Source organism: Pseudomonas sp. FSL R10-2189 (assembly GCF_009600325.1).
GTDB classification, from domain to species: Bacteria; Pseudomonadota; Gammaproteobacteria; order Pseudomonadales; family Pseudomonadaceae; genus Aquipseudomonas; species Aquipseudomonas helleri.
In genome coordinates this window covers 1-115,343 of sequence record NZ_WIVZ01000013.1, presented here as the reverse complement: position 1 = coordinate 115,343, position 115,343 = coordinate 1, and the positions used below count along the sequence as shown (strand labels likewise).

Sequence of the window (115,343 nt, the reverse complement as noted above, 5' to 3'; positions counted from 1 at the left end):
CCTCTTGCAGCAGGGCTTCCGACTGTTCGCTGATGCGGCTGGCCAGCCCACTGCCGCGCCGGCGCGGTGCACCCGAACCTGCGGCGGCGGGTTCGCCAAACACGGCATCGACCACGTCATCGGTATCGGCGGCAAAGGGCGTCGCGTCGTCGCCGATGCGGAAGAAGTCACTGCCGAGGAAGTCCTCGAACAGGCCGCTGCGCGAGCCGAACAAGGCTTCCAGCGGCGAGACGGTGCGCTTTTGCTGGCGCACCAGTTGGCGGTAATGGTCGTCGCACAACAGCATGGTGCTGTGACGCCCGTCGAGATTGGCTTCCACCCGCACGGTGGCGGGTTGGCCGCAGACCTGGCATTGTTTTCTGGTCATGCTGATGCTCCTGAGAAGGTTGACAAGGTTGAGGCGACGAGGCATCGCGAGCCGCGACACCTCGTCTCGTACCGGGTTTTTCTTGTGACGAACGAGCCGGCGACGTCAGCTGTTGATCGGGATCGAACGTCCCTGCTTCGGCGCGCTGACCTCGCGCTTGTCGATCGTGACCGTGAGCACCCCGTTCTTGAACGATGCCTTGATCGAATCCTGATCGGCGTCGTCAGGCAGGTTCAAGGCGCGGTGAAAGCTGCCGTAGGTGCGCTCCACACGGTGGAAGCCACCTTCCTTCTTCTCCTGTTCCTGGCGCTTCTCGCCACGCACCACCAGCACGTCGTTGTCGAGGGTGATCTGGATGTCCTTTTCCTCGACACCGGGCACTTCCAGGGCAATCTTGTACTGCTTGTCGGTTTCCTGGATGTCCAGGGCCGGCTTCAGCATGCCCGACCAATCGGATGGCAGCCGCGGCATGGCCAGCGCCGGAAAACCGAAGCCCCGGAACGCGTCATCGAACAGCCGGTCGATCTCGCGATGCAGTTGCAGGATCGGGCTGACTGGCCCGCTCGCCGCTGGCAGGTCATTGCGCTGCACCGGCAGGGAAGAGGCGGTCTGCTGCTCTTGCTGCTCGTTCTTGAACCAGTTCCAGGGAGCCAACTTCTTGAAATCGATGTCCATGTCATACCTCCAGAAAAATTGAAAAACGAGTTACTCAAGCCCTTTGCCTGCTGCGACGGGCAGTGCGCCCAGGCGACACGGGCTGCTCGGATGACTTCTGCTGTTCACGCTTGCGCATCACCTCCTTCTTTGCTCCGGCTCGGGTCTGATCATTGATCCACTGATCGATTTCACTTTGACGAAACCGCCACGTCCCGCCCACCTTGAAAGCCGGAATTTCCCCGTGCGCGGCGAGCCGATAAAGCGTCCGCTTGCCGACTTTCAAGTACGCAGCCAATTCATCGAGCGTGAAAATCACCTGTAGGTGCGCTTTCATCTCACCCTCTCCAATCGCGTCGCTTTGCGGTTCCGGCCAAGGAAATCCTTGCAAGACTTTGCAAGATATTGCGCTTACCAGGACAAACTTCAAGAGTCAATGTACAGCGATCTCCCGCCCCATTGATGCAGGTCAACTGCTCAGGCCAACGTGCGGAATTGCCCAGTCGTCGCTGCGGATCGCGTTCCAGAGTCGGGCCGAAACACTTCCGTTGCCCCAGACAGCGTAGTTCAACAGTATCCGTCCGGCCAACACACCTTCCCGACACCGCCGCCGAAGGCCATGGCCCATCAAGCGGATTTTCCATGCCCCCTCAGCGCCGTACCTACAGCAAATCTTTCAAGGCCCAGGTCATTCAGGAGTGTTCTGAACCCGGTGCCTCCATCGCAAACATCGCCTTGGGCTACAGCCTCAATGCCAACCTCGTCCACAAATGGATTCGGCTGCATACCCAGAAAACCACGGCTATCCAGCCAGCGTTCATCCCGTTGCCTTCTCAAATGCTCGGCGCGGGATCGCATGCTCAAGTGCGCTGCTGCGATCATGAGTTTGATCCAGTCGGCCCGTAATAATGGGCACGATCCGTATGCCTATCTCAAGGATGTGCTGACACGGTTGCCGACGCAGCGGGCGAGTGAGATTGCAGAGCTGCTGCCGCATAGGTGGCATCCGGCATAGTCGCGCAAGACGGTTTGCCCGCACGCTTACGTTCAACAGCTCAAGCACCGTCCGCCCTTCGCGGGATCGTTGCCGCCAGAGCCACACGCCGAACTTTTCCACCTTGTCGTCGCCGGCCTGCGGTCAGTCAGGCAAGCCCAGGTGCTCGTTTTCCTGCTTGATCGCGTGGTCTCGGATCGCGTGCACCCGGGAAACGGCATCCACGAACTGCCACCATCTCTTAGCTTGGCGGGGTCAAGCCAGCCGGGATGCCCGGACGGTTACGCTGGTCCGCGCCCAGTTGCAGCACCAAGGTCGGCCGCAGTGATGAAGCGGGTCTTGATGCCGCACTGCGCCGCCCGATAGCGCAGTGCGATGGCCAGATGCGTCTTGCCGACTCCCAAGGGGCCTATATCGCCTTGGCACGGCTCCGGGCAGTTTCGGGGAGGCTGCACGCAGTGCGCGACAAGATGTATCGCAGCCGAACTGCGGTGTATTCTGCAATCAGCCTAGGGCCGCGCGTATCCGCTGCTTCCAGTCGAACACCCGGGCATGGTTGGCCCCAGGTGAGCTTTCTTTCGGGTGATGCACAGAGTGCAAAGGCTCACAGTACTTCGCCATGGTGCCTGGCCAACGCAACGAGCCTTTCACTGTCTCCCTCAAGATCCTGTCTATGCATTTTCCTGCCTCAACACCTGCTTTGAAGCCCATGATCCGCGTTGACATGGTCTTCCGGTTGTCTGAGGTATCTATTTCTAGAAGGTAGCGTTGATCGCCGTTTTGCAGCTTGAACCTTGCCAGCAGATAGCAGCGTGATTTTTCGTGATCAATCAGGGGGGCATAGAGAAAACGGAAAAAATCGTACGATAAGCCCTGCTGACAGCCTGCAAGCCCTTAGGTTGTGTAGTCGGTGTCCGAATGGGGTATAGCTCAATATGACACATGGCTGCAAATCGCTAATTTTCCAACTATAAAGAGCTATGCTCTCAAGAAGCGGTTGCGCTAACCGATACAGTATAAATTGGGCCCCAAGTATTATTTTATTTGCACAAAGGTAATGATTATGTTTTTCAATAAAAACAAACAACTGCTGGACACAGAAAATAAGCTCTCAGAACTACAGCGGCAGCTTGATTCAATAAGTCGAAATGTCGCGGAAATCAGATTCAGGCCAGACGGGAGCGTAATCTATGCGAGCAATATCTTTCTAGAGATGCTTGGTTACAAACTCGAAGAAATAGCAGGGCAGCACCACAGAATTTTCTGCGAAAAGAATTATGCTAACACAGCTGATTATTCGCGCTTCTGGCAGAAATTGGCTGACGGCCATCTTCAATCAGGTTTATTTAGGCGGCTGCGCAAAGACGGTAACTTAGTATTGATTGAGGCTACTTATATTCCAGTTCAAAATCAAGATGGAAAAGTTATTGAAATCATTAAGATTGGCTCAGATGTCACTCAGAGAGAAAACGAGTTACTCTCACTAAGAGCCGTCCATGCAGCCATCTCCCGCTCGATGGCGGAGATCGAGTTCACACCTAACGGTGACATCCTGCATGCAAATGAGAATTTCCTCCGTGCTATGGGTTATCGCCTCAGCGATATCAAGGGTCGACACCACCGAATGTTCTGTTTCGATAATTTTTATCAAGAAAATCCAAATTTTTGGCAGAGTTTAAAGGGAGGAACTTTTTTAAGCGGGCAATTTGAGCGCAAGACCGCATCGGGAGAGACCATCTATCTTGAGGCCACCTACAACCCCGTCATTGATGAAGCCGGCCAGGTTGTGAAAGTGTTAAAATTTGCCACCGACGTCAGCTCGCAGAAGCATAAGGCTGATGAAATCCGTCAGGCCGCAGAGCTTTCCTTCACCACCGCCGAGGAGACATCTCAAATTTCCGTGCGGGGCATGGAGTCCCTTGCTAGTTCAATTGAACTATCTCAGGGTACATTTAATTTAATAAACGGTGCGGTTATTTCGATTACACAGCTAAATGCTCAGGCTAAAGATATCGAGAAAATTGTTACCATCATCCAAGGCGTGGCAGAACAAACTAACTTACTAGCACTTAACGCCGCAATTGAAGCTGCCCGAGCGGGTGAAATGGGCCGAGGCTTTGCTGTAGTAGCCGACGAGGTTCGTCAGTTGGCAGCTCGAACTAGCAGTGCCACCGTGGAAATCCAGAATGTGGTAACTGCTAACGGAAAGCTTACTCAGCAACTGAATATAGATATGAACAGCATCGCTAGAAGCGCCGAAGAAAACAACGATCAGATCGCAACTGTAACAACTATTATGCGTGAAATCAGTGACGGTGCAGACCATGTTGCCCGTACCGTATCGACGTTGTTCAAAGACAATAGCTAGTGTCCAGTTTTAGGCAAAATCAGGATCGGAACTTCGAGCCGCAGCGCTACAGAGCCAGAAGCCCAAACTTGGTGACGGCCATCGTGCTATGGAACACGATGTATCTGGAGTGCATCACTTGGGGCTGGTCGAGGCTGGCAAGTCGGTGGGCGGCGAGCTGCTGCAATACCTATTGCCGCTGGGCTGGGAGCACATCAACCTGACTGGCGATTACGTCTGGCGGCAGAGCCGCAGGCTGGAGATCGGGAAGTTCAGGCCGCTACGATTGCCCGGAAAACCTTAGCGTACGATTTTTTCCGAATTCTGCGGGCTCCCCTATCACCAGCTACGCTCGACCATCGCCCAAGTCGGTGGGAAGAAGGAATTGACCGGCCGCACCGACATCGAAATCGAGATCAGCAACCAGTGCGCCAGGCTGATCGGCAACGCGATCATCTTCTACAACTCGGCGATCCTGTCCCTGCTGCTGACGAAGTACGAGGCAGCTGGCAATGCCAAGGCGCTGGCGTTGATCACGCAGATGTCGCCAGCGGCCTGGCGGCACATCCTGCTGAACGGGCATTACACCTTCCAGACTGACGGCAAGTTCATCGACCTGGATGCGCTCGTGGCGGGACTGGAGCTGGGCTGACGGAAATTTCTGGGATTCCGGCGTACAACCCCATCCTGTGATGAATCGTGTGAAAAAACTGTGAAAGGGCATCGGTTAATTTGGCCTTTCATCCGGGGAGACTCCGTTCTCGGGAAATGGGCTTATTGTGCCTTCTGCGAGGGTCATCATTGTGACAATTGATCGTGAGTGATTATTAACATTTTGCTTAACGGCGCGTGTTGCACGGGTCTCACACTGTCTGTAAGTCACGTTAGTTATGTCTGGGTTTAGTGATATTAAAAACCCTGCCAGGCAGGGTTTTTAATACTACTAAAGCATTAAGTGCGAACCCAGGATTCAACAGTGGCTGCGCCGTATTGTTCTTTCCATGCCTTCAAACCGCGGTGATTACCACCTTTGGTTTCAATCAATTCGCCGGTGTGCGGGTTTTTATACACTTTCAAAACACGCGCCTTGCGCTGTTTTGGTGCTGCTGTTTGGCGCGCAGCGGAGGGGTTTGGATCCAGGATGGCAATAATCTCTCTAAGGCCTTTGCCGTAGGAACTCATCAGCGCCTTAAGTTTCTGTTCGAACTCGATTTCTTTTTTAAGCCCGGCATCATTCTTCAGGGCTTCCAACTGGGCCATTTGTTCTTGAAGGGCTTTTTCGGCAGCACGGTATTCAGCAAGTCTGGACAAGGTCATTACTCCGGTCATGGCTTCGGCATTGACTGGGCCGAAGTGAATTAATGAGGCGAGGCATGCAAGGGGTAGACAGAGACCCCAGTCAACAGTTCAGCCGAATCAGCAGGGCTTTGTTATTGACTGTCAATAAACTTCAATCTGTTCGAAATTGTAGTTGTCATTTTCCCGTGCGCCAGCCGATATTCGCATTTGCTGTTAAAACGCCTCGCACCTTTAAACCGACACTCGATAGTGCTCCACTAAAGACTTAATGAAATCCTCAGCGGTTAACGGACGGGCATATAGATAGCCCTGCAAAAATTCTACGCCTTTAAGTGCGAGATACTCACTTTGCTCTTGAGTTTCGACCCCCTCAGCTACCAGCCCGAGGTTCAGCTTGGCACTCAGGTCAATGATGCTGTCCAGGATCGGGCTGGACAATGCATTTGCCCCGATCATGGCGACAAAGCTTTGATCGATCTTCAAGTAGTCGACGTTGAATTCGTGCAAGTAGCTCAAACTTGAGTGCCCGGTACCAAAGTCATCCAGCGCAATCATGATCCCCATCGCGCGCAGCTCAGCAAACAACTGGTGAGTGATCATGCTGGGTATTATCAACTCGCGTTCAGTCAACTCCAGTACCAACGTAATGCGCCCCGGCGGGAATGCCTCAAGCAACGCACGGCAGTCGTCTATCAGTTCAAGGCTGTGACAGTGGTGAGCGCTAATGTTGAAGCCCAAGTGAAAGCCCGGCACCATGCTGTTGGCGTGAGGCGCCAGTAGCTGTGCAGTTTGACGAAACAGTGAACGGGTCATCGGCACAATGAGACCCGAGTGTTCCGCCAGTGGAATAAACAAATCAGGCCGCACCAACCCTTCAGTTGGGTGTTGCCAGCGCATCAGGACTTCGGCACCGGCCCATTGTTGTGTGTCACTGCGCACCACTGGCTGAAAGTAAGGAATGAACTCGTCGGCTTCCAGCCCGCGTTGCAGTTCGTGGGTGGGTGAGGATAAAGACAAACGCTTTTGCAGCCAGACAACGGTCGCACCGGAAACGCAGCCCAAAAATATAAAAAGGGCCACTAAGCCCAGGTACCGGGCTTTAATAAAACGCCACAACGTGCCTTCACTAAACCCTGCCGTGACGCGATAAGGATATTGCGTAGACGATACGCTTACAGAGGCGACAGGATAAGGCGCAGACGGTGTGTTACGCACCACTGCGTAGCGGTCGATGGAGTTATTACCCACTTGAAACATCATTTGCGTGTACGGGTTGATCAGACTCAAGACATTGATCAAGTGCAGGCCATAGAGGCTGACAATGGCGCCGGCCTGGTCTTTTTCGCGGCGATAAACCAGTAGCGGCTGGTCTGGAGTAACCGCATTGCCGGGCATGAGCCACAACACGCCGTTGTTATAGTCAGCCGCATTGACCGGTTCTTTAAAGTTGCCAAACAGGGATGTGCAATAAATCTGGTTATTCCAGACCAGATTCACTGAGCGGACAAAAGGGCGGCGCGTCACCTGTTCACGAAGGTCCAGTTCAACCTGTTCGCACGGCTGGCCTGCGAGAGGGGATACAACATCTGCGGCCAGCTTGGCATTGTCCAGCATGAGATCGAATTGGCGAACGGCCTCTTTAGCGGTATCACTGGCCTCTGATTCCAGTGACCTGCTGGCCTGCCACACAATGATAAAAACACCCAGGACAATGGGCAGTAACGCGCTGAGTACGACCAGCGCGTAGCGATCGGTCCATTTTCGGGTCCGTTTGAGCGTTAATTGCATTCAAGATCCCGAGGACTGATGGCGACTGCGGCAAGGTGAGATGAATAGACAAAGCCTAGCATTGGTTCAGGGTCATTTCACATGATGTAAGACAAACATGATTACGCCATGTAGAATCCGCTTACGCATACAAGAATAATGACCCCTGTCATCAGGCGTCACCACCGCGTAAGAGATGGCTAAATGAAGATATTCGGGTTTCAACTGATCTACGGAGATTTCCTGGCGCGCAGTGTACGCGGGATCTCCTGTGCGCCACCTGTGTCCCTCAGCATTCTTGGCAAATAACCTACTGTTAATTGTAAAAATGACTCTGATGAGGCGCCAAAATGGCCGATCTATACGAAAACCCAATGGGCCTGATGGGCTTTGAATTCATCGAATTCGCAGCGCCAGTAGCCAATACGCTCGAACCTATCTTTGAAATCATGGGCTTCACTAAAGTGGCCACCCATCGTTCCAAAGACGTGCACCTGTATCGCCAGGGCCATATCAACCTGATCCTCAATAACGAGCCGCACAGCGTTGCTTCCTACTTCGCCGCAGAGCACGGGCCATCTGTATGTGGCATGGCGTTTCGCGTAGCCAACGCGCAAAAAGCGTATAACCGCGCGTTGGAGCTGGGCGCTCAACCTATCGAAATCCCGACCGGCCCGATGGAATTGAACCTGCCTGCCATCAAAGGCATCGGCGGTGCGCCGTTGTACCTGATTGACCGGTACGGCGAAGGCAGTTCGATTTATGACATCGACTTCGTGTTTATTGAAGGTGTTGAGCGTCATCCAGTGGGAGCAGGGCTGAAGATCATCGACCACCTGACCCACAACGTGTATCGCGGCCGTATGGCTTACTGGGCTAACTTCTATGAGAAGCTGTTCAACTTCCGCGAAATTCGCTACTTCGACATTAAGGGCGAATACACCGGCTTGACCTCCAAGGCCATGACCGCACCGGATGGCATGATCCGTATTCCTTTGAACGAAGAGTCGTCCAAAGGCTCTGGCCAGATCGAAGAGTTCTTGATGCAGTTCAATGGTGAAGGCATCCAGCACGTGGCCTTCTTGACCGATGACTTGATCAAGACCTGGGACGCATTGAAAAAAATCGGTATGCGCTTCATGACCGCGCCGCCAGACACCTACTACGAAATGCTCGAAGGTCGTCTGCCTGACCATGGTGAGTCGGTCGAAGCGCTGCAGTCGCGCGGTATTCTGCTGGATGGCTCGTCGGTTGAAGGTGACAAGCGCCTGTTACTGCAAATCTTCTCGGAAAACTTGATGGGTCCGGTGTTCTTCGAGTTTATCCAGCGCAAAGGCGATGATGGCTTTGGCGAGGGCAACTTCAAGGCGCTGTTCGAATCCATTGAGCGCGACCAGATTCGTCGTGGCGTGCTTGAAGCCAACTAAGTAAAGAGCTTGCCTCGCGATCTTTTAAACACGCTAAAGATCGCGAGACAAGCTCGCTCCTGTACGTTCGGCGGTTGGTGTTAAAACAGCCCCGCTGCAATGTTGATCGAAAACCCCAGTACTGCCGTATTGAACAAAAACCCCAGCAGCGAATGGCCCAGCACTGCTTTGCGCATCTCGCGGGTAGCGACTTCTACGTCTGACGTTTGTACCGCAACGCTCAGGGTGAAAGAGAAATACATGAAGTCCCAATAATCCGGGTTCAATTCACCTTCGGGGAAGCGCAAGGCTGGCTCCGTCCCTTCATTGTTATAAAACAGCCGCGCATAGTGCAGGCCGAAAATCACCCCGATCATCAGCCATGAACCCACCACGGTCAGCCCGGTAAAGGCGTAGTGCAACAACTGCTCGGAGTGACGCAGTTGGCTGTTGCCGGTGAGTTCGAGAGTAATCGCCGCCAGGCTGACAACCGCCGCGAAGCTCACGGTGAACAGCACCATGCTGGCATTTTCGTCTTCTATTTCTGCGGTGCGTTTAACGTCGGCCACCTTGGAGCGAAGCATCAACCACAAGGTCAGTAGCAGGTACAGCCAGACACCGGCGTTCCAGCCCAACAGAAACTTGGTGGTCAACGAGGTGGCGGGATTAAAGATGCCGACCGCCAGCCCCAATAAGGTGCCAGCGGTCAGGCGAGGGTGAGTGCGTGCAAGGTGCGGCATCGTCAATACAATCCATGTTACTGGGCATTGCCGAACCTTAGCACGTGAAGCAGGCGTTAACGTTTACGCGGTTTGCTGCGGCTCAGTTTCATCACCACCACAAAGAATACCGGCACAAACACCACGGCCAATGTGGCGACGATCATGCCGCCGATAACGCCTGTACCAATGGCTTGCTGGCTACCCGAGCTGGCGCCCGTAGCAATCGCCAGAGGCACAACGCCGAGGATGAAGGCCAACGAAGTCATGACAATCGGGCGCAAACGCAGGCGAGCGGCTTTCACCGTGGCCTCAACCAGGTCGTGGCCTTCGTCGTACAGGGTCTTGGCGAACTCGATGATCAAAATGGCGTTCTTGGCCGACAAGCCAATAATCGTAATCAAGCCCACTTTGAAGAACACGTCATTCGGCATACCGCGCAACGTCACCGCCAACACCGCACCGAGCACGCCCAATGGCACCACCAACAGCACTGCGGTGGGGATCGACCAGCTTTCATACAGCGCTGCCAGGCACAAGAACACCACCAGCAACGACAGGCCCAACAACAACGGCGCCTGAGAGCCGGAGAGCTTTTCCTGCAGCGACAACCCCGTCCATTCAAGGCCGATGCCTGCCGGTAGTTGGTCAACCAGACGTTGCATTTCCAGCATCGCTTCACCCGTTGTGTGGCCCGGGCCTGCTTCGCCAGAAATACTCACCGCCTGATAACCGTTGTAGCGGGACATTTGCGACGGGCCTTGAATCCAGCGGGCTTCGACAAACGCCGACAATGGCACCATTTTCCCCAGGTTGTTGCGCACATTGATCTTCAGCAGGTCTTCAACCTGGCTGCGTTGATCGCCTTCAGCCTGAACGACAACCCGTTGCATGCGCCCCTGATTGGGGAAGTCATTGACGTAGGCAGAGCCCACGGCGGTCGACAGCACATTACCGATGTCGGCAAACGAAATGCCCAGCGCATTGGCCCGTTTGCGGTCGACTTCGAGTTGCACTTGCGGGCTTTCGGCCAGGGAGTCTTCGCGCACGTTGGCCAGCACCGGGCTTTTCTCGGCCAGGGCCATCAACTCGGTGCGCGCTTGCATCAGCACGTCATAACCGACGCCGCCACGGTCTTGCAGGCGCAACTCAAAACCGCTGGAGGTGCCCAGGCCACTGACCGCAGGCGGCAGAATGGAGAACGCCACGGCGTCTTTGAGCTCGCCAAACGCGGCGTTTGCGCGATCTGCGATGGCCGAAGCGGAATCCTTGATGCCACGGGTCGACCAATCCTTGAAGGTGGTGAACGCCAGCGCGGCGTTCTGCCCGCTACCCGAGAAGCTGAAGCCCAGAATCATGGTCACGTTGCTGACCCCGGGTTCCTCGGCGTAATGAGCTTCGATTTGCTTGGCCACCGCGATCGTCCGGCCCTGGCTGGCCCCCGGCGGCAACTGAATGTCAGTAATGATGAAGCCCTGATCCTCAACGGGCAGAAAAGAGGAGGGCAGGCGCGCAAAACACACCACCAGCACCACCAGCAAGGCACCGTAAAGCAACAGATAACGGCCGCTGCGCTTGATCAGGTGCACCACCCAATGCTCATAGCCTTCAGACAGACGCTCAAACGTGCGGTTGAACCAGCCAAAAAAGCCGCCCTTGGCATGGTGCTCACCCTTGGCAATGGGCTTGAGCAGTGTCGCGCACAGGGCCGGCGTCAGCGACAGGGCCAAGAACGCCGAAAACAGAATCGAGGTCGCCATCGCCACCGAGAACTGCTGATAGATCACGCCCACCGAGCCCGGCATAAACGCCATGGGAATGAACACGGCCACCAGTACCAGGGTAATGCCGATGATCGCCCCGCTGATTTGCGTCATGGCCTTGTGCGTGGCCTCGCGTGGCGGCAAGCCTTCGCTGAGCATGATCCGCTCGACGTTCTCAACCACCACAATCGCGTCGTCCACCAGAATCCCGATGGCCAGGACCATGCCGAACATGGTCAGTACGTTGATCGAGAAACCCAGGACCAGCATCGTGGCGAATGTGCCCATCAGCGCGACGGGCACCACCAGGGTCGGGATCAGCGTGTAACGGATGTTCTGCAAGAACAGGAACATCACCGCGAACACCAGCACCATGGCTTCGATCAGGGTGTACACCACCTTGGTGATCGAGACTTTGACGAACGGCGTGGTGTCATAAGGGATCTTGTACTCAACGCCCTCAGGGAAGTAGCGGCTCAGCTCATCCATTTTGGCGCGGATCATATTGCCGGTACTCAAGGCGTTCGCCTCAGGTGCCAGTTTGACGCTGAAAGCGCTCGACGACTTGCCGTTCAAGCGGGTGCCGTATTGGTACTCCTGGCTGCCGATCTCAACCCGTGCCACATCGCTGACCCGGACCGTGGAACCGTCCGGGTTGGCGCGCAGGACAATATCGCCGAACTCTTGCGGGCTCGACAGTTGGCCTTTAACCAGCACCGTGGCGGTAATTTCCTGGGTCGAGCGCCCCGGCAAATCACCGATGCTGCCGGCAGATACTTGCGCGTTCTGGCTGGCAATCGCTTCGTTGACGTCCGCCGGTGTCAGGTTGAAACCAATGAGTTTTTGCGTGTCGATCCAGATCCGCATGGCCCGTTCAGAGCCATACTGCTGAGCCTTGCCGACCCCTTCAACGCGCTTGATCTCGTTCATCACGTTGCGCGCCAGGTAGTCGCTGAGGGCAACCTCATCCAGCCCGCTGCTCGGGTCTGCGGTCAGCGTTACCAGCATCAAGAAGCCCGAGGAGATTTTCTCCACCTGCAAGCCTTGCTGGATAACGGCTTGTGGCAAACGCGACTCCACCGCTTTAAGGCGGTTTTGCACGTTGACCTGAGCCATTTCCGGGTCGGTACCCGGCTTGAACGTGGCCGTAATGCTGGCACTGCCCAAACTGCTTTGAGACTCGAAATACAGCAGGCCGTCGGTGCCGTTGAGCTCTTGCTCAATCAGGCTGACCACGCTCTCGTCCAGGGTATGCGCCGACGCGCCGGGGTACACCGCATACACTTCAACTTGCGGCGGTGCGACCACCGGGTATTTGGCCACGGGCAGCTTCGGCAGCGCCAAGGCTCCGGCCAGCACAATGAATAACGCTACGACCCAGGCAAAGATCGGGCGATCGATAAAAAACTGCGGCATGCTCACCGATCCGTGGAGTGTGCGAGGGGAGGTGTCGGGTCATCAATTTGCACCTGTTCACCGGGACGTGCGTGTTGCAGGCCTTCGATCACAATGCGGTCGCCCGCCTTCAAGCCTTCGTTGACGATCCAGCGATCATTGATCACGCCACCCAGTTGCACGGGCTGCTGTTTGACCCGGCTTTCAGCATCTACCAGCAGTACCTGCGCCACCCCCGCGCTGTCACGCAGGATGGCCCGTTGCGGCACGCTGATGCCTTGCTTGTTGACCGCCTGTTCCAGACGCACGCGGACAAAGCTGCCCGGCAACAAGTCGCGGTCCGGGTTGGCAAACTCACTGCGTAGGATGATCTGCCCGGTGCTTGGGTCAACGCTGACATCGGTAAACAACAGTTTGCCCGGTACTGGGTAGAGGCTGCCGTTATCGCGGATCAAGGTAACGCGTGCCTGATTCTTGCCAACCTGCTGCAAGTCCCCGGCGCGGAATGAATCGCGCAGGTTGTCGAGGTCACGGGTTGATTGCATCAGGTCAACCTGAATCGGGTCCAACTGCTGGATGCGCGCCAGCGGTGTCACTTCACCCTGGCCAACCAGGGCACCTTCGGTGACCAGCGCACGACCGATACGCCCGGAAATTGGCGCTGTCACGGTGGCATAGCCCAGATTCAGTTTTGCCCGTTGCACAGCGGCCTTGTTGGCGGCGACTTCGGCCTGTGCCTGCAGCGATTGCGCGCGGGCATTGTCGTAGTCCTGACGGCTCACGGCATTGCTGTCGACCAAGGCGCTGTAACGCTGGTCTTGCAGTTTTGCCTGGAGGGCAAGTGCCTCGGATTTGCGCAGTGCTGCTTGCGCGCTGTCCAGATCGGCCTGCAATGGCGCAGGATCAATAATAAACAGCACGTCCCCTTGTTTGACTTCGCTGCCTTCTTCGAAAGCGCGCTTGAGGACGACACCCGCCACCCGCGCGCTGACCTGCGCGACACGCGGCGCAACCACGCGGCCACTCAGTTCGTTATTGATCGACAGCGCTTGCGGGACGATGACTTCAGTGCTGACCTTGACCACAGGCGTCTTTTCTTCAGTGGTCGGAGTTTTACCGCAGGCACTCAAGGCTAAAGCCAGTGCCGAAAAACATAGCGGGACGAAGAGCTTTTTCAACGTTCGTGCCTTCTTATATATGCAGGGTAAGTCTGTAAAAGACCTTGGCATGCTAAGCGCAGCACGCAAAAGGCGTTGTGAAGCTGTGTAGGCGGTGTGTGAAAAAGTGTGAAGGTTCTGCTCCTATCCCTGAGAGGTTGTATATCCTTTGGGTTTTCCCCCGGTTGTAAGCATTTATTATGCCCACTATCTTGCTGGTCGAAGACGACGCCGCACTCTCCGAACTGATCGCCAGCTATCTGGAACGCAATGGTTACCAGGTCAATGTCATTGCGCGCGGTGACCAAGTGCGTGATCGAGCGCGAAACAACCCCCCGGATCTGGTGATTCTCGACCTGATGTTGCCGGGGCTGGATGGTTTGCAGGTCTGCCGATTACTGCGCGCCGACTCCGAAAGCTTGCCAATCCTGATGTTGACTGCGCGCGACGATAGTCATGATCAGGTTCTGGGGCTAGAGATGGGGGCCGACGATTATGTGACAAAACCTTGCGACCCTCGCGTCCTGTTGGCGCGTGTACGCACTTTATTGCGGCGCAGCAGCCTGGCAGAGCCGCATGTCGCCAGCGACCGGATCCTGATGGGCAACCTGTGCATCGACTTGTCAGAACGCACAGTGACATGGCGCGGCGACATCATCGAACTGTCCAGCGGCGAATACAACCTCTTAGTGGTGTTGGCCCGGCATGCCGGCGAAGTGCTCAGCCGCGACCAGATCCTGCAACGTCTGCGCGGCATCGAATTCAACGGCACCGATCGTTCGGTTGACGTGGCCATCTCCAAATTGCGCCGCAAGTTCGACGATGACGCCGGCGAAGCGCGCAAAATCAAAACCGTGTGGGGCAAGGGTTACTTGTTCAGCCGCTCGGAATGGGAATGCTGATTCGTGTTCAAAATTCTCATCCGGCTGTACCTGGTGACCATCGTGACGTTCGCCGGGGCCATTTATCTAGTGCCGGAAATGATCGTGGCGGTGTTTCACGACCGCTTCATGAACTACAACGTGGATATGTCACGCGGCATGCAAGCCTTGCTGGTCAAGCAGTTTGATCAGGTGCCTGCGCAGCAATGGCCCGCGCTGGCACAGGACCTTGATAGCCAATTCGCGCCGCTGCGGATCAACCTGCTGCCCATTACTGACCCGCAATTCAGCACCGCCGAGCAGCACCAGTTGCATCAGGGGCAGGGCGTATTGCGTATCGGTGAGTGGGGCTGGCGCACGCGGGTGGTTTCGCCGCTGAACGGCGAGCAGGCCATCGAACTGGTGATGCCGCCTGATCCGTTCGACCTGAACGTGCTGTATTGGAGCATCAACGTGTTGATTGGTGCGGCATTGCTCGCGGGCTTATTGCTGTGGCTGCGCCCGCATTGGCGCGATCTTGAGCGCCTCAAGCGCACGGCAGCACGTATCGGCCAGGGGCAGCTTAGCGAGCGTACGCAGATATCTCCACGCTCCAACATCTACAGCCTGGCCAGCGCCTTTGACACGATGGCCCAGGACATCGAGAACCTGCTCAACCAGCAGCGTGATTTGCTCAACGCGGTCTCACATGAGTTGCGTACCCCATTGACCCGCCTCGATTTTGGCCTGGCGCTGGCACTCTGTGATGACCTGCCGCCCGCCAGTCGTGAGCGCTTGCAGGTGCTGGTAGGGCATATTCGCGAGCTGGATGAATTGGTGCTGGAATTGCTGTCGTTCAGCCGTCTACAAAACCCGGCGCTGGTCCCTGAGCGCATCGAGGTGTCGTTGGCAGAGTTTATCGACAGCATCCTCGGCAGTTTTGACGAAGAGCTTGAAGCCCCGGAAATCGTTCTCGATGTGATGTTGCACGGCACCGAAGAGCGTTTTGTCCTCGACCCGAGGCTGACGGCCCGGGCTTTGCAAAACCTGTTGCGCAACGCTATGCGTTACTGCGATCGACGGATTCAGGTGGGGGTTAGCCTCAATGCCAAAGGCTGCTCGTTGTGGGTGGATGACGACGGCATCGGCATTCCCGAGCAAGAGCGGGAACGAGTTTTCGAACCTTTTTATCGCCTGGACCGCAGCCGCGATCGGGCAACCGGTGGTTTTGGTCTGGGGTTGGCCATCAGCAGGCGAGCCCTGGAAGCCCAGGGCGGCACCTTGAATGTTGAGCAATCGCCGTTGGGCGGGGCGCGTTTCAAGCTGTGGTTGCCAGTCTGACGCAACGTAGCGCGGGCGAACCCGCGCCTTGCCTCAGATCAAGCGGCGTTGGCGGCTCACGTGTTTCAAGCCTTCAAGCACCAGAACCGCAACGGCCAGCCAGATCGGGCCATAGGTCAGCCATTGACCGTCTTCCAGGCTATCGCCCAGTAACAGGGCGACGGCCACCAGCAGCACTGGCTCAACGTAGCTCAGCAGGCCAAACAAGCTGAAGGGCAGCAAACGGCTGGCGAGAATATAAGAAAAGCCGGCGGCCGCACTGATGACCCCCATCAAGGGCACCAGCCAATACAGTGCCTGGCGTTGCGCATCGAGGTCTACATGCTGGCCTGCCAGCACAAACCACAGCGCAACCGGGACCATCAGCAGCATGTCCAGCCATAGACCGCCCAGGTTATCGATGCCGATCTTCTTGCGCAGTACGAAGTACATCGGGTAGCCGATGGCCACAACCAGTGTGGTCCAGGAGAACCCGCCGGTGCGGTACAACTCGTTCGCCACGCCAATCACGGCAAGGGCGGTGGCTATTTTCTGCAAATGCGAGAGATGCTCGCCGTAGACAATGCGCCCGGTGAGAATCATGGTCAGTGGCAGCAGAAAGTAACCCAACGACACATCCAGGCCGTGCCCGTTGAGTGGCCCCCACATGAACATCCATAGCTGCACGCCGACCAGAAAGCTGGTGATTAGTACGCAAGGAATTAGTAGAGGTTTATCTCGTAAGCGATTGAAAATTATGGGAACCCATTTCCAATCACCAGAGAAGCAGATAAACAGAGTCATGAAGGGCAGCGAGATCAGTATTCGCCAGCCGAAGATTTCCTGGCCATCAAGGGGCCAAAGCAGGGAAGTGAAGTAGTACAGGACGCCAAACAAGCATGAAGCCAAAATCGATAAAACAATACCTTTAGACACAACAACCTCAATGGATCTACAGCGTTACTCATGAGAGTGGGCACATAGATTGAGGTTGTTGGAGGCCGTTGGCAAACTCCTTTTAAACCAGTAACTTGCCTCAAATACTTACAGAAAACGTTCAAACTCTAAAAAACTAAGCAAATACTGGGCCAAATACGTTTTAAACGAGCGTTCGTGTTTTCTGAAAAAGTGATTAACGGTAGTTTGGGCCACACTCGGGTCGGCTCAAACGCTACACAGACCGACGCTGGCGCACCAAGTGTTTGAACCCTTCGAAGATCAGTACCATCACCGCCAGCCAGATCGGGATGTACGTCAGCCATTGGCCTGAGCTGATGCTTTCGCCCAGCAGCAGGGCGACAAGAACCAACAACACCGGTTCAACATAACTGAGCAAGCCAAACAGGCTGAACGGCAGCATCCGGCTGGCAATGATGTAGCTGATCAGGGCCAGGGCACTGATGCCCCCCAGAATCGGGATCAATACATACAACGCGGCTCGCTCGCTGGCCACGTCGAAACCGTGTTCGCCGCTTTGCACGAACCACCAGGCAATCGGGATCAGCAACAACATGTCAAACCACAAACCGCCGAGGTTGTCGGTCGCCATGCGTTTGCGCAGCACGAAATACACCGGGTAACCAATGGCCACCAGTAGCGTGGTCCATGAGAACCCGCCCACGCGATAGACCTCGTTGGCCACACCGATGGTGGCCAGGGCAGCAGCAATTTTTTGCAAGTGCGACAAGTGCTCGCCAAACACGATGCGCGCGGTCAGCAGCATGGTCAGCGGCAGCAAAAAGTACCCCAGCGACACATCCAGGCTATGCCCGTTAAGCGGCGCCCACAGGAACAGCCAGAGTTGCACCCCAACCAGCGCGCTGGAAGCCGCCAGCACGCCCCACAACCGAGGCTGCTTGCGCAGGCGGGAGAAGATCACCGGGACGTGTCGCCAGTCACCCGAGAAAAACATGAACAGCGTCATGCATGGCAGCGTCAGAAGCATCCGCCAACCGAATATCTCAGCCCCGCTCAGGGGCCACAGCATGGACGTGTAGTAATACATGACACCGAACAGGCTCGATGCCAGAACCGATAAAACAATACCTTTGGACACAACAGCCTCGTTGAAACGCACTTTATGATTTTTAGGAAGTGCATAGCTTGAGGCTATGGAAGGAGCAGGGCAATAACATAAAAGAGGTAGGGGTTTGATCCCGCAGGGTTAACCGATTCAGTCGCGGTAAAACACTTGCACCAGGTGATAGCCAAATTTGCTCTTCACCGGGCCGTGCACCACGCGCAGCGGCTTTTTGAAGATGATCTGATCGATCACCCCGACCATCTGTCCCGGACGCACTTCGCCCAAGTCCCCCCCGCGTTTGCCTGACGGGCAGGTCGAGAACTTTTTGGCCAGCACATCGAAGGCTTCGCCTTTGGCAATGCGCTGCTTGAGCGACTCGGCTTCTTCGGCGGTCTTGACCAGAATGTGGCGGGCTTGAGCTTTCATGGGGCAGATACCTTGCAACTGTGGGGCTTTTTACGAGGGCGCGGATTATGCCTGAGTTTTCTCCAGGTAGCGCGGCAAGTGCAAGCGCACGCGGGTGCCGGCGCCACTTTCGCTGATGATGCTGACGTGCCCGCCGGACTGCTGGGCAAAGCCGTAAATCATCGACAGGCCCAGACCGGTGCCTTGGCCCACCGGCTTGGTGGTAAAGAACGGATCAAAGGCCTTGGCAAGAATTTGTGGGGTCATGCCTGCACCGTTGTCGCTGACCTCGAACATCACATACTCACCGGCCTTGATCGGTTCAAGCGTGCTGGACTGGCTGTCCGTGAGGTAGGTGTTGGCGGTGCGCACGACCAACTCGCCGCCTTCCGGCATGGCGTCGCGGGCATTGATAATCAGGTTGAGCAGGGCGCTTTCGAGCTGGCCGCTGTCCGTGTTCACGGCCCAGATGTCCTCGCCCAGTTCGACGTGCAAATCAATATTGGCCCCTTTGGTGCTGCTGAACAGCGCTTGCAGTGAGCTGACCAGTTGGTTGGGGTCCAGCGGCCTGCGATCCAGTGATTGGCGCCTGGAAAACGACAGCAATCGGTGGGTCAGGGCCGCTGCACGCTGTGCCGAAGACACGGCTGCGTCGGTAAAGCGGCCCACTTCAGTGATCCGTCCGGCCGCGATATAACGCTTCATCAAGTCCAGGCTGCCGAGAATCCCGGTGAGCATGTTGTTGAAGTCGTGGGCGATACCACCCGTTAACTGGCCGACGGCTTCCATTTTCTGGGCATGCCGCAAAGCTTCTTCGGCCCGTTCACGCTCTTGCATCTCGCGTTGCAGTTGTGCGTTGGCTTCGGCCAATGCCTGGGTGCGCTGCGCAACGCGCTCCTCAAGGGTTTCATTGAGATTGAGCAGCGCTTGTTCGGTTTTTTTACGCTCGGTGATGTCCAGCGCCGCGCCCATAAAGCGTTGAGCACTGCCTGGGCCGCCGGAAAAACAACGGCCCCGGGCAAAAATCCAGCGCACCTTGCCGTCCAGGTTCTGCAGGCGATATTCCTGGGCATACTCGCCGTTGCGGGTCACGCAGTCCTTGATCGTACGGGTCAGCAGTGCGCGGTCATCAGGGTGCACGCCTTGCAGGTAGGCGGTGATCGGCAATTGCCCGGAAAGCTGCGGCTCGATGCCGTGCATTTGCGCGAAGCGGCTGTCGGTCACAAACAGGTCCTGGTCAATGTTCCAGTCCCAGGTACCGACGCCGTTGGTGGCGGTGAGTGCCAGTTGCAGACGCTCTTCAGTGTCATGCTGGGCTTTGCGGCTGGCCAGAGAGCGTTGGCGCAACTTGATGGCGGTGCGCCTGCGACGCGAGGTCTTGACTGCCGTCATCAGGATGCCCGCCACGTTGCCTTGCTCGTCATGAACCGGGCTGAAGGTCAGGTCCAGCCAGAGTTCGGTGGCGTGCTTCTGGTCCGGGTAAAGAAAGTACTGGTCCAGGTACGAGCGGCTTTGTCCGGCCCACACCGAGGCAATCACCGGTCGACTGAACTCTGCGTATTCCGGCCAGCTGAAATGCAGCGGCTGAGCAAAGCCTGCCGGGTGCTTGTTGCCCGCCAGTGCGGCAAAACTGTCGTTGTAGATTTGCGTCAGTTCTTCGCCCCACAGCAACAACATTGGCATGGGTGAGAGCATGACCATTTGCGCACTGGTGCGCAGGCTTTGCGGCCAGTCATTGATCTGGCCCAAAGGGCTGCGTGCCAACGCCGTGAGTTGGCGGGTGGTAAAAACGGCGCTCATGGATAAGTCCCGAGTGTGAAGCTAAAAGAAGTGTATTTAATGCCGGATAGCGGCTAAAGGCTATTAATGATCTTGAAAAGCCCGTGCTTGAGCGTGCGACTAAGGTCCAATGAGTGTCCAGCATAGCCTTTCGTACAATTGCGCCCCGTTTTTACAGGCAAGGGATTCGCGTCGGTATTTCACCGCAGGTGCGACGTCCCTTGTTTTTGTTGCGCGAAAGATTCGCTGCTGGAGCATGGTCATGGTTCATCCTTTTTCATCGTTGAAGCAAAGCCGCATGGCGCGTATGAGTGCACTGGCCGTGTGTGCCGGTTTCGCTGCCCAGACGCAGGCCGGCGGTTTTTTTGAAGACAGCAGCGGCTCGCTGGAGTCGCGCACGGTGTACTTCAATCGCGACTTCCGCGATGGCAGCAGTTCAAGCCCTCAAGGCGCTTCCAAGCGCGACGAGACGGCGCAAGGCTTTATCCTCAACCTGCAATCGGGTTACACCGAAGGCACCGTCGGCTTTGGCCTCGACGCGCTGGGCATGCTGGGGATCAAGTTGGACTCCAGCCCGGCCAACAGTAACAGCGGCCTGCTGCCTTCGACCGGCAGCGATCCGCGTCGTTCCAAAGATCAATACGCCAAAGGTGGCCTGACCGCCAAAATGCGTGTTTCCAAGACCGTGCTCAAGTACGGCAACTTGCTGCCTGACCTGCCGTTGCTCAAGTACAACGACGGCCGTTTGCTGCCCAACATCTTCAACGGCGCGATGCTGGAGTCTCAGGAAATCAAAGACCTGAAGTTCATGGCTTCGCGTCTGGACCGCTACACCGCACGGGACTCCACCGACTCCCAGGACCTGCGGCTGAACTGCAAAAACAAGCGTTATGCCTGCAACATCACGGCTGACCATTTCACCATGTACGGCCTCGATTACAAGGTTAACGAGCAACTGACGGCGCAGTACCACTACGCTGAGCTGCAAGACATTTACCGTCAGCAGTTCATTGGCCTGTTGGCCAAGCAACCGATGGGGCCGGGTGTACTGGCCGCCGATGTGCGCTTGCTGAAAAGCGATGACAGCGGCTCGTCCAGAGCCGGAAATATCGATAACCGTGCCTTTGGCACTCTGCTGTCGTACTCGTTGGGCGGTCATAAATTCGGTGCCGGTTGGCAGACTCTGAACGGCAAGACCTCAATGCCGTACCTGGATGGGACCAACCCGTACCTGGTCAACTATGTTCAGGTCAATGACTTCGCCAACGCGCAAGAGCGTTCGTGGCAACTGCGTTACGACTACGACTTTAAAGCCATGGGCATCGACGGTTTGTCCTTCATGACCCGTTACGTAAACGGCGACAACATCAAAGTGGTTGGCCGCAACGAAGAAGGCAAAGAGTGGGAACGCGACAGCGAGCTCAAATACGTGGTGCAGAGCGGGCTGTTCAAAGACGTCAGCGTGCGCTTCAGAAATGCCACCTACCGCACCAACTACTCAAAATTCGCCCGCGACGTCGACGAAACACGACTGATCGTCGGCTATAACCTGTCGATCTGGTAGCCATCCCCCCTGTAGGAGCGAGCTTGCCTCGCGATCTTTTAAAAGATCAAAAGATCGCGAGGCAAGCTCGCTCCTACAGGTGTATCAATCCAATTGGTGGCGGTACGGCAAATCCGGCCCGGTTTTGCTGCAGGTCAGCGCCGCCGCTCGGCATGCAAAATCGAGCAGGGCGGCGATGTCCGCTTTGCTCAACTGCTGCAAACCTTCGATTGAATCCCGCTGCTGCTCGGTTAACCAGGCAATCACCGCAGCCTGAAAGGTGTCACCCGCGCCCACGGTATCGGCCACGGTTACCGACTGTGCTGGCACCGAATATTGCCCGTGTTCGCGACTGAATACGCTTGCGCCCTGGGCACCCCGGGTCAAAAACACCAACTGACAACGCTGACTCAACCAGGATTGCGCGATTTGCTCCGGGTCTTGTCCCGGATACAGCAACTCAAGGTCTTCATCGCTGACTTTAATCAGGTCGGCATAGGGGATCAGTTGCTTGATCCGCTGGCGCCACACCTCGATATCCGGCTCGGGGTTGAGCCGCACGTTCGGGTCAAGGCTGATCAGGCGCTTGCCGCTTTCGCGTTGCACCAATGCCAGCAACGTATCGGCAATCGGTTGCACCACCAACGAGAACGAGCCGACGTGCACGCCACGTACCTGCGGCCCCAGCGTTGGCAAGTGCTGCACGTGTAATTGCCGGTCGGCACAGCCTTCACCGCGAAAGCTGTAGTTGGGCACGCCATTGGCATCCAGAGCGACCATGGCCAGGGTGGTGGGTGCATCGATCTCCCACCAATACTGATCCGTCACGCCTTCGTTGAGCAGGACCTGTTTCAGGCGTTTGCCCAGATAGTCCGTGGAAAGCCCGGCAAACAATCCGGCTTCGACGCCCAGTCGACGCAAGCCCACGGCTACGTTGAAAGGCGAGCCACCGGCAATCGCATTAAAGCCGACTTTATTCGGCAAGCCAGCCGTGTCCGCCTGGGCAAAAAAATCAAATAACGCTTCACCGCATACCAGGTACATAAGTCTCACTCGGTTAAGGCGCTTACCTGCTCTCGGTAGCGCTGATAAGCCTGTTCATAGGCGAGGACATGGGTCGGGTCGGGGTGTGTCTGGCTGTTTGACTCTAGCCGCACGCAACGTTGGCAGAGGTCTTCAAGGGTCTCGGCACCTGCGCTGACACACCATGCCGCCTGAATGGCCGCCCCCAGTGCCGCCGCTTCGCTTTGTTCGGTACAGACCACCGGGGTGTTCATGATGTCGGCCACCATCTGGCGCCACAGTGCGCTTTTGGAGCCGCCGCCAACCAGGCGGATGGCCTGACTTTGCAGGCCGTTGCGGCGCAATAAATCCAGACCGTAACGCAAACCAAAGGTGGTGCCTTCGATGGCGGCGCGGCACAGATTGGCCTGAGTCATATTGGTCAGGGTCAGGCCCTGAACACTGCCGGTGGCGTGGGGCAGGGCGGGCACCCGTTCACCGTTCAAAAACGGCAGCATGCTGACCCCGTCGGCGCCAATCGGGGCCTGGCTGGCCAGCGTGTTAAAGACCTCGACGGACAACCCGAACAAGTCACGAACAGCGCTGGTGGCATTGGTCAGGTTGAGGGTGCAAATCAACGGCAGCCAGCCGCCGCTTGAGGAACAAAAGCTCGCCACCGAGGCATCCGGGCTGACCTGCGCTTGCGCATTAAAAGCGTACACGGTGCCCGACGAGCCGAGGCTCATGGTGATGATCCCCGGGCTGATATTGCCCGTGCCGATGGCGCCCAGCATGTTGTCGCCGCCACCGCTGGACACCACGGCATTCGGGTTGAGGCCCAGCAAGTGGGCGACGTGCGGGCGCAGTGTGCCGACCGCTTGATGGGGCTCCAGCAGCTCCGGCAATGCCTGCTCGAGACGCCCGTCGGGGTCGATATGGCGCAAGATGCCGAGGTCCCACTGGCGGGTTCGCACATTGAAATAGCCGGTGCCGGAAGCGTCGCCGTATTCACTGCAATAGCGCCCCGTCAGCCAGAAGTTCAGGTAGTCGTGGGGCAGCAGAATATGCGCGGTCTGTTCAAGCACCTGCGGATGGTAACGGCGTGTCCAGAGCAATTTGGACACGGTATAACCCGGTGCAATCACCAGCCCCAAGCGTTCCAGCGAACCGGTATCACCGCCCAGCCAGTCCAGCAATTGTTGGTTTTCGGCGCTGGACTCGGTGTCACACCAGAGTTTGGCCGGACGCAGGACATTACCCTCTACGTCGAGCAATACCAGCCCGTGCTGTTGGCCGCTGACGCCGATGCCCTGAATCTGCAGACCGCTGACCCCGGCGTTGGCCAGGGCCTGGCGGGTGGCGATTTGCAAGGCCTCCAGCCATTGTTGGGTGTCTTGCTCGCGACGGCCGTTTTCGCCCTGGATTAATGTGTGAGCGGCAGCCCCCAGCCCCAGCACCTGGCCGGACTGGCTGTCGAGGACCAGAGCTTTGGTGCCCTGGGTGCCGCAATCGATGCCCAGATATAGATGTTTCATAGAAGCTTGGCCTTGCAGTACGTGTGGTCGCGGACGAGGGTGGGGGGGGAGGCGCTTTTACAGCCGCGCCAGATTCTCAAGCGTCCCGCTCACGCCCACTTCACGCAAACTGTTGAGGCACCACTCAAACGCCGCCACAAACTCGGCCGACTGCGCGATTGCCGTGCCAAAAATCTCCTCAACCCCCAGCAGGCGCTGCACGATCAGTTCGTCGTCAGCCACCAGCGCCTGGCAGAACTCAGCACGCGGGTCCGGAATGGCATAGGTTTGCCCGGTTTCATCAACCCCTTTGAGGTATAACGCCCACGCCGCGACCACCAGGGCGGCACGCTTCAATTCAGCGCCGTCGGCAATCAGGCGATTGATCGTCGGTACGGTGAATTTGGGGAATTTCGACGAGCCGTCAGAGCACACCCGCTCCAACTGGTCGGCAATCGCCTGATTGGAGAAGCGCTGCACCAGCGTGTTTTTGTAGGCTGTAAGGTCAATACCCGGCACGGGCGCCAGTTGCGGGGTGACGTCTTTGTCCATATAGGCGCGCATGTACGCCACAAACAGCGGGTCGTTCATGGTGTCGTGGACGAAGCGATAGCCCTTCAAAAAGCCCAGGTACGTCAGCGCCAGATGGCTGCCGTTGAGCAGTTTGATCTTCATTTCTTCATAGGGCGTCACGTCATCGGTGAGCTGCACGCCTACTGTTTCCCAGGCGGGGCGGCCGTTGCTGAATTTGTCTTCCAGCACCCATTGAATAAACGGTTCACACACCACCGGCCAGGCATCGTCGATGCCCAACTGGTCGTGCAGCTGCAAACGGTGTGCGTTGCTGGTCATGGGCGTAATGCGGTCGACCATAGCATTGGGGAAGCTGACGTTGGCAGCGATCCAGTCGTGCAAGTCCGGGTTGCTCAACGCGGCGAAGGCCAGCAGGGCTTTGCGGGCCACCTTGCCGTTATGCGGCAGGTTATCGCATGACATCACGGTAAAGGCCGGGGTGTTATTGGCGCGGCGCCGGGCGAGGGCGGCACACAAAACGCCAAACACCGTGCGCGGTGCGTGCGGTTGGGCCAGGTCCTGCTGAATTTGCGGCAGGTAAGCCATAAACTCGCCGTTGCTGTCGTCGATGCAGTAGCCACCTTCGGTGATGGTCAGCGAGACGATGCGGATGTGCGGGCTGGCCAGTTTGTCGATCACCGCTTGAATGCTGTCTTCGGCCAGCAGCATGTCGCTGATCGAGCCGATGATGCGGCTTTGCGTGTTGTCGCTGTCGCCCAGTTCAAACAAGGTATAGAGGTAGTCCTGGCCGGCCAGGTCGTCACGCACTTTGCGGTCTTCGGGGCGCAGGCCGATGCCGCAGATGCTCCAGTCCAGATCGCGCCCTTGATCCATTAGCGCATCGGTATAAAACGCCTGATGCGCGCGGTGAAAGCCGCCGACCCCGAAGTGCGCGATGCCGTGCTGCGTATCGCTGTCGAGGTAGGTTGGCTTGGCCACTTTGGAGGTCAGGTTGTCGAGGTTACGACGGTTCAATTTCATGGGTGCGATCTCAAAAAAAGCGCGTCAGAGTCAGGCAGCAGCGCGCAAGGAGCGGCTAATGGCCAGCCCTTGGGCATCAAATAAATGGCAATGTTCACTGTCCAGATGCAGGTGCAATTGCTCGCCGTACTGGCTCGCCATGTCACCGCGAATACGCATGGTCAGGGGTTCACCACAGGCGGTAATCACGTGGCAATAAGTGTCGCTGCCCAGACGTTCACCAACGTCAGCGGTAACCGTCAGGGTGCACTCGCCGGGCTTGGCCAGGTTCAGGTGCTCGGGGCGAATGCCCAGTGTCACCTCGCTGCCCAGGCTCAGCGAAGGGCTGCTCAATGGCAGTTGAATGCGTGTGCCCGCGTTCAGCGAGACTTCGCAGCTATGGCTATCGAGGCGGCTGACTTTGCCTTTCAAAAAGCCCATTTTCGGCGTGCCGAGAAAGCCTGCGACAAACAGATTGATCGGGTGGTGATACAGCTCCAGCGGTGAGCCGACCTGTTCGATTTTACCGGCGTTGAGCACCACCACCTTGTCGGCCAGGGTCATGGCTTCGACCTGATCGTGGGTCACGTAAATCATGGTGGCTTGCAGTTCCTGATGCAGGCGCGCCAGTTCCAGGCGCATTTGCACCCGCAGTGCCGCATCCAGGTTGGACAGCGGCTCATCAAACAGGAAAATCTTCGGGTTGCGCACAATCGCCCGGCCAATGGCCACGCGCTGGCGTTGCCCGCCAGATAGCTGCTTGGGCTTGCGTTCAAGCAAGGGCGCCAACTCAAGGATGCGCGCCGCTTCGTTGACCTTTTTCTCGACGTCGGCCTTGGGCACGCCCGCCAGATCAAGGGCAAACGACATGTTCTTGCGCACGGTCATGTGCGGGTACAGCGCGTAGGTCTGGAACACCATCGCCAAGTCACGCTTGGCCGGGCTGACTTCGGTGATGTCACGTCCGTCCAGGGAGATGGTCCCGCCGGTGACTTCTTCAAGCCCGGCAATCAGGCGCAGCAGGGTCGATTTACCGCAGCCCGACGGGCCGACAAACACCACGAATTCCCGGTCATTCACTTCAAGGTCAATGCCCTTGATGATCGACAGCCCTTCGAAACCTTTTTGCAAATTCTTGATTTTCAGGTTGGCCATGATGAGCCTCCAGTCGTTATTTTTATTTAACAGCGCCGAAAGACAAGCCGCGCACCAGTTGCTTCTGGCAGATCCAGCCGAAAATCAGGATCGGCGCGCAGGCCAGGGTCGAAACGGCCGACAATTTGGCCCAGAACAACCCTTCAGGGCTTGAATAAGAGGCGATCAGGGCGGTCAGCGGTGCAGCGCTGGAGGACGTCAGGTTCAGCGACCAGAAGGCCTCGTTCCAGCACAGAATCAGCGACAGCAACAAGGTCGACGCCAGGCCGCCCTTGCTTATGGGTAGCAGCACGCGAATCACCTCTTGCCACAGGGTGGCGCCGTCCAGCCGGGCGGCTTCGAGGATGTCTTTGGGGATGTCCTTGAAGTAGGTGTAAATCATCCAGACCACAATCGGCAGGTTGATCAAGGTGTAGATGATGATCAGCGCGACGCGGGTGTCGAGCAGGCCGAAAGTTTTGGCCAGCAGGTAAATCGGCATCAACACGCCCACCGGCGGCAACATCTTGGTGGAGAGCATCCACAGCAGCGTGCCTTTAGTGCGCTTGGTTTCGTAGAACGCCATGGAGTAGGCGGCCGGGATCGCAATCATCATGCACATAAGGGTGGCGGTGAACGAGATCACCACTGAGTTCCAGGCAAAGTGAAAGTAGCCACTGCGCTGCTCAATGTGCAGGTAGTTTTCCAGCGTCGAGGTGAAGATAAACTGCGGCGGCGAGGCGAACGCGTCGAGTTCGGTCTTGAAGCTGGTCAGCACCATCCAGAAGATCGGGAAGAAAATCAGGATCGCAATAGCCCAGGCCAGGGTGCCGAGCAGCACGCTTTGCAGACGGCGGGATTGTTGGAGTGTCATCACGTGATCCTCACGACTTGTCTGTCAGGTTTTTGCCCAACATGCGCACCAGAATAATGGCGGCGATGTTGGCGATGACCACAGCGATCAGCCCACCGGCCGACGCCATGCCGACGTCGAACTGCACCAGTGCCTGGTTGTAGATCAGGTAGGCGAGGTTGGTCGAGGCGTAGCCGGGGCCGCCGTTGGTGGTGGTGAAGATTTCGGCGAACACCGACAGCAAGAAGATGGTTTCAATCATCACCACCACGGCTATCGGGCGGGCCAGATGCGGCAAGGTCAGGTGCCAGAAAATCGCGATCGGCCCTGCGCCATCGAGGCGGGCGGCTTCTTTTTGCTCCTGGTCCAGCGACTGCATGGCGGTCATCAGGATCAAAATGGCGAACGGCAACCACTGCCACGAAACAATGATGATGATCGACAGCAGCGGGTAATGCGCCAACCAGTCAACCGGCTGTGCGCCGAAGAACTTCCAGACGGCCGCGAGAATCCCTGATACCGGGTGGAAAATCAGGTTTTTCCAGATCAGCGCGCCCACCGTGGGCATGATGAAAAAGGGCGATATGAGCAATATCCGGACAATGCCGCGACCCATGAACTCAGTGGCTTCCAGCAGGGCGCTGATCAACACGCCGAAGACTACGCTGATCAACAGCACGCTGCCGACCAGCAGCAAGGTGTTGGTGGCGCCCGGCAAGAAACCCGAGTCGGTCAGGAAGTAGGTGAAGTTTTCCAGCCCTACAAACTGGTTTTCGCCGGGGTAGAGCAAGTTGTAGCGGATCAGCGAAAAGTACAGGGTCATGCCCAGCGGCACGATCATCCACAGCAGCAACAGCGCCACGGAAGGTGAGACCAGAAACCAGCCGGGGTTGAGCAGCCGTGTTTTACGCACCTGCGGCGGTGCGTCAATCGCTGTCGTAACAGTCGAAGTTGTCATGGTAAATACCTGAAAAATAGCGCAAAGCGTTTGTGGGAGCGGGCTTGCTCGCGATCGCATCACCTCAGTGAATCAGGTGTGCCGAGTTGCATGTATCGCGAGCAAGCCCGCTCCCACAAGGTTTTGGCGTTGGGTCGACTACTTGGGATAGCCCGCACGTTTCATTTCGCGCTCAGTGGATTGCTGGGCGGCCGCCAGGGCTTGGTCCACCGTGGTCTGGCCAATCAGCGCTGCCGAGAACAATTTGCCGACCTGGGTGCCGATGGCCTGGAACTCAGGAATCGTCACCAATTGAATACCCACATAAGGCACAGACTTGAGGGTCGGGTCTTTGGGGTTGGCGGCTTTGAGCGACTCCAGCGTGACTTTGGCAAATGGCGCGGCCTGCAGGTAGGCGTCGGTGTAGGTCGAGTTGCGCGTGCCCGGCGGCACATTGGCGATGCCGTCTTTTTCAGCCACTAAAGCGCCGTACTCCTTGGAAGTTGCCCAGGTGCTGAAGGTTTTTGCGGCGTCTTTGGCTTTGGAGCTGGTAGGAATGGCCAGTGCCCAGGAGTAAAGCCAGGCGCTGCCTTTGTCGGTGACTTGATGCGGGGCAAAGGTGAAGCCGACATGGTCAGCAACTTTGCTCTGGGTTTTGTCAGTGACAAATGACCCGGCGACGCTGGCGTCAACCCAGATCGCGCATTTGCCGCTGTTGAACAGCGCCAGGTTTTCGTTAAAACCATTACTGGTCGCCCCTGGAGGGCCGTACTCCTTCAGGGTGTTGACGTAGAAGTTCAGGGCGTTTTTCCATTCAGGGCCGGTAAATTCTGGCTGCCACTTCTCATCGAACCAGCGCGCGCCATAGGCGTTGGCCACAGTGCCGATCAAGGCCATGTTCTCGCCCCAACCCGCTTTGCCGCGCAGACAAATACCGTATTGCTCCTTATCGGGCTTGTTCAGTTGTTTGGCAAAGCCTGCGATCTGCTCCCAGGTCGGGTGCTCAGGCATGGTCAGCCCTGCCTCTTTGAACAGATCGGTGCGGTAATAGGTCATGGAGCTTTCGGCGTAAAACGGCAGGGCGTAGAGCGTGCCGTTGACTGACAAACCATCACGTACTGACGGGAACACGTCTTCGATGGCGTACGTGGCGGGCAAGTCGGTCATGGGTTCGAGCCAGCCTTTGGCACCCCACAGTGCGGCTTCGTACATGCCAATGGTCAGTACGTCGAACTGGCCGCCCTGGGTCGCAATATCGGTGGTCAGGCGCTGACGCAGGACGTTCTCTTCGAGGACGACCCAGTTGAGCTTGATATCGGGGTGTTCGCTCTCGAAGGTTTTCGCGAGCTTTTGCATACGGATCATGTCGCTGTTGTTGACCGTGGCGATGGTCAGGGTTTGCGCGCCCAAGGCGATGCCGCTGAGGGTCATGCAAGTCGCCACACACAACGCTTTGACAGGAATATTCATTGAGCACTCCTCTTCATCGGCCAGGCGGCTTTTGAAGGACGGTTATTGTTTTTATAGCTGCCGGCCCAGAGACCTGCACGTGGGCTGATTACAGCCCTCAATCACCGTCGTGACAAAGCTTTGGAAACACTTGAACCGATACTATTTTGCACTGCGCTGGCGTTCACCCGGCAGCGGCTGGTTTTGCTCGGTTAAACGCTGGACGGCAAGGCGCCGATAGTGTGATGGAGTCATGCCTTTGAGCTGCTGAAAACGCCGATTGAAGTTGGAAATATTATTGAATCCCGACTCAAAACAGACGTCGGTGACGGCTTTTTCGCCGTCGGCCAGCAGCTCGCAGGATTTGCTGATGCGCAAACGGTTCACAAACTCGATAAAACAACGCCCGGTGGCCTGTTTGAACACCCGCGAGAAATAGGTCGGTTTCATGCCCATGTACGCGGCCACTTCTTCCAGGGTCAACTCGCGGGCGTAGTGAGTAAAAATATAATCCACGGCGCGGTTGGTACGGTCGATGGTCTGCTCGTCAGCCAGGTGCCCGGCCGTCACGCCAGACAACAACTGATAATCGTCGCAGTCGGCCAGCAACTGCAGCAGGATCAAAAAGTGCCCGAGGCGGGTGGTGCCGGTGGCGTCAGCAATGGCCTGCATCAGGTCGACCGCCCGGCGAATGGTTTTAGCGCAACGAAACTCGATGCCGTACTGCGCCCGCTCAAGCATCGGCGTCAGGGCTTTCAGCTCGGTGAACACCGCGCTCGCATTCTCGAGCATTTCATCGGTGAAGTTGACCAGCATGTCGCGCAGGGGCACCACTTCATCCTCGCCCACCTGGCTGATCCAGTTGTGGGGCAGGTTAGGCCCGGTCAGAAACAGTGTTTCAGGGTAAAAATTGCCGATATAGTCGCCGACAAACACTTTACCGCTGCTGGCCATAATCAGGTGCAGCTCGTACTCCTTGTGGAAGTGCCAGCGGACCAAGGGGCAAGGGAAACCATGCTGGCGATAAATGATCGACAAGCCGTTATGGTCGTCCATCAGTTCGTAGGAAGGGTCGGTAGCTCTGGCGAGTCGCGTCATGATTTCGCGCTTATTCGGGTTGTTATGGGGCGATCATGCCGCCTTATCTAAATTCCTACCAGCTACGGTTATTACTCCGTCGCAATTGAAGCGACGATCTGTACGCAAAGGGCCTGGTTCAATGAAAACACTGTTACTGATCGGCATCGGCGCAGGTGACCCGGAGCACATCACCGTCCAGGCGATTAACGCCCTCAACCGCGCATCGGTATTTTTTGTGCTGGATAAAGGCCAGGCCACTGAAGATCTGGTGCGTCTGCGCCTGGAAATCTGCGAGCGTTACATCCGCGAACCCGCGTACCGGGTGGTACAGGTCAGTGATCCGCAGCGTGACAGCTCGACCCCTTCCTACACCCAGGGCGTGGAGGACTGGCATGAGCAGCGCGCCGAAGTGTTCCAGCGCCTGATTGATAATGAACTGGCCGAGGGCGAGTCGGGGGCGTTTCTGTTATGGGGGGAGCCGGGGTTGTACGACAGTACGTTGCGTATTCTGGAGCGGGTGCGGGCCAATGGCTGCTCCGGCTTCGACTACGAAGTGATCCCCGGCATCAGCAGTGTGCAGGTATTGGCGGCGCGCCATCGCGTGCCCCTGAACGGTATTGGCCAGCCGATTCGTATTACCACCGGGCGACGATTGGCCGCCGCAGACCTGGACAACGTGGTGGTGATGCTTGATGCCCACTGCGCGTTTCAAAGGTTTACCCAGGAAAACCTCGACATTTATTGGGGCGCTTATCTGGGCACCGCCGATGAAATCCTGATTGCCGGCAAGCTCGCCGACGTGTGCGAGCAGATCAAACAGACCCGCGAAGCCGCGAGACAACGCAAAGGCTGGATCATGGACACCTACTTGCTGCGTCGGCGCCTTGCACCCAACTTATGAGGTGAGTGGCCTGGCGCTGTTTTTCGCTTCGATCCACTGCGACATGTATTGCGTACTTTTATGCTGGTGATGACGCAGCATGGCGCCGGTGAAGTTGTTGCGCCGATGCTGCTCAAGCCCGGCGCGGCACGCGTTGATCCGTTGCACCAGCGCCGGGCCATGGTCGCTTTGCAGGTAGCGCGCCTGGAGCAATGCCTGGCCGTTTTGCTGGGCGTTTTGCCAGGCCTGCGGGTTTTGATACAGCTCAACCGCGGCGGCGGCAATGGCACTGGCGCTTTGTTCAATGGCACCGGCCCACGGCATGTCGCCGTGCATGCCTTCGGCGCCGATCGGGGTCGTCACGTTGGGCGTACCGCACAGCATGGCGTCGGCAATTTTGCCTTTGATTCCGGCGCCAAAACGCAGGGGGGCAAGGCAGATGCGGGCGTTGCTCATGACGGCCAGCGCGTCTTCGGCCCAGTTCAACACGTGAAAACCTTGCTTGGGGTTATGCAAGGCCGTGGCTTTGGGCGGCGTGTAGGCACCGTAGATATGCAACTGGGCATCGGGCAATTGCTGGCGGATCAGCGGCCAGACCTGAGTTTTCATCCATAGCACCGCGTCCCAGTTGGGCGCATGGCGAAAGTTGCCAATGCTCAAAAAGTGCTGGCGCTGCTCAAACGGCACGAATTCGCTCGGCACCTTGTCGACCATCAACGGGCACCAGTGCAACAAGGCGGCGGGCACGTGGAATTGCTCGACCAGCAGATCAATCTCGTATTCGGAGATCATCAGGTTCAGGTCGCTGCGATAGATGGCGGCAATTTCTCGCTGCGCCAGATCGGCATCGGCCATGTGTTCGAAGGTCTGCACGGGCGAGGGCGCAAACAGGCGGCTGAAGTCATCCTGCTCGGGATGATCTTTTAAGTGGGCCTTAAGTTGCAGATGGCGAGCATCACGCAGGCTTTGCAGGTCTGAGGTTTCCAGCACCCGCAGGGCATTCGGACAGTGCTTTTCGACCCGCCAGCCGAACTGCTCCTCCATCATGAAGCGGTCAAACAGCACGATATCCGGGGCCAGCTCACTGATAAAGGCATCAAAGCTGCTGTTGTTCAGCTCGATAGCAACCTCAGCAATGCCCAGGGCCGCCAGATCTGCCTTGTGTTCGCCAATCCCGGCAGGGCTGCTGAAGGTGAGGTGCCAGCCTTCCTGCAAGAAGCTCTCGATGATTTGCATCATATGTCCGCCTGCCGCCGAGGAGCGTGGCTCGGGCCACACGTAGCCAATGATCAGAACGTGGGTAGGGCGGGACAACGACATGAGCAGATCCTTGGAGCGCGGGGGAGGCTGAAAAAAGGCGGCAATTGTCGCGCAGTCAGGTGCGTATGACCAACTCGATTGTGGGAGTGGACAACTACCTCAACATTGACCTGTTACAAAGCACTGCGTAGCCTTGCACTTTCGAGGTTCTTCGCAACGCGAAGCTAAGACGGGAACGCGGTATGCCGCGGCTGCCCCCGCAACTGTAAACGGTCAATAACCCTGCCAGGCCACTGCTGATTCAGCGGGAAGGCGCAGGGCAGAGGTCAGCCGCTGGCAGACTTCCAGCCGTGAGCCAGGAGACCTGCCTCGTACCCGATTCTTACTTCAACCGGGCGGGGTGATCCGGTGGCGAAGAGTAACCGCACACACCAGGCGGTTCTCGTCCCGTTTGCCCGCCGCTTTGCCAAAGGGCATCCGATGAAAACACTGGCCAAAACCCCCGTCACTATCGTTACCGGCTTTCTCGGCTCGGGCAAAACTACCTTGCTGCGCCATATGCTGGACAACGCTCAAGGTCGTCGCATTGCCGTGATCGTCAACGAATTCGGCGAGCTGGGCATCGACGGTGAAATCCTCAAGCAATGCTCCATAGGCTGCACCGAAGAAGAAGCCAACGGCCGCGTGTATGAACTGGCCAACGGCTGCCTGTGCTGCACCGTGCAGGAAGAGTTCTTCCCGGTCATGCGCGAACTGGTTGCCCGTCGCGGCGACATCGACCACATCCTCATCGAAACCTCGGGCCTGGCCCTGCCAAAGCCGTTGGTTCAAGCCTTCCAGTGGCCAGAAATCCGTAGCGCCTGCACCGTTGACGCGGTCATCACCGTGGTTGACAGCCCGGCCGTTGCCCGTGGCACCTTCGCCGCCTTCCCGGACCAGGTCGACGCCCAGCGCAAACTCGACCCGAACCTGGACCACGAATCGCCCTTGCACGAACTGTTTGCTGATCAACTGGCCAGTGCAGACCTGGTGATCCTCAACAAAACCGACCTGATCAACCCTGAGGACCTGGCCAAAGTCCGTGCCGAAGTCGCTGAAGAACTGCCACCGGCGGTAAAAATCATCGAAGCCAGCAGCGGTCGCTTGCCGCTGGACGTGCTCTTGGGTCTGGGGGCCGGTTCTGAAGACCATATCGACAGCCGCCACAGCCATCACGATCATCACCACGATGGCGATGATGACCACGACGACCACGACCACGACGCCTTTGACTCGATCTCCATCGAGCTGCCACAAGCAGAAGAGCGCCAGTTGCTGGATGCGCTCACCGAGCTGGTCGTCAAACACGACATCCTGCGCGTTAAAGGCTTTGCCGCCATTCCTGGCAAACCGATGCGCTTGCTGATTCAGGGCGTGGGCACGCGTTTTGACAAGCACTTCGACCGCGCTTGGGGCAGCGACGAAGCACGCACCACCAAACTGGTGCTGATCGGTCAGGACCTGGACGCAGCCTTGCTCGAGTCCACACTGCGTACAGCGTTGGGCGCTTAAACCATGCATTTGCTCAGGACCCAGCCCGGTGGCTTTGTATCGGACGACAACATTGCCGACTTGGGCCAGACACCCGCTGAGCTGGTGATCCTGTGCAGCGGTGATTCAAGCCTGGCACTGCTCGCGGACGCCGCGCAGCAGTTGCCTGAAGATTATCCAAGCCTGCGTCTGGCCAACCCGATGCAGGTGCAAAATCACGGTTCGGTCGATCTGTACTTCGATCAGGTGTTGCAACACGCCAAAGTGATACTGCTGTCATTGCACGGCGGGATTGGTTACTGGCGCTATGGCATCGAGCGGTTGATGCAGTTGGCCGAGCGCGGCGTGACTTTGATTCTGGTGCCGGGCGATGACCGTCCCGACCCGGAGCTCAGCGCGTTGTGCAACGTACCCGCCGAACACGCCGAGCGCCTGTGGCACTTTTTACGCCAGGGCGGCCGGGCAAACGCGCTGCAACTCTATCGTTGCCTGGCCAGCCTGTGGCTGGGGCGCGATTATCCGTGGGGCGAGCCACAAACCTTGCCGCGTACGGCCATCTACCACCCGCAGCACGGTAGCGCTGAACTTGCCCACTGGCAAGCCGACTGGCAGGCCGGGCAGCCGGTAGCGGCATTGCTGTTCTATCGCTCGCACTTGCAGGCGGCCAATACCGCATTTGTCGATGTGTTTTGCCAGCGTTTACAGGCGGCCGGGCTTAACCCTTTGCCGATGGCGGTGGCCAGCCTTAAAGAGCCGGGTTGTCTGGCAGTGGTACAAGACCTGCTCGATGAGGTCGACGCCGGGGTCATCCTGAATACCACAGGTTTTGCCCAATCCAGCCCGGAAGCGCCGCATCTGCGGCCGTTCCGGCGCAATATTCCGGTGATTCAGGCGATTTGTGCTCAAGACAATGAACCCGGCTGGCGCGACAGCGAGCAAGGCTTGGGCCCGCGTGATTTGGCAATGCACATTGCCTTGCCCGAGCTGGATGGGCGAATTATCAGCCGCCCCATCAGCTTCAAAGACCTGGCCTGGCGCAGTGAGTGCAGCCAGTCAGACGTGGTGTGCTACCGCGCACAGCCCGAGCGTATGGACTTTGTCGCCGAGCTGGCACGGCGTTGGGTCGAATTGGCCCGTGTTCCTAACGCGCAAAAACGCATTGCCCTGATTCTGGCCAATTACCCGACCCGAGATGGTCGCATCGGCAATGGCGTGGGGCTTGATACCCCGGCGGCGGCGCTGAATATATTGCGCGCGTTACAGGCTCAGGGTTATCCGCTGCAAGACGACTTGCCCGCGTCGGGCACAGCGTTGATTCAAGCGCTATTGGGCGGGGTCAGTAACGATCTGGACAGCCTGGACCTGCGGCCCTGCCATCAGAGTTTGGGCCTGGATGAGTACTGGGCAATGTTCAATCAGTTGCCCGAAGCCAATCGCCAGGCCGTGAACGAGCGCTGGGGCACGCCGCACAACGATCCGATGTTTCGAAGTGGCCGCATGATGATTGCCGGGCTGCGTTTTGGTTTGACCTTTGTCGGCATTCAGCCAGCCCGGGGTTATCAGGTGGACGCCAGCGCGGTGTATCACGACCCGGATCTGGTGCCGCCGCACGGGTATCTGGCGTTCTACTTCTGGTTGCGCCACACCTTTGGCGCCCATGCCGTGGTGCACGTGGGCAAACACGGCAACCTGGAATGGTTGCCGGGCAAAGGCGTCGGCCTGTCTGAGCACTGCTGGCCGGATGCGATACTCGGCCCGCTGCCCAATGTTTACCCGTTTATTGTCAACGACCCGGGTGAAGGCGCACAGGCCAAGCGGCGCACCCAGGCGGTGATCATCGACCATTTGATGCCGCCGCTGACCCGCGCCGAAACCTACGGCCCGCTGCGTGATCTGGAACTGCTGGCCGATGAATATTACGAGGCGCAGTTGCTCGACCCGCGCCGCGCCCGTGAATTGCAGGGCGATATTCTCAAGCTGGTGCGCGACACCCACATTGATCGCGAACTGCAACTGGACGATAACCTCGACAGCGACGCGGATGCGGCTATTTGGTTGCCGCGTCTTGATACCTATTTGTGCGACCTCAAAGAGTCGCAAATCCGCGACGGGCTGCATGTTTTCGGCGAATCCCCGGCCGGGCGACTGCGTATCGACACCTTGCTGGCGTTGCTGCGCATCCCCCGTGGCGATGGTCGTGGCGCCCAATCAAGCCTGTTGCGCGCATTGGCCAAAGCCTTTGAGCTGGGCTTCGACCCGCTGGACTGTGCGCTGGCCGAACCGTGGACCCAGCGTCAGCCACCTGAGTTGCAAGCCGTCAGCGAGGCGCTGTGGCGCACCGCAGGCGACACCCGTGAGCGTCTTGAGCTGTACGCCGCACAGTTAATCGAGCAAGCGCTGGACGGCGGCTTGCAGTTGCCGGGCTGTGAGCAATGGGCTGAAGTCCGCTCGATTTTTGATGCTTTGCTGGATGTTGTCGCACCGCGTCTGGACGCGTGTGGGCCGGCAGAGATGCAGGGTTTGCTGGATGCCCTGAACGGGCGTTTTGTACCAGCGGGACCCAGTGGCGCGCCGAGTCGCGGGCGTCTGGATGTACTGCCCACCGGCCGTAACTTTTTTTCAGTCGATGTGCGCAATCTACCGACGACCACTGCGTGGCGGATTGGTTTTCAGTCCGCCAACCTGATTCTTGAACGTCACCTGCAAGACCATGGCGATCACTTGCGGCAACTGGGGTTGTCAGTGTGGGGCACGGCGACCATGCGCACGGGCGGCGATGACATCGCCCAGGCCATGGCGCTGATGGGCGTGCGCCCGGTCTGGGCCACGGGCAGCCAGCGCGTCGATGACTTCGAGATTTTGCCGGTCAGCCTGCTCGACCGGCCTCGGGTCGACGTGACCTTGCGGGTCTCAGGGTTTTTCCGGGACGCCTTTGCCAACCTGATCCGTCTGTTTGACGCGGCGGTGCAGGCGGTGGCGGCGCTGGATGAACCGGACGACCTCAACCCGCTGGCCGCCAAAGTGCGCAGCGAACGCGAACAACTTGAACGGGACGGCCTGGCCCCGGAACTTGCCGCGCGGCAGGCGGGCTGGCGCATTTTCGGCGCCAAGCCGGGTGCCTACGGCGCAGGCGTGCAAAACGCGATTGACGGGCGCCTGTGGCAAAGCCGCGAAGACCTGGCCGAGGTTTACCTCAACTGGGGCGGCTACGCCTATGGTGGCGCCGATGAAGGCACCGCTGCTCGCGGGCAGTTTGCCCAGCGCTTGAGCCAGGTGCAGGCGGTGGTGCAGAACCAGGACAACCGCGAGCATGATTTGCTCGATTCCAACGACTATTACCAGTTCCAGGGCGGTATGCTGGCGGCCGTCGAGAGTCTGAGCGGTACGACGGCGGCCAGTTACCATGGCGATCACAGCCAGCCGGACTTGCCGAAAGTACGCACCCTCAAGGAAGAGTTGAATCGGGTGATCCGTTCCCGTGCTGCCAATCCAAAGTGGATCGAAGGGGTAAAACGTCACGGCTATAAAGGTGCGTTCGAGATGGCGGCGACGCTCGACAACCTGTTCGCGTTTGACGCGACCACCCAATTGATCGATGACCACCAGTACGCGTTGCTTGCCGATGCCTACTTGCTGGACCCGAACACCCGTGATTTCGTCCAGCAACACAACCCGCACGCCTTGCGCGACATGACCGAACGCCTGCTGGAAGCCCAGCAACGCGGGCTCTGGAGCGAACCGGGCGACTACCGCGAGGCGTTGGAAAACCTGTTGCTGGACATTGAAGAAGACTGACTTTTGAAAGGGCTCAACCCATGACGGACACCCCGCATTTCCCGCTGTCGGCGGTGGTTGGCGCGGATTCATTGAAACTGGCGCTGTGCCTGACGGCGATTGACCCGAAAATCGGCGGTGTGTTGATCGAAGGTCCGCGTGGCATGGCCAAATCGACTTTGGCCCGTGGCCTGGCGGATGTGCTGGCCAGCGGGCCATTTGTCACCTTGCCGCTGGGCGCCACCGAAGAGCGGCTGGTGGGCACCCTTGATCTGGACGCTGCGCTGGGCCAGGGCAAGGCGCAGTTTTCACCCGGCGTGTTGGCCAAGGCTGATGGCGGCGTGCTGTATGTCGATGAAGTCAACCTGCTGGCCGATCATCTGGTAGACGTGCTGCTGGACGTCGCGGCCAGCGGCATCAATGTGGTGGAGCGTGACGGCATTTCCCATCGTCACCCGGCGCGCTTTGTACTGATTGGCACCATGAACCCTGAAGAAGGTGAACTGCGCCCGCAATTGCTCGACCGTTTTGGCCTGAACGTGGCCATGAACGGCCAGCCGCAGCCGGCTGAACGCAGTGAAATCATCCGTCGCCGGCTGGCCTTTGACAGCGACCCGCAGGGTTTTTGCGCGCACTGGGAACAGGCACAAGAGACTTTGCGCCAGCGCTGCCAGCAGGCCCGCAAGAGTTTGCAGGGCATTGCACTGGACGATGACTCGCTGGCCATCATTACTGAACGCTGCTTCGCTGCAGGCGTGGATGGCATGCGCGCTGATCTGGTCTGGCTGCGTGCCGCGAGGGCGCATGCCGCATGGCGGGGGGCAACGGCAATCAGCCTCGAAGACATTGATGCCGTGGCCGAGTTCGCCTTGCGCCATCGTCGCCGCGAACAGCCGCCACAAGCGCCAACCCCCGAGCAGCCTCAGTCTCAGGATAAGTCGGCGGGAAGCTCCAGCCGTTCAGGCCAAGGCCAGTGGGGTGAAATGCCTGCGCAGCCGCAAGCCATGGGCGCTCGACGTGAAGTGCCTAGCTGGCCAAAAAAGCCTTAGGCATTCGCCCTCGTACAACGGCGGGGGTGGATGCCAAACCTCAGTCGGGCACCCTTGAGCAAGGTCGGCAGGGCGCCAGTCGCCGTGCTGACAGCGGCGCCATTGATTGGCTGCAAACACTGTTGCGAGGCCGTCCACAGAATCGCAACGACCTGGCTTTTAAAAGCCGTAAAAGTGCTGCGCAGGAACTGTGGCTGGTGGTCATTGATGCTTCGGCCTCAACCCGTCGGCATCAGGCACTGGGCGATGCCAAAGGCTTGTTGGCGCAACTGTTTGAAGATGCTTACCGCCAACGTGCCCGAGTTGCCGTGATGACGGCCAGTGGCAGCGCACCACACTGGCACGTCAGCGGTGCCAAGGCTTCAAAAGCGCTGGATAACTGGTTGCAGAGTTTGGGAGCGGGTGGCGGCACGCCGTTGCTGGAAGCGTTGCAAGAGGTATCGCGCTGGCTTGAAGTGCGTCGCAAGCAGTTGCCGCAAGAGCAACAGCGCTTTTTGCTGATCACCGACGGGCGTTTAAAAGAAGGGCAGGCGTTACCGAAGCTGGACTGTCCGGGGGTATTGATTGATATCGAGCGAGGCCCGATTCGTCTGGGGCGTGCTGAGCAAATGGCCGCGCAGTTGCAGATCGATTACCTGCATATTGACGCGTAACCAACTGCCTCGCGATCGTTTAAAAAATCAAAAGATCGCGAGGCAAGCTCGCTCCTACAAGTAGGGCGGTTGTTAAGCCGGCATTACCCAAGGCTGTAGCGCGTAGCCTTCGTCGCTCAATTCGGTACGGGCCTGGGCCAGCAGGTTTTTCAGCTGGGTGGCATCAGACAGCGCGCTCAGCGAGATTTGTTTGCGGCCAATACGGGTGTTGGTGCGGTCAATAACTGTCAGGCTCAATTCGCCTTGGCCATCGGGCGCTGCCCAGGCAACGCACTGAAAAGGTTCAAAGGCGTGGCCGGCAATCAAAAGTGCTTCGTTGAAACGGAGCGGGGCGTTCATAGGGTCTTCTCTCATGTGTGCCCATCAAATGATTAACCGTCGGCTGGGCGTACCGTTCGGTTGGTTACTTGTACTGATGTCCTGAGACCTGCTTCGGGTCACACACGCGTGTCACTTTTTTTAATTTTTTTTTACCTCATTGATTTAAATCAATTCTGAAAGGCTGCCTGCATCCGCTTAAATGGCTGTTGCAGCGGCATGATGTCACTTTGGGTTGGCAAAGTTTAATTGGCTATTACCGTTATAAAGAAACGGTACAAGTCACCGCCAATCCAGTTGCTAACGTTACGCTCACCCATATCAACACTTTGTTTCTACGACTCTTTTTACTCAATGGCGCGAGGGATTAGCCATGCTTGGAATGTCATCACCTCGGCGTCTGTTAGTAGTAGATCCTTTCGAAGATTGTCACCAGTTATTACCAGGGCTTCAGAGTATCGGCTGGTCGGTGGACAGTTGCAGCCTGGAGTCTGTGATTGATCGGCCGTGTGACGTCGGTTTGTTTCGCTTGCTGCCTGAGCACCTGGAACGGCCCGACCCGCTCAAAAAAATGCTCAACCGCAGTGGTACGCAATGGATCGCTGTCGTCAGCCCCGAGGTGTTGAAGCTTAAAAATGTCGGCGACTTTGTCTGTGAGTGGTTCTTTGATTTCCATACCTTGCCCTTTGATGTACCACGGGTTGAGGTGACGCTCGGTCGTGCATTCGGCATGGCTCGGTTGCGTGATCATGAGGTCAACCTTGTCGAGACTGAGGGGCATGAACTGCTGGGTGATAGCCGCAGCTTGCGCGAATTGCGCAAACTGCTCGGCAAATTTGCCCCCACCGAATCGCCGATCCTGATCCGGGGTGAAAGCGGTACTGGCAAAGAGCTGGTTGCGCGAACGTTGCATCATCAGTCCCTGCGTCACGACAAGCCGTTTGTGGCGATCAATTGCGGGGCAATTCCCGAGCATTTGATTCAATCCGAGCTGTTTGGTCACGAAAAGGGCGCATTTACCGGCGCTCACCAACGCAAGATCGGGCGTATCGAGGCGGCCAATGGTGGCACACTGTTCCTCGATGAAATCGGTGACCTGCCACTGGAATTGCAAGCCAACCTCTTGCGGTTTTTGCAGGAAAAACACATTGAACGGGTCGGTGGCGGCGAACTGATCACCGTCGATGTCCGGGTTTTGGCGGCCACCCATGTCAACCTTGAAGCGGCGATCCAGTCTGGCCGTTTTCGCGAGGACCTGTACTACCGCCTCAATGTGTTACAGGTCTCTACCGTCCCGTTGCGTGAATTGCATGGTGACCTGAGCCTGCTGGCCAATCACTTTGCCCGCTTTTACAGCCAGGAGACTGGCCGGCGCCCGCGCTCGTTCAGTGAGGGCGCCCTGATCGCGATGGGCAATCATGCCTGGCCGGGCAATGTTCGCGAACTGGCCAACCGTGTCCGTCGCGGCCTGGTGCTGGCTGAAGGCCGACAAATCGAAGCGGCTGACCTGGGCCTCGAGTCCCACACCACGACTCAGCAAGTCATGGAGACCCTTGAAGACTATAAACATCGGGCTGAACGGCAGGCACTGTGTGATGTGTTGCATCGCCACTCGAATAACCTGAGCGTTGCGGCCAAAGTGCTCGGTGTGTCCCGGCCTACTTTTTATCGGTTATTGCACAAGCACCAAATTCGTTAGGACGCGGTGGTTGTGCGGCAGCGGCCATCAGTGCGGCGAGGGCATAAACCAAAGGCTTGAGAGCATCAGCGGATTTCATTGCAGACTCCGAACTTTATTCACCAGACCAACGTGTTTCGTGTTCTTGTTGATTTAAACGGTAAGCAGAACAGAGCAATACCTGTGCCGTTGTTAAACAACTCTTTCAAAACAGTAAGTTGCAAGAACTTGTTTGGCGGTAACGCAGCACAGTGTTTCAGATATGAGTCGGCTTAAGTGTTAACGCCTGTATTGGCAAAGCAATGATGTATCAACCTCTTTACAGTTTTGCTTAAAAGCCTTAAACCCCAGTGTTATAAGGCGTTAAGCCCCGGCGAGTGTTTCAGCGGGTTTACGCGAGTAAACGCTGTACGGCCGCAAAGGCCTGTTGCTGTCGAGTATTCCAATCACCGGTCAGAACTTGCAGCGTTTGCTGGTGCTGTTCGAGCCATTGCCGGCTGGCGTTGAAAAAAACTTGGCGTTCGGCAAGCAACGGTTGGCAGCGTTGACCGTCTTGCGTCCATTCAACGTCGTCGGGTGACAGCAGCAAATGCAGGTCGTAGTGACGGCTGAGCAACTGCGACTCCAGCCAGTCCGGGCAGTCGCCAAACAACGTCTGACTCCAGAGTATGTTGCTCAATAAGTGAGTATCCAGAATCAACAATTCAGGTTGCCTGGCGCGGGCCTGATCTTCCCAGTCGAGTTGCCCGCGGGCGATGGTCGCAATGTCGGCCAGGCAGGTATCGCGCGGGTTTTGCTCAATGAAGTAGCGCACATACTCGCCCACCAACACGCCACCAAAATGAGCCTGCAATTGCGCCGCGAGCCAGCTTTTGCCGCTGGATTCCGGACCTGCCAAAACCACGACCTTCATGTGCGCAGCACCACCAGCCCTGACATTGGCAACCCTTGGTTGAGAGAGAAAGCCGGGGATTGTACCCGGAGTCATTGCATCTTTGGGAATCCCTGCACACTACATCTCTGCACACAGTCAGGGCAGTCAGCAGTGAGCCGACGAAGAAGCTTTAAATGCTGTAAGCGTACTTATATGGATACAAAACGCGCCCTTATTAGCCATGAGGCATGGAACCTGATCTCTACACTTTTTAATTATTGTGCCGTTCAGGACAACACCTTATGTCTGCTTCTTTACACCAACACACCCCATCGCTGATAGCGCTCGACCCACGCGGGCTGAGTATTCGCCAAGTGGCTTATTACCGCCAAAACGCTCAGGAGGCGGTGCAGGCGCGGACTAACCGACACGTCTTCAGCCCTATCGGCGTGCTCAAGGAGCAGTGGGATCCGCGCTTATCAGCCCTGCATGAAAACGACACGAGTGTCAGGCCCAACCAACGCATGAGTTACTCACTGTCGGGCCGACTGCTGTTGAGTGACAGCGTCGACCAAGGGCAGGGGATCAGTTGGCTGGGCAGTTCTGGCCAGGTGATCCGGCGCTGGGACTCACGCGGCGCTTGCCAAACGTTCGAATACGATCATTTGTTACGCCTGACCGGGGTAGCTGAGCAAGCCAGTGCCGAAAGCGTCCCCGTGTTTGTCGAGCAGTTGACCTACGGGTCGTCAATTCCCGGCGAGGCCATGCGCAACCGTTGTGGCCGATTGATTACTCATGCCGATCCGGCAGGTGATGTCCGCTTTGAGTCTTACGACGTACTTGGCCAACTGTCGAAGCAAATACGCCGCTTCAGTGACGAATCGCAGGACAGTGAAGGTCATACCAGTACCTGGCGTTATCAGGCCTCAGGTGAACTTGCCGAGCAGGTTGATGCCAAGGGCAATCTTCAGCGTACGGGCTATGCCGTGGATGGCTTGCTGACCGGCGTGAGCGTTACGCTTGCCCGCGGCAGCGCCCAAACCCTGGTTGAACAAAGGGTATACAGCGCATCCGGGCAAGTGCTGAGTGAGCGCGCGGGTAATGGCGTCGTCAGCGCGCTTGAGTACAACGCATTTGATCAGCGCCTGCAGCGCTTGCGCAGCTATCGGTCAGGCAAGGCCGAAGAGTCACTGCAAGACCTGGCCTACACGTATGACCGTGTTGGCAATGTGTTGAGCGTGAGTGACGCGGCGCAGCCGGTGCAGTGGTTTGATAACACGCGAACCAAGGCGCAGAACACCTACCGCTATGACAGCCTCTACCAACTGATTGACGCCACAGGCCGTGAAAGTAGCCGCGCTGCCAGCGGGTCGGGGCTGTTGGATGCCGAGCCTTTTGGCTCGACCCAGGCCAATCTGTGCCGTCACTACCGGCAAAGCTACCGCTACGATGCCAGCGGCAATCTGAGCGCCCTGCGACACCTGCCTGCCCAGGCCACGGGTTACACCCGGCAGATGAGCATCGCCACCCATAGCAACCACGCTGTAGAACAGGCTCCGGCTGGATTAGCGCCAGGATTAGGCAGCGGGTTTGATAAAAATGGTAACCAGTTGGCACTGCAGCCGGGGCAGACGCTCAGTTGGAATGTGCGCAATCAGTTGCAGCGTGCCATTCAGGTCGTGCGCCCTGATGGTGAGGACGATGACGAAACCTATCGCTATGACAGCAGTGGGCAGCGAGTGCTGAAGATCCGCCGTAGTCTGTCCAAAAACAAGACCCATCAAACCACCGTACGTTGCTTGCCCGGCCTGGAGATCCGGCGTAATAGTGCTACCGGCGAGTGGCTGAACACCGTTATCGTCTCAGGCGCACTGCACAGCATCCGGATCTTGCAGTGGGAGAAAGGTCGCCCTGAGGGCATTGAAAATCAGCAAATACGCTTTGCTCTTTCGGATAACCTGGGCAGCAGTACGCTGGAGCTGGATGGCAGCGCTCGAGTGCTGAGTCAGGAAACCTATTACCCCTATGGCGGCACCGCCTGGTGGGCGGCAAAGAGCGCGGTTGAAGCGTCCTATAAAACCATTCGTTACTCGGGTAAAGAGCGCGATGCCAGCGGTCTCTATTACTACGGGTATCGCTACTATGCGCCGTGGCTTGGGCGCTGGATCAATGCCGATCCAGGCGCAGACATCGATGGTTTAAACCTGTACGCAATGGCACGTGGCAACCCCGTCAGTTATGTCGACAGCCAAGGGATGGCGTCGAAGAAAGTGGCCTTAGGCGGCCCGGTCAGTCGTTTTTCGCAGATTCGCGGTGCAGCCGCACGCTTCTCCGAACGAGTTCGCCCGGCCTTGCAGGCGGCAAGCTCGGCTGCCATCCGTGACTCATTGGCGACCTACGCAAGCAACGCGCTTGGGGTGGGGGTCGATCTGCTGTTGTTTGCCGGCAGGCAACCGACCCGCGTCTTGAATAACGTACTGAGGCAAGTCGTTGCGGGGCTGGATTCCCTGGCAGTCTTTCACATGACGACGGGATTATTGGGTAATTGGACCCGGTTCAGCCCGCTGGCTGGAATAGCAGCTCTTGCAACTGCCGACAGAGGCTTTGCAAGCATGAACGATACTGGCGCAGTTGACCTTGAACAGGAATGGGACCCCGTAGCCCGACAGCGCTTGATTGGACATGTAAGGGCGTTTTCCAGGGAGGTAGGGCAACAAGTGGTACGAGGTCTGGGTACGTCTGTGTCATGGGGGCAAACGCCGCTGGCCGCACGCGCCCCCAGAACACTGATGGCAGCCGCGGCTTATGGCTTGGCCACGATCCCAAACGCGATTTACAGCGGTTCAATTCCCGGATCTTTAATCCCCAATGTAGGGCCCCTTATTGAGGCTTACGATGCCGCGGCAGGCAGTGCCATACGGGCTGGACACGCAACTTCTGTATACGACGCTCATGTAGACGCCATTCAACTGCCTGACCTTGCGGCCACTGGCCACGGCGGGTTAAGCCGAATGTTCAATCAAGCGTGGGGGTATTGGTCGGGAGCGGGCATTGAAGCCATTGCCGCTTATGTCACTGGCCAGCCCATTTCCGGGCAAAGCACGCGCGCCCGATTCTGGGTCGCTGCGGCACGCGGAGTAGCGACGGCGCTCACAGAGTTTCGTGGTCTTTTGGTGCTAACCGCAAGACAGGGTTATAGCCGCTTATCCAGCCTGTGGCGCACGACATCACGCTGAATCAAGATCTTTCGTTTTACGAGGGGGGCGCAGGTCGATCGGCATCAACCGATCGACCTTTGGGCAAGTGCGATCAGGACAAAAATCCGCCATCCACATTCAGCGATACACCCGTGGTGTAGCTGGACGCATCGCTGGCCAAGTACAGCACTGCACCGGCCATTTCGCTCGGGTTGGCCACGCGCTTGAGCGGGATTTGTTGCAGTGCGCCTTTGAGAATGGCGTCGTTCTTGACCAGTGCTGAAGCGAACTTGGTATCGGTCAGGCCCGGCAGCAGCGCATTGCAGCGGATGCCGAAACCCGCACACTCCTTGGCAAAAACCTTGGTCATGTTGATGACCGCAGCTTTTGTCATTGAGTAAATGCCCTGAAATGGCCCCGGCGAGACACCGTTGATCGAGGCCACGTTGATGATGCTGCCGCCGCCGTGTTCGCGCATCAGCTTGCCGGCTTCAACCGACATAAAGAAGTAGCCACGAATATTCACGTCGACTGTTTTCTGGAACGCGCCCAGGTCTGTATCCAGGACGTTGCCAAACTGAGGGTTGGTCGCCGCGTTGTTGACCAGAATATCGAGGCGACCAAACTCTTCGCGAATACGCGCAAAGGTCCGGGTGATTTGCTCCATTTCACCAATGTGGCAGGCCATGGCTGTCGCGGTGCCGCCATTGGCAATGATCGCCTCAGCCACTGGCTGGCAACCTTCGAGCTTGCGGCTCGAGACAATCACATGGGCGCCTTGCTGGGCCAGAAGCTTGGCGATGGCCTCACCTATGCCGCGACTTGCGCCGGAAACAAAGGCGATTTTGCCGTCAAGGTCGAACAATTGAGTCTTGGACATGCTGATTCCCTGTTTATCGCGGGCTTAAAGGCTGGACTGGCGGATAACCTTGAGGCTCATCTGCTCAAGCAGTGCGTTCATATGTACGAACGGTGCAAAGCGTTTGTCCTGGGTCTGACCATGGTAGTAGCGGTAGTAAATTTGCTGAACGATACCGGCCAGACGAAACAGTCCGTAGGTGTAGTAAAAGTCGTAATTATCGATCTGAATCCCTGACCGTTCGGCGTAGTAGTCGACGAACTCGCGGCGGGTCAACATGCCGGGGGCATTGCTGGGCTGGCGGCGCATCAGTTGAACCGGTGCCGGGTCGTCAGCTTCGATCCAGTAGGCGAGAGTATTGCCCAAATCCATCAATGGATCGCCAATGGTCGTCAGTTCCCAGTCCAGCACGCCGATGATCTGCATCGGGTTGTTTGGATCAAGTATCACGTTGTCGAAGCGATAGTCATTATGAACAATCGCAGAGGTGGGATGGTCGGCGGGCATCTTGGCGTTAAGCCACGCCTTGACCTCTTCCCAAAGCGGAGCATCTGGGGTCAGGGCTTTTTCATAGCGATCGCTCCAGCCTGAGATTTGGCGCTGGACATAACCTTCTGGCTTGCCCAGTTCGCCCAGGCCGCAGGCGGCGTAATTAACCCGATGCAATTCGACCAGTTTGTCGATAAAACTCTTGCACAGGGTCCGGGTATCGTCGGCGCTGAACGCCAGTTCGCGCGGCAGGTCTGAGCGTAAAATGATGCCCTTGACCCGTTCCATCACATAGAACTCGGAACCGATCAGGCTGGTATCGGTGCAATGGGCATAGGCTTTGGGGCAGTACGGGAACGCGTCCTTAAGCTGGTTGAGAATGCGGAATTCTCGGCCCATATCGTGAGCCGACTTGGCTTTATGGCCGAACGGCGGGCGGCGAAGGACCAACTCAACGCCCGGGTACTCAATCAAGTAGGTCAGGTTGGAGGCCCCACCCGGAAACTGGCTAATTGCCGGTTGCCCCGAAAGCCCCGGAATATGAGCTTTGAGGTAAGGATCAATCTGGCTGGCGTCGAGCTCTTCGCCAGAACGGATACGGGTAGATGAGTCGGTAAGCGTCATGTTTATCTCTTCTGCTTATTTTTGTGACCTGACAACATTCGCTAATTTAATGCGCCGTAACGCCAAGCACAGCCTTAATAGGTACGCGTGTTAGTGAATAATCAGTGTCCTTGATTGGCATTGAGTGAAGCACAGCTAAAAAAAAACCGAAGCACGGGGCTTCGGTTTTCAGGATGTTGCGTGTGGCTTACGACGGGAAAAGTTCGCTCAGCTTCATGGCCAGCATCATGTCGCCTTCAGCGCGCAGTTTGCCGCCCATGAACGCTTGCATGCCGTCGGTTTCGCCGCTGACGATGCCTTCCAGGGTTTCGCCGTCCATCACCAGAGTCACTTGTGCGTCCGGGTTTTCGCCTTCCAGCAATTCGCACGTGCTGTCTTTGACTACCAGCGAGAAGTGCTTGTCTTCATCAATGCGAAAACCGAATACCAGGTCCAGGCCGGCAGCAGCGGCTGGGTTGAATTTGGCTTTCATTGCTTGAACGGCATCAGCTACAGAAGTCATGGTTCGATCCTTTTAGGGTGGGTTACGGCGACCCGCAGGTCGCGGTTGCCAGCGCTCATCGGTAGGTGATCAGCGATGGCGTCTTCAACAACTGCAAATGCACATGGTTGTTGAAGGAAGCCAGGGTTACCTCACGGCCACGGTACTTGAGTTGGCTGAGCGAGGTATTGACGATTTGCCAGGTCAGCTTGAAGGCTTCGCTGGCAGGAATTTGGGTCAACAGGTGGAGCAGGGCAGTGATGCTGCCGCCGGAAGTGAACACGGCAATGTTTTGTTTATGCCCGGCGTGGTCAAGCACGCGATTGAGGCCGCCTTGTACGCGCTCGACAAAGGCCAACCAGCTTTCGATCTGCGCGGTGTCATAGGTACCGCTGAGCCAGCGCGCAATAATCAGATCAAAGATGCGCTGAAACTCTTCTGGCTGTTCAGCTGCATTTTTCAGCGTGTGCAGGGCGTTCGGTTCTTGCGGCAAAATGCCTGGCAGCAGGGCATCGAGAATCCCGAACGCATCAAACTCATTAAACGCCGGGTCTATTTCCAGTGCGGGCGTGGGTAAGCCGGCGGCAGTGAACTGGGCGAGGGCATGTTCGGCGGTGTGTTGCTGGCGCAGTAAATCACCCGACAGACAGCGATCAAAGCGTATCCCCAAGTCAACCAGATGCTGACCTGTGATTTGCGCCTGACGTACACCCAGCGGCGACAGCACGTCGTAGTCGTCTGCACCGAATGAGGCCTGTCCATGTCGAATCAAATAGATGATGCCCACGTCCGCTTCCCGGCACGTTGAAAGTCTGGCGAGGTTAGGAGGATGCCGGGAGCCTGTCAATAAAAAAACATACGCTTGTTTGAATTGTCTGTAAGCACCGTCGACAAGGTGTTTCGCGGCTGGCAGCCCCGGTATCACGTCGGTATGCTGGGCAGCATTACGTGGCCCTGTCCCGAGGGCTGCAAGCGTTTGTAAGGAGAGGCTGTGGAATTTCTTGCCGAATACGCCAGTTTTTTGGCTAAAACCGTCACCCTGGTGGTTGCCATTCTGGTTGTCCTGGTGACCCTGGCAGCATTGCGTGGCAGAGGTCGCAAGACTGCCGGGCAATTGCAAGTCAGCAAGATGAACGAGTTTTATAAAGGCCTGCGCGACAAGCTCGAGCAATCACTGTTGTCCAAGGATCAACTCAAGTCGTTGCGCAAGCAGCAGGCCAAAGTCGATAAAAAGCAGAAGAAACAACCGGAAGAAAAGCCGCGGGTCTTCGTACTGGACTTTGAAGGCGATATCAAAGCCTCGGCAACCGAGAGCCTGCGTCATGAAATTACGGCATTGCTGACACTGGCCACACCGGCTGACGAAGTGGTTTTGCGTCTGGAAAGCGGCGGGGGTATGGTCCATAGCTACGGTTTGGCCTCATCGCAGCTGGCGCGTATTCGACAGGCCGGCATCCCGCTGACCATTTGCATCGACAAAGTGGCCGCCAGCGGCGGTTACATGATGGCGTGTATCGGGCAAAAAATTATCAGCTCGCCGTTCGCGATTTTAGGGTCTATCGGGGTGGTGGCGCAGTTGCCAAACGTCAACCGCCTGCTTAAAAAGCACGACATTGATTACGAAGTACTGACCGCTGGCGAGTACAAGCGCACCTTGACGGTATTCGGTGAGAACACCGAAAAAGGCCGTGAAAAGTTCCAGCAGGACCTGGATATCACTCATCAATTGTTCAAGAACTTCGTGGCCCAGTACCGCCCGCAACTTGACATTGATCAGATTGCCACCGGGGAAGTCTGGTTGGGTGTAGCTGCGGTCGATAAGTTGCTGGTGGATGAGTTGAAAACCAGCGATGAGTATTTGTCTGAGCGTGCTAAACAAGCGCAGCTGTTTCATTTGCATTATGCCCAGCGTAAAAGCTTGCAAGAGCGTGTTGGCCTTGCCGCCAGTCACTCTGTTGAGCGCGTGGCTGACTCACTGTGGGGGCGTTTGACCCAACAACGTTTCTGGTAACGAGCGTCCCGGTTGCGATTTGATTGCGTAACCGGGTTTTATTAAATGTGCGTTACTTATATAGGCGGCTCGTTCGAATTACAGTTGTATTCACATGCTGAACCATCAGATATTCAATTAAATTTATCTGTGCTCTGTCTATAAGCTGATTTTTCAAATTTTAGATGAGGGCTTATGCCATGACCGACACACTGAATGTCCCCGAGTTATCTCCCTCCCAAGTACCCCCTCTCACGGCTGAGCAATGGCTTAATACTGAAGTGCAACACCCCCATCAGACTTTTATTGAGCAGTAATTGCCTGCATGGTTCAAGGCTGCATCGCCGACATTGCGCGAAACATTGCGCCAAACCATGTTGCAGTGGCACACGACTCAAACCGAAATTGCCCCTGTATTCGCCAGTATCCAGTCGATAGAACAGTTTGCTGTGCCCTTATTGGAAACCGCCTTGACGGCCCATGGATGGGGCTCTATCAACCTCAGGACCCATGGTTTCAAACAGGTCCGTTTGTTAAGCAATGCGGTTTTGTTCTTAGCCAATCAGCAAACGAGTCTGGTCGATTGTCTGGCCAAATTTATATTGCCCGAGTCTTTGATCCCCACGTCTCTGGAAGTCAATCTGATTTCCAGTACAAGCCATCATGACGTGATGCAGGCGGCCTTACAGAACTTTGAGCACGCTGAAACAGTCAAGGGTGGATTTGACCCGGGCACAACCCTTTACAAGGTTCAAAGCAACGGGTTTGTTAATTTACCGGAGTATGAACCTGAAAAATTTGCTCGCATCTGCCGCGACCTCAATCTTGGCGAGCAATACCAGTCGCACCTGGACAGTATCTTCACGCCCGTTGAAATAGACTATGAGGTCACGGATCAGCGCTTCAAAGCCTTTCAACTTAAAGTGGCGTTCATTAAAAATAAGCGTCTTGAGTTTTCGGCTGAGTTGCATGTCGCGTTCATGAAGCGCCATGTGACTGCCGATAATTATAATTTTATACTGGCTGAGCTCTTGAACTACGCGCTTGCTTGGCAGGATAGGCCTAACGTCCACAGCACGTTAAGAGTTATGGGCTTTGAAGTGCCTGGAATGATTGTTTGGTGGCCCGAGAAGCTTCAGGCGAGTGAATCGCAGCGCTGCATCGTGTACTTGCCACAGGCGCCAAAACAAACTTTTTACGAATTTGAAACGATCGATCAGTTCAAAATTAATTTGCGTGAGCGGCTTAAACAGCGTGAGTTTTCAGACTACTTTGTGAAGTTGATACCCTTGCGTTATCGTGCTGAGTTCATTAGAAGAATCGATCTTAAAAAAGTGGCTTGGGATTCTTTGTTATTACTTCGCCCGCCTATTATTAATTAACCTGCCATTTTCAACGAATCTGAATTGATTACGCAACTGGTTGATCCCTTTGAAAGGGCGTGGCAGTTGCAACTGGCGCAAATCAAAGATGACGCCCGACTTCTGGCCGTACCCACTGCAGATGAAGACAGCCAATCGCGTCTTGCACGGCAGGCAGCGTTCTGGAATGCCGGACTAAGTGCCCTGACGCTTGTGATGGGCTTTGTGCCAGTGGTGGGAGAAATGATGCTGTTGTTTGGCGTAGTTCAGTTGGGCGTTGATATCTACGAAGGCATTGAAGCGTGGGAGCGTAACGATAAAGTTGCTGCCCTGGAGCACCTGTTTGACGTGGCGCAAAACCTCACAATGGTCGCGGCACCAGGGGCGGTCAAATCTTTAAACTCTTCACCGGTGGTTAATCGGCTGACCCAAATTACCCTGGGGACTGGTCAGAAACGCTTGTGGAAGCCAGATCTAAAATCGTATGAGCGTCGACCTGAAATTTTGTCAGGCCTCACACCCGATGCTAAAGGGTTGTACCCGTTAAAGGGCGTGCACTACCTTGAGCTCGAGAAAAAGGTTTATCAAGTGCGGGGAGAGGTGGGTTCGGGGGGGATGTCTATTGAGCCGGTACGAAAACCGGATGCTTACAGCCCCACCCTGAGACACAGCGGCAGTGGGGCATGGACCCATGAATTTGACGCGCCGATGCAATGGTCTCGCTTGCAGTTATTTCGGCGCCTTGGTCCCGATACTCAGGTATTTTCCGATGCTATGGCCGAGCACATCTTGTCGCTGAGTGGCACGAGCGAGGGGGAGTTGCGAAAGATGTATGTCGATATCCTGCCAAGGCCACCGCTGTTGGCCGACTGCATCAAACGCATACATCTGAGTGAGCAAATCGAAGGCTTTAGTTTACAGATGCAACAGGGCTTGCATGACAAGGCTGACTTGGCAGCCATGCAACTCGAACTGCTGCCCCGGTTGCCCGGCTGGCCAGACGATCAAGGGTTGCGTGTGGTAGACCTGCAGCGAGGTACCTTCAAGGACTTCGGTGTGAGCCCTGAAAGGGTAAGTGCCAGGACGCAAGTCACTCAGGCGCGCATTGATAAGGGCGAATTACTCATGGCAACACTGGAGTCCATGACGGATACACAGATCCAGACGCTGCTGGAAGATCCCGTCATTGGCACTAAAGAGCAAGCGTCGGCATTGGCACGTAAACTGGGCAACCTGGCTCAATCAACCAAACGTGAGCTGATTACACGCCTTTACACGTCCAACGAGAGCCTTGCGCCGGAGCTGAGAAACATAAGGCTGCAGTTCCCTGGCTTGCCGGTAGGCGTCCTGGAAGAGTTGGCCAGTCACCTTTCGCAGGATGAGTTGACGGGGCTGACCTATCTTGCTCGCTTACCATTGCGTGCTGGCGAAGAAGCGCGCCGTTACGCACAAGAACTGCGTTTAAATCGCGCTTTTGAAGGAATTCTTTGCGAAGCTCTGAGCAACACTGACAGCCAGACACTGGCCTGGCACACGATGCCGCAGCTGGCTGGATGGCCGAAAAAGGTGACAATTTCTGTCCGCAATCATTTAAACAACGAGCAGTTGAGCGTCATTGAAGGTGAGACAGGATCATCTAGGCGTGAAATTTTTAAAAAGGGTGAGCTCTGTGAGTATTCCGGCGCAAGCACCGGCCAACCCTTCACAAGCCCGGATCTGACAGCCTGCGTGTACAAATCGTTGACTGATAATGAACGTAAAGGACTCAATGGCGGTGCACCATTGTCTTATGCAGCGTTCATGTCGAACATAGCAACGCTGGCAACCCAGCAGCGAAGCGGCTCAGCAAAGGCTCTGGGCATGCAAGATATCAAGCCCTGGTTCAAGTCTCCCATGCGTCTTGCTGACGGGAGGGTCGGCTATACGTTGGGCGGGAAGGCCGGGCGTCTCAGCGAAGCAACCAAGGAGCCGATATTAAAGGATTTGGTTCAAGAGCTTTATCCGAACATGTCGGAAGCTCAGACAGGCCAGTTTCTGCGTAATTTGCAGCTTTCACCGGAGTTGGTTGCAAGTGAGTTGGTGGCGCGCAAGGCAGAACTGGATATGTTGCGTAAAACCTTGCAGGAGTGGGAAGAGGCCAGTGTCTGGACCTATCCAGTCAGAGGGTTGCGCACGTTGGTACCGATTCAAACCAAACGTGCCATGAGTCGAGTACTGATCCGCGCCTGGCGCAGGTTGAGTACGGAGGTAAGTCTGGAGGGGGTTGCCGGGTACGAGTTAAATCTTAATGGCTGGCCGGTCGATGCCTTGCCCTCTTTCGAAGCCAATTTTAGTCATGTCCTCTCTTTGTACCTGGCCAACACCACCTGTAAGGTTCCCGCTGTCTTGCTGGATAAATTCACCGAACTGCGCCATCTGTCACTCAATACCACTCAGTTGACCGAGCTTCCGGCCTCTATTGCCAATATGCCAGAGCTGACACATTTGAATCTTCGCAACAATCAAATCGTGTTGACCCCTGAGAGTGTGGAGGTCTTATCGGCGATGACAAAGCTGAAGACGCTGGTATTGACCGGTAACCCGCTGGGTAGAAGTTTTTCGGTGCAACAGATGCCCGACATGCAGCATTTAATTCTGCGTCACACCGGCTTGAACACCTGGCCGACAGGGATTCAGGCACTCAATCATTTGCAAACACTGGACCTGCGCAACAACACCATTAGCCATATCCCGGAAGAAATGCTCACCCAGGCAATGGCTTCTATCAATCGGGTTACCTCCTTGCACGACAATCCGCTGACTCCAGACTCGGTAAGGCGTTTAAATCTATACCGTGACAATCAGCAAAATACGCTGAGCATGGCGAGGGGCCGTGAGCATGCCACAAGAGTTCAGGGCATTGATCATTGGGCTGACGAACCTTCTGCTGTGCAAAGCAGTCTATGGGCGGCTTTGGCGCGCGAACCCGGCTCTGCTGATTTTTTTGCCGTCATTGAAGACCTGAGTACGTCATCGCAATTTGCAAATGCCAGAGTGGATTTGACTCTGCGCGTCTGGGCGCTACTGCAAGCGGCCCATGACAGCACTGAGCTACGCAGCCGTTTGTTCGGCCTGGCTGGACACTTGGGTACCTGTGGCGATGGTATTGCGATGGTATTTGCTGAGCTGGAGCTGGACCACCTGGTGTTTCTGGCGGAGCATTCAGCCCATAGCGAAGACGCAATGCTTAAGCTGGCACGCGGGATGTTTCGTATCGATATGCTCAACAAGCATGTCTTGAGCATCATCAGTGCGCGCATCAATACCATCCATGCCACTCAGAATGAGTATGTGCAGCAACTGCAGGAACTGGTTGATGCCGCAGGCACGAATCTGGCACCAAGGCCTCTGGCCGAGATGCCCGCAGTGGAGCGCCAAGGTGTTGCCTATCGGCTGGGTTCTGCAGAGGGTATAAGGTTGGCCGCTTTGCTCAGCCCGGGAAGCGTGCAACAACAGATAGCGCGCCTTGATCCGCTGGAGATCCAGATGTTTTACCACGTCAATCTGGCCAATTCACTGGAGCTGCCGGCACGGCCTACTAGCATGCGCTTCGGCAACATTGCCAACGTATCCGCTGCGGAACTCGAGTCCGCCAGGCAGTACGTACTTGATCAAGAACAGATGCCTGCATTGCTTGAGTCCATCTCAGGGCAGGAGTTCTGGGGCGATTATTTGCAGAAAAAAACGCCGTCGGCATTCACCGCGGTAATGGACAGGTATCAGGCGTTGCTTGATGAGGTGTACTCGCAGCGTGCCACGCTCAGCAGTGATGAATACAAGCGACAGTCTGAAAGAGTGGGCAATGAGCGCAAGAAGGCTATTGCTGAGGTGGTTACACAGCTAACGAAATTGGTCCTTGAGACCCATCCACTGGCAGTTTCTAAAGCGGGAGAAACACGATCCACAAGGGTCTAAAGGCGCATAAACAGCCCTGAATGCTGAACAGGGCTGTCATTTATGGCTTAACGACGACGGAACAAAGGCATCGGCTCGTCGGTTGAAGACTGGTAGGTCACCGAAAAATCTTTCAGGCCTTCCAGTGCTTCATACGGGTCTTTGTCAGCGCGAATGGCAAACGCGTCAAAGCCGCAGCGGTGAAGATAGAACAACTGGTCACGCAGTACATCGCCAATGGCGCGCAACTCGCCTTTGAAACCATAGCGGTCGCGCAGCAGGCGGGCGTTGGAGTAGCTGCGGCCATCGGTGAATGCCGGGAAATTCAGGGCAATTACCTGGAAGTGTTCAACGTCCTGGCCAATCTCTTCGGCTTCTTCATCGCTGTCCAGCCACACACCCAGGCCGCCGTCACGGGCTTTGAGGGCGTGAGCATGCTCGCGCCACAATGCCAGCGGCACGATCAGGTCGTCACAGTTGGAAATACCGTCGAAGGCCGCGTCCTTTGGCAGCAAGTGCCAGGTTTCGTCGATAACTTCGTTGTTCTTAATTATTCGCTGCATAGACGCGCTCCTTGAAAGGGTCGATGCCGATACGTTGGTAAGTGTCGATAAAACGCTCATCTTCATTGCGTTTTTCAACATAGACGTCGATCAGCTTTTCAATCACATCCGGCATGTCATCTTGCGCGAACGATGGGCCAAGGATCTTGCCCAGGCTGGCATCACGGCTGGCGTTGCCACCCAGCGACACCTGGTAGAACTCAGCGCCTTTCTTGTCCACGCCCAAAATACCGATGTGACCGACGTGGTGGTGACCACAGGCGTTCATGCAACCGGAAATGTTGAGGTCCAGCTCACCGATGTCGAACAGATAGTCCAGGTCTTCAAAACGGCGCTGGATCGATTCGGCAATCGGGATCGACTTGGCGTTGGCCAGCGAGCAGAAGTCACCGCCCGGGCAGCAGATCATGTCGGTCAGCAAACCAATGTTCGGCGTGGCGAAACCTTGTTCGCGCAACTCGCCCCACATGGTGAACAACTGGCCTTCTTCAACATCGGCCAGGATGATGTTCTGCTCGTGGGAGGTGCGCAACTGGCCGAAGCTGTAGCGGTCGGCCATATCGGCAATCGCGTCCCACTGTTTGTCGGTCACGTCACCCGGCGCAACACCGGTGGGTTTCAACGACAGGGTAACGGCAACATAACCCGGCTTTTTGTGGGCCAGGGTGTTGCGGCTGCGCCAGCGGGCAAAGCCTGGATGCTGCTTGTCCAGTTCGGCCAGTTCAGCACCGAAGTCAGGCAGGGCTTTGTAAGCCGGGTCAACGAAGTGCTTGGCGATCCGTTGAACTTCAGCTTCGGTCAGCGTGGTCGAGCCGCCACGCAGGTGAACCATTTCGGCCTCAACGCGTTCAGCGAAGACTTCAGGCGTCAGGGCTTTTACCAGGATCTTGATCCGGGCCTTGTACTTGTTGTCACGACGGCCATAACGGTTGTAAACACGCAGAATGGCTTCGAGGTAGCTCAGCAAGTCTTGCCACGGCAGGAATTCATTAATGAACGCGCCGACCACCGGCGTACGGCCCAGTCCGCCACCCACGAGCACGCGGAAGCCCAGCTCGCCAGCTTCGTTGAACACAGGCTCCAGGCCGATGTCGTGAACTTCGATGGCGGCACGGTCAGACGCCGAGCCATTGATCGCAATTTTGAACTTGCGTGGCAGGTAGGCGAATTCCGGGTGGAAGGTGGTCCACTGACGAACGATTTCGCACCATGGGCGCGAGTCAATCAGCTCATCCGCCGCCACACCGGCGAACTGGTCGGTGGTGACGTTGCGCAGGCAGTTACCGCTGGTCTGGATGGCGTGCATTTGCACGGTGGCCAGTTCTTCCAGAATATCGGGCACGTCTTCGAGAGCCGGCCAGTTGAACTGTACGTTCTGGCGGGTACTGATGTGGGCGTAGCCTTTGTCGTAGTCGCGGGCAATCTTTGCCATCATTCGCGCTTGACGCGAAGTCAGTTGGCCATACGGCACGGCAACCCGCAGCATTGGGGCAAAACGCTGGACATAAAGGCCATTTTGCAGGCGCAGAGGGCGGAACTCTTCTTCGCTCAGCTCCCCTGCCAGGTAGCGTCGGGTTTGATCTCGGAACTGCTTTACGCGGTCCTCGATGATCCGCTGATCGTACTCGTCATATACGTACATATAGGTCCTGTTCTCAGGCTGCTTACAGCTTATCTGCGCGCACGGCCGCGCACTCCCCACGGAGCGGTCGCAAGATACCAGTTTGTAGTTATGCGCAAAAGTGATGTTTAAGCATATGCAAAGAACCAAAGCGACTATAAGAGGCTGATTCTCAATCACTTACTTGTACAAAGGGTATTACGGGTCTTTACTTAAAGACATTCTTCTAAGCATTCACCCATAAAACCGAAAAAAGGCGATGCGATGAGAACTCAAATGAAAGTGCGCAAAACCAGCAGCAGAGTAGATGCGTGGGCCATTCTTTTTCTGGTCATTCTGGTAGCGGCCGCCGCGCTGTTCTGGAGTAGCCATTCATAAATGGCACCCCTCCAAGGAGCTGCCGAGGCACGAAGGCTGCGATCTTTTGATAGTGAGGGTCAAAAGATCGCAGCCTTCGGCAGTTCCTGCAAAAAGGTGATGGCTACTACCTAAAGTCGGCGTACGGGATCAACGGTTCTACCGGCAATGGCAAGTTGCCTTGCCAGGCGTCGAAGGTGTAGCGCAAGTACAGCATGGCCCGGCTTGGGGCGTAGCCTTCGCTGTGCTGATAGAGCAAACCACCGCCCAGTACCAGGTTGTCGGTCAGTCTGCGTTCGGCCAGCCCTTGCAGGCGTATGCCAATACCATTGCTGCTGCCGCCCGAGGTTTGGCCAAGTGGCTCGGCAAGTTCGAAACCTTCCTGGTCGACGACGCTGAGCAGTTTGTCGTTCAACCCGCTCAACGGATAAAGGTCGTTGGATTTGGTTTTGGCATAGGACCAGCCCACCGAGCTTTCCAATGACACCGACCAGTTGGGCGTGCGCCACGCATAGTTCAACGGCACCCCGATCGAGAAGTATTGCTGCGGGCTGTAATACCCGCCCTGACCGAGGGTGTATTCGCTCAGGTCTTTGTCGTAACCCCAGTACATCACCGTCAAACCGGTGCGCATACGTTCATCGGCACGCTCCACAAGCCGGTAATAATACCCGGCCATGGCGGTGTTCTTATGGTTGTTTTCGACGTTCTTACCCCTCAGCCAGTGCTGGCCCAAACTTGCCCATACCCCGTCAACGCCGCCTTCGTCATGGCTCAGGCTCAAGGTCAGGCCGTTTGAGGTCACGCCGCCCCAGGTCACGCCGGTGTTGAGGTCTTTTGCCCCGCTGTAAGACAGGATCGAGTTACTCAACGGGCGACGCGAGCCTGTCAGGGTCCAGCCCAAGGAACCGATTTTGTTGCTGTAGGCCACGCCACCCAGCCAATTGGGCACTTTAAAGGTGTCTGGCGTACGGCCAACGTCGATGTTCCAGGTTTCGTTTTTCCAGCCAGCCGCCAGTGTGGTGCCTCGGGCTGACTGTGAACGGTCTTCACAGCCTGAAAAAATCGGCTCGTCGGTGCCTTTGCGTTTGATGCCTATCGCGCAGGTGCCGTAGCTCTCACGGACAAAACCGTCTTCATCTGCGTCGAACTTGCCCGCATCCATGTCGATTTGTTCCGCCCGGATAAAGCCGCTGCCGTCGGCGATCGGCAAGTCCAGTTGCAAGATGGTGGTCTGGGTGTCGGTGTCCGAGGTGCCCGCCGAAGCATCGTCTGCGCGCCATCCGTAATCGGTATACAGATGCAACGTCGGGTTTTGCCGCTGGTATAACTCGTCGACGTCGCTGCGCAGGCTTCTTTCAAGCCATTCATCGTCGTCTTTTTCACGGCTAGCCAGGGTCATTGCCCGATTGTCGCGCGGGTTGGCCTGCGCGGGTGTGATCAACCCGGCGCCAGCCATGCCTTTGGCGTAGTAGTCCAACGCCTGTTGCGGTTGTTTGGCGGACATCAACCGCGCAGCATCGCGATAGATCGTAGGGTCGTCCTGCGGGTTTTTCAGCAATTGGGCAAACAGCGCCTGAGCTTTGTCGGGTTCACCCACTTCGGCCCAGGCATTGGCTACCAGCCGTTGCTGTGTCGGGGTCAATGCCTCGCCGGGCGCAGGCTTGAACTGTTCCAGCTGGCGGCGTGCGGCGTCCATTTGACGGGTATTGATCAGGGTTTCGATTTGCCCGAGTTGCGCGTCGGTGTTGCCGGGGTCCTTGCGCAGAACGTGCGCATAGAGTTTCTGCGCTTGCGCGTAGTCTTCACGTTCCTGTGCCCAGCGCGCGAGGGTCAGCAGGTCGTCGTTGTCCGGGTTCTGCATCAGCAGGGCAATCGCCTGAGGCTCATTGCCGGCTTTGCGCAAGCTGTCAGCGCGGGCCAGCAGTTCGCTGCGCTGCAGGCGCGCATCCAGCTCGCGCATGGAGTCGTTCCACTGCGCTTTGGGCAACTGCTCCAGCACGCTCAAGGCGCTGGCATTGCGCTCGGTACTGGACAGGTACAGCGCATAGGCATACCGCGCCTCAGGGTTTTGGCCCTGGTGCTGCATCAACTGTTTAAAGCTGTCGTCAGCCGCGCCGGGCTGGTTGATTTCGCGCTGGGCATTGGCCAGACGATAAGTCAGCCAAGGTTCGTCCGGTGTCAGGTTGCGCACTTTGCTGAGTAAAGCCACCACTTGCGGCCAGTCTTTGCGCTCGCTGGCCGCATCGGCCAGGCGGTTCAGTTCATTGACCTCCAGACGACGCCGCTCAGCGGTAAATTCCTTTTGCAGGGAAGGTGGCAAGCCATCAAGAAAAGACTTGGCCTTGTCCGGTGACTGCGCCGAGTACAAGCGCATCAGCCCACGCACGGCACTGGTGTTGGTGGGTTCTAGGCGCCGCGCCTGCAGCAGCAGGATTTCGGCTTGGGGCGCATTGTTTTGAGCCACGGCCAGGTCAGCCAGACCGATCAGCGGATCTGCATCCTGGGGCTTGGTCTTGCTTGCCTGCTGGAAGGCATTGCGTGCGGCGTTGAAATCTTTGCGCTCCAGCGCCTTGTCACCTTGAGCGAGCAGACGCTGATAACGGGTGGCGTCCATCAAGTCCTGCCACCGGCTGATAAAGGAGGTGTCTTGCTCTTTGCTGTGCGCGGCCGTGAACGCAGTGTAGGCCGCGTCATAGCGGCCTTGCCTGAACAAGGACAGGCCTAGCGCGCCGTACAGGCTCGGGTCTTCGGGGTAATGCTTGAGTGCGCGCCGTAACAGGGCTTCTGCCGCCACCGGGTTTTGCGACCGGTCAATCATCTGTTTGCCGCGCGTACCGGCGACCCAGGCCGGATCTGCGAGCAATTGCTGCTGAACCTTAAGCTTTTGGGTGGCTTCGTTCAGGAGCGGAGAACGTGGATAGCGCTGCAAATACGCTTGCCAAGCCAACGTGGTGGAGCGGTCAACCGGCAAGGTGCTGAGGTACTCGTATTCGCGCTCTGCTGCCGGGCCACTGGCGTTAGGGTCGGTCGACAGTTGGTGCAGCACTGCCAGCGCTTCGGCATTGCGTTTTTCTCGAAACAGCAAGTCGGCCAGGGTTTGGCGCAGGCCGATGTTGCCGGGGTATTGCACATCCAGGGCTTTCAACTGCTCGATGGCGCGCGGACGTTGCCCGGGGATATTGCTGCGAATACGCAGGTATTCCAAAGCAGTGGCAAAGTCTGGCGGGGCATTGCCAAACAATTGTTCAAAAATGGCCGCCGCCTCTTCAGGGCGACCCGCAGCGGCATACAGACGCGCCTGTTGCAATTGCTTCTGGGCTTGTGGGTCTTGCAGCTTCATCAGGTTTTGCGCCTGACGCAGTGCTAACGAGTCAGGCGCCAATTGTTGCAGATGGGCCAGACGCTGCTTGGCCAGGTCCGGATTTTTGTCCAGCAAGGCCTGACGCACTGAAGCCGCCAGGGCTTGCGGGTTGTTCGGCGCGATCAACCACAGCCGCGCCAACGAATCGCGCACCAGGTCTTCCTGATACAAGGCTTCGCCAATGCGCACCTGTTCCAGCAACCACTGTTGTTGGTCCTGGAGACTGACTGGCTGTGCCAGTGCCGAAGTCGAGATACCGCTGAACAAAACTGCCCATGCCATTAGTTTTTGCATGTGTTAACCCACGCCGGTAAAAGCTGACCATCCTTGTCAAAGCGATAGCGTTGTTCATTCCAGCCCTGGCCAAACAACAGCAAGGACTGGTTGTAATAAGCATCCGCTGCGGGTGGCTCGTGCTGTACCCGTGCCTGCTGCACGACATACGCCGGTGAGCCGGTACTGGCGAGCAGTGGCAACAGGGCGGCCGAGAAACCCACGGGGCCGGTGCCGGTGTACTGGGCGGTGAGGGCGTCTACCGACTCTGGCGGATAACCCAGGGTTTGGGTGAGCGTAGCCATGGGTGCAAACTGCGCCTGCAAGGCCTGACGACCCGCCGCGTCCTTGGCCAGCATGCCGACCCACAGGTACACGCGAATCGCATCATAGCTGCCGGTACTGCCGCTCTTGGGGTCAGGCGCCCAGCCGCCCCCGGCTTTCCACAACAGCCAGTTGGAGGCAAAGCCCTTGGGTGAACCTTCGACCAGCATGCGCTGTTGACTGGCCGCCAGTTCAGCCCAAATGGGCGCTACCTTGGCAAAGCGGGCAAGCAATTGCGGCGGCAGGTAGCTGGGGTTCAGCCGCCAGCCTTCAGGGCTGTCAAACCCTGTATCGCCCGGCAGTAACATCAGGCCCAACCCTGGCAGCGGCCGCAAGCTTTGCGCTGCAGTGCGCCAAAGCATATTTTGCCCCAGCTCCAGGTACTCCGGCGACTCCCACAAACGCCCGGCTTCGAGCAGGGTGTAGGCGATCCACAGATCGGCATCCGTGGCATTGTTGCTGTCGAGCACCTGCCATTTGCCGGACTCGGAGCGGCCCCATTCCCAGGCGGGCAGGTGCGCATCCAGGCTGCCGTCCGCCAGATTGTTGTGGGTCCACTCCAGGATCCGCTCAAAGCTTTTGCGATCATTGGCGAGCAAGGCGAAAAACAAGCCATAACTCTGACCTTCCGAAGTGGTGATCAATTGCTTGGACGAGCGATCAATGATGCGCCCGTCGCTGCTCATCATGGCCTGCTTGTAATTGTCCCAGGCAGACCAGTCACAGCTCGCGGCACTCGCTGCCTGAGGTAACAAGCCAAGGGTCAAGCTCAGAGCGAGCACTGCAAGACGTGGCATTGATCAGTCATCCTTGTGCAAGCGGCGGTGAGCTGCCCAGCTCAGGGCGCGCCACAACAGGAAAGCACTCAGCAATACGCTGATTACCGCCAGAATTGCCAGCAGAACCGGGTGCTCCGAGAGCTGGTACCACATCAGCAGGTACCACGGCAGGTTACCCACGTAGTACTGATCACCTACCAGTTGACTGTAGATCCCGCTGCTGCGAATCAGCGCCACGGAACCGGCCACGGCATCCATTTTGCCACTGTCGACCAGGGTTTCACGCAGCAGGTTGAAGTCGGCATCGTCATTGCCCAGCAAACCTACAACGCTGCGTTGGTTATGCGAAGGCGACTGCATGCCGATGATGGCGGCGATAGGCGCCTGAGCGGTAACTTCAACCCGGTTGGCTGGCTGGTTACGATCGTCAGTGGACGGGCCACGGCGGTTGGTGGCATCCATGGCAGTGTTGCCGTAAGGCTGCACCAGCATGTCGTGCTGGCGTTGCAACAACAGGCTGAGGTCCGGGTTGTCGCGCATTTCAGGCGCCATTTGGCCCAGCAACAGCAGGTCGGCATCTTCTTTGGAGGCCGATGCCCAGTCATCACTCAGGCGTACGCCAAAGGCCGGGTAGCCAGTGCGGGCAGAAATACTGGCCACGGCTTCCAGCAGGGTGCTGATTTGCGTCGGGGTGCCTTTGCTCGGCACCACTACGATGGATTCCGACATGTCGGCCATGCGGCTGAACGGGAAGCCGCTGCGGGCAAAGACCTTGAGGTCAGGCATGCTGATGTAGTGGTGATAGCCGGACAAGTCGATGGTTGAGTCTTCATCGATAATCGCCTGGGTATTGGCCGGCAGAATGGTCTGGCAGTGATCGCGCTGGGCGCTGCCCATGGTGCTGGCGAAGCTGAAGTCAAAGCGCAGGCGGTTACGGTCACCGATTTTAAGCGACGGTACGATCAGCTTGTCGTTGACGTTGGCCGAGTCATTGGACAGAACCGACAAGCGCAGCTCTTCAAAACGGCTGTTGTCTTTGCGGGTCAGCGGCAGGCTGGTGATGAACTGATCGTTGAGGCTGATGTTCAGGCGTGAATCATCATTGGCCGACGGTGCGGTGTAGCGGTATTGCGTGCGCAGCGGGATCCCCTGGTTACGCCAGACAAACAGGTCAGGCGGCAGGTTGATGTCCAGGGTAATCGGCCGTGGTTGCAGGCCGCTGACTTGTAGTTGCTGCGGGTAGTCGATCAGTTCGGCAAAGCGCACAGGGCGATCGGTGCGCATCCAGGCCGGAGCGTCGTAAGGCTTGCGCGGTTGCAGCTCTTCAACTTTGTTGATGGTTGCCCGCGAGCCGCGTAACAGTTTGCCGCCCAGCGCCAGCGCCTTGGCCGCCGTGGTGAGGTCTTCTTCGTTACGGCCCATCACCAGCAACACTTTGCTGTAAGGCGCATCCGGATGATCAATCAACTCAACCACTGGCGCATCGACGGCCGGGAATTTCTCCAGGTCGCTCATAAACGCCGGGCGATGGTCGTTGGTGGCAAATACCACGGTTGGCTGGGTGGCTTCCTTGCTTTGCACGCTAGGTAAGGTGTCAAACAGTACCGGGAACTTGGAGCCACGCCAGTTGGCCTGGCTGCCGAAGTACGAGGCCAGAATCGCGGCGGCGCGTTGCTCGCCCAGCGTCGGGTTTGCGGCAAACACAAACGGCAATTCCAGCGTGCCGCTGTTGCGCGGGTCAAAGAATGGCAGCGGGAAATACGCCAGGTCGTTGGTCAGGCTCAGCGCCTGTTCTTGCAGGGTCAAGCTGCTGCTGCGGCTGATATTGACCCACAGGGTGTTGTTGGCCGGGTCTTCGCAGATGTCGGTGTAGTGGCCGATAAATTCAAGGCGAATACGGTTGAAGTCCGCAATCATCCGGGGATCGAGGGCCATTTTTTGCTGAGTCTGGCGCCCCAGTTGATCTTTTTCGATGGGCAATACGCCCATCAACACGTCATTGAGGTATACCCGAATATGCGAAAGCGTCGGGATCAACGAAGGCGAGGGCGTGTAGTTCAGTTGCAGGCTGGCATCGCTGGCGATGCGGTCGCGGCGCAAGGTGAACTCAACCTGCTCGGCACTGTTGATACCCAGCAGCAGTGTGTCGGTCGGACGCCCCAATTGTTCGAAGGTACGCGTGACGGTCCAGCTTGGCAGCGGGTCGGTACTCTGCGTGATTGCAGGTTTACCCTGCGTCGCCGCGCTGCCGGTTGGCAGAGGCAGAGGGGCAGCCATCAGGTCGCAGGCGAGGGTCATCAGCGCGAGGCTGGCGAAAATATTTTTTTTGGCGAATCGACTCATGATTTGCTCACTGGCCGGGAAATAAGAGGGGTGGACGCTTTGGGCATGCGCGGCAAAAAGCTGCCCAGCCATTGCAGTACTCGCACAAAAGGCCGTGCCAGATGGCGCAGCCATGAAGGCAGATACTGATAAAGGCGGTAGTAGCCTTTAGCGCCCAGGGCGAGAATTTCTTTGAGGCTCTGAACCGGTTTGTCCGCTTCAAAGCCGCTGTTGTAATCGAGCCAGGCATCGGCCCGGCCAAAGGTGCACTGCACAAATTCGATTTTTTGCTCGGGTGGCAAATCGGCAAAGTTCAGGCCCATAAACAAGTCTTTGGAACGCGTGAGGGTGCCGGTGAAGACAAACTCGCGGCTGCCGCGCTGCAGGATCAACGACACCAGCGAGCCGGTGGCCAGCGGCAACGGCTGATTGAGCAACAGGCCAACACCGCCGTCGGAGTAGTCCACCAGCTCACACGGGTAGCGATGGCCGTCGGCCAGTTTTATCGCGCCGGGCAGGCGGGTTTGCACCCGATGGGTTTGCCGGACCTGGCGCACTTCAGCCGCCACGGCCACAGCCGCACCAATAATCAGCAGGTTGTAGATCACCCACAGCACACTGACGATCACCGTGATGATCTCGTCGGCAGGCCCGGTAAACAGCCGCCATACAGCAAAGCCCAGACCTAATACGTTGAGGATCGAAAGCACCAGATACGGCTTGGCGGTCTGCCAGTCGAACTGGTTTTCTTCCATCAACCCGCCTTTGGCGGTCACGTTGAACTTGCCCCGCGAAGGGCTGAACAGGGCCACGGTGGTTGGCCGGGCGATGTACCAGGCCAGTACCGTCTCGTAAACCTCTCCCCAGAATGTTTGGCGATAGGCGCCTTGCATCCGCGAGTTGGTCAGGCTGGCGTGGATCATGTGCGGCAGTACGTACAGCAGAATCATCAAGGCCGGGGCATAGATGATGTAGGCGTGCAGCAGCAGGAAGGCGAGCGGCGCGGTCAGGAACACCAGCCGTGGCAGGCCTACCAGAAAGTGCAACATGGCGTTGGCGTAACAGACCCGCTGGAAGATCGTCAGGCCTTTGCCCATCAGCGGGTTGTCGGTGCGGAAAATCTGCACCATTCCCCGTGCCCAGCGAATACGCTGGCCAATGTGTGCCGACAGGCTCTCAGTGGCCAGGCCCGCCGCCTGCGGAATGCGCAAGTAGGCGGAGTTCCAGCCTTTGCGGTGCAAGCGCAAGGCGGTGTGAGCGTCCTCAGTGACTGTTTCGACAGCAAACCCGCCTATGGACTCAATCGCCGTGCGCCGCACGATTGCACACGAACCGCAGAAAAACGCCGCGTTCCACATGTCGTTGCCATCTTGTACCAGGCCATAAAACAGCTCGCCTTCGTTGGGGCGGTTGCGGAAGGTGCCCAGGTTACGCTCGAACGGATCGGGCGACAGAAAGTGGTGCGGGGTTTGTACCAGCGCCAGTTTCGGGTCACGCAAAAACCAGCCAACGGTCAATTGCAGGAATGAGCGGGCAGGCATGTGGTCGCAGTCGAAAATCGCTACCAGTTCACCGTCAATCTGCGTCAAGGCATGGTTGAGGTTACCGGCCTTGGCATGGCGGTTGTCGGTACGGGCGATGTAATTGATGCCCACTTCATCGGCAAAGGTTTTGAAGCTTGGGCGGTTGCCGTCATCCAGCAAATGGATGCGCAGTTTGTCTTTCGGCCAGTCAATGCCCAGCGCGGCGTACACCGTGCCACGGGTGACTGACAGTTCTTCGTTATAGGTCGGGATCAGCAGGTCAACAGTTGGCCACTGGCTCGGGTCTGCTGGCAACTGCGCGGGTTTGCGGTTCAGCGGCCATGACGTTTGCACGTAGCCGAGAATCAGCACCATCCAGGAGTAGGTCTCGGCCAGTAGCAGGATCAGCCCGCAGACGAGGTCCAGGCTGTCACTCCAGTTCAGCGTTGAGGTGTAGCGCCACCACAAATAGCGGCACGAAATGATCACTGACAAGGCAATCAGCAGCAGCGTCGGAAAACGCCCCGGCAAGCGTCGCACCAGCATTGCAATGGCCCACAACAGCACCACAAACACCAACTGGGCCAGGTAACCGAAGGGTTCGGTCACGCAGATAAACACCAGCACCACCACCAAGGCTCCGATGGCGATATAGAGTAATTTGCGCAGCGGCCAGTGCATCGAGCTCCACCAGCGCGAACCTTTACGCACCTGCTGGCTGATGGCTGAAGGCAACTGTTCAAAGCTGTTGGCCAGCAGATTCCAGGGCTTTTGCACAATGCCGATCAAAGCCTTGAACGCACTGGCGAAACGACGGCGGGTACGCTGACGCTGAGGCAAGCTTTGCTCACCCGGGCGCACCAGCAATAGCCAGGCGATCTGGATGATATAACGCAGCGGGTCGCCAATAGTGGGGCGTTTGTCTGCCAAGTGCGGGAACAGGCTGCGGTGTTGCGCGCGCAGGGCCTTCCACGACGGGGCTTCCAGACGCAGGAATATCCAGCCAAAAGCCTGGATCAGTGCCAGCACCAAGGCTGTGAAACGGGTGCAGTTCTGTTCACGGCGCAAATAGGTGTAGGGGAACCAGCGGTCGATCATTCAAGCCTCCCGCCACGCAGCAGGCACCAACTGGCCAGGCTGATCAGGTCTTGAGCAATCAGGCTGCCCGGTGCATACCGGCCGGTGGGTTCACGCTTGGCCAAGGCTTCAGACATGGCTTCATCGGCATGCAAATGGATGGGCAACAAATGCTTGCCGAAATGGTTCTGCCAAAGCAGCAACATATCGCGCTGCAACTGGCTGGCCGGCTCAAAGCGATTGATCAACAAGCGCGCCGCACTGCTGCGCATCGGCTGCAGCAGTACATGGCTCGCCGCGTCGAGGTTCAACACCGTGAGGGCTATGTCGCACCGCGGGTTGCTAGCATGCCCCGGCAAACGCTGTGGCAGGTCAAACAGCACCCAGTCATAGCTGTCGGCCAGGCTGGTTTGGCGTTGCGCCCACAGTTGCGAATGCTCACGCAGCAAGGTGTCGAGTTGCAGGTGCTGCTCAACGGCGAGCGTACCGTAGGGCAATACGTCCAGACCCGGCTCAATGTTCCAGGCGTCTTGATACCACGGGCTGTTATTGAGCGTGGCAGGGGCCCAGCCACCCGGCAGTGCGTAATCAAGATTGAAATGCAGGCCCAGGGTGTTTTCCGGGCACATATCAACCACCAGCACTTTCTGCCCGAGGGTTGACATTGCATAGCCGAGTGCCGCGAGGGTTGAGCTGGTGCCTACTCCGCCGCGAATACCTTGCAGGCTCAGGGCGATCATGGAGTGTCGTCCAGAGCGGCAGTCTTGTGCCGCGCCTCAAGGTGGGCCAGTAACGGCCAGCGCTCAAGGGCTTGCAGCAACTCCACCTGCGCAGAGATATCGACGTAGCGCAGGTCGGGCAGGTCCACCATGAATTTAAGGCGTTCAATATCATCGGCGCGCTCATTGCGCGACAGGATGTCCGCGCTTATTTGAGCTGCTGTGGGTAAGGTAGCCATCCACCGTTCTCCTTGATTCGAACATAAGGTTTGCCGTTGTAATCGAGCACAACGGTCCCTGAGTTTTCCGATACTTTTGCGGTTTGCGGCAGGTCCTGGAGCAAGGCTGACCAGTCCACGGTCTGGCCGTTGCTGAGCTGCGGGCTGGCATACAGGCGTGCAATGATTTCAGCGATAGCCAGGTAGCTGCTTGGCTGAGTGATATGCACCGGCTCGGTCTGGCCGTCGTCGCCCATGTTGATCAGCTTGAGGCCCACCGGCACATGGGTGATGGACTCGCTAGGGATTTCACGCATGCCGGAGATCTGCATGCGGTCACCGTGCAAGGCGGCGCCATGCTCAGGCACGATGGCCACCACCACGCGACGTCCGCTTTTTTGCAGCTCTTTGATGAAGGCGTTGAGATCGTCAAGCAATACCTGGGCGCGGCTGCTGTAGTCCGCCGCCTGGGTGCCGCCATCGGCTCTCACCTGACGGTTGCCGTCATGCAGGCTGGTGGTGTTGTAGAACAGGGCCATGTTCGGCTGATCGCTGTTCAAACGGTGTTGCCACCATTTACTCAGTACGTCACGGTCGCGCCAGATCGGCGAACCGTCAAAGCCGACATAGGTACGCTGCAAACCGGCCGGGATGACGCCCAGGGCAGGTGGAGGCAATTGGCCCTGATCGCGAACCTCTTGCAAGAAGCCATCGAACTCGCCGGTGTGGTTGAGCATCAACTCATCGGTAAAGCCCAGCTTGCGCAAATCGTCGAACAGCAGGCATTGATCGGGCGGCTGTTTATACAACTGAGCGTGCGAGGTCTGCCCGCAACTGGCGCGCAGCAGCCGAATGGCGGCAGGGCCGCTATAGGCTGTCGCCGAGTTGAAGTTGTCGAAGATCACGTCCATCTGGCTGAACAACGAGTTGTTGCGCAGCCCCACGGCATCAAGGTCATCCCAGGCCAACGAGCAGATGTTGATGACCAGCAGGTCAAAGGGCGGCGGTTTGACTGCGGGCTCTTTGAACTCAACCTTACGCTGCGCTTCGTTCTTGTAGAACGTATCGAGGTAGGCGTTAAGCGTCGCATCGTCCGGCTCACCGCCGCCGCTGCTGACCGGTGTCGCAGCACCGCTGGTGTTGCTGGCCATTGGCAGGGTCACGGGTGCTGGCAGCAATGCTTGCAAGCTACCCAGGCTCAACCAGACAAACCCCATCAGCGTCAGTGTGGTGAGGCGTAACCAGGGGCTGATAAACAGGTAGCCAATGATCAGCACCAACAGCAGGGCGCACACTTGCCAGTCAATAAAGCGCCCCAGCAACTCAATGATGTAATCCGGTGAGAAGTTCAGGACACCGGGCTGCGCCAGCAAACGGCTGAAGGGCGGGAACCAGGTGTCCTGGTACAGCAGGGCGACGGCCACGGGAATCGCCAGCAACGTGCGGGCACGGCGCAGCATTGGGTGGGCGATCGGTATAAGCAGTGCCAGGGCAAAAATCAGGTTGGGCACGATCTGAAAGTTCAGGTGCCCGGTCCAGGTCAACAGGAACTTGCCGAGGAAATACAGGTTCCAGGCACCCAGTCCGCGCCATACCGTGGTCAGTTTTTGCGGTGCAACCGCAGGTTTAGACAGATTCATCCGGCGCTCTCATCGAAGGGCTGGCGGGTGCACGACGTCTGACACCGCGGGATTTCAGGTAACGCGGCGGCAAGTACTGCTCAAAATGCGCTTTGAGGTACTGGCGAATACGCTGTGAGAACAAAGTCAGGAGTACGGTTACCCCGCAGGTCAGGGCAATGACCTGCACAAGTTCCATAAAGGTCATGGCTGTGGCTCGCTGACAGTCAAAGTGATGCGCTGCGGTTTAATCGCGGCACGGCTTCCGGGAGCCGGTTGGGCCATGATCAGCGGCTCAACGGGAATATTCAGATGAGGGGGCACAGAGTCATCTTCCATAAAGGCATCTTGATCCAGATCCGTCGGGCTGCTCAGCGCCTGACGAGTCAAAAACAGGTCGCGCCAGGGCAGGCGGCAGATGTTGGCCAGCGCTGGCTCCAACGCGTCTGCACGGCAGGCAAACAGAAACAGGTACAGGTCGCCGTTGAGCAAGCAGGCGAAATCCCCCAGTCGGCGTAAACACATCTGGTTCAGAAACAGCTCTTGTTTGAGCCCGGCAACGGGTTGGAACTTGAGCAGTTGATGGGGCACTTCACCGGAGCTGTTTTGATACAGGTGTTGCACCTGGGTGATGAACTCACGGGGGCTTACCAGGCCGCGAATGGCCGGTGGCCGCTGGCGCTCAAGCAATGTGGCAAAGTCGGTGCCCTGGGTGTGCTGCCAGCGTTGGCCCTGAATACTTTCGATCAGGCTCAAAAAGCGCGATAGCAGGGTGCCGTCAGGGATGATCAAGTTAACCCCGCAGGCCAATAGCAAACGCTCGTCGCGATAGCGCACGGCGGGTTCGAGTTCACGCACCACAATCTTTAAAGCCGGGCCGCACTGTTCGCGCAGGTCATGCAGTTGCTGCGCCAGCTCCAGCAGTTGATGGCTGCTGTCGATACCGACTATCACCGTGGCTGCGGTGGCAGAAGCGGCTTGCTGAAGTAACGTCTGGCGGTCATTGAACAGGTACCAGTGATTGGACAGCGGCGGGCTGCCTTCAAGCACCGTGCGTTCAGCGAGGTAGACATGCTGGTCGTCAGCGACGCGCGGTGCGATGTCGGCAACGGGTTCCGGAATCAAGGCCAGGGTTTTGTTGCGGGTCGAGAGTTTGAACTCCAGCCCGGCGCTCACGCCAATGTCGTTGTACCAAAAGTGCACGTGATAGCGGGTTTCGCCGTTGTGTCGATATAGCCGACTCAACCCGGAGAGTTGCTCATTGAGGGCCAGCAACTGGGCATGCAGCGGCGAAGCTTCGCCGTGGGCGATCACCAACAGGGTGGCGTTTCTGTCCCGTAGCCACGGGCGCAAGTGTTCGCACCAATGCTGCAGGCGTTTTGCCTCCGTGGCCTCGGTCCAGCTGTTGGCCGGCACCAGCAACACAATCTGGCTATGGGGGGCGATCCGCGCGCGAACCAGATCGCGGGTCAATGTGGCCAGCCCCGGCGCGATCACTTTTTGTGCGATTTCAAACAGTTTGAGTTTGTCCGGACCGCGATCAGGGGCGATCTCGTCAATGACGGTCTGAACGGGGTCTGCACACACAATCAGTGCGGCGGGGGTACTGGAGGGCAGGCTTTCCAGAAACTGACGGGCCAGCAGTCTTGCATCATCAGGCTGGTTGGCCGTAATCCAGTACAAGCCGCCAGCGCGTAAAGCAATGTGTTGGTCCAGTAATCCGTGGATGCCGAGATTGATATAAGGCAAACGCTACGTTCTCTTCCAGGAGGTTCACGAGCGAATGGCGGGGGTTGTTATTAAATACGCCATTCATTCGGTGCTTGCAGGACAGTCATCCGCCTTCAAGCCTGAGTAGTTTTCAATGGCGTCAATCAGAGAGTGATTGGTAGTTCGCCGACTTGATCCATGTCGCGATGTATAGGCTCGATGAGCCAAAATCTTAACCTTCCTTGTCAACGCACTTGGCACTCAAATAGTGGTCGATTATTTCGTTGTTGTAGGAATTTTCTTACATTTTTGTGAGGTTAGTCCATGTTTAATACGGGAAATGTCAAAAAAATAGCTGTGCAAAAAATACCGCCATTTAATTGACGACTATAACTCGTCATTCCGCGTGTTGATCTCAAGCAATGCTAGCTGACAGAAAGACAAGCGTGGCTTTCTCACTGCCCGGATGCGTGCTATTGCTGTAGTGGGTTCATCACGGATGGAACCTTTTGCGCAGGCTCATCCTCAGAGTCTGAAACCGTCACCGAAACGTTCAATGAGGTGCATCTATGCCAGTCAAACATGATTTGCCATTGGATTTGGGCTTCTCCAAAGAGGCTCTCGACACGCTTAAAGGTCAAGACCCGCATTTGGCAGCGTTAATTGAGAAATACACAGTGGCTGACAAGCAGGTGGTAGAGGCCGAAGCGCCCAGTGCGCTGGGTGTGACTGATGAAGTGTTACTGGCGCTCAAGGAGAAGCGGCTCAAAATCAAGGATGACATCGTAAGCCGTCTGGCCAGCCAGGCGGCCCGCTAATCCTTTGAAGGTGTTCTTGACGGCCAATTTTTTGCACGCTGCAGATGTTTCTGTCTCTGTGCCGTAGTAGGGTTGGCGTGTTCAAGAACACCACTCCCAGGAAGCCGAAATGTCCAACATCATCAAAATCGTTGCTGTATTGCGCGCCAAGGCCGGTCAAGAAGAGACCGTCAAACAAGCGCTGCTGGCGTGTGTGGAAGGCTCACGCAAAGAAGAGGGCTGCACGTTCTACGATCTGCATATTGACCGTACCGATCCGCAGCGCTTTGTGTTTATCGAAGGCTGGAAAGACCTGGCGGCCATCGAGCACCACAAAACAACGCCACACTATTTAGCAATGGCCAAGGCCGTTGCCGACTTGCTGGAGCACCGTGAGGTGCTGGTGCTGGATGAATTGAGTCTTTAACCCGTAAACGGCGGCTTCGAAAGGGCCGCCGTTTTTAGTGAGGCGCTTAAAAGCTGGCAGCGTCCAGCTCATACAATGATTCGCTGCCCGCGCGTATCGACTGTTCCAGCCCCGTGATGCGTGGCAAAAGCCGCTTGAAATAGAACCTCGCCGTGGCCAGTTTCGCCGTATAGAACGCCGGATCCGCCTCAAGGGAACCCTGGGCAACATCTGCCATGCGCGCCCACAACCAGGCGTATGCCGCATAGCCAAAGACCTGCAGGTACTCCACCGAAGCAGCGCCGATTTCATTGGGGTTGAGCTTGGCCTGCGCTTGTAGCCAGTCGCTCAAGTCTTCGAGCCGTTGCACCGCTTGTAACAGTTCGTGCTGGTAAGGCTTGCCCGGTTGAGTGGCAAACTCGCGGATCTGCGCGGTAAATAAACGCAGTGCTACGCCGCCATTGGCAATGACCTTGCGGCCCAGCAAGTCCAGCGCCTGAATACCATTGGTGCCTTCGTAAATTTGCGCGATGCGAACATCGCGCACCAATTGCTCTTGTCCCCATTCACGAATGTAACCGTGGCCACCGAACACTTGTTGGCCCAGTACGCAACTGTCGAGCCCGGTGTCAGTGAAAAAGGCCTTGGCCACCGGCGTCAGTAAAGCCACCAGCGCTGCGGCGTCCTGCTGCTCTTGTGCATCGGTTGAGTACTTGCTCAGGTCCAGTTGCTGGCCGACATAGCTGGCAAACGCGCGACCACCTTCGGTCATGGCCTTCATGCTCAGCAGCATGCGCCGCACATCGGGGTGAACGATGATCGGGTCGGCCATTCTCTCGGGCGCTACTGCACCGGTCGGCGCCCGGCTTTGCAGGCGTTCGCGGGCGTAGGTACGGGCATTTTGGTATGACGTTTCGGCACAACCGATGCCCTGAATACCGATGGACAGGCGCTCGTAGTTCATCATCGTGAACATGGCCGCCAGGCCCTTGTTGGCTTCGCCGATCAACCAGCCTTGGGCGCCGTCAAAGTTGATTACGCAGGTTGCGGACGCCTTGATGCCCATTTTGTGTTCGATAGAACCGCAGCTCACGGCATTGGCGTGAGCCAGCGTGCCGTCGGCATTGACCAGCACCTTGGGTACCAGGAACAGCGAAATGCCACGCGGTCCGGCCGGCGCGTCCGGCAGTTTGGCGAGGACCAGATGGACAATGTTCTCGGTCAGGTCCTGATCGCCACCTGTGATGAAAATCTTGCTGCCACTGAGGCTGAAACTGCCGTCGGCCCGGGGTTCGGCACGGGTGCGGATAAGCCCCAGATCGGTGCCGGAATGGGCTTCGGTGAGGCACATCGAACCTGCCCAGCGACCTTCATACATCGGCGGCAGGTACGTTTCTTTAAGCGTCGTGCTGGCGTGAGCGTCAATGGCCAGGCAGGCGCCGGATGTCAGCGCCGAGTACAGGGCAAAACTGGAGTTGGCGGCGTAGAGCATTTCTTCAAATTGCACGGCGAGCATCTTGGGCATGCCCAGCCCGCCAAAGTCCGGGTTACCAGACAGGCCAACCCAGCCGCCTTCTATATACGTGTTATAGGCCGCCTTGAACCCTTGCGGCGTGCTGACCTTGCCTGCGTACCATTGCGCGCCTTCTTCGTCGCCACTGCGATTGAGCGGGGCGATCAATTGGCTGGTGACTTTGGCCGCTTCTTGCAAAATTGCGTCAGCGGTGTCGGCATCAACGTGCTCGGCCAGGGCGGGCAGGCGCGCCCATAGCGCCGGCGCGTCAAAAACTTCGTGCAGCACAAAACGCATGTCACGCAGCGGGGCATTGAATTCAGGCATTACAAAACCTCGTCAAATATTTCAAAAGGAGGGTTACAAGGCTTTGGCCATGTCGCGCAGTACGTATTTTTGGACTTTGCCTGTAGAAGTCTTGGGCAGAAGGGTGAAGACCACGGTGCGCGGTACTTTGAACCCGGCCAGATGCTCGCGGCAAAAGGTGATGATGTCGGCTTCGCGCACCTGCTGGTGGTCGGCCTTCAGAGTGATGAACGCGCAAGGGGTTTCGCCCCATTTTTCATCGGGGCGCGCCACCACGGCCGCTTCCATGACCCCGGGATGGCGATATAAGACCCCTTCAACTTCAATGGTGGAGATGTTCTCGCCACCGGAGATGATGATGTCTTTAAGGCGGTCGCGGATTTCCACATAACCGTCCGGGTGGCACACGGCCAGGTCGCCGGTGTGGAACCAGCCGCCTTCAAACGCTTCTGCGCTGGCGCTGGGGTTTTTCAGGTAACCCTTCATCACCGTGTTGCCGCGCATGAAAATCTCACCCATGGTTTCGCCGTCACGCGGGGTCGGCTTCAGGGTTTTCGGGTCGGCCACCATCACGCCTTCCAGCGTGGGGTAGCGCACGCCTTGACGAGATTTGATCTGGGCGCGCTCGGCAAGGGTGTGTTCGTCCCATTTGTCATGCCAGGCACAGATGGTCACCGGGCCATAGACCTCGGTCAGGCCGTACACGTGGGTGACTTTGATGCCCATTTCTTCCACGGCCCCAATCACTTTGGCCGGGGGTGCGGCGCCTGCGACCATGGCGTTTACCGGGTGATCAATAGCCGCCTTGGCCGATTCCGGCATGTTCACCAGTGCATTGAGCACAATCGGTGCGCCGCACAGGTGAGTGACCTGGTGTTCACGAATCAAGGTAAGGATTTTTTGCGGGTCGACCCTGCGCAGGAACACATGCACCCCGGCCAGCGCGGTAATGATCCAGGGGTAGCACCAGCCGTTGCAGTGGAACATCGGCAGGGTCCACAGGTACACCGGGTGATTGCCAATGGCCCAGACCATCTGGTTGCCCAGGGAGTTGAGGTAAGCGCCCCGATGGTGATAGACCACACCTTTGGGGTTGCCGGTGGTGCCCGAGGTGTAGTTGAGCGCAATGGCTTGCCATTCATCTGCGGGCCATTGCCAGTCGTAGTCAGGATCGCCTTCGGCAAGTACCGCTTCGTAATCCAGCGCGCTGACCGGCTGGCCTTCACCGTACTCGGGGTCATCCACGTCGATGATCAATGGTGGATGATCAAGCATGGCCACTGCTGCGTGGATCACTTCATGGAATTCGCGGTCGGCAATCAGTACCTTGGCCTCGCCATGAGCCAGCATGAAGGCGATGGCTTCGGCGTCGAGGCGCACATTCAGGGCATTCAATACGGCGCCGACCATGGGCACGGCAAAATGCACTTCGAGCATGGCCGGGATATTGGGCAACATCACGGCGACGGTATCGTTCTTGCCAATCCCGCGCCCGGCCAGCGCGCAGGCCAAACGACGGCAACGGCTGTAGGTTTGTGCCCAGGTGCGGCGAATGGAACCGTGGATAACGGCGGGGTAGTCAGGGTAGACGCTGGCGGTACGCTCGATAAAACTCAGAGGCGACAGGGCAATATGGTTGACGGCAGTAGGCTCAAGGCCCTGCTCAAAAATCGACATGATGGTCATTCCGGTGGCTGATTGTTAGCTCTAATGGCTGCCCGCTCTTATGCTGTCGAGGGGGGCAGTTTTATGTCCGGTCTGAGTTATAGCTCAGTTTGTATTTGATATGGAAGTAATACCTAAGCAATATAGTATTTGTTCTATATTGAATCGTGACTTAACCCGCGGATGCCCCATGCCTGTTTCGCTGCTCACCCATGACCCGCAACCCTCAGTGATCCTTGACGCCGCTGGCACACCGCTAACGATCAACCCGGCACTGTCGCGACTGCTGGCTGGCACGCCACTGGCCGAGGTGCGCAAGTGGCTGCCGGGCAATATCGATGAGCTGGTACGCGCCTGTTTGCAACAAGGACGGGCGATTGAGCAGGTGCAGGCGGAGTTTGCCGAACACCTGTGGCTGTGGACGCTGATACCGATACCTGAAACCCAATGTGTCGTGGCCCGTGGCCGGGAGGCGAGTGACGAACTGCTGGCCGGGCGTGAAGCCGCCAAGGCCCGGCGCCTGTACCGGCTGATTACCGAGAACACCACCGACCTGATCTCGCGGCATACGCCGAACGGGTGTTTTCTCGATGCCTCGCCAGCGTCCTGGACGTTGCTCGGCTACTGGCCCGAGCAATTGCGCGGCAGCCGGGCACAGCGTTTGTTTCACCCGCATGATCTGGCCCAGGTGTTGCGCCAGGCCCGTGATGCACTTGAGCTCGATGGGTATCACACTATGACCTACCGGATTCGCCATCAAGCCGGGCATTACCTGTGGTTTGAAACCGCCAGCCGGGCAATTCGCGAAACCTATACCGGCGCGGTGGTTGAGGTGGTCAGCGTGTCGCGAGACATCACCGCGCGCATTCAGGCGGAAGAAAACAAGCGGCGCCTGGCAGAAGTGGTCGAGGTTAATCCTGACCCGGTGTTGTTTATTGAACCGGCGGGTGGGGTGTCTTATCTCAACCCGGCGGCCAAGCGAATTCTCGGTTTATCGTGTGGGAAAAGTGTTATTTCGCTGGCGGATTTTTTAAGCTCTGGCGATCTGGTGCAGCTGCAGTCAGTGGGCTGGCGCAGTGCTGAAGAACACGGCTTGTGGAGCAGTGAGGCCCGTCTGCAGCCGTTGAATGGCGAACCCTCGGTGCCGGTGTCTTTATTGCTGCTGGCCCATCGCGCCACCTCGGGTGAACGGTTTTTCTCACTGGTGGCCCGTGACATGCGCGAGCGCGAACTGCGTGAAGCCCAGCAGCGTCATCATCAGGACGAACTGGCCCATACCGCCCGGCTGGTGACCCTGGGGGAGCTGGCGTCCGGTATTGCCCACGAAATCAATCAGCCGCTAGCCGCGGTGATGAATTATGCGAATGCCAGCCAGCGTTATCTGCAAAACCTGGGCACTACCCCTGAGGCTGCAACCCGTATAGCTCAAGGGTTGGAACGAATTACCCTGCATGCCGGCCATGCCTCGCAAGTGATCAAGCGTTTGCGCGGTTTTTTACGCAAGGGGCGGCGCACGTTACAAGCGCTGGACGTCAGTGAAGTGGTGCGCCAAGCAGTCAATCTATGCGCGTGGGAAGCCCGTGAGCGACAGGTGATGATTGAGCAGGAGTTGCCGGCCCTTCTGCCGTTGGTGTATGCCGACCGGGTGTTGCTGGAGCAGGTGTTGCTTAACCTGTTGCGCAATGCCATTGACGCCAATTGCGAGCAGCAGCCGGGGCGGCCTTCGCGTATCCGTATAAATGTGCAGGCCGCACGTGCTGGCGAGTTAAGCATTAGCGTCGAGGATCAGGGCCCAGGCGTCACAGCCGAACAATTTGAGCAACTGTTCACCCCGTTTTACACCAGCAAGGCCGAAGGACTGGGGCTGGGTTTGTCGATGAGCCGCAGTATCATCGAGGGCTTGGGCGGTGAGCTTGATGCCGAGCCGCAACCCCACGGGCTGCGCATGTGCTGCCGCCTGCCACTGATGACCGTCACCCCACAACAAAAAGAGAGCAATTAAGCCATGACAACCCCGCAGCACCACGTGGTCTACGTCGTCGATGACGATCAGGGCATGCTCGATTCAACCGTCTGGTTATTGGAGTCGGTCGGCCTGAATGCAGTGCCCTTCACCAGTGGTCAGGCTTTTTTGCACGCCGTGGATCCGGCCCTTAGCGCGTGTGTGATCCTGGATATCCGCATGCCCGCCATGGGTGGTCTGAATGTGCAGCAAGCGCTACAGGAACGCGGGTTAACCCTGCCGGTGATTTTTGTCAGTGGCCATGCCGATGTACCCATTGTGGTTCGTGCGTTCAAGGCGGGTGCCCATGACTTTATCGAGAAACCCTACAACCAGCAGCTGCTGCTCGACAGTGTGCAACAGGCCTTGAGCGGCGGTAATGCGTGGCAAAGCGCCAGTCAGGAGTTAACAGAGCTAGAAGACCGCTTGCTCAGCCTGACACCCCGCGAGCGCGATGTGTTGTTGCCGCTGGTCAAGGGCTACACCACCCGTGAAATTGCCGAGCAATTGGCGGTGAGTGCAAAAACCATCGACCTGTATCGCGCCCGCGTGATGAAACGCATGCAGGCCGAGCACTTGCCGGATCTGGTGGGCATGGCGATAGCGGCGGGGCTGGTGGATCCGCTTAAGCTGCGGGCAACGCTGTAAAGCTTACCTTGCGATCTTTCAGAAGATCAAAAGATCGCGAGGCGAGCTCGCTCCTACAGATTTGCGGTGTCCAGGGTGTTGCGTTCGAGTACTGGATAGCCCAGTGCGGCGATGTGGTGGTGCACGCGGCGGTAGTCGCGCAATACACGCTGGAAGATATCGCCTGATTCGGCCCAGGCGGTTTTGTCGTTTTGCAGTTTGCGAAAGTGCTCGCGGCTGGCGCGGGCTTCGAGCTGGCGCACGATTTCTTTGTGGCTCACCAGCCTGTTTGCCGCCGCTATGTCTTCGCGCAAGAAAGCGGTGATCGCCAGGTTTAGGCTGTCCAGCAAGGCCAAGTGCAGGCCCTGGATGTGCTGCATCTCAAAAGTTGAGAAATGTTCGCCACGGCGGGCCCGGCGAATCGCCAGTTGCGCCAGGTTGCTGAGGATGTCGCCCGCATGCTCCAGGTTGATCACGAACATCAGGATTTCCTGGGCACGATCGGCGTCATCGTCACTCAAGCCTTCCTGGCCTATGTCCGCCAGATAGGCGCGAATCGCCGCGCTTAACATATCCACGGAATGGTCAAGCTGGCGCACCTTGTCGAAAGCCGCTTGATCGGGCTTTTCGAACAGTTGCAGCACTTGATTGAGCATTAGCGACGCCATGTCTGCCAGTCGTAACGCTTCACGCACGGCATTGGAAAGGCCTATGTTGGCCACTTCCAGCCCGGCTTCGTCCAGGTATTGCGGCATGCCCGGGTCTGCCGGGCGTTCTTGTTGCGGGAACAGGCGACTCAGGCCGTTTGCCATTGGCTCAATCAGGCCAATACACAGCACCGCCAACGCCAGGTTGAACGCCGTATGCAGGTACACCACCAAGTGCGCAGGGCCGAGGTTGGTGTGGGCCAGTTGGTCGGCCAGCAATGGCAGCCACGGCAACAACAGCACGGTTCCCAGCAGACGAATCAGCAAGTTCCCCACGGGCAGACGACGTGCCACGGTTGAGCCGGCACTGAGTACCGAGGGCAACGCGCCGCCGACGTTGGCACCCAGCACCAAGGCCATGGCGGTGACCGGGGCCATCATTCCGGCACCGGCCAGGGAAGCAATCAACAGCACCACGGCCACGCTTGAATGGCACAGCCAGGTCAGTAACACCGCGGCCACGACGGCAATGATCAAGTCGCCATCCAGGCTTTGCATGACCGCGCGAAATACCGAGGTGGCCTCCATGTGGCTCAGGGTTGCACTGAGCAAACCCAAGGCCAGTAGCATCAGCCCCAACCCGATCAGCGCGCAGCCTATGCTTTCGTAGCGTGAGTCGTCGCGCAGGCGATACACGATAAAACCGGCCAGCAGCATGATCGGTGTAGCCAGCGACGTGTCGAAGCTCAGTAGTTGTACCACCAGGGTTGAGCCGATGTTGGCCCCGAGCATCACGGCCAATGCTGGCGCCAGGCTCAAGGTGCCGGCGGCGGTAAAAGAGGTGGCCATCATGCTCACGGCGGTGCTGCTTTGCAGCACGCCGGTAATGCCAATGCCGGACAGCAATGCCATCCAGCGGTTATTCAGATTGCGCCCCATCCAGTTGCGTAGTTGGGTGCCGAAACCGCGCAGCAGCGCGGTAGAAATCATATGAGTGCCCCACAGCAGCAGTGCAATCGCACCGGCCAGGTTGAGCAAGAGAGTGGTTCCTGACATGAGGAATCTCCACAAAACAAATATTCAGGTTTACGCCATCTACACACACACGCGGCCGGGCTGACGCGAAACCGCGTCAGCCCGGCTTTTTACGTCAGTACCACTGTTTGAAACGGCGGATGTAAATAGTCTTCATCAGTTGTGCCACGCAGCAGTAGCTGACCAGCGTCGCGACCAGCCATGGGAAGTACGCCAATGGCAGCGGCTCCAGGCCCACCAGGGTGCCCAGCGGCGAGAACGGTACGTAGATACCCAGTGCAATGACAATGACGGTCATCATCATCACCGGCCATGCGGCGTTGCTCTGGAAGAACGGGATCTTGCGGGTGCGCAACATATGCACCACCAGGGTTTGCGAGAGCAGCCCCTCGATGAACCAGCCGGACTGGAACAAGGTCTGCACGTCGACATTGTTGGCCTTGAACACATACCACATCAGGGCAAAGGTGGTGATGTCGAAGATCGACGAGGTTGGCCCGATCCAGATCATGAATCGGCCAATGTTTTTGGCATCCCATTTACGCGGCTTTTGCAGGTATTCCTTGTCCATCCGGTCCCATGGCAGTGCCAGTTGGGAGATGTCGTACATCAGGTTTTGCAGCAGCAGGTGAATCGACAGCATGGGCAGGAACGGTATAAAGGCGCTGGCCACCAGTACCGAGAACACGTTGCCGAAGTTGGAGCTGGCGGTCATGTTCAGGTACTTCATGATGTTGCCGAAGGTTTCGCGACCTTTGAGCACGCCTTCTTCGAGCACCATCAGGCTCTTTTCCAGGAGGATGATGTCGGCCGACTCCTTGGCAATGTCGGTGCCGCTGTCCACGGAAATCCCCACATCGGCATCACGCAACGCCGGGGCATCGTTGATGCCGTCACCAAGGAAGCCTACGGTGTGACCATTGGCCTGCAACGCCTTCAGCACCCGGGATTTCTGCAACGGTGTGAGCTTGGCAAAGACCGTGCGTTGCTCGACTTCGTGCTTGAGGGTGGCATCATTCATGGCTTCGATTTCCGGCCCCAATAGCGGGGTTCCGGGCTCGAGGCCAACTTGACGGCAGATTTTGCTGGTGACAACCGCGTTATCTCCGGTCAGTACCTTCACCGCCACGCCAATGTCTTGCAGAGCGCGGATGGCCGGGCCTGCGGTTTCTTTTGGCGGATCGAGGAAGGTCAGGAAGCCGCGAATAACAAGGTCGCGCTCATCTTTAGTCGTGTACTGCTTCTGCGCGTTAGCCTTAGGGATGTCGCGGGTGGCGACCACCAGTACCCGGAAGCCGTCCTCGTTGTATTCAGTGGCCCGTGCCAGCAGTTCAGCGCGGCGCGCGGGATCAAGTGCTACCTGGACACCGTCTTCCATCACGTGGGTCGAGATGCCGAGCATTTCTTCAACAGCGCCTTTGCACACCAGCAGGTGATCGCCACGGTTGTCCTTGACCACAATCGACAGGCGACGACGCTCGAAGTCAAACGGCAGCTCATCGACCTTGCTGTAGGCGAAAGGCAGCTTGAACTTTGGATCGCGCTCGGAAAACTGCACCACGGCCTGATCCATCAGGTTGCGGATACCGCTTTGGTGATGACTGTTGAGCCAGGCCAGCGCCAGTACCGATTCATCGCGTTGGCCGTCAGGGCCGACATGGTGCTCCAAAATGATGTGGTCTTGGGTCAGGGTGCCGGTTTTGTCGGTGCACAGTACGTCCATCGAACCGAGGTTCTGGATGGCATTGAGGCGTTTAACCACGACTTTGCGCTTGGCCATGGCGGTTGCGCCTTTGGCCAGGTTGGCACTGACAATCATCGGCAGCATTTCTGGGGTCAGACCGACCGCCACCGCCAGGGCAAACAGGAAGGCATCGCCCCAATCGCCCTTGGAGAAGCCATTAAGGAAGAACACCACCGGCACCATCACCAGCATGAAGCGGATCAACAACCAACTGACGCTGTTAACCCCGCGATCGAATGCGGTTTGCGAACGCGAGCCGACAATCGCCTTGGCCAGAGAGCCAAAGTAAGTCCGCGGGCCGGTCGCGACCACCACAGCTCGGGCCGTACCGCTGACCACGTTGGTGCCCATAAAGCAGATGTTGGGCAGGTCCAGCAGGTTGCTTTGATCAGCCGCAGCGTTGGAGGCAGACTTTTGCGCCACATTGCCCAGGGTGTCGTATTTCTCTACGGGCAAGGCTTCACCGGTCAGCACTGCCTGACTGATAAACAGGTCGCGGGATTCGATCAGGCGTATGTCGGCGGGGATCATGTCCCCGGCGGACAGTTGCACGATGTCGCCGGCCACCAGTTCACGCATGGGGATTTCCAGCACTTTGGCGGAGGCGCCAACGCGCTCACGGCGCAGTACTGTCGCCGTGGTGCGCACCATGGCTTTCAGGGCCTCGGCGGATTTGGCCGAGCGATGCTCCTGCCAGAAGCGCAGAAAACTGCTCAGGCCCACCATCAAGGCGATGATGATGACTTTGGTCAGGTCGGTTTCTTCGCCATCACGCAGAGGCAGCCAGTAATCGGTGAAGAAGCTGATAACGCCCAAGGTCAGCAGTACATAAATGAAAGGGTTGTGCAGCGCCATCATGAACTGCACGACCGCGTGAGGCGGCTTGTCGTGAGCCACTTCGTTATAGCCTTCATGTTCCAGGCGATCAGCTGCATCCAGCAGGGTCAGGCCATCCGTGGTGGCCCGGACATTGGCCAGGGTGGCGGCCAGGCCGTTTTGCGCTTCCCGTGCAGCGCGCATCGACAACTTGCTGTTTTCACCCGCGTTGTTCTTGTCTCGAACGTTGCTGTTTTTTACCGCGCTCATGGTCATACTCCTGTCGCCAACGCTCGACAAAACATACCTTGGCTTGCCGTATTAACGACGAGCCAAAGTATGCCGAGTCGCAGATATCGCGATCGGTTTTAATAAGTGTTTAAGTGCGCTTTAAAATCCCGCTACAACAATTAACTTACTAGTTGCGCAGCGGGTGGCTACTGGCTTCTTCCATAGGGAACTCCAGTTATTCAACAGTGGTTTAAAGCCTGTCAGTGGTCAGCGCCAGGCGCGACTCTGAGGCTCCTGAAGGTCGGCCATGCTCCAGCGCTGCTCCAGTTGACCTGTGGCAGGGCTGACGCGCCAATGCACCTGATGGTGCGCAGCTTTTGCGCCGAAAACGGGGGATGAGAAGGGCGTGCGGGCAGAGCGCGCAGTGCCGGGCTCACGGGCCAATTTAACCCGCATGCTAGAGGTAAAGGCGCGAACGCCAGGTAGAACAAAGGCTTTAAAGGTCATAACACACCTCGTAACCGGACGGCTGCCGGGGAGGTCGTTACGTTGGAGCGTCAAGCTCTAGCGCAGTTGACCTCGCCCAGCAGGCGAGTCCCGTCAATGTCTGGATTGGGTGCCCGGTCAGGCGTTTTCACGCAGGCCGGGCAGCGACTAGATACTGTGTCCATTAGCTTCTTTTGTGAGTGAGTAAAGTGCCGACTGAGTCGGCCCATGCAATCTACTGAGACGGGTATATCAAGTCAACGTTAAACACCAGCAAGTGCGGGCGGTACAGGGAGTGTTCAGAAACTTGAAAGAGCGCATTAAACATTAAGTTTCAATAAGGCACTTATATGACAGTTACAAATTAATATCAGATCACCTATACCTCGTAGGAGCGAGCTCGCCTCGCGATCTTTTGATCTTAATAATTAAAAGATTGCAGCCAGCGTGCTTCGGCAACGCCTGCAATGAGTCAATCTGCGGCTATAAGTGCGCGTCGGATCTATAGGTTTGGGTTATATTACGGCGTGTTTCAATCCGTACCGAGAGTGGTTGTGTCGATTAAAGACCCCGCAGCATTACAGCTTGTTCAAGCGCCTGTAGCGCTTTACCTGCAACAGTTGGCAGCGTCCAGCCGCCAGACCATGCGCTATGTGCTGCAGGACGCGGCTGATCGTTTGGGCGTCGATGATGTCGCGATTGAGGAATTCCCCTGGCATCAACTGCAGCCGGGGCATATCACGGCGTTGGTGGCGGCCCTGCGTACCGATGGTTATGCGCCCAATACGTCGTCTTTGTATGTGAATGCGATTCGCGGCGTGATGAATCAGGCCTGGCAGCAGAGCCTGATCACTCAGGATCAACTGCTTAAAATTCGCGCGGTCAAGGCGGGCGGTGGTTCGCGGCTGATCAAGGGCCGCAACCTGCGCCGCACGTTGATCCGCGAGCTGATGGATGTCTGCGCTGCGGACCCGCGCCCTCAGGGGCTGAGGGATGCCGCGATCATTGCAATTCTGTATGGCTCGGGCATGCGTAAATCTGAGTCGGTGAATATGGACTTGCGTCAGGTCAACATGGCCGAGCGCAGCTTGCAGGTCTTGGGCAAAGGCAACAAAGAGCTGATCAAGTTCGCCCCGGCCTGGGCCTTCGAAAAGCTCCAGGTCTGGCTCGATTTTCGCCGCGAGCAATTGCCAGAAGGCGTCAGCGACGACACGTTTTTGTTCAACCGGATTCGCCGTGGCAGCCACATCACCCGTGAGCGCATCACCAAACATGCGATTTACTACATCGCCAAGCAGCGCGGTAAACAGGTGGGCGTGGATATCATGCCCCATGACTTTCGGCGCTCGTTCATTACGCGGGTGATTGAGGAATATGACGTGTCGATTGCTCAGAAACTCGCCCACCACGCCAACATTGCCACTACCGTCAGCTATGACATGCGCGATGACAACGAGCGACGCAATGCCACTGACCGCTTTTCGCTGTAATGCGCACCAGCCGCCGAAGCATTTTGAAAAATTAATGAACCCTCGCGCCTACAGCCCGCCTAAAGTTTTACAACTAGCGAGGTGATGTATGGAAATTCCTACGTTTTGGGCTGTGATAGCCGTCATTCTGCTGCTACTGGAGCTATGGACCATTCGCGGGGTGCTGAGAAGCAATGCACCGGTGAACAGCCGGTGCATGTGGGTGGCCGTGGTGATCTTTGTGCCGCTGTTCGGCATGTTGGCGTGGTTGCTGGTGGGCGCCAAAAAACACGCCCACCCCAAGGCCTAAGTGTTGGTTTTGAGCTTGGTCCACAGCCGCGTGCTGAGGCGGGCTATCGAGGCGGGCATGTCTTCTACGGTGAACAGTTTGTCGACGACTTCCTTGGGCGGGTAAATCGCCGGATCCTGTTTCACGTCGGGTGCCAGGAAGCTGTCCGCCGCAAGGTTTGGGTTGGCGTAGTGGATCTGGTTGCTAATGTTGGCGATCACCTGCGGGGCCAACAAGTAGTTCATGTAGGCGTAGCCATTGCTCGCATGGGGCGCATTCTTGGGCATGACCACCATGTCTAGCCACAGCGTGGAGCCTTCGTCAGGATTTGAGTAGGCAATGTTGACGCCGTTCCCCGCTTCCTTGGCGCTTGCCGCCGCCTGTACCACGTCGCCGTTAAAACCGATGACCGCACAAATGTTGCCGTTGGCCAAGTCGCTGATGTACTTGGAGGCATGAAAGTACTGAACATACGGCCGGATTTTTAGCAGGGCCTGCTCGGCTTGTTTGTAATCGGCCGGTTCGTGGCTGTGGTGTGGCAAACCAAGGTAGTTAAGGGTGATTGGCAGGATCTGTGTGGGGTTATCGATGATCGCGACCCCGCACTGGCTAAGCTTTTTGATGTTGTTCTCATCAAAAAACAGGCTCCAGGAGTGAGTAACGTCGGTGGTGCCAAAAATGGCTTTGATCTTGTCGACGTTGTAACCAATACCCGCGGTCCCCCACATGTACGGAAAACCGTAAAGATTGCCCGGGTCATTGACCTCGAGCTTTTTCATCAACACCGGGTCCAGGTTTTTCCAGTTGGGCAACTGGCTGCGACCCAGTTTTTGAATGGCTCCGGCCTTTATCAGCCGTGACATAAAGTGGTTTGAAGGGCTGACCACGTCATAGCCGGTGTTCCCGGTCATTAACTTGGATTCCAGGACTTCGTTGCTGTCGTGCAGGTCGTATGCGGGCTTGATCCCGGTTTGTTGAGTGAAGGTGGACAAGGTGTCGTCGGCGATGTAGCCGTTCCAGTTGGAAATATTGACACTTTCGTCTGCGTAACTGGCCGCAGAAACTGAACAGAGGAGCGCAAGGGACACAGCATGGATGTGCATGTTCGTTCACCGAATCGTAGTTTTTTGTTCTTTTATGGGTCGTGACGTCTTAGATTTCTGTTCGGGCCCGCACGGCCTCCAGGCGCATGCGCACCTTAGCGCCAAGGTCGAAAAACGGTCGGGGAGGGAGCCAGCCCGGCTGGGCCCGGTGCATGACCGAGTGCAACAGCTCAGAGCTGGCACCGCTGGCCAGTTCTGCGAGCAAGCGGCCCCACAACGTGCCCCGCGCAACACCAGAGCCGTTGCAACCGGCGACTGCGTAAATGCCTTCCTGAACCTTGGCGAAGTAAGGTTGGCCACTGCGTGAAGCACTGAGGTGGCCGGTCCAGGAGTACTGGATGTCCTGCTCGGATAACCCCGAAAAGCGCCGTTGTAAGCCCAGCGCATGGTGCTTGCGCCGCAGCAAGAGGTTGCTGTCGGTCAAATCTTTAGTCCGATATTCCGCCGTGTTGCGAATCATCACCCGGCGGTCCGGGGTCAGCCGTACCGTCGCACCCAGCGGCCTGGTGGAGAGCACACCCCAAGGGGCTGCGCTGCCAATAGCGGCAAATTCTTGATCGGTGAGCGGGCGTGTCAGGCTCGCGCTGAGTTCCATGGCAAAGGTGCTGCTGGTCTCAATCCCGGCACGGGGGATAAAGGCATTCAGACACACCAGTACTTGCCGGGCGGTCACATTGCCACTAGGGCCGTTGGCGCGGATCTGACCGTCACTGAGGCGTTCAAGGCCGCTGATTTCAGTGTTTTCGTACAGGGTGACCGACTCAGGCAGCGCATCCAGCAAGCCTTTTACGTACTTGGCCGGTTGCAGCAAGGCATTGCCATTACCGCACCAGATCGCCGCTTGATAGTGCTTAGTGCCCAACGTTTTGGCCAGTTGCGGGCCTTGTAGAAACTGCGCTGAGGCGCCCACGGCGTTGAGGGTTTGCAGCCTGGCTTCGACCTTGCACAGCTTGCCCGGGTCGTTGACCGCGAAGTAGTACCCTGAGTCGCGGTATTCGCAGTCGATCTGGTGTCGGGCAATACGCGAGCGGACCTCTTGGCTGGCAGCGAGACCAATCAAGGTGTCAGCCTGGTAGCCGGCAAAGCCGTCGTGCCCAAGCAGCTCGTTATTGGCAGGGTTCTCATGGGCCACGGCAAACCCTGAGTTGCGTGCCGAGGCACCTTGCGCGGCGCGCTGGCGATCGACAATAACGATTCGCGCCTGCGGGTGCAGTTCGGCCAGTGAGTGCGCCGCGCTAAGCCCGGTAATGCCTGCCCCGATAATCAGCCAGTCGGCCTTTTGCGCGCCCTTGAGGGGAGCATGGCCGGGCGACGGTTCGGTGAGGGCAATCCAGCCACATTGATTCATCAAACAACACCTCGTATAGCGTTGACTGCGCCACTTAATTGATTCTTAAATTTCATACTTGAAATCGGTCGGCGCTGCGTGTCGCTGGAATTTATGACGATCAAGGTGATATAACCAACGCTATTAATTCATTGATCAATGCAGAAAACGCATGGATACGATTCGCCACGTTCCTTCACTCCAGGCCATGCAGGCCCTGATAGAAGTTGCTGATTCAGGCAGCTTTACCCAGTCGGCGCAAAAGCTCTGTTTGACCCAAAGCGCTGTGAGTCGAAAGATCCAGCAATTGGAAGAGCATTTCGCAGTTGCGTTGTTTGTGAGAAACAGTCGCAACGTGCGTTTAACGGCAGAGGGCGAGCAGGTGCTGGCCACAGCGCGCACTATTCTCGAGCAGTTGCGCGGCCTTGAAGACCGGCTCTCGCCACAAACGCGCCCATTCAGGATTCGCATGCATGTGTCGTTGGCCGTGCGTTGGCTGCTACCAAAACTCAGCGACTTTTACCTGCGTTATCCCGATATTTCGCTGTCAATTGAGACCGTAGCCACCGAGATTGTCGAGCCTGCCAGCGACAGCGATGCCTACATCCTTTATTTGCCCGAGCCCTCCAGTGACCCAGCCTGTCTGCCCCTGTTTGATGAAGCGCTGGTACCGGTCTGTGCGCCTGGGCTGGGCGTACTGGAGTCCATGAATGACCTGGTGCGCTTCGCGCTGCTGCACCGCTCGGCAGATAAACAGGCCTGGATTGCCTGGTTGGCTGCCAATCAGGGGCAACCCCTGGAGGCTTACCGGCATATTCCGTTCAACCTGGACGAACTGGCACTCGATGCCGCAGCACGAGGGTTGGGCGTAGCCGTGACGGACATGACGTTGGCCGAAGAGTCCATTCAGCGCGGGCTGTTGGTGATTCCGTTTGGCCAGCCACTGAAAACTGGTGGGAATTATTCGTTGTGTTTGCAGCCCTCGGCCAGTGCACACCCCGCGTGTACAAAGGTCTTGCAGTGGTTCGCGCAACAGGCAGAGGCCAACCAGAAGTAAGATTTTGTAATAACTATACGCATGGGTAAAACCGGGAGTCGCTGTAGGATTGCCTCCCGAATTTCATCAAGGCCTATATGAACACCCTCCTGGAGCCTCCCAGTTTTTTCTTGCACCCCGCATCCGTTTTGCGCTTAGTCGCCACCCTTGAATCTCCCACACGTTTCCCAAATTTATTGGGCACGGGCAATACGCCCGTTGCTTCGCATGCTTGTGCGCGTCATTCGTTGACCCCGATGTTTCGAGAGGCTGAATAACCGATATGGAATGGATTGCAGATCCCACGGCCTGGCTTGGCCTGTTGACTTTGATCGTGCTGGAGTTGGTACTCGGCATCGATAACCTGGTGTTTATTGCCATTCTTGCGGACAAGCTGCCACCTGAGCAGCGCGACCGTGCACGGGTTATCGGCCTGACGCTGGCCCTGTTGATGCGTTTGGGCCTGCTGGCCAGCATCTCGTGGATGGTCACGCTGACCGAGCCGTTGTTTGAAGTGTTTGAAAAGTCCTTCTCTGGTCGAGACTTGATCATGCTGTTTGGTGGCCTGTTTCTGTTGTTCAAAGCGACTATGGAGTTGCATGAACGATTGGAAGGCCACGTTGCCGAGCGCAAGTCGAATGCGGTGTACGCCATGTTCTGGCCGATCGTTGCGCAAATCGTCGTGCTGGACGCGGTGTTCTCCCTCGACGCCGTGATTACGGCAGTGGGCATGGTTGAGCACTTGTCGGTCATGATGATTGCCGTTGTAATCTCCATCGGCCTGATGATTATTGCCAGCAAGCCGTTGACCAAATTCGTCAACAGCCATCCGACCGTGATCATGCTCTGCCTGGGCTTTTTGATGATGATCGGTTTCAGCCTGACGGCGGAAGGCTTGGGCTTTCACATCCCTAAAGGCTATCTGTATGCGGCCATCGGTTTCTCGATCTTGATCGAGCTGTTTAACCAGATCGCCCGCTCGCGCCGCAAACGCAGCTTGCAAGGCCTGCGGCCGATGCGTGAGCGCACGGCCCATGCGGTAATGCGCCTGCTGGGCGGTCGCAAGCTGAACGAGGATGAAGTGGGTGAGGAAATTGCCGACATGCTCGAAGGCGGGGAGTCTGAAGAGGTCTTCCACCGACGTGAACGGATCATGATCAGCGGTGTGCTGCAATTGGCAGAACGCCCGATTCGCAAGGTGATGACCCCGCGTGCCGAGATTGATCATATTGATCTGACAGACTCTGAGGAACAGATACGCACCACGCTGATGCATTCTTCGTACTCGCGATTGCCTTTGATCAGGGAAGGGCGCATCGATGAACCACTGGGTTTTGTACACAAAAAAGAGCTGTTAAAGGAACTGCTGGCCGGTCACAAACCCGACCTTGAGGCGATGGCGCGCAAGGCAATCAACCTGCTGGACAGCTTTACTATCCTCAATGCCCTGGAGCAGATGCGCAAAGAGTCGACTCACATTGCGTTTGTGATCAACGAGTTTGGCGACTTTATCGGCATCCTGACCATGACCGACATTCTTGAGTCGATTGCCGGTGAACTGCCGGACGCCAGCGAAATTGCAGGCCCGAATATCGTGGCGCAAGGGGACGGGTATTTGGTCAGTGGCGCCTTGAACCTGAGCCAGATCAGTCGGCATACCGGCTTTACCGCCAAGCCGACGGATGATTATCAAACACTCGCCGGCATGGTCATGAGTTTGCTCGATCGGTTGCCGGTGGTTGGCGACAAACTGACGTGGGAAGGCTGGAGCCTGACCGTGGTTGAAGTCGAAGAACGCCGCGTGACGCGAGTGTTGTTGACGAAGGAAGGGGTGTAGCAGCTGCCGAGTTTTACGAGTCTGCGTCCGGTGGCGCAGCCGTCGTAAGCCTTCAGTTATATCCGGAGTTATGGATGTACGATTGCTTCGCAATCGAACGTAGCCTCGCGGAGCTCGGCAACTGCTACGAGGGAAACCCTTGGGAGCCGGACAATAAAAACCCGCCTGTTGAGGCGGGTTTTTTATTTACAGCAACTTACTGGTTGTCAGGCAATGCATAAGCAATCACGTAGTCACCACGATCAGGTGACTGGCGTGCACCACCGGCGGTGATCACCACGTATTGCTTGCCGGTTTTCGGCGAAACAAAGGTCATCGGGCCACCTTGGCTGCCGACGGGCAAGCGGGCCTTCCAGGCTTCTTCACCGTTGGCCGAGTTGAAGGCGCGCAGGTAGTAGTCCTGGGTGCCTGCAATAAATACCAGGCCGCCTTGAGTGGAGAGGGTGCCACCCAGGGTTGGCATGCCAATTGGTAGTGGCAACTTCATTTTGATGCCCATTGGGCCCGTGTCTTCAACGGTGCCCACGGGTACTTGCCAGGCAATTTTCCGGGTTTTCATGTCGATAGCGGTCAGCGTGCCGAAAGGCGGCGCCTGGCACGGAATGCCGGCCACGGACAGGAAGCGGTTTTTGTTTACAGCATACGGCGTACCTTTAAGCGGTACAGCGCCCATACCCGTGTTCAGCGCTTCGCCACCGGAAGAGGCCTTGGCGTCTTTTTTCTGCGGCACCATCTGGCTCCACAAGCCCAGACGCATGTCATTGACGAAGATGAAACCGTGCACCGGGTCAGTCGACAGGCTGCCCCAGTTCATACCACCTAGCGATCCTGGAAAGCTCAGCGAAACGTCAGTACCCGGCGCGGTGTAAAGGCCGTCGTAGCGCATTTTCTTGAAGGCGATACGGCACAGCATCTGGTCAAACGGCGTGGCGCCCCACATGTCCGACTCAGTCAGCGTTTGCGCGCCGATCTGCGGCATGCCCACCGATTTTGGCTGGGTTGGAGAGTAGGGTTCGTTCGGGATGTTCGAGGCCTTGACCGGCACTTCTTTCACTTCAGTCAGCGGCTGACCGGTGTGGCGATCCAGCACATAGATCTGCCCGGCCTTGGTGCCGATCACTACGGCAGGCACTTGAGAACCATCGGCCTTGGTGAAGTCGATAAGGCTTGGCTGCATCGGCAGGTCAAAGTCCCACAAGTCATTGTGGACGGTTTGATACACCCACTTTTCATCACCGGTGGTGGCGTTCAGTGCCAGTATCGAGGCGCCGTAGGTGTGATCCAGCGACGTACGCTCAACACCATAAATGTCGGTGGACGAGCTGCCCATCGGCAAGAAAACAGTGTTCATCAGCGGGTCATAAGACATCGGCGCCCAGCTGTTCGGTGTGCTGCGAACATAGGTTTTGCCGTCAGCCGGAGCTTGTTTGTCTTGCGGGTTGCCCGGGTCAAAAGCCCAGCGCATGGCGCCGGTGACCACATCGAAACCACGAATCACGCCGCCGGGCATGTCGGTCTGCACGTTGTCGGCAACACGACCGCCCACCACCACGGTCGTACCGGCCATCAACGGCGCAGACGAGAGCTGGTAATAAGAGTCGGGCACATCGCCCAAACCGGCTTTCAGGTCAACCTGGCCGTGAGTACCGAAGTCTTCGCAGAATTTGCCGGTATCGGCATCAACAGCAATCAGGCGGGCGTCGATGGTGTTGGTCAACAGACGACGCTGGCAAGCAGCACCCGGCGCCACATTGACGGTAGCGGCCGGGGTGCTGCCATCGGTAGGGGCAGCGATGGCAGCGGTCGCATCAAAGTAAGCCAGGCCACGGCAACGCTGCCAGACAGCCGATTTGGCGTTGATTTCGTTCTTCCACAGCTCTTTGCCGGTGTCCGCATCCAGCGCGATGATGTTGTTGTGCGGGGTGCAGATAAACACCTTGTCGCCCACTTGCAGCGGGGTCATTTGGTCTTCTGCGCCGTTGCCATCGCTGAACGCGATGTCGCCGGTGTGATAAGTCCAGGCCGGCACCAGCTTGGACACGTTGCTGCGGTTGATCTGATCCAGTGCAGCAAAGCGGCTGCCACCTTCGTCATTACCGTAGTGTTCCCAGTTTTTCTGCGCTTTGGCTGGATCAACCTTGGTCAGGCCGGGGCCGTTACCTGTAGGTGCAACCGACGCGTGGGGCTGAAACATTCCCCAGAAACCCACAACAATGGCCACTGCGAGGGCAGCGCTCAGCGCATAACCACCGTTACCCTGCAGACCATTGGCCTTGCGCAGCGTCGGGTAAGCCAACGCCACTACCAGGCTCAATACGGCCAGGGCAAACAGTCGTGAAACCAATGGCCAGAACACCAGACCGGCATCTACGACCGACCAGATAACCGATGCCACCATCACCGCTGCAAACAGCCAGGCACCGACCACACGGCGTTTAAACATCAGCACCGAAGCAACGAGCATCCCGATACCGGCGAGGACGAAGTACAGGCTGCCGCCGAGCGTGGCGAGATAACCGCCGCCCGCTATAAACAGCAAGGCGAAGACCAGCACGCCCAAGGCGGCGATCCAGATTGGCCAACGGCTGACAGTGGCCGCAGGTTGAGACTTATTCATGGCGCATGACCCTATAGATGCATGAAAGTGATAAGGAATTCAGGGTAACCAGCCCATAACACTAGCGCTGATTTCCGCGAAGGAAGCTCAGGCGGATGCCGCATCGTCTGGAACAGACAGATGCATACGGCTTATGAACTAAATGGTTAATTACCGACACAATATCAAAAAAATCGCGCCTGCGACAAATTGTCAGTCGTCATCAGCGAGAAACACTGTTGTGGAACGCGTAATAATCGAGGGGAGAAGGAGGGCGGTACAAAAGGAGAATGGCGGATTTGTTTGCTATTTGTGGGGCCCACGAACAGGCACGATGCCGCGTTCGTGGGGAGAAACCTGGTCCAAGGGCGAGGAAGATGAGATTGCCGTACGTTTTACCCATCGCGAGTGCGGGCACGACATTGGTTTGGGAACTGTGTGCCCAAACTGTGGCATACACGTTGAGCGTAAAGACCTGGAAGCAAAAATCAGCGAACAATTTGCCGCAGAACGCGAACAAAGGCGGGTGGTTTATAAAGCGAAGTAAAAGGTTAGAAGTTGGGGTTATTTAACTCTACTAAATGACTGTTTAGTTGAGTTATACCCAAAGAGTGCTTAGAGGAGGCGGCGGCTAAACATATGTGTGTGACTGGTCAGGGCACTGTTATTCATTTCTTGCTGGATTTTTGAGAAAACCCTATAGCCATAAAGACACAGCCCGGTATCCAGAAACCAGCGTTTCCAGTGCCTAATCCCACGGCTAACATCGAGATTCCTACTGCAAACACAATGCTTTCTCCATGTACGAGGGCTTGTAGCAAGGGGCCAAATCTAGCACAAAGATCAGCCTGGGTAGCACATCAGGTATTCGGCCTGGCCTGTTTGCTCGTCAATTTGCTCTTTGACCCGCTTAAAACCTTGCGACGTGTAGAAGCCGACACTGGGCGTGTTTTCCTTGTAAACAGAAAGGCTCAACTCCTTGCGAAGACACTTGGCATGATCGAGTAACTGTTTACCAAAGCCTTTACATCTATGCGCGGGATCAACAAACAAAGCAGCCAATTGGCTATCCAATCGACTCAATATTGGCTTGCCAAAAAGACGCGTCGATAAAATCATGCGCCTTGATGGATGCACTCAGCCAGATATCCAGCAGTCGATCCATGTCGCGTGGTTCAAATTTTCTGATCATTTTTAGTTCCAAGGGATTGGGACATGAAACGGTGGTGATTATGCATGCAAGGCGAGTGTTGAGAGGTTCGCATGTGGTGGGTGTGGATTGGTAGAGATGGATTGATCGGAAGATTTCAGGGGGTCGAGAGGATCGCCATTTCCTGGCTTGAAATTTGGCCTGCGCTGGGTCTGTTGGCGCAATGTCAATATTCGCATAATGTATATTATGTTAAATCAGGTGCTATGTCAGAGATGTTCATAAGACACGTAAGTCACTGATTCGACGAATTCGTATTTGACGTCTACTCTCTCAACGGGCCATGTCCATAGTGTTCATGACGATTCCTTGAATGAGGTGGCTGTCGATGAAACTGATTCAGTGCCGTTTCTCTTCAGGTCAACGACTACCGCTGCTTGTACAAGCTGGTGATGCGACGCCGTTGCCCATACTCATTCCGTTCATCTACGTCCAACTCAAACTCAGGCACCGCGCTTACAACACGGCTGCGGCGCACCTGCGCGCCATCCAGGCTTTCTACGCCTATGCCAAAAGCCGAGATATGGATATCGATGAGGCCATTTTGGCCTGCCACTTTGAGGCGATTCTGGCTTTGCTGGACGGTTACGCTATTTGGCTCCAAAGTGGCCGTCATGCCGATAATCTGATCGCCCGAATCGGCAAACCTGGCACTGTACTTTTTCAGCAGATCAGTTCACGAACACGTGACCAGTACCTGCGCCTGCTGAAGAAATACCTGTCTTGGTGCGTCACCCGTTACATCCCGCGCGCCCGTCAGAATTCAGCCACACAGGCAGACATCAACGTGGTATTTGCCGATGTTGCTGACGTCATTGAGCGGCGCTTTGAGAGCCATATCATCAATGCTCGTCCCGACCGCACTCGTTACCGCAGCCTGACAGATACGCAACTACAGATCGTTCGCACACTGATTCGCCCTGGCGCTGCGGAGAATCCGTTCCCGGAACGTTTGCAACTGCGTAACTGGCTGATGATTGAATTGCTCTTGGAGACCGGCATCCGTCGCGGAGAGCTTCTGAAGCTCTGCACCACGGATATCAATAAAGGTTCTCAGCACGCCTATGTCAGCATCAATGATCGCGAACATGATCCCCGCGACCCGCGCGTTGAAGAGCCTGCGCTCAAAACACATGGGCGGACCGTAGGCATCTCCGCACAGTTGTATGAGGTCTACGAGCGCTATATCCAGAGCGACCGGCGCCCTCTGCGTGATGGTAAACCGATGAAATTGCTGTATCGCTATTTGTTCATCTCGGATCGTGGCCGCCCGCTGTCGATCCGCGCGTTGTCTAACGTTCTTGATCGGCTGTTTCTGACCATTGAGCTGGCTCATCCAGGATTGTTGCCTACACTTTCTGCGCATGACTTTCGCCACACCTTTGCAGACCACTTTTTGGCTTACCTGGTCGAAAAGCGTGGGCATGACCTCGAGCGAGCCACGGACGAACTACGGCGAGTCTGCGGTTGGTCTGAGACCTCGACTATGCCACGTCGTTACGCAGGTCGTTATCTAGCCGAGTCGGCCAACCTCCACAATGCCCAGCGCACCTCGGCAGCCTGGAGCCGACTTGACAGTTAAGGAGATTCGCCGTGACCAAATCAGCCGCTCAAGAACACGCGTCACCGCCCTCCTCTTTGCCAGCTTACGTGTTCAGGGGGCCCGCTTACGTTACGATTCGGACTCGCACTAATGACCAGCCAAAGTATGTCGATACTCGATTGAACGTCTGGACGTGGTACGACGGCGGAACGGCAATGAATATTGATTGGTCTGGTCTAAAGTTGAGCTCGGAGTTTGTCGAAATAGCAAAGGCATTTATGGCCCATATGTTAGAGAAATACTCCCCTTCAACTGCATATAGGGCCGCTAGAATGCTCCATCGGGTTTCGGAAAGTGATATTTCCTTGAAATTCCCTTGGGCAGCCGAGGAAATTATTAGTGCATTCAACAGTTGGAACAGCTCAAGAGAGTACGTAGTCGTCTTTCGCACGCTTTATCGCTGGGTAATGGATAGAGGAATTGCCGGATTTAGTAACGATATTTATCTAAAGATCAAGGACTTCAAAACCGAACGCTCATCTCCCTACTCTCGAATTTTTCTCTCTCAGTCAGGCTTGGAGCTCGATGAGGAAATTCTATTGCTTAAACGCATTGAACGACAATCTTTGACTGACTCTTGGGAGGATGTCCAGTTTAATATCGTACTTCACTTAGGTTTCGAACTCGCACCTCGATCGATTCAATTTCATTCGCTAGACATTGCTGATTTTGAGTTTATTGAAAGCGCTGATCACGAGAAGTACTACACCCTATGGCTACCCATGGCCAAAAAAGTTGGCCAACGCAAACCTGAGCGGCGCCCCCGTAAAATAACCTCGCGCCTGGGGGTGAAAATCTCACGCCACATTTTAGAAATTCAACACCGTTTTGGTAGCGGCTGTGAACCATTATTTGTCAACCCTTGTGGAAGGCGTCTCTCGGTTAGCGAAATCGGTTCAGGTCTCAAACACGAGCTGGGTGAAGCTGGTATAGATAGGCCGAATCAGGTATCCATATTGTTGCGTCATCACCTCGGTCAAGGACTGGCGGATCAGGGTACTCCGGCAGACATGATTGCCGAACTGCTCGGACACAACAGCACGGTTGCGGCGCGTGCTTACGTAACGGCCACCCCAAACATTGCCCGGATCAAAGAGAAAGCTCTGGGTAAGAGCCCGGCCTATCAGCGCATCATGCGCAGCTTATTAACTGGGAAAATCGTCAAACGCCGCGATACGGCTCCTGAAGCAGCCGTCCGCGGCGTCATTGATACGCAGTACATAGGCGATATTGGTGCCTGCGCCCTGCCCGTCCATACCCACTGTCCCTACAACCCTATATACGCGTGCTACACCTGCAAGAAGTTCCAACCCTTTGCTGACGGCCGCCATGAGCAGGTAAAGGATGCGCTCCAGCGGGAGGCCCAACGGTTCATTGATATGGCAGAACAAGCCGGTGATCTCAGTCACAATCGGCCCCTCGCCCAGCATCAGACAACCATCCTGGCAGTAAGCACTACGATCGAACGCTGCCGGCAGCACACGGAGGGTGCCGCAGATGACGCTGTCTAGGGCAAGGCAGAGCCTCGAAGGCTTCATTAAACAGGAAAAAGTGATTTTTCAGTCTTTATCGATTCCAACCCCTTGGGAGTCAGCGCTATGGTCGGTCCAGCATTGGTTACCGCAGCGCTTAAAGCAGCAGACTATAACCTTTGAAACTCAACGACAATCACTTGAAAAGAATGGCTATTCTGTTCCTCCTAAAGCTGCCCTTCCCTTGGATTTCCAGGATTTTTGCAAGGCATTAATCGTATATCTACAACGCACCCGAAGCCTGAAGTTTTCGATGGTCGCCGCCTACAATATTGCGGTACGCCGGCTTTACAATCCGTTGTTTGAACGACGTGTATCCGACCCTACACAGTTGACGCGGGGCGATTTTGACCGTGTCGTAGAATTTCTCAGAGGGAGTGGCTACAAGAACCTTTACGACGCGATATCTCATCTTCAGGTAATTGCGGATACGATCGATAAACTACAATTAACCGACACCGCCATCCACTTTACACATGATGCAAAACCAGAAAAAAGCCGCCACGAGTTCATCTCATTGCACGATCCTGATCGTGCGGTAAAACAGCGTAAATCTGATGAGAGATTACCTTCTCGTGAGGCGATGGAGGCATATGCCATATGTTCGAACAACCCACTCAGTGACGGCGAAGAAATTTTGCTGCGAGTGATCGACTTATTGATAGCGACTGGGCAACGAGGTAACGAAGTAGCAGTAATACCTTATGATTGTTGGGTCGAAAGGCCGATCAAAGGGACGACAGGAGAAGTAGTTGTCGATGCCCATGGCAAGCCTCTCGTCGAATGCGGAATTAGGTACTTCGCGGAAAAGCAATTTCAATCCCGTGTTCATTGGCTGGCTGAAAGCGACATTCCTCTAGCCAGGCGCGCAGTAGAGCGATTAAAAACGCTAACCAATGAACAACGAGAAATTGCCGCCTGGCAAGAACTCCACCCAGGACGTATTTGGAGCTACCCCCCTCAGTCAGTGATCTCCGATGCAAAGGTCTTGGACTGGCTAGGTTTTAGCGAAGCAAGAAGCGCAAGCAGAAATCTATACCTTTTCCTCACACGCAACGGTGTCCATCCATTTGACGATGAACCGGATGAAAAGCAAGGAAGGTCGTTAAAGCGACGTTACGTCGCCGGGGAGATTGAGCGACTGATCGTCCCGAGGATCCGTGGGCACGCGGCATTGACAGAAAATGTCGGGGGACAAGTTCGTATCGTACTTAGAACCAGCGAAACGCTTGCGATCGCTTTCGACGGCCAATTTCGTTTCGGTGGACGTGAGGCGAATGTGTTTCGTGCGGTCCCGCGTCGGGTCACCCTCGGGGATATCAATCACGCATTAGGTGACGATGAAAAATATACGTCCATTTTTTCGCGTCGTTCATTAACCGAATCCGATGGCACTCCGATTAGGCTAACAAGCCACCAACCTAGACACTGGCGGAACACAATTTACCACTTGACCGGTATGAGCGATGTTCAGCAAGCATTGGCTCTGGGGCGAAAACGCCTCGACCAGAATGTTTATTACCAACACACGAGCATTGAAGAAAACACCGCTGCCCATCATGAGTTTCTGGCGTTCAATAGCTATCACGAGCGCCTCGACTTTCTACATACAGCCATAAGAGATAAGCGAATTCATGGCGCTTTGACCGATAGTTACCATGCTTTGCTATCAGATAAAGGTACAACAACTGCAGAAGCATTCCTCACCGTACACGCCACGGCGCTGCATGTGACCCCTTTCGGAGGTTGTATCCACGATTTCTCCCAGGCCCCCTGCCCTAAGCATCTTCAATGCTGGAATGGCTGCTCGCATCTACATCTGATGGGCACTCCATCGGAGCGGGTCAACCTTGAAAAACAAGCCAAGAATCTGACGAAGGCAATATCCATCATGCGCGACGCAGGCACCGGAGAGGCAGGCAGCGATGTATGGCTGGCGGACCAAGAGGACAAACTCAATAATCTAAAATCCGTCCTAGCACGCGATACCAGTGGAGGTGTGCAACGCGTGTTTCCAAATGGGCGTCCAATCACGGTTGCGGACTCGGACAAACGACACAGTTCGGTATCAGATGACTAGGGGCAACTATGGCGCGACGACAGACATTGAGGGGCAGCACTCTTGACGAAGCAATAGACACTCTCCTCGCCCAGATGATTAGCTCAGGAGTGGAGCTCGCTCCCATTTCCCGACCGGAGGTACAGCGCCGACTGGGCCTGACAAGCCGAGCTACGCTAGGAGGTGACCGTGGAGACAGAATTGAGGCCGCCCGTATTGTTCAAATGAGGGAAAGCGGGAGGGATCCGGATGGTGCCCGCCGGCGCAGAAGTCTCGAAGAGCGTATTGCAAGTCTTCAAGCGGAGAACGCTGCGTTGGCAAGACAGCGAGACAAGCTTTTCGAGGCTCTGTCAGTAATAGCACACAACTGCCTGATGAACGGTTTGGACGTAGAGTCAGTAATGGCACCGTTGAGAAACACCCAATAAATCAGATTAGTAGTCTTCGTATCGACTACAGATTACGGCATGGTATCCCGCCCACAGTGCTAGACAGGACTGCGTCAGCTCTGACGACTACACATTATGGTACACGTATCCTGACTACTTCGTCCCAGACGCAAAACGTTGACATGTGCGCCTACCGCTCGTAGAGTCTGGCTGGTAGCCCTTGAGGCACTTGAGCTTTATCTCCCCTTGAGGGATCTGCAAAGCCCGGTAACGACCGGGCTTTTGCCTTTCCGCTGTGTTGCACTGAACTCTCGTAAGACGTTCCCACGTATTCACCCTTTTATCGCTGTTGTGTTTTCAGCCAGACGCGGATTGCTCAGGGCTCTTCGTACTCGGTCTCAGTTTTAGGGCAACGAGGTATCTACAAAACGCAGGGCGATTCAAACTGATCATTCGAACAACCATCCAGACGGTGGCTTGCAACACGGCTAGGTAGGCGGCAACTCAGCTGGCAGATCCCTGGCTCGCTCGCGGTCAGCAACGCTCACTACGCAGCGCTCGATGAACTGGAGCTCTTGGGTGAGCTCAATGGCGCGCTTTTCCAGCGCCTTTAATCCGGCCTGATGTTCTTGCTGCACCTCTTCCGGAGCCCTGGCGAGTCCTACCAATTTCCTGCGGCCCTTCTCGATTTTTTCATTCACCTCTGCAAGGTACCTTTCTCCTGACTCTCTCTTTTTGTCCATGAAGAGCTGGCATTCCAGAAAGCGGATGGCATCGTAGATTTTCAGGACCTCACCACTTGTCTTGGAGTGCACAAAGTTCAGGCTTCCTTCATCAAAGGCGTGGTGCTCTTGGTTTTGGCCACCCCAGTTCACCAAGTCATTCTTGATGAAATTGAAATGCGAAAGGTCGTAGTCAATGAAGGGCTCCACCAGCTTGAAGGTGTGCTCCAGGCTCACCTGCAGGTACATACTCTTCTTTAGCTGCGATTTGTTGAAATTCGCGGTCACCTGAACGCCGTTTTCAATGCAGAATTCTAGCACCATGGACTCGAACCAGATCCGGCAATACAGCAATGCTTGCCGAACGTCGTAGACCGACAACGCCACGTGCACCTTTCTCTGAAAACCGCCTGCATGATCAATGACCACGATGCCTTTGTTCGTATAGCTGAGCACATGGCTTGCTTGCTGGTCGGATTGAGGATGGCGATCAGCGATGATGCAGAAGCGCTCCCAGAAGAGGCGATCGTGGGTCGTCACCACCATCTGGATCCGGCGCAGGTAGTCATCATTGAAAAACAAGTCGATGATATTGGATCGGTGATCCGTATCGATCGCGTTGACGACGTCATCAAAAACGATGAGCGGAAAATTGTTTTTCTCAGCCATCGCCAAGAGAATCGACAAGCCCAGCGCCCTCAGATGCCCTTCGCTGAGCACAGCAAACGCATCCAGCAGGGATCCGTCCACGTTGGTGATCTTGATCCGGTAGCTCTCCGTAAGCTTTTCAAAGGCCAGCGTCTCTATCTGCTCATGGTCATCGTCGTGGTTATTGATCGCTCGGTAGTAGTCGGCAGCCTTGGCTTCGATCCCTGTAATGCGCGCCTTTTCAAGCTCCAGCTTGTAGTCCAACAGGTCGCCGTAGAGCGTTCGGTATTCAGCCTCAAGATCCTTGAGCAACTGGTTGAAGTGGCTGTTATCCACCGAGTCATTGAGCAAAGCCGTTCTCTGCCCTATCAGCGCAAGCATCCTATCATTGGCGTCTGTGAACCCGGTTAGCGCCTGGGTTTTGAGGTCAAACTGTCGTTTCAGCGACTCATCGACCTGCTTGAGGTGTTCGATGAGCGCATCCAGACGAGCCGCTTGAACCACCGCCTGATCAACCTCCCGTTGCTTGCGCTCGCAGGCACGCAGATAGACCTCGATCTGAACTGCACTGTCAGCGCAGAGCGCGATGAAAGCATTGAGGACAGACCCCGCCACTGTCGAGCGGTCAGTCGCCGTATGGAACTCAATGAGCACCGCTTCCAATGCGTCCATCGCCAGTGGGCAGGGTACATCGGCATAGGCATTGGCCTTCACTGAACTGATCCCGGTCGCGATCCTTGAAGCCCAGAGGACAACTTGAGCATCATTTTTCTGTTTGGATTGCTTCAGAGCCTCCAGAGCCCCGAGCGCCTTGATCTGATCACGAGCCCTTTCAAAAGGGTTCACCGTGACTTGGTCAAGGGGCGTCAAACAGGCGGGACAGGTCTTCTCAGACGGCTGTTCGGTGGCTTCCAAAGCCTCCAAGGCTTCAAAAACAGCGCGATAGTTAACGTCACTGGCCCTTTTCAGAAACAGTGTCTCGATCTGCGTTTTGCGGCTGAGCAACCGCTTGGCGATGGCAGACGTACGCGCAACATGCTTGATGGGAATGACCACCGGTGCTTTGGCGGCTCGCAGTCGCTCGGCCCCACGGATGTGCATGTCTATCGTCTTGCGCAGCCGCTTTGCCTTTGTACGAATTTCGAAATCCTGATCGGCCCGCAGCCCCAAGAGCTGACAGGTTTGCGAAATCGCAGCGTACAGATCTGCCCTGTGCTTGCTCCGCACTTGGCCAAGCTCTGTTCGAGCGCGTTCAAGGTTCGTCAGGGCCTCGGCCTGGTCGGCACGCATGAATGCCTTGAGCGTAAAACTGTCAGGGCGCACGAATCGGGAAATGACGTCCTGAAGCTCTTCCAGGCCGAACAGGGTCGCCAAGACATCACTTTCGCCACTGCCAGTGTCCTTGGAGCCCAGGAGCGAAAACTCCTGAAGGCGATTGCGATCAATAAAGCAGCTTGACCAACTGATACTGGGCGCAATTTTGAGCTTATTCGCTCCCAGGAGAGCGAGCTGAGGCTTGGTTTCTCCTCGCGCAATGTACTGCTTGACCTTGGTCTTGCGCCTGGCGGCTTCCTTGATGTCCCCAGTGGTGCAAATTTCGATGGCTTCACAGAGCGATGATTTGCCGCCGCCATTGGGCGCGTAGAAAATGTTTTTCAGCTTACTGAATCGAATGAACGTGCCTTTGTCGTCAGCACCAAACTCGCCAAAGCCCCGGAAATTCCTGACGCGCAGGTAATCCAACGCCCCCAAGCCCGAGGGTGGTATCCGATCCAGTTCAGGCCTTTTATCGAGCACTTTCTTGAAGCGAGCAGCGACACGCTGGTAGTTGCGACCCAGCAATTGATCCGACGCCGTGGTGATGTGTGACTTGATGTGGTCGGAGTAGCGGCCCTTGCTTTGGTTGGCTTGGTACATACACCAAAGAAGCACCAGGTACGCATCAGTACGCCCCTCAAGGTTCTGCCTGGCAAAACTTAAAAGGTACTGACTCATTGCGCCTCCTCCCTGATACGCATCAGCGTAACCGGACTGGCATCAGGAAGCCATTACCGAGCGTTGTGAATGGGCCGCAGTTCGGAAAAACTTGGGCAGTCTCGTACAACATGGGGGATGCACCCAACCTGACTCGCAGCCCCAGTTACAGAGATATTGATCCCATAGTCTGATCCCAAACCCGGTTTGACGCCCGGTATACTCAGGACAAGTAGTGCTGCATCAAAACGCCGTTCAAGCCTCCAGCACCCATTTTTGATAATACCGAGGAAGCACCATGCCAGTTGACGGGCCTCTACCTGGGACGGGTGATCAGCACGACATCAATGCCGATGCAACACGTTGCCTGATGGCTCGACATCCCAAGAATTGGCGAGTGCAAAGCCTGGAAGGGACTGACGACTATGGCTATGACTTCCAAGTGCAGACCACGCCGAATCAACAAGCGACGGATATTTTCCGTATCCAGCTTAAGGGCACCCGCTCTCCGAACCTGACGGCGGATGGCGAATACATTTCGGTGTCTCTGAAAGCCACCACTGTACGCTATTACGCCAGAGCCGTAGAACCGGTACTTCTGGTGATCTGCGACCTATCGGTGAACGAAGATCCTGTCGACTGCCCCCTTTACTATGTTTGGCTCAGGGATGAGCTGAATCGCATCTCGGTCGACGATCTGTCCGCTGAACGCAAATCCGTCACCCTTCGTGCGTCCACAAAGAACGTACTAAAAATAGCTACGGATCTCTCGGAGGACATTCGCCACCAGAACGAACTGTCTCGCATGGGGCATATCCTGAGTGAGCGCGCAGAGCAAACACACCCAGGGATGCAAGCAGATGACCGCTTAACCCTGGTTCAGGGCGTGGTAAAAGGCGTGGCTGCACGAGGCTCCGCACTGATGAACGCCTTGGCAGGCCCAACGGAAGACTACTGGGTCAACCCAGCTCGCGGCACGCTTGCCTGGAACTTGACTCAGGCCAAGGCAGATCTACAGGTCACCGCGCTGGATCGAGCGAAGATCCAGCTCGATGAGGCAGAGCCAAAACTCGAAGGGTCGGCCACCCTTGAGCGCGCAGAATATTGGCGCTTACGTGGCAAGTGGCAGGTTCAAACGGGAGATAACAAAGCGGCAGTCTCTTCCTACCAGAACGCGTACGAGGTAACGCCGCTCCCCAAGTTCCGAGCAGCCCAGGTGGAAGCGGAGATCCGCATCCGATTCGAGAACGATAGCGACTCACTTGCAGAGCTACATGATTTACTGGAGGGTGAAGATCCAGCCATCATTGCCATTCGCTCCCGGCTGCATGCCGTGCAAGGGCATTACGAGTTGGCCGTTGAGCAGGCGAATTTGCTTGCGGAACCTCAACGGTCTTTCGCCAGAGCGTTTGCACATTGGCTGTCTGAAGAACCGGCAAATGCCCTGACGGACTGCGAGGCGGGCCTTGAAGCCTGTGACGCGTCCGATGACATTCGTGAACTGCTGCTGTTGCTTAGGGCTCGAGCCAAATTTTCCCTCGCAGTGGCCACCGCCACTACGCCGCGACGTGAATCTATCCCACCCGCAGGTCTTCCAGGTGTAGACCTTCAAAAGCTTGAGGAAGCTTGGGTTGCGATTAACGATGCTGTCCTGTCCATAAAGGCATCTGGCTGGGGCTCTAACATAGAGCAGCTCGTCGACATCTGGGGGGCCACAGCGTCGGCCCTTGGCAAGGCAGAGTCGATACTTGCAGACCTGAAGGATGCAGCGCAGAAGCGCCCGGAATTGCCCCATATCCATGAGGTCTTGCGGGGCATTGCGGGTCAATTGGCGGACTTCACCCTCGCATTGTCGACAAATGATCAGTTGCCCGACTCACCTGACAAGCAGCTCTGGGGCACGCTTCTGCTCTATGAAACCCGTAAATTTCGGGCGTGCTATCAAGGCTTTGGCGCATACGTCGGTGACGTGGATCGCAGCCACCCCCTGTTTGGGTCGGCTGTCACCGCAGCGTCTATTTCGGCGCACAAATCAGTTCAGACCGGCCTCGTGAACCAGTGGATGGGGATGCTCGAAGCAGATCCTGCTCTGGCCCCCGAAGCCGCCCTCGCACAATTTTATCTCCAGTTGGAGATGAGCAGGTTGGCCAAGGATGAGGCGTTGAGGACGCTGCAGGCCAGGTATGAAGAACTGGATCGGCCCGTCAGTATTGCACTCACCCTCATCCACGAGCTTGACCCTACCGACCCGCAGAGCGCGCAGGCGTGTGTTCGACTCTCCGAAAAGATCACTGAGCACTATGTCCTGTCGCCTGCGGTGGCTGCGCGGCTTGGGTTGGCCTTGGTGACCTTGAGAGATTGGCAAGGCATCGTAGAGCTGTGTCAAAGCAATCGAGTCCGCGTTGAGCCTGGTGATCGAATGGGAGCCTTCGAGGCATTGGCACTTGATCACCTGGGCGAAACGGAAAAGGCCCGCGATCGGTTGTTGAAAATTGTAGCCACAGGATCTGACGATCCACTGGCACTGAACACCTATGCGACGATTGCCACACGTTGCGGATACGTCGATGACGCCGTGGAGGCAGCGGAAAGAGCGCTCGAAACTGCGAGATCCAAAGGGGAACAATTGGAGTTCGTGAAATTACTGTTCTTTCTCATCCAGTTTTCCGACCCAACGAGCGACCGGCTACTGGAGCTAGCCCTACGAGCAGGCGAATTGGTAGATCAGAGTGTAGAGAGCCAGGAAGGCACCTACTTGATGATGCACCTGAGCGGCACTCTGGGGGGACGCAGTGACATCGACCTTGCCAGGGATAGAGAGCAGTTCCGAACACGCGCTGAAGCATTTTTCAGGAATTTCCCGAATTCCCGGATGCTCTGGAGAGGCGAAATTCGAGAGGGCGCCTCTGGCACGGAGTTGGTGGAAAGCCTGAAAGCACTGGCTGGAATGACGCCCGACAGAGAAGCGTTCCAGAAACGGATGGAGCGATCCCTACAGCAGGGATTAAACACCGTCCCTTTCTCGTGGCGCCCGCGACTGGTGCTGTCTTACATTTCCGATATTGTACACCTGTGGGAAGTTGCCAAGGTGTCCAGCCGGGATGATCGCCAGTATCACTTGGTGATGGTCAACGATACGGGGTGGCAACCGATCGGTGCCGATGCCCTGCGCAAGCGAGTGCCTTTGCTGGATTGGACAGCGCTGTTAGTCCTTAACGACTTGGGGCTGATCGACGCCGTCATCACTTTCTTCGGTCAAATTGCGGTTGCCAGGGCCACGATGGAGGAGCTTGCCGAGTTCACGAACCCCGTTTTTGGAAGCCCAAAGCGAAGCAAATGCTTGGAGCTACAGAACGCTTTGAAACCCCATCTAGCCTCGATCCTCCAGCCCTCCCCTCCAGAGGAGGCAAGCGAAGCATCGCCCGCCAGGGTCATTGGGCGCAGCAACAGTGAAATCGTGGAGATACTCGGCAAAGAGCCGGAACGGTACCGGCTCTATTCTGATGACGAGTCGCTGCGGATATTTTGTGCCGCAGGTTCCGAGGTCGATGGTTTCTGCACGCTTGATGTCCTGGCCGCACTGACAGAGGTTGGGCAGCTCTCCCCCATTGAAAAAGCCGGCAAAATTGCGCAGCTGTGTGAATGGAGGGTCAGGGTAATCGTGCAGCTGTCCGAGATTGTGCGGCTGCTTCCCCCGGCTGCCTTTACTGCACGAACCGTACGTCAAGCCGTAGAAATCCTTGACGCAGAACCCAGGTTCATCTCAGTAATCTCGGCGCTCTGGGATTACCGCGCGACCTTTGAGAAAGTGTTGGAGCATGCAGCATCGGTGCTACGTATTCTGGTGGATCAGGCTTTGCTTCCTGAGATTGGGCTAGCAGCGCTGATGCGACACTGGCATGTCAAAGCAGCCATGAAAAGTGATGCCCCTGATCAGGCCCTTGAGACCATTGTCATTTTGATCATCGCCGCCGCACTCAGGGGGCATTTGCCAAAGGCCAGCGCTAAAGGACTCTGGGCGGTTTACAGGCTGTTAGTCGAGTCTCATCATGGTGATCAAATGGACGAGCGTCTTGAGAGGGTTGCTATCCGGTTGCTGGGTTCGAAATGTGCTCAGTTGGAATCCGTAGCGGCTAGCGAAGGGTTGCGAATCTATACCAAGCTCAATGAGAGCCTAACGAGGGGCACGATTGACCAATCCGAGTTCGCCAACGCCTACACCACAGCACGAATAGCGGCGCAAAGGCCCAAATTCGGACGATGAGTGCGGCGCCGCAAGCGCTGGACTGTGCGCGGCTTCGGCGTGGTCGAGCCTGAGGGCACCGTTTCTCTACAAAGACTCGTCCGGAAGCTGCTCTGACGATGTGGGCCTGGGACAAGATCCCAGTAGAGGTTTGCGAACTGCAGCCCTGGAATTGCGTCGTGTCTATTTGAAACCAGGGGCGATTCAAACACCTATACTAATTACAACGAACGGGCCGCGCTCAAGCGAGCCATTGTGAGTTGCTCGGGTCCCGGCACCTCAGTCCCCGTGCCTGCTGAAGCAAGCAGAAGCTAGGAGATGCTGAAAGAAATTTTTACCTGCATCGCTTGTTTAAAGCCCATAGCCCATTAGGATTGGTAAGAAATATCCAAGGACGGTAGAAATGGCTGGATTTTTTGTGGAGCAAGCGGGGTCACTCAAGCTTCTTCAGCAGACTGACGCACCTAACAGCGGCTTTAGGCCGGGCCAACTTGGCGCAATGTATGCGACATTGGCCCACTTCTCGTTGCAAGACGACCCCGCGATCATCTGCCTGCCCACTGGTTATGGAAAGACATCATTGATGATGTCGCTACCGCTTCTACTTGGAGCAACTCGGATACTCATCGTCGAGCCATCAAGTGCTCTGCGCAAACAGGTGCACTCACATTTTTCCACCCTTTCAACACTCAGGCGCATCGGTGCGCTACCTGAAGACGGGCCGCTACCTTCCGTTCACTTGCATTCGGGGCGGCCAATAACGCCTGAGGCTTGGGAACAATTGCGGGTGTTCGACGTCGTGATCTCAACCCCCGGCAGCTCTTCGCCGATAATTGCCCCAAGGGCTGCGGCCGACCTTTTTGATGTAGTGATTTTCGATGAGGCACACCATGCGCCGGCGGACTCCTGGGCAGCGTACCTGGACCACTACTCGGCAGCTCGATTTATATTCTTGACAGCAACCCCCTTCAGGCGCGATGACCGCGTTATCCCGGGCAAGTTGGTCTACCGATATCCTGTTATGAGAGCCGTGTCTGAAGGTGCGTTCGATCCTATCGTCTTCCGGGCGGCACCCATAGATAACGAGCTTGATGATGAGCATGTTGATCGGGCGATTGCCCGAACTGCGGTGGCACAGCTCGAAGACGATGTCGCTAACGGTTTTGATCACAGGCTTTTCGTACGCGCCTCGACCATCTCTTCCGCGCAAGCGCTCGTCCCGATCTATGAGCAACTGGGCGTTTCCGTCGCCGCCATCAGCAGCCGACTTACCAAACGACAACAGGACTTAATCGAGGCGAGGCTCGTTTCTGGTGAGTTGAAGGCCATCATCTGCGTAGACATGTTTGGTGAAGGCTATGACTTCCCAAAGCTCAAGGTCGCGGCGTTACATGCACCGCACAAGTCACTGGTACCCACAATCCAGTTCATCGGCAGGTTCGCCAGGATCGATGGCACCACGGGACGCCCAACCCTCATTGCACCGGCATTCAGAGTGCGTGAGGCGACAGCGACTCTGCTCCGGGAAGGCGTTGATCTGGCTCAGATGATTGATGATGCCGCGCTTGCTCAGATTCAGGGCGCAGTTGAGGCCCAAGAATTCATCCAAAGCTTGCCGGTGCGTCGGATGACTGAGTCTGACTATGAGTCCGTATCTGCGCTGTCCTTCAATTTGTACGCGCACGTCCGCGGGTTTCACTGCAGTCGCAGGCCGGATTTCGATTTGCTGGGAGAAAAGGTTGGTCGAATGCTTCGCATTGTGAAGCAGTGGGGAACGCCAGATGGCAATTTGTCTCTCGTACTGACAGCAGATGAAGCACCTCCGAACTGGTCGACCTCAAACACGCTTACTGATATTCGGCACGAGGCCTTCCTGCTGATGTATTTTCCGGAATCGAGCTACTGCTTCATCGGCTCAACTCTCAGGACAGAGAAGCTGTACCTGACCATCATGGATATCGTTTGCCGTGCCGGCAGCCGAGGGTTGAGCTATGAAGAAACGAGCCGAGCGAGGGCCGGACTGGAGGGGATGAGGTTTTTTGCTGTTGGCTTGCAGAACACGACCTTCAATTCGCAAGTCGAGACTTATCGAACCCTAACTGGCCCTCAAGCCGAGCGCGCGGTCACTGCCGGTGACAGCCGCGCTTACGCTCAGGGTCACTACTTCGGGAGTGGCATGAACGGCCAGGTGCGTGAAACCATCGGAGCCAGTAGCAGCTCTAGAATCTGGAGCAATCAGCGCCTATCCGTTCCTGACTTCTTTGCCTGGGTGCAGACGCTTCATGCGCGCATCGTAGGAGATGCTGCGTTTAGCCAAACCCACCTCGACTTGGTCAGAACCACTACGACTCTTCGGGAGCTACCAGAAGCGGTGATGGCAGCCAACTGGTCACGGCAAGGCCTCACTCGCAATCCTCGTATTCACTTCAGGGCTACGCAGGAACAAGAGTTACAAACCTCCAGGCTTGTGGAGTGGGATATCCAGGACTTTGAGTGCGATCCACAAGCCGGGCACTTGGATTTTTCGATCGTTCATGCTGAGGGGCAGATCCGTATGCGCCTGAGTCTTGAGGGTGGCCAACTGATTCGCTGCCTGGAACCAAATGCCACAATGACGATCGAGTCTAGCCAAGATGGCTGGATGCCATTGGCCGACTGGCTTAGTGAGTGCCCTCCTATTTTCTATGCAACAGATAAGTCTTCATTTGAAGGGCTAAACAAAATCGCTGCCCCTCTTCTCAGATCCCTCGCACTTGCTCCAGGTGATGCGGAGTCAATCGATTGGACAGGCTGCGCGATCGAGGTAGAGTTCCTGCCGAACAATCAGGAGCCTCGCACACTGGAGCGACGTGCAGAACTCGATGGCCAAGCAACTGTGCAGGAGCATTTGGAACAACACCTTCTGACGCTTCCAGATCTCCGGTGTTTGTATTACGACCATCGCTCAGGCGAGGCCGCCGACTACATCTGCGTCACTGTCAATGCAGCCCAGGAAGTGAACGTCACCCTCTATCACTGTAAAGGTGCAGGAGGGCCAGCCAATGGAGGGCGAGTTGGTGATGTGTATGAGGTTGCGGGACAGCTGGTAAAGTCAGCTTACTTCTGCAACGTCGCTACCTTGCTGCATCATATGGAGGATCGCATGCATCGCAGACACACATCTCCTTCGTACTTTGTCAGCGGGGACAGGGATGAAACCTACGAGTTGCTGCGGTTAACACCTGCAACAGCTCTTACCTTCACGGTGGTAGGCGTTCAACCTGGTATTCGGCGCACCATAGTTGATGAGCGCATGAGCGATTTGATGGCGTTCTGCATAGGCTACGCACGTCAGGGCTCGGCAAAAGCTTACTGGCTAGTGAGTGAGTAACTGTCGAGGTTTCACACCGCCAAGCTTGAGGGTGAACTAAAATTCTACTTGGCACTACCACAGATCGGCGCACAGCCATTGCATTTCAATGGCCAGCGGTTACCAGGAGGCCTCGATAATTCGCCAAATGCAATCAATGGATCGCTGCCCTCCCCGATTCATCGCTGGTTGCTCGACGCATTTATCCAGTAACCCAGCATCTGATGTCAATCCGATCGTAAATGGCCCAGCATGGTCGAGCCCATCCAATTGGTTACACGCTCAAGGACATATGAGCAACGCCCATGAGCGTGCAGTCAGATAGATGAATGGTTCGCTGCGTTGATTGATGACGATGACTTTTGTGAGCCTACCCTCACTCAGATTCAGGGTGTGCGTTCGAGCATGCTGCTCAAGCTTGGCCAGGGTCAGAGGCGTACCATTGACCCGAATCTGGGGTCCGGGGTCATGGATGAACTATGCTGCAAGCACCGTGACGATCTCCTACACATCAGGCATCTTGCGGGTACCTGATTGATTTACTCAGCTGAATCAGCGACAAGCACGCGGACGTGCTCAGCTTCCCGTGCTTCTTCAATCTGGTCGGCCTGCGCGTCCGGAACCTATCATCTCAACGCACGTGCTCGCTCATGCAGGGCATCTCGGGCTTAGATAAAGGGTGTAAGCTAATTGACAGTCATCGGCCAGAACTGGCGAGCCCCGACGCTTCTTGGTAGCATCCTGCCATCAGAGGATGAAAATGATTACGGATGATTTTTTAAGTGGACTTCAACACGCTATTCAGATTACTGCTGACCTTCAACGCGACGTCCTTACTGGTGATTGTGTATCTGGTTCAGCGCGAAATCACGTTTGGTGGGTTTATCGCAGATCCGAGCTTGCCCGGGTTGAAAACTGCCATTAGTGGGCTCTCCTATGCCCTGTATCTTGCCGTTCCTATCGTACTGACAGGCCTCAGCTTAAAACTAAGCAGACGACTGGGAAGTGACACCTTTCAACTTGGGCAGGTTGTGAGCATTGAGCATGCGAACAATAGCTTTTTGCCAAGCTATTTGGGTTATTTCTTCGTGGCGCTCAGCATCAATAGCTTCCAAACTCTAGTGTTTGTGTATTTGATACTATTTATCTTCACATACCGATCACAAGCGCTGTATTTCAATCCTCTATTCTTACTATACGGATATGAGTTTTACAACGTGAGCACCTCGTCTCATGTCACGCTTTTCTTGATTAGCAAGGAAAGCTTTCGGACTCCTAAGGAGGTCGTGATTGACAAGGTGTACCGCATTAATGACTACACTCTAATCGATAGAGGCTGAAAATGGACTTTGTCCTCGCTAAAATCAAACGTCTCCAAAAAAATGCCATCGTAAAGGTTCTTTCGGACAGTAAACTTTATGCAGAAGTTGTTATTGACGCGGCAGCCTGCGTACCTTATGAGCCTGATCATAATCTGGATGAAGACTCCTGGTTTGTGATTCCTGGTTTTTCAGGGCAACCGTTCTGCATCGATTTTCTGAAAGAGCCGTTCGACAGCAAAAATCATGTCGAACTCAAGAAAAAACAGTTTGATAAGATCACATGGCTGTGTAGTGCCCAGAATGACTCCTTCTACTTTCAAAAAGTGACACCGTCCCTGCTAGTGTCCCGAAAAAGCATCACTTTCGGAGAGGTCGCGGAGCTAGACAACGGGCAGTTGCGACTTGTGATTAACACAACGCCGGACGCTATTTACCTGCCCAAAACAGATTCGCTGGTTTTCAAGAGTCTGGCCACGATCTCCAGCATTTTTAAAGGGATCGGCCAGCTGTTCAAAGAATCAACTCATGAGGAAGTGGAAAAATTCCTTGATGAGCCCTTTATTGGGCTTTCAAACAATTTTGAGGCGGCACGTGTGTCTACACCGAACAGGAAGCGCATTGGATTGGCGATGGCGACCCTTGCAGCGCTTCCGTCTGGCCAGCGAGCTGCGATGGTCAGCTACATCGACGATTACTGCGCCGGCCACCTTGATTTCGACAAAGCCAAAGGCGTCTTCGATATTGGCAGCGATCACCAGTTAAAGCTGCTGATCTATGGCATCGAGCAACGCTTTTACACAACGCTTTTCGGAAATGAGAGGCGCCTGGCAAACTCTGTTCAAGTCATGTAGATGATCCACCCTAAGTCGTGTCCAATCAGCCCGGGATAGACCACCTCGGAGTGATCAACAAAACAGGCGAGGAAACGCCACTGAACGCTTTTCAGTGGGCTTCGAGGCCTGTTATTTATACAGAAAAATCCATCTAGGAGTCGCATGGATACAGCTAGGCTCTGTACGTAAACCCAAGAAATACGATTTTCTGTAAAATACACCGCCATTAAAGCCAGGAGGCCAAGATGGCAAAGCGGTATGAACTCCCCGACGCAGCCTGGGATCTGGTTGCAGATATCTTCACCAAAAATCAGCGCACCGGGCGCCCTCGGGCCGATGATCGCCTGATGCTAAACGGTATTCTCTGGGTGCTTTGCTCTGGCGCAGCCTGGCGAGACATGCCCGAACGATTCGGCCCTTGGTCAACGATCTATCAACGGTTCCGGGGATGGCGTGATTGCGGAGCTTTTGATCAGATGCTCAAGCGTCTTCATATCCGATTGAATGAGCAGGGTTTGATTGACTTGGAAACATGGATGATCGACTCCACTGCCGTACGAGCAACCCGGGCCTCATCAGGTGCCGGGAAAAAAGGGGATTTGAAGAACCGCAAGACCACGCGCTCGGGCGCAGCCGGGGTGGCCTGACGACCAAGATTCACATGCTGTGCGACGCCAATGGTGTGCCTCTGCGTTTCCTGTTGTCAGGCGGACAAGCCAGCGATATAGCCTATGCCCAACCGCTACTCGATCAGGCTTGCATACCCAGCCTGCGCGGTCGCCCACGCAAGCGTTGCCGCTGGTTGCTG

The 115,343-nt window shown here is 56.6% G+C and carries 79 protein-coding genes, 8 pseudogenes and 1 riboswitch (1 of these 88 running past the window's edge); of the genes and pseudogenes, 37 read left to right on the top strand and 50 right to left on the bottom strand.

Features of this window, described 5'->3' with window-relative positions:
- The 3 genes from clpK to GHO32_RS26640 all read right to left on the bottom strand — a co-directional run.
- Positions 1-367 carry the 5' portion of a heat shock survival AAA family ATPase ClpK gene (gene clpK / locus GHO32_RS12015; protein ID WP_095008723.1) on the bottom strand. Its footprint begins 2,483 nt before the window's first position, so 367 of the gene's 2,850 nt are visible here — the first part of the coding sequence; it begins with the start codon at positions 365-367; the stop codon falls past the left edge of the window.
- A 105-nt stretch (positions 368-472) separates the two neighbouring features.
- Positions 473-1,042: a small heat shock protein sHSP20 gene (hsp20, locus tag GHO32_RS12010; RefSeq protein ID WP_034113504.1), complete on the bottom strand. Its 570-nt coding sequence runs from the start codon at positions 1,040-1,042 to the stop codon at positions 473-475.
- 34 nt (positions 1,043-1,076) lie between these two features.
- Positions 1,077-1,358 (bottom strand): helix-turn-helix domain-containing protein, encoded by a 282-nt coding sequence (locus tag GHO32_RS26640; RefSeq protein WP_016782886.1) that lies wholly within the window; start codon positions 1,356-1,358, stop codon positions 1,077-1,079.
- Between the two features lie 305 nt (positions 1,359-1,663).
- Here GHO32_RS26640 and GHO32_RS11995 point away from each other — a divergent pair, with 305 nt between their 5' ends.
- Positions 1,664-1,927: a transposase gene (locus GHO32_RS11995; RefSeq protein ID WP_001446199.1), complete on the top strand. Its 264-nt coding sequence runs from the start codon at positions 1,664-1,666 to the stop codon at positions 1,925-1,927.
- Positions 1,884-2,036: pseudogene (locus GHO32_RS11990) on the top strand (transposase domain-containing protein); the annotation flags it as partial. The gene GHO32_RS11995 and the pseudogene GHO32_RS11990, both read left to right, overlap by 44 nt.
- Before the next feature lie 290 nt (positions 2,037-2,326).
- Here GHO32_RS11990 and GHO32_RS11985 read toward each other — a convergent pair.
- Positions 2,327-2,428 (bottom strand): annotated as a pseudogene (locus GHO32_RS11985) (ATP-binding protein); the annotation flags it as partial.
- Between the two features lie 91 nt (positions 2,429-2,519).
- A pseudogene (locus GHO32_RS11980) lies at positions 2,520-2,849 on the bottom strand (Tn7-like element transposition protein TnsE); the annotation flags it as partial.
- Positions 2,850-3,072: 223 nt separating this feature from the next.
- Between GHO32_RS11980 and GHO32_RS27205 the strand changes: the two are divergent.
- From GHO32_RS27205 to GHO32_RS11965, 4 genes and pseudogenes are all read left to right on the top strand, one after another.
- Positions 3,073-3,837: pseudogene (locus GHO32_RS27205) on the top strand (PAS domain-containing protein); the annotation flags it as partial.
- Between the two features lie 87 nt (positions 3,838-3,924).
- Positions 3,925-4,383, top strand: a complete 459-nt coding sequence (locus GHO32_RS27200; protein WP_275941885.1) for a methyl-accepting chemotaxis protein — start codon at positions 3,925-3,927, stop codon at positions 4,381-4,383.
- 20 nt (positions 4,384-4,403) lie between these two features.
- Positions 4,404-4,666, top strand: a pseudogene (locus GHO32_RS11970) (Tn3 family transposase); the annotation flags it as partial.
- A 33-nt stretch (positions 4,667-4,699) separates the two neighbouring features.
- Positions 4,700-5,014 (top strand): annotated as a pseudogene (locus tag GHO32_RS11965) (Tn3 family transposase); the annotation flags it as partial.
- 299 nt (positions 5,015-5,313) lie between these two features.
- On the opposite strand, the gene GHO32_RS11960 reads toward GHO32_RS11965, so the two are convergent.
- Together GHO32_RS11960 and GHO32_RS11955 are read right to left on the bottom strand one after the other, a co-directional pair.
- A complete protein-coding gene (locus GHO32_RS11960) occupies positions 5,314-5,673 on the bottom strand; it encodes a histone-like nucleoid-structuring protein, MvaT/MvaU family (RefSeq protein WP_153335908.1) in 360 nt (119 codons plus the stop codon).
- A 219-nt stretch (positions 5,674-5,892) separates the two neighbouring features.
- Positions 5,893-7,449: an EAL domain-containing protein gene (locus GHO32_RS11955; RefSeq protein ID WP_153335909.1), complete on the bottom strand. Its 1,557-nt coding sequence runs from the start codon at positions 7,447-7,449 to the stop codon at positions 5,893-5,895.
- Positions 7,450-7,778: 329 nt separating this feature from the next.
- On the opposite strand from GHO32_RS11955, the gene hppD reads away from it, so the two are divergent.
- Positions 7,779-8,855, top strand: coding sequence for a 4-hydroxyphenylpyruvate dioxygenase (gene hppD, locus GHO32_RS11950; RefSeq protein ID WP_048371743.1), 1,077 nt, complete (start codon positions 7,779-7,781; stop codon positions 8,853-8,855).
- A gap of 80 nt (positions 8,856-8,935) precedes the next feature.
- Here the strand turns inward: hppD and GHO32_RS11945 are convergent, their stop codons facing one another.
- From GHO32_RS11945 to GHO32_RS11935, 3 genes are read right to left on the bottom strand one after another with little or no spacing between them, the layout of a single operon-like run.
- Positions 8,936-9,574 (bottom strand): DUF1345 domain-containing protein, encoded by a 639-nt coding sequence (locus GHO32_RS11945; RefSeq protein ID WP_123749092.1) that lies wholly within the window; start codon positions 9,572-9,574, stop codon positions 8,936-8,938.
- Positions 9,575-9,630: 56 nt separating this feature from the next.
- Positions 9,631-12,732 (bottom strand): efflux RND transporter permease subunit, encoded by a 3,102-nt coding sequence (locus GHO32_RS11940; RefSeq protein WP_153335910.1) that lies wholly within the window; start codon positions 12,730-12,732, stop codon positions 9,631-9,633.
- A gap of 2 nt (positions 12,733-12,734) precedes the next feature.
- The gene (locus GHO32_RS11935) at positions 12,735-13,940 is read right to left on the bottom strand and encodes an efflux RND transporter periplasmic adaptor subunit (protein ID WP_372239820.1); all 1,206 of its coding nucleotides are present in this window, start codon (positions 13,938-13,940) and stop codon (positions 12,735-12,737) included.
- 128 nt (positions 13,941-14,068) lie between these two features.
- Here GHO32_RS11935 and GHO32_RS11930 point away from each other — a divergent pair, with 128 nt between their 5' ends.
- On the top strand, positions 14,069-14,770 hold the full coding sequence (locus GHO32_RS11930) for a response regulator transcription factor (protein WP_048371735.1): 702 nt from the start codon (positions 14,069-14,071) through the stop codon (positions 14,768-14,770).
- A 3-nt stretch (positions 14,771-14,773) separates the two neighbouring features.
- Complete coding sequence (locus tag GHO32_RS11925; protein ID WP_350575382.1) at positions 14,774-16,069, top strand: ATP-binding protein; 1,296 nt, start codon at positions 14,774-14,776, stop codon at positions 16,067-16,069.
- Positions 16,070-16,102: 33 nt separating this feature from the next.
- Here the strand turns inward: GHO32_RS11925 and rarD (GHO32_RS11920) are convergent, their stop codons facing one another.
- The 4 genes from rarD (GHO32_RS11920) to GHO32_RS11905 all read right to left on the bottom strand — a co-directional run bounded on the left by rarD (GHO32_RS11920) (position 16,103) and on the right by GHO32_RS11905 (position 20,276).
- Positions 16,103-16,984: an EamA family transporter RarD gene (gene rarD, locus GHO32_RS11920; RefSeq protein ID WP_368668361.1), complete on the bottom strand. Its 882-nt coding sequence runs from the start codon at positions 16,982-16,984 to the stop codon at positions 16,103-16,105.
- A 235-nt stretch (positions 16,985-17,219) separates the two neighbouring features.
- On the bottom strand, positions 17,220-18,104 hold the full coding sequence (rarD, locus tag GHO32_RS11915; RefSeq protein WP_048371730.1) for an EamA family transporter RarD: 885 nt from the start codon (positions 18,102-18,104) through the stop codon (positions 17,220-17,222).
- A 117-nt stretch (positions 18,105-18,221) separates the two neighbouring features.
- Positions 18,222-18,497: a peptidylprolyl isomerase gene (locus GHO32_RS11910; RefSeq protein WP_019409622.1), complete on the bottom strand. Its 276-nt coding sequence runs from the start codon at positions 18,495-18,497 to the stop codon at positions 18,222-18,224.
- Between the two features lie 45 nt (positions 18,498-18,542).
- Positions 18,543-20,276, bottom strand: a complete 1,734-nt coding sequence (locus GHO32_RS11905; protein ID WP_178113879.1) for an ATP-binding protein — start codon at positions 20,274-20,276, stop codon at positions 18,543-18,545.
- Between the two features lie 241 nt (positions 20,277-20,517).
- Here GHO32_RS11905 and GHO32_RS11900 point away from each other — a divergent pair, with 241 nt between their 5' ends.
- On the top strand, positions 20,518-21,819 hold the full coding sequence (locus GHO32_RS11900) for an OprD family porin (protein WP_153335912.1): 1,302 nt from the start codon (positions 20,518-20,520) through the stop codon (positions 21,817-21,819).
- 84 nt (positions 21,820-21,903) lie between these two features.
- Here GHO32_RS11900 and GHO32_RS11895 read toward each other — a convergent pair whose 3' ends face one another.
- The 8 genes from GHO32_RS11895 to GHO32_RS11860 form a co-directional block, all read right to left on the bottom strand.
- Positions 21,904-22,842, bottom strand: a complete 939-nt coding sequence (locus GHO32_RS11895) for a carbohydrate kinase (RefSeq protein ID WP_153335913.1) — start codon at positions 22,840-22,842, stop codon at positions 21,904-21,906.
- Positions 22,843-22,847: 5 nt separating this feature from the next.
- A complete protein-coding gene (gene xylB / locus GHO32_RS11890) occupies positions 22,848-24,335 on the bottom strand; it encodes a xylulokinase (protein WP_153335914.1) in 1,488 nt (495 codons plus the stop codon).
- 57 nt (positions 24,336-24,392) lie between these two features.
- Positions 24,393-25,868, bottom strand: coding sequence for a mannitol dehydrogenase family protein (locus GHO32_RS11885; RefSeq protein WP_153335915.1), 1,476 nt, complete (start codon positions 25,866-25,868; stop codon positions 24,393-24,395).
- 30 nt (positions 25,869-25,898) lie between these two features.
- Positions 25,899-27,002: an ABC transporter ATP-binding protein gene (locus GHO32_RS11880; RefSeq protein WP_153335916.1), complete on the bottom strand. Its 1,104-nt coding sequence runs from the start codon at positions 27,000-27,002 to the stop codon at positions 25,899-25,901.
- Positions 27,003-27,024: 22 nt separating this feature from the next.
- Entirely contained in the window at positions 27,025-27,858 is an 834-nt protein-coding gene (locus GHO32_RS11875) for a carbohydrate ABC transporter permease (RefSeq protein ID WP_368668360.1), read from the bottom strand.
- 7 nt (positions 27,859-27,865) lie between these two features.
- Positions 27,866-28,792, bottom strand: coding sequence for a carbohydrate ABC transporter permease (locus tag GHO32_RS11870; RefSeq protein ID WP_153335918.1), 927 nt, complete (start codon positions 28,790-28,792; stop codon positions 27,866-27,868).
- Positions 28,793-28,930: 138 nt separating this feature from the next.
- Complete coding sequence (locus GHO32_RS11865) at positions 28,931-30,241, bottom strand: sugar ABC transporter substrate-binding protein (RefSeq protein ID WP_153335919.1); 1,311 nt, start codon at positions 30,239-30,241, stop codon at positions 28,931-28,933.
- 141 nt (positions 30,242-30,382) lie between these two features.
- Positions 30,383-31,318 (bottom strand): AraC family transcriptional regulator, encoded by a 936-nt coding sequence (locus GHO32_RS11860; RefSeq protein WP_123749107.1) that lies wholly within the window; start codon positions 31,316-31,318, stop codon positions 30,383-30,385.
- 121 nt (positions 31,319-31,439) lie between these two features.
- On the opposite strand from GHO32_RS11860, the gene cobF reads away from it, so the two are divergent.
- A complete protein-coding gene (gene cobF, locus GHO32_RS11855; RefSeq protein ID WP_153335920.1) occupies positions 31,440-32,201 on the top strand; it encodes a precorrin-6A synthase (deacetylating) in 762 nt (253 codons plus the stop codon).
- On the opposite strand, the gene GHO32_RS11850 is transcribed toward cobF, so the two are convergent.
- Entirely contained in the window at positions 32,196-33,500 is a 1,305-nt protein-coding gene (locus tag GHO32_RS11850) for a glycosyltransferase (RefSeq protein ID WP_153335921.1), read from the bottom strand. The two genes, cobF and GHO32_RS11850, sit on opposite strands and share 6 nt — an antisense overlap.
- Positions 33,501-33,627: 127 nt before the next feature.
- Positions 33,628-33,827, top strand: a riboswitch (cobalamin riboswitch).
- A gap of 93 nt (positions 33,828-33,920) precedes the next feature.
- Between GHO32_RS11850 and cobW the strand changes: the two genes are divergently transcribed.
- The 4 genes from cobW (at position 33,921) to GHO32_RS11830 (ending at position 40,446) form a co-directional block, all read left to right on the top strand.
- Positions 33,921-34,991 (top strand): cobalamin biosynthesis protein CobW, encoded by a 1,071-nt coding sequence (gene cobW / locus GHO32_RS11845; protein WP_153335926.1) that lies wholly within the window; start codon positions 33,921-33,923, stop codon positions 34,989-34,991.
- 3 nt (positions 34,992-34,994) lie between these two features.
- Positions 34,995-38,765 carry a cobaltochelatase subunit CobN gene (cobN, locus tag GHO32_RS11840; protein WP_153338047.1) on the top strand — a complete coding sequence of 1,257 codons (3,771 nt, stop codon included), beginning with the start codon at positions 34,995-34,997 and terminating at the stop codon, positions 38,763-38,765.
- A 20-nt stretch (positions 38,766-38,785) separates the two neighbouring features.
- Positions 38,786-39,793, top strand: coding sequence for an ATP-binding protein (locus tag GHO32_RS11835; RefSeq protein ID WP_153335392.1), 1,008 nt, complete (start codon positions 38,786-38,788; stop codon positions 39,791-39,793).
- Between the two features lie 110 nt (positions 39,794-39,903).
- The gene (locus GHO32_RS11830) at positions 39,904-40,446 is read left to right on the top strand and encodes a VWA domain-containing protein (protein ID WP_153335395.1); all 543 of its coding nucleotides are present in this window, start codon (positions 39,904-39,906) and stop codon (positions 40,444-40,446) included.
- 72 nt (positions 40,447-40,518) lie between these two features.
- On the opposite strand, the gene GHO32_RS11825 is transcribed toward GHO32_RS11830, so the two are convergent.
- Positions 40,519-40,785: a hypothetical protein gene (locus GHO32_RS11825; RefSeq protein WP_153335391.1), complete on the bottom strand. Its 267-nt coding sequence runs from the start codon at positions 40,783-40,785 to the stop codon at positions 40,519-40,521.
- Positions 40,786-41,137: 352 nt separating this feature from the next.
- On the opposite strand from GHO32_RS11825, the gene GHO32_RS11820 reads away from it, so the two are divergent.
- Entirely contained in the window at positions 41,138-42,463 is a 1,326-nt protein-coding gene (locus GHO32_RS11820) for a sigma-54 dependent transcriptional regulator (RefSeq protein ID WP_153335390.1), read from the top strand.
- Positions 42,464-42,833: 370 nt separating this feature from the next.
- Here GHO32_RS11820 and GHO32_RS11815 read toward each other — a convergent pair whose 3' ends face one another.
- Complete coding sequence (locus tag GHO32_RS11815) at positions 42,834-43,355, bottom strand: AAA family ATPase (protein ID WP_153335389.1); 522 nt, start codon at positions 43,353-43,355, stop codon at positions 42,834-42,836.
- Positions 43,356-43,618: 263 nt separating this feature from the next.
- Here GHO32_RS11815 and GHO32_RS11810 point away from each other — a divergent pair, with 263 nt between their 5' ends.
- Positions 43,619-46,552 carry an RHS repeat-associated core domain-containing protein gene (locus GHO32_RS11810; protein WP_153338046.1) on the top strand — a complete coding sequence of 978 codons (2,934 nt, stop codon included), beginning with the start codon at positions 43,619-43,621 and terminating at the stop codon, positions 46,550-46,552.
- 73 nt (positions 46,553-46,625) lie between these two features.
- Here GHO32_RS11810 and GHO32_RS11805 read toward each other — a convergent pair whose 3' ends face one another.
- The 4 genes from GHO32_RS11805 to GHO32_RS11790 form a co-directional block, all read right to left on the bottom strand.
- Positions 46,626-47,393 (bottom strand): SDR family oxidoreductase, encoded by a 768-nt coding sequence (locus GHO32_RS11805; protein WP_153335387.1) that lies wholly within the window; start codon positions 47,391-47,393, stop codon positions 46,626-46,628.
- Positions 47,394-47,417: 24 nt separating this feature from the next.
- Complete coding sequence (locus GHO32_RS11800) at positions 47,418-48,485, bottom strand: phosphotransferase family protein (RefSeq protein ID WP_153335386.1); 1,068 nt, start codon at positions 48,483-48,485, stop codon at positions 47,418-47,420.
- A gap of 187 nt (positions 48,486-48,672) precedes the next feature.
- Positions 48,673-48,987: an SCP2 sterol-binding domain-containing protein gene (locus GHO32_RS11795; RefSeq protein WP_123749121.1), complete on the bottom strand. Its 315-nt coding sequence runs from the start codon at positions 48,985-48,987 to the stop codon at positions 48,673-48,675.
- Between the two features lie 55 nt (positions 48,988-49,042).
- Positions 49,043-49,753 carry a histidine phosphatase family protein gene (locus GHO32_RS11790; protein ID WP_123749122.1) on the bottom strand — a complete coding sequence of 237 codons (711 nt, stop codon included), beginning with the start codon at positions 49,751-49,753 and terminating at the stop codon, positions 49,043-49,045.
- 204 nt (positions 49,754-49,957) lie between these two features.
- Between GHO32_RS11790 and sohB the strand changes: the two genes are divergently transcribed.
- From sohB to GHO32_RS11775, 3 genes are all read left to right on the top strand, one after another.
- On the top strand, positions 49,958-50,977 hold the full coding sequence (sohB, locus tag GHO32_RS11785) for a protease SohB (protein ID WP_368668359.1): 1,020 nt from the start codon (positions 49,958-49,960) through the stop codon (positions 50,975-50,977).
- Between the two features lie 296 nt (positions 50,978-51,273).
- The gene (locus GHO32_RS11780; RefSeq protein ID WP_153335384.1) at positions 51,274-52,338 is read left to right on the top strand and encodes a dermonecrotic toxin domain-containing protein; all 1,065 of its coding nucleotides are present in this window, start codon (positions 51,274-51,276) and stop codon (positions 52,336-52,338) included.
- 24 nt (positions 52,339-52,362) lie between these two features.
- Complete coding sequence (locus tag GHO32_RS11775) at positions 52,363-56,271, top strand: NEL-type E3 ubiquitin ligase domain-containing protein (RefSeq protein ID WP_153335383.1); 3,909 nt, start codon at positions 52,363-52,365, stop codon at positions 56,269-56,271.
- 47 nt (positions 56,272-56,318) lie between these two features.
- Here the strand turns inward: GHO32_RS11775 and GHO32_RS11770 are convergent, their stop codons facing one another.
- From GHO32_RS11770 to bcsE, 11 genes are all read right to left on the bottom strand, one after another.
- On the bottom strand, positions 56,319-56,813 hold the full coding sequence (locus GHO32_RS11770) for a DUF934 domain-containing protein (protein ID WP_153335382.1): 495 nt from the start codon (positions 56,811-56,813) through the stop codon (positions 56,319-56,321).
- The gene (locus tag GHO32_RS11765; RefSeq protein ID WP_153328905.1) at positions 56,797-58,455 is read right to left on the bottom strand and encodes a nitrite/sulfite reductase; all 1,659 of its coding nucleotides are present in this window, start codon (positions 58,453-58,455) and stop codon (positions 56,797-56,799) included. Before GHO32_RS11765 ends, GHO32_RS11770 begins: the two co-directional genes overlap by 17 nt.
- A 463-nt stretch (positions 58,456-58,918) precedes the next feature.
- Positions 58,919-62,437 carry a cellulose synthase complex outer membrane protein BcsC gene (bcsC, locus tag GHO32_RS11760; RefSeq protein WP_153335381.1) on the bottom strand — a complete coding sequence of 1,173 codons (3,519 nt, stop codon included), beginning with the start codon at positions 62,435-62,437 and terminating at the stop codon, positions 58,919-58,921.
- A complete protein-coding gene (gene bcsZ / locus GHO32_RS11755; RefSeq protein ID WP_153335380.1) occupies positions 62,437-63,549 on the bottom strand; it encodes a cellulose synthase complex periplasmic endoglucanase BcsZ in 1,113 nt (370 codons plus the stop codon). The genes bcsC and bcsZ overlap by 1 nt, the downstream gene beginning before the upstream one ends.
- A 3-nt stretch (positions 63,550-63,552) precedes the next feature.
- The gene (gene bcsB, locus GHO32_RS11750) at positions 63,553-65,874 is read right to left on the bottom strand and encodes a cellulose biosynthesis cyclic di-GMP-binding regulatory protein BcsB (protein WP_153335379.1); all 2,322 of its coding nucleotides are present in this window, start codon (positions 65,872-65,874) and stop codon (positions 63,553-63,555) included.
- A complete protein-coding gene (gene bcsA, locus GHO32_RS11745) occupies positions 65,871-68,474 on the bottom strand; it encodes a UDP-forming cellulose synthase catalytic subunit (RefSeq protein ID WP_153335378.1) in 2,604 nt (867 codons plus the stop codon). Before bcsA ends, bcsB begins: the two co-directional genes overlap by 4 nt.
- Positions 68,471-69,193, bottom strand: a complete 723-nt coding sequence (gene bcsQ, locus GHO32_RS11740) for a cellulose biosynthesis protein BcsQ (RefSeq protein WP_153335377.1) — start codon at positions 69,191-69,193, stop codon at positions 68,471-68,473. The genes bcsA and bcsQ overlap by 4 nt, the downstream gene beginning before the upstream one ends.
- Entirely contained in the window at positions 69,190-69,411 is a 222-nt protein-coding gene (bcsR, locus tag GHO32_RS11735; protein WP_123749132.1) for a cellulose biosynthesis protein BcsR, read from the bottom strand. Before bcsR ends, bcsQ begins: the two co-directional genes overlap by 4 nt.
- Positions 69,381-71,030, bottom strand: a complete 1,650-nt coding sequence (gene bcsG / locus GHO32_RS11730; protein WP_153335376.1) for a cellulose biosynthesis protein BcsG — start codon at positions 71,028-71,030, stop codon at positions 69,381-69,383. The genes bcsR and bcsG overlap by 31 nt, the downstream gene beginning before the upstream one ends.
- The gene (bcsF, locus tag GHO32_RS11725) at positions 71,017-71,217 is read right to left on the bottom strand and encodes a cellulose biosynthesis protein BcsF (protein ID WP_153335375.1); all 201 of its coding nucleotides are present in this window, start codon (positions 71,215-71,217) and stop codon (positions 71,017-71,019) included. Before bcsF ends, bcsG begins: the two co-directional genes overlap by 14 nt.
- Positions 71,214-72,758 (bottom strand): cellulose biosynthesis protein BcsE, encoded by a 1,545-nt coding sequence (bcsE, locus tag GHO32_RS11720; protein WP_153335374.1) that lies wholly within the window; start codon positions 72,756-72,758, stop codon positions 71,214-71,216. The genes bcsF and bcsE overlap by 4 nt, the downstream gene beginning before the upstream one ends.
- A gap of 530 nt (positions 72,759-73,288) precedes the next feature.
- On the opposite strand from bcsE, the gene GHO32_RS11715 reads away from it, so the two are divergent.
- A complete protein-coding gene (locus GHO32_RS11715; RefSeq protein ID WP_048371676.1) occupies positions 73,289-73,537 on the top strand; it encodes a DUF465 domain-containing protein in 249 nt (82 codons plus the stop codon).
- A gap of 109 nt (positions 73,538-73,646) precedes the next feature.
- Positions 73,647-73,943: a putative quinol monooxygenase gene (locus tag GHO32_RS11710; RefSeq protein ID WP_048371674.1), complete on the top strand. Its 297-nt coding sequence runs from the start codon at positions 73,647-73,649 to the stop codon at positions 73,941-73,943.
- Between the two features lie 46 nt (positions 73,944-73,989).
- Here the strand turns inward: GHO32_RS11710 and GHO32_RS11705 are convergent, their stop codons facing one another.
- Entirely contained in the window at positions 73,990-75,762 is a 1,773-nt protein-coding gene (locus tag GHO32_RS11705) for an acyl-CoA dehydrogenase C-terminal domain-containing protein (protein WP_153335373.1), read from the bottom strand.
- A 33-nt stretch (positions 75,763-75,795) separates the two neighbouring features.
- Positions 75,796-77,418, bottom strand: a complete 1,623-nt coding sequence (locus GHO32_RS11700) for an acyl-CoA synthetase (RefSeq protein ID WP_123749528.1) — start codon at positions 77,416-77,418, stop codon at positions 75,796-75,798.
- Positions 77,419-77,596: 178 nt separating this feature from the next.
- Between GHO32_RS11700 and GHO32_RS11695 the strand changes: the two genes are divergently transcribed.
- On the top strand, positions 77,597-79,408 hold the full coding sequence (locus GHO32_RS11695) for a PAS domain S-box protein (RefSeq protein WP_153335372.1): 1,812 nt from the start codon (positions 77,597-77,599) through the stop codon (positions 79,406-79,408).
- A gap of 3 nt (positions 79,409-79,411) precedes the next feature.
- On the top strand, positions 79,412-80,056 hold the full coding sequence (locus GHO32_RS11690) for a response regulator transcription factor (protein WP_153335371.1): 645 nt from the start codon (positions 79,412-79,414) through the stop codon (positions 80,054-80,056).
- A gap of 53 nt (positions 80,057-80,109) precedes the next feature.
- Here the strand turns inward: GHO32_RS11690 and GHO32_RS11685 are convergent, their stop codons facing one another.
- The 3 genes from GHO32_RS11685 to GHO32_RS11675 all read right to left on the bottom strand — a co-directional run bounded on the left by GHO32_RS11685 (position 80,110) and on the right by GHO32_RS11675 (position 85,015).
- Positions 80,110-81,738: a Na/Pi cotransporter family protein gene (locus GHO32_RS11685; protein WP_153335370.1), complete on the bottom strand. Its 1,629-nt coding sequence runs from the start codon at positions 81,736-81,738 to the stop codon at positions 80,110-80,112.
- A gap of 94 nt (positions 81,739-81,832) precedes the next feature.
- Positions 81,833-84,547: a magnesium-translocating P-type ATPase gene (gene mgtA, locus GHO32_RS11680; protein WP_153335369.1), complete on the bottom strand. Its 2,715-nt coding sequence runs from the start codon at positions 84,545-84,547 to the stop codon at positions 81,833-81,835.
- A 228-nt stretch (positions 84,548-84,775) separates the two neighbouring features.
- Positions 84,776-85,015, bottom strand: a complete 240-nt coding sequence (locus tag GHO32_RS11675; protein ID WP_153335368.1) for a hypothetical protein — start codon at positions 85,013-85,015, stop codon at positions 84,776-84,778.
- Positions 85,016-85,638: 623 nt separating this feature from the next.
- On the opposite strand from GHO32_RS11675, the gene xerC reads away from it, so the two are divergent.
- Both xerC and GHO32_RS11665 read left to right on the top strand, forming a co-directional pair.
- Entirely contained in the window at positions 85,639-86,484 is an 846-nt protein-coding gene (xerC, locus tag GHO32_RS11670) for a tyrosine recombinase XerC (RefSeq protein ID WP_153335393.1), read from the top strand.
- A gap of 88 nt (positions 86,485-86,572) precedes the next feature.
- Positions 86,573-86,773, top strand: a complete 201-nt coding sequence (locus GHO32_RS11665; protein WP_153332401.1) for a PLDc N-terminal domain-containing protein — start codon at positions 86,573-86,575, stop codon at positions 86,771-86,773.
- On the opposite strand, the gene GHO32_RS11660 is transcribed toward GHO32_RS11665, so the two are convergent.
- Together GHO32_RS11660 and GHO32_RS11655 are read right to left on the bottom strand one after the other, a co-directional pair.
- Positions 86,770-87,855: a polyamine ABC transporter substrate-binding protein gene (locus GHO32_RS11660; RefSeq protein WP_153332404.1), complete on the bottom strand. Its 1,086-nt coding sequence runs from the start codon at positions 87,853-87,855 to the stop codon at positions 86,770-86,772. The two genes, GHO32_RS11665 and GHO32_RS11660, sit on opposite strands and share 4 nt — an antisense overlap.
- A 49-nt stretch (positions 87,856-87,904) precedes the next feature.
- On the bottom strand, positions 87,905-89,206 hold the full coding sequence (locus GHO32_RS11655) for an FAD-binding oxidoreductase (RefSeq protein WP_153332406.1): 1,302 nt from the start codon (positions 89,204-89,206) through the stop codon (positions 87,905-87,907).
- 148 nt (positions 89,207-89,354) lie between these two features.
- On the opposite strand from GHO32_RS11655, the gene GHO32_RS11650 reads away from it, so the two are divergent.
- Positions 89,355-90,239, top strand: coding sequence for a LysR substrate-binding domain-containing protein (locus GHO32_RS11650; RefSeq protein WP_153332408.1), 885 nt, complete (start codon positions 89,355-89,357; stop codon positions 90,237-90,239).
- A 262-nt stretch (positions 90,240-90,501) separates the two neighbouring features.
- Positions 90,502-92,055: a TerC family protein gene (locus GHO32_RS11645; protein ID WP_153332410.1), complete on the top strand. Its 1,554-nt coding sequence runs from the start codon at positions 90,502-90,504 to the stop codon at positions 92,053-92,055.
- A 196-nt stretch (positions 92,056-92,251) separates the two neighbouring features.
- Here GHO32_RS11645 and GHO32_RS11640 read toward each other — a convergent pair whose 3' ends face one another.
- Entirely contained in the window at positions 92,252-94,672 is a 2,421-nt protein-coding gene (locus GHO32_RS11640) for a glucose/quinate/shikimate family membrane-bound PQQ-dependent dehydrogenase (protein WP_123749145.1), read from the bottom strand.
- 313 nt (positions 94,673-94,985) lie between these two features.
- On the opposite strand from GHO32_RS11640, the gene GHO32_RS11635 reads away from it, so the two are divergent.
- A complete protein-coding gene (locus GHO32_RS11635) occupies positions 94,986-95,198 on the top strand; it encodes a hypothetical protein (RefSeq protein ID WP_153332412.1) in 213 nt (70 codons plus the stop codon).
- Positions 95,199-95,494: 296 nt separating this feature from the next.
- Here GHO32_RS11635 and GHO32_RS11630 read toward each other — a convergent pair.
- Positions 95,495-95,843: pseudogene (locus GHO32_RS11630) on the bottom strand (GNAT family N-acetyltransferase).
- A 346-nt stretch (positions 95,844-96,189) separates the two neighbouring features.
- On the opposite strand from GHO32_RS11630, the gene GHO32_RS11625 reads away from it, so the two are divergent.
- From GHO32_RS11625 to GHO32_RS11615, 3 genes are read left to right on the top strand one after another with little or no spacing between them, the layout of a single operon-like run.
- Positions 96,190-97,443, top strand: coding sequence for a site-specific integrase (locus GHO32_RS11625; RefSeq protein WP_048377217.1), 1,254 nt, complete (start codon positions 96,190-96,192; stop codon positions 97,441-97,443).
- Positions 97,444-97,454: 11 nt separating this feature from the next.
- A complete protein-coding gene (locus GHO32_RS11620) occupies positions 97,455-98,975 on the top strand; it encodes a site-specific recombinase (protein ID WP_048377216.1) in 1,521 nt (506 codons plus the stop codon).
- On the top strand, positions 98,962-101,076 hold the full coding sequence (locus GHO32_RS11615; protein ID WP_153442835.1) for a hypothetical protein: 2,115 nt from the start codon (positions 98,962-98,964) through the stop codon (positions 101,074-101,076). The genes GHO32_RS11620 and GHO32_RS11615 overlap by 14 nt, the downstream gene beginning before the upstream one ends.
- 856 nt (positions 101,077-101,932) lie before the next feature.
- Here GHO32_RS11615 and GHO32_RS11610 read toward each other — a convergent pair.
- Positions 101,933-104,809: an AAA family ATPase gene (locus tag GHO32_RS11610; RefSeq protein WP_048377213.1), complete on the bottom strand. Its 2,877-nt coding sequence runs from the start codon at positions 104,807-104,809 to the stop codon at positions 101,933-101,935.
- Positions 104,810-105,086: 277 nt separating this feature from the next.
- On the opposite strand from GHO32_RS11610, the gene GHO32_RS11605 reads away from it, so the two are divergent.
- The 5 genes and pseudogenes from GHO32_RS11605 to GHO32_RS11585 form a co-directional block, all read left to right on the top strand.
- Positions 105,087-109,052, top strand: coding sequence for a DUF4365 domain-containing protein (locus GHO32_RS11605; RefSeq protein WP_048377212.1), 3,966 nt, complete (start codon positions 105,087-105,089; stop codon positions 109,050-109,052).
- A 382-nt stretch (positions 109,053-109,434) separates the two neighbouring features.
- Positions 109,435-112,401: a DEAD/DEAH box helicase gene (locus GHO32_RS11600; protein ID WP_048377211.1), complete on the top strand. Its 2,967-nt coding sequence runs from the start codon at positions 109,435-109,437 to the stop codon at positions 112,399-112,401.
- Between the two features lie 761 nt (positions 112,402-113,162).
- The gene (locus GHO32_RS11595) at positions 113,163-113,720 is read left to right on the top strand and encodes a hypothetical protein (RefSeq protein WP_048377209.1); all 558 of its coding nucleotides are present in this window, start codon (positions 113,163-113,165) and stop codon (positions 113,718-113,720) included.
- A gap of 2 nt (positions 113,721-113,722) precedes the next feature.
- Positions 113,723-114,553 (top strand): hypothetical protein, encoded by an 831-nt coding sequence (locus tag GHO32_RS11590; protein WP_048377208.1) that lies wholly within the window; start codon positions 113,723-113,725, stop codon positions 114,551-114,553.
- Positions 114,554-114,780: 227 nt separating this feature from the next.
- Positions 114,781-115,343 (top strand): annotated as a pseudogene (locus tag GHO32_RS11585) (IS5 family transposase); the annotation flags it as partial.

Excerpts from the sequence above, each read along its gene's own strand:
- GHO32_RS11995 (WP_001446199.1), top strand. The coding sequence starts at position 1,664 with ATGCCCCCTCAGCGCCGTACCTACAGCAAATCTTTCAAGGCCCAGGTC.
- GHO32_RS11815 (WP_153335389.1), bottom strand. The coding sequence starts at position 43,355 with ATGAAGGTCGTGGTTTTGGCAGGTCCGGAATCCAGCGGCAAAAGCTGG.
- GHO32_RS11930 (WP_048371735.1), top strand. The coding sequence starts at position 14,069 with ATGCCCACTATCTTGCTGGTCGAAGACGACGCCGCACTCTCCGAACTG.
- GHO32_RS11885 (WP_153335915.1), bottom strand. The coding sequence starts at position 25,868 with ATGAAATTGAACCGTCGTAACCTCGACAACCTGACCTCCAAAGTGGCC.
- GHO32_RS11895 (WP_153335913.1), bottom strand. The coding sequence starts at position 22,842 with ATGTACCTGGTATGCGGTGAAGCGTTATTTGATTTTTTTGCCCAGGCG.
- bcsR (WP_123749132.1), bottom strand. The coding sequence starts at position 69,411 with ATGGCTACCTTACCCACAGCAGCTCAAATAAGCGCGGACATCCTGTCG.
- bcsZ (WP_153335380.1), bottom strand. The coding sequence starts at position 63,549 with ATGCCACGTCTTGCAGTGCTCGCTCTGAGCTTGACCCTTGGCTTGTTA.
- GHO32_RS11615 (WP_153442835.1), top strand. The coding sequence starts at position 98,962 with ATGACGCTGTCTAGGGCAAGGCAGAGCCTCGAAGGCTTCATTAAACAG.
- GHO32_RS11600 (WP_048377211.1), top strand. The coding sequence starts at position 109,435 with ATGGCTGGATTTTTTGTGGAGCAAGCGGGGTCACTCAAGCTTCTTCAG.
- GHO32_RS27200 (WP_275941885.1), top strand. The coding sequence starts at position 3,925 with ATGGAGTCCCTTGCTAGTTCAATTGAACTATCTCAGGGTACATTTAAT.
- GHO32_RS11700 (WP_123749528.1), bottom strand. The coding sequence starts at position 77,418 with ATGTCGATTTTTGAGCAGGGCCTTGAGCCTACTGCCGTCAACCATATT.
- GHO32_RS11715 (WP_048371676.1), top strand. The coding sequence starts at position 73,289 with ATGCCAGTCAAACATGATTTGCCATTGGATTTGGGCTTCTCCAAAGAG.
- GHO32_RS11825 (WP_153335391.1), bottom strand. The coding sequence starts at position 40,785 with ATGAACGCCCCGCTCCGTTTCAACGAAGCACTTTTGATTGCCGGCCAC.
- GHO32_RS11945 (WP_123749092.1), bottom strand. The coding sequence starts at position 9,574 with ATGCCGCACCTTGCACGCACTCACCCTCGCCTGACCGCTGGCACCTTA.
- GHO32_RS11690 (WP_153335371.1), top strand. The coding sequence starts at position 79,412 with ATGACAACCCCGCAGCACCACGTGGTCTACGTCGTCGATGACGATCAG.
- bcsA (WP_153335378.1), bottom strand. The coding sequence starts at position 68,474 with ATGATCGACCGCTGGTTCCCCTACACCTATTTGCGCCGTGAACAGAAC.
- GHO32_RS11940 (WP_153335910.1), bottom strand. The coding sequence starts at position 12,732 with ATGCCGCAGTTTTTTATCGATCGCCCGATCTTTGCCTGGGTCGTAGCG.
- GHO32_RS11810 (WP_153338046.1), top strand. The coding sequence starts at position 43,619 with ATGTCTGCTTCTTTACACCAACACACCCCATCGCTGATAGCGCTCGAC.
- bcsB (WP_153335379.1), bottom strand. The coding sequence starts at position 65,874 with ATGAGTCGATTCGCCAAAAAAAATATTTTCGCCAGCCTCGCGCTGATG.
- GHO32_RS11650 (WP_153332408.1), top strand. The coding sequence starts at position 89,355 with ATGGATACGATTCGCCACGTTCCTTCACTCCAGGCCATGCAGGCCCTG.
- GHO32_RS11905 (WP_178113879.1), bottom strand. The coding sequence starts at position 20,276 with ATGAGCGCCGTTTTTACCACCCGCCAACTCACGGCGTTGGCACGCAGC.
- GHO32_RS11795 (WP_123749121.1), bottom strand. The coding sequence starts at position 48,987 with ATGACTTCTGTAGCTGATGCCGTTCAAGCAATGAAAGCCAAATTCAAC.
- GHO32_RS11880 (WP_153335916.1), bottom strand. The coding sequence starts at position 27,002 with ATGGCCAACCTGAAAATCAAGAATTTGCAAAAAGGTTTCGAAGGGCTG.
- bcsG (WP_153335376.1), bottom strand. The coding sequence starts at position 71,030 with ATGAATCTGTCTAAACCTGCGGTTGCACCGCAAAAACTGACCACGGTA.
- bcsQ (WP_153335377.1), bottom strand. The coding sequence starts at position 69,193 with ATGATCGCCCTGAGCCTGCAAGGTATTCGCGGCGGAGTAGGCACCAGC.
- GHO32_RS11805 (WP_153335387.1), bottom strand. The coding sequence starts at position 47,393 with ATGTCCAAGACTCAATTGTTCGACCTTGACGGCAAAATCGCCTTTGTT.
- cobW (WP_153335926.1), top strand. The coding sequence starts at position 33,921 with ATGAAAACACTGGCCAAAACCCCCGTCACTATCGTTACCGGCTTTCTC.
- GHO32_RS11635 (WP_153332412.1), top strand. The coding sequence starts at position 94,986 with ATGCCGCGTTCGTGGGGAGAAACCTGGTCCAAGGGCGAGGAAGATGAG.
- GHO32_RS11590 (WP_048377208.1), top strand. The coding sequence starts at position 113,723 with ATGGACTTTGTCCTCGCTAAAATCAAACGTCTCCAAAAAAATGCCATC.
- GHO32_RS11820 (WP_153335390.1), top strand. The coding sequence starts at position 41,138 with ATGCTTGGAATGTCATCACCTCGGCGTCTGTTAGTAGTAGATCCTTTC.
- GHO32_RS11695 (WP_153335372.1), top strand. The coding sequence starts at position 77,597 with ATGCCTGTTTCGCTGCTCACCCATGACCCGCAACCCTCAGTGATCCTT.
- GHO32_RS11645 (WP_153332410.1), top strand. The coding sequence starts at position 90,502 with ATGGAATGGATTGCAGATCCCACGGCCTGGCTTGGCCTGTTGACTTTG.
- GHO32_RS11640 (WP_123749145.1), bottom strand. The coding sequence starts at position 94,672 with ATGAATAAGTCTCAACCTGCGGCCACTGTCAGCCGTTGGCCAATCTGG.
- GHO32_RS11705 (WP_153335373.1), bottom strand. The coding sequence starts at position 75,762 with ATGCCTGAATTCAATGCCCCGCTGCGTGACATGCGTTTTGTGCTGCAC.
- GHO32_RS26640 (WP_016782886.1), bottom strand. The coding sequence starts at position 1,358 with ATGAAAGCGCACCTACAGGTGATTTTCACGCTCGATGAATTGGCTGCG.
- bcsC (WP_153335381.1), bottom strand. The coding sequence starts at position 62,437 with ATGGCATGGGCAGTTTTGTTCAGCGGTATCTCGACTTCGGCACTGGCA.
- GHO32_RS11850 (WP_153335921.1), bottom strand. The coding sequence starts at position 33,500 with ATGTCGTTGTCCCGCCCTACCCACGTTCTGATCATTGGCTACGTGTGG.
- xerC (WP_153335393.1), top strand. The coding sequence starts at position 85,639 with ATGCGCTATGTGCTGCAGGACGCGGCTGATCGTTTGGGCGTCGATGAT.
- GHO32_RS11625 (WP_048377217.1), top strand. The coding sequence starts at position 96,190 with ATGAAACTGATTCAGTGCCGTTTCTCTTCAGGTCAACGACTACCGCTG.
- GHO32_RS11870 (WP_153335918.1), bottom strand. The coding sequence starts at position 28,792 with ATGACAACTTCGACTGTTACGACAGCGATTGACGCACCGCCGCAGGTG.
- GHO32_RS11605 (WP_048377212.1), top strand. The coding sequence starts at position 105,087 with ATGCCAGTTGACGGGCCTCTACCTGGGACGGGTGATCAGCACGACATC.
- cobN (WP_153338047.1), top strand. The coding sequence starts at position 34,995 with ATGCATTTGCTCAGGACCCAGCCCGGTGGCTTTGTATCGGACGACAAC.
- GHO32_RS11835 (WP_153335392.1), top strand. The coding sequence starts at position 38,786 with ATGACGGACACCCCGCATTTCCCGCTGTCGGCGGTGGTTGGCGCGGAT.
- cobF (WP_153335920.1), top strand. The coding sequence starts at position 31,440 with ATGAAAACACTGTTACTGATCGGCATCGGCGCAGGTGACCCGGAGCAC.
- GHO32_RS11675 (WP_153335368.1), bottom strand. The coding sequence starts at position 85,015 with ATGACCTTTAAAGCCTTTGTTCTACCTGGCGTTCGCGCCTTTACCTCT.
- mgtA (WP_153335369.1), bottom strand. The coding sequence starts at position 84,547 with ATGAGCGCGGTAAAAAACAGCAACGTTCGAGACAAGAACAACGCGGGT.
- GHO32_RS11860 (WP_123749107.1), bottom strand. The coding sequence starts at position 31,318 with ATGACGCGACTCGCCAGAGCTACCGACCCTTCCTACGAACTGATGGAC.
- GHO32_RS11660 (WP_153332404.1), bottom strand. The coding sequence starts at position 87,855 with ATGCACATCCATGCTGTGTCCCTTGCGCTCCTCTGTTCAGTTTCTGCG.
- hsp20 (WP_034113504.1), bottom strand. The coding sequence starts at position 1,042 with ATGGACATCGATTTCAAGAAGTTGGCTCCCTGGAACTGGTTCAAGAAC.
- GHO32_RS11610 (WP_048377213.1), bottom strand. The coding sequence starts at position 104,809 with ATGAGTCAGTACCTTTTAAGTTTTGCCAGGCAGAACCTTGAGGGGCGT.
- hppD (WP_048371743.1), top strand. The coding sequence starts at position 7,779 with ATGGCCGATCTATACGAAAACCCAATGGGCCTGATGGGCTTTGAATTC.
- GHO32_RS11900 (WP_153335912.1), top strand. The coding sequence starts at position 20,518 with ATGGTTCATCCTTTTTCATCGTTGAAGCAAAGCCGCATGGCGCGTATG.
- GHO32_RS11770 (WP_153335382.1), bottom strand. The coding sequence starts at position 56,813 with ATGCAGCGAATAATTAAGAACAACGAAGTTATCGACGAAACCTGGCAC.
- GHO32_RS11665 (WP_153332401.1), top strand. The coding sequence starts at position 86,573 with ATGGAAATTCCTACGTTTTGGGCTGTGATAGCCGTCATTCTGCTGCTA.
- GHO32_RS11800 (WP_153335386.1), bottom strand. The coding sequence starts at position 48,485 with ATGACGCTTACCGACTCATCTACCCGTATCCGTTCTGGCGAAGAGCTC.
- GHO32_RS11955 (WP_153335909.1), bottom strand. The coding sequence starts at position 7,449 with ATGCAATTAACGCTCAAACGGACCCGAAAATGGACCGATCGCTACGCG.
- GHO32_RS11765 (WP_153328905.1), bottom strand. The coding sequence starts at position 58,455 with ATGTACGTATATGACGAGTACGATCAGCGGATCATCGAGGACCGCGTA.
- GHO32_RS11935 (WP_372239820.1), bottom strand. The coding sequence starts at position 13,940 with ATGCCAAGGTCTTTTACAGACTTACCCTGCATATATAAGAAGGCACGA.
- GHO32_RS11865 (WP_153335919.1), bottom strand. The coding sequence starts at position 30,241 with ATGAATATTCCTGTCAAAGCGTTGTGTGTGGCGACTTGCATGACCCTC.
- GHO32_RS11910 (WP_019409622.1), bottom strand. The coding sequence starts at position 18,497 with ATGAAAGCTCAAGCCCGCCACATTCTGGTCAAGACCGCCGAAGAAGCC.
- GHO32_RS11685 (WP_153335370.1), bottom strand. The coding sequence starts at position 81,738 with ATGTCAGGAACCACTCTCTTGCTCAACCTGGCCGGTGCGATTGCACTG.
- bcsF (WP_153335375.1), bottom strand. The coding sequence starts at position 71,217 with ATGACCTTTATGGAACTTGTGCAGGTCATTGCCCTGACCTGCGGGGTA.
- xylB (WP_153335914.1), bottom strand. The coding sequence starts at position 24,335 with ATGAAACATCTATATCTGGGCATCGATTGCGGCACCCAGGGCACCAAA.
- GHO32_RS11710 (WP_048371674.1), top strand. The coding sequence starts at position 73,647 with ATGTCCAACATCATCAAAATCGTTGCTGTATTGCGCGCCAAGGCCGGT.